Annotated in this window: 93 protein-coding genes (2 of these 93 running past the window's edge); 45 read left to right on the top strand and 48 right to left on the bottom strand. The window is 40.1% G+C overall.

Translation table 11 applies throughout. The features are described 5' to 3' along the window. Nucleotides 1-1765 carry the 5' portion of a M56 family metallopeptidase gene (locus ACWICE_RS15440; protein ID WP_454298723.1) on the bottom strand. Its footprint begins 173 nt before the window's first position, so the window shows 1765 of its 1938 coding nt (coding positions 1-1765); the start codon lies at nucleotides 1763-1765; its stop codon lies beyond the left edge, outside the window. A 4-nt stretch (nucleotides 1766-1769) separates the two neighbouring features. Then, entirely contained in the window at nucleotides 1770-2132 is a 363-nt protein-coding gene (locus ACWICE_RS15435) for a BlaI/MecI/CopY family transcriptional regulator (RefSeq protein ID WP_185213434.1), read from the bottom strand. A gap of 313 nt (nucleotides 2133-2445) precedes the next feature. Here ACWICE_RS15435 and ACWICE_RS15430 point away from each other — a divergent pair, with 313 nt between their 5' ends. After that, nucleotides 2446-3735, top strand: a complete 1290-nt coding sequence (locus ACWICE_RS15430) for a citrate synthase (RefSeq protein ID WP_093100208.1) — start codon at nucleotides 2446-2448, stop codon at nucleotides 3733-3735. Nucleotides 3736-3870: 135 nt separating this feature from the next. Here the strand turns inward: ACWICE_RS15430 and ACWICE_RS15425 are convergent, their stop codons facing one another. After that, nucleotides 3871-4317, bottom strand: a complete 447-nt coding sequence (locus ACWICE_RS15425; protein ID WP_454291509.1) for a T9SS type A sorting domain-containing protein — start codon at nucleotides 4315-4317, stop codon at nucleotides 3871-3873. A 208-nt stretch (nucleotides 4318-4525) separates the two neighbouring features. On the opposite strand from ACWICE_RS15425, the gene ACWICE_RS15420 reads away from it, so the two are divergent. Further along, complete coding sequence (locus tag ACWICE_RS15420) at nucleotides 4526-6466, top strand: KUP/HAK/KT family potassium transporter (RefSeq protein WP_185213431.1); 1941 nt, start codon at nucleotides 4526-4528, stop codon at nucleotides 6464-6466. 50 nt (nucleotides 6467-6516) lie between these two features. On the opposite strand, the gene ACWICE_RS15415 is transcribed toward ACWICE_RS15420, so the two are convergent. Further along, nucleotides 6517-8208 carry an amino acid permease gene (locus ACWICE_RS15415; RefSeq protein ID WP_185217727.1) on the bottom strand — a complete coding sequence of 564 codons (1692 nt, stop codon included), beginning with the start codon at nucleotides 8206-8208 and terminating at the stop codon, nucleotides 6517-6519. Nucleotides 8209-8249: 41 nt separating this feature from the next. Beyond that, a complete protein-coding gene (locus ACWICE_RS15410) occupies nucleotides 8250-8933 on the bottom strand; it encodes an ACP phosphodiesterase (protein WP_454291510.1) in 684 nt (227 codons plus the stop codon). Between the two features lie 84 nt (nucleotides 8934-9017). On the opposite strand from ACWICE_RS15410, the gene tyrS reads away from it, so the two are divergent. Further along, entirely contained in the window at nucleotides 9018-10298 is a 1281-nt protein-coding gene (gene tyrS, locus ACWICE_RS15405) for a tyrosine--tRNA ligase (RefSeq protein WP_454298722.1), read from the top strand. Between the two features lie 72 nt (nucleotides 10299-10370). Here the strand turns inward: tyrS and ACWICE_RS15400 are convergent, their stop codons facing one another. Then, nucleotides 10371-11069: a DUF4397 domain-containing protein gene (locus ACWICE_RS15400; protein WP_454298721.1), complete on the bottom strand. Its 699-nt coding sequence runs from the start codon at nucleotides 11067-11069 to the stop codon at nucleotides 10371-10373. 212 nt (nucleotides 11070-11281) lie between these two features. Between ACWICE_RS15400 and ACWICE_RS15395 the strand changes: the two genes are divergently transcribed. Then, entirely contained in the window at nucleotides 11282-13885 is a 2604-nt protein-coding gene (locus tag ACWICE_RS15395) for an FtsK/SpoIIIE family DNA translocase (protein WP_185217723.1), read from the top strand. Nucleotides 13886-13888: 3 nt separating this feature from the next. Then, the gene (locus tag ACWICE_RS15390) at nucleotides 13889-14533 is read left to right on the top strand and encodes a LolA family protein (protein ID WP_454298720.1); all 645 of its coding nucleotides are present in this window, start codon (nucleotides 13889-13891) and stop codon (nucleotides 14531-14533) included. Between the two features lie 150 nt (nucleotides 14534-14683). On the opposite strand, the gene ACWICE_RS15385 is transcribed toward ACWICE_RS15390, so the two are convergent. The 7 genes from ACWICE_RS15385 to ACWICE_RS15355 all read right to left on the bottom strand — a co-directional run bounded on the left by ACWICE_RS15385 (nucleotide 14684) and on the right by ACWICE_RS15355 (nucleotide 23665). Next, a complete protein-coding gene (locus ACWICE_RS15385) occupies nucleotides 14684-16039 on the bottom strand; it encodes an FGGY-family carbohydrate kinase (protein ID WP_454298719.1) in 1356 nt (451 codons plus the stop codon). Nucleotides 16040-16047: 8 nt separating this feature from the next. Continuing rightward, nucleotides 16048-17322: a sugar isomerase gene (locus ACWICE_RS15380; RefSeq protein ID WP_454298718.1), complete on the bottom strand. Its 1275-nt coding sequence runs from the start codon at nucleotides 17320-17322 to the stop codon at nucleotides 16048-16050. A 30-nt stretch (nucleotides 17323-17352) separates the two neighbouring features. Then, nucleotides 17353-19461, bottom strand: a complete 2109-nt coding sequence (locus tag ACWICE_RS15375) for a bifunctional aldolase/short-chain dehydrogenase (RefSeq protein WP_454298717.1) — start codon at nucleotides 19459-19461, stop codon at nucleotides 17353-17355. A gap of 20 nt (nucleotides 19462-19481) precedes the next feature. Next, on the bottom strand, nucleotides 19482-20555 hold the full coding sequence (rhaT, locus tag ACWICE_RS15370) for an L-rhamnose/proton symporter RhaT (protein ID WP_454298716.1): 1074 nt from the start codon (nucleotides 20553-20555) through the stop codon (nucleotides 19482-19484). Between the two features lie 583 nt (nucleotides 20556-21138). Further along, nucleotides 21139-21768, bottom strand: a complete 630-nt coding sequence (locus tag ACWICE_RS15365) for a 3-oxoacid CoA-transferase subunit B (protein WP_185213420.1) — start codon at nucleotides 21766-21768, stop codon at nucleotides 21139-21141. A gap of 3 nt (nucleotides 21769-21771) precedes the next feature. Beyond that, nucleotides 21772-22950, bottom strand: a complete 1179-nt coding sequence (locus ACWICE_RS15360) for a thiolase family protein (RefSeq protein ID WP_185213419.1) — start codon at nucleotides 22948-22950, stop codon at nucleotides 21772-21774. After that, complete coding sequence (locus tag ACWICE_RS15355; RefSeq protein WP_254529512.1) at nucleotides 22943-23665, bottom strand: CoA transferase subunit A; 723 nt, start codon at nucleotides 23663-23665, stop codon at nucleotides 22943-22945. The genes ACWICE_RS15360 and ACWICE_RS15355 overlap by 8 nt, the downstream gene beginning before the upstream one ends. A 481-nt stretch (nucleotides 23666-24146) precedes the next feature. Between ACWICE_RS15355 and ACWICE_RS15350 the strand changes: the two genes are divergently transcribed. The 3 genes from ACWICE_RS15350 (at nucleotide 24147) to ACWICE_RS15340 (ending at nucleotide 26479) form a co-directional block, all read left to right on the top strand. Further along, entirely contained in the window at nucleotides 24147-24710 is a 564-nt protein-coding gene (locus ACWICE_RS15350) for a hypothetical protein (protein WP_185213417.1), read from the top strand. A 180-nt stretch (nucleotides 24711-24890) separates the two neighbouring features. Continuing rightward, complete coding sequence (locus tag ACWICE_RS15345; RefSeq protein ID WP_454298715.1) at nucleotides 24891-25805, top strand: hypothetical protein; 915 nt, start codon at nucleotides 24891-24893, stop codon at nucleotides 25803-25805. Further along, a complete protein-coding gene (locus ACWICE_RS15340) occupies nucleotides 25802-26479 on the top strand; it encodes an ATP-binding cassette domain-containing protein (protein ID WP_454298714.1) in 678 nt (225 codons plus the stop codon). The genes ACWICE_RS15345 and ACWICE_RS15340 overlap by 4 nt, the downstream gene beginning before the upstream one ends. Before the next feature lie 821 nt (nucleotides 26480-27300). On the opposite strand, the gene ACWICE_RS15335 is transcribed toward ACWICE_RS15340, so the two are convergent. From ACWICE_RS15335 to ACWICE_RS15295, 9 genes are all read right to left on the bottom strand, one after another. Beyond that, nucleotides 27301-29082, bottom strand: a complete 1782-nt coding sequence (locus ACWICE_RS15335; RefSeq protein ID WP_185213414.1) for a M14 family metallopeptidase — start codon at nucleotides 29080-29082, stop codon at nucleotides 27301-27303. Nucleotides 29083-29095: 13 nt separating this feature from the next. Continuing rightward, nucleotides 29096-30718, bottom strand: coding sequence for a M14 family zinc carboxypeptidase (locus ACWICE_RS15330; protein ID WP_454298713.1), 1623 nt, complete (start codon nucleotides 30716-30718; stop codon nucleotides 29096-29098). A 343-nt stretch (nucleotides 30719-31061) separates the two neighbouring features. After that, nucleotides 31062-31874: a siderophore-interacting protein gene (locus ACWICE_RS15325; protein WP_254529519.1), complete on the bottom strand. Its 813-nt coding sequence runs from the start codon at nucleotides 31872-31874 to the stop codon at nucleotides 31062-31064. A gap of 6 nt (nucleotides 31875-31880) precedes the next feature. Beyond that, on the bottom strand, nucleotides 31881-32834 hold the full coding sequence (locus tag ACWICE_RS15320; protein WP_454298712.1) for a siderophore ABC transporter substrate-binding protein: 954 nt from the start codon (nucleotides 32832-32834) through the stop codon (nucleotides 31881-31883). 1 nt (nucleotide 32835) lies between these two features. Then, the gene (locus tag ACWICE_RS15315; protein WP_313261741.1) at nucleotides 32836-33618 is read right to left on the bottom strand and encodes an iron ABC transporter ATP-binding protein; all 783 of its coding nucleotides are present in this window, start codon (nucleotides 33616-33618) and stop codon (nucleotides 32836-32838) included. Next, on the bottom strand, nucleotides 33591-34415 hold the full coding sequence (locus tag ACWICE_RS15310; RefSeq protein WP_454298747.1) for an iron chelate uptake ABC transporter family permease subunit: 825 nt from the start codon (nucleotides 34413-34415) through the stop codon (nucleotides 33591-33593). Before ACWICE_RS15310 ends, ACWICE_RS15315 begins: the two co-directional genes overlap by 28 nt. Nucleotides 34416-34548: 133 nt before the next feature. Continuing rightward, entirely contained in the window at nucleotides 34549-35538 is a 990-nt protein-coding gene (locus tag ACWICE_RS15305; RefSeq protein ID WP_454298711.1) for an ABC transporter permease, read from the bottom strand. A 93-nt stretch (nucleotides 35539-35631) separates the two neighbouring features. Next, nucleotides 35632-36678, bottom strand: a complete 1047-nt coding sequence (locus tag ACWICE_RS15300; RefSeq protein WP_313261735.1) for a YncE family protein — start codon at nucleotides 36676-36678, stop codon at nucleotides 35632-35634. 2 nt (nucleotides 36679-36680) lie between these two features. Next, nucleotides 36681-37829 (bottom strand): alpha/beta hydrolase, encoded by a 1149-nt coding sequence (locus ACWICE_RS15295; RefSeq protein ID WP_454298710.1) that lies wholly within the window; start codon nucleotides 37827-37829, stop codon nucleotides 36681-36683. 133 nt (nucleotides 37830-37962) lie between these two features. Between ACWICE_RS15295 and ACWICE_RS15290 the strand changes: the two genes are divergently transcribed. From ACWICE_RS15290 to ACWICE_RS15205, 18 genes are all read left to right on the top strand, one after another. Then, nucleotides 37963-40359, top strand: coding sequence for a TonB-dependent receptor (locus tag ACWICE_RS15290; RefSeq protein ID WP_454298709.1), 2397 nt, complete (start codon nucleotides 37963-37965; stop codon nucleotides 40357-40359). A 20-nt stretch (nucleotides 40360-40379) separates the two neighbouring features. Beyond that, entirely contained in the window at nucleotides 40380-41642 is a 1263-nt protein-coding gene (locus ACWICE_RS15285) for a hypothetical protein (protein WP_454298708.1), read from the top strand. Nucleotides 41643-41837: 195 nt separating this feature from the next. After that, nucleotides 41838-43340: a F0F1 ATP synthase subunit beta gene (gene atpD, locus ACWICE_RS15280; RefSeq protein ID WP_093100256.1), complete on the top strand. Its 1503-nt coding sequence runs from the start codon at nucleotides 41838-41840 to the stop codon at nucleotides 43338-43340. A gap of 150 nt (nucleotides 43341-43490) precedes the next feature. Next, nucleotides 43491-43739 (top strand): ATP synthase F1 subunit epsilon, encoded by a 249-nt coding sequence (atpC, locus tag ACWICE_RS15275; RefSeq protein WP_099370009.1) that lies wholly within the window; start codon nucleotides 43491-43493, stop codon nucleotides 43737-43739. 369 nt (nucleotides 43740-44108) lie between these two features. Then, complete coding sequence (locus ACWICE_RS15270) at nucleotides 44109-44999, top strand: branched-chain amino acid transaminase (RefSeq protein ID WP_185213403.1); 891 nt, start codon at nucleotides 44109-44111, stop codon at nucleotides 44997-44999. After that, nucleotides 44983-46683, top strand: coding sequence for a dihydroxy-acid dehydratase (ilvD, locus tag ACWICE_RS15265; protein ID WP_185213402.1), 1701 nt, complete (start codon nucleotides 44983-44985; stop codon nucleotides 46681-46683). The genes ACWICE_RS15270 and ilvD overlap by 17 nt, the downstream gene beginning before the upstream one ends. A gap of 170 nt (nucleotides 46684-46853) precedes the next feature. Continuing rightward, a complete protein-coding gene (ilvB, locus tag ACWICE_RS15260; protein WP_185213401.1) occupies nucleotides 46854-48596 on the top strand; it encodes a biosynthetic-type acetolactate synthase large subunit in 1743 nt (580 codons plus the stop codon). Between the two features lie 2 nt (nucleotides 48597-48598). Then, the gene (gene ilvN, locus ACWICE_RS15255; RefSeq protein WP_185213400.1) at nucleotides 48599-49189 is read left to right on the top strand and encodes an acetolactate synthase small subunit; all 591 of its coding nucleotides are present in this window, start codon (nucleotides 48599-48601) and stop codon (nucleotides 49187-49189) included. Nucleotides 49190-49200: 11 nt separating this feature from the next. Continuing rightward, a complete protein-coding gene (locus ACWICE_RS15250) occupies nucleotides 49201-49572 on the top strand; it encodes a glyoxalase superfamily protein (protein ID WP_313261724.1) in 372 nt (123 codons plus the stop codon). 5 nt (nucleotides 49573-49577) lie between these two features. After that, the gene (locus tag ACWICE_RS15245; RefSeq protein ID WP_454298707.1) at nucleotides 49578-50048 is read left to right on the top strand and encodes a DinB family protein; all 471 of its coding nucleotides are present in this window, start codon (nucleotides 49578-49580) and stop codon (nucleotides 50046-50048) included. 42 nt (nucleotides 50049-50090) lie between these two features. Then, nucleotides 50091-51572 (top strand): ketol-acid reductoisomerase, encoded by a 1482-nt coding sequence (gene ilvC / locus ACWICE_RS15240; protein ID WP_185213397.1) that lies wholly within the window; start codon nucleotides 50091-50093, stop codon nucleotides 51570-51572. Between the two features lie 96 nt (nucleotides 51573-51668). Next, nucleotides 51669-53066 (top strand): 3-isopropylmalate dehydratase large subunit, encoded by a 1398-nt coding sequence (gene leuC, locus ACWICE_RS15235; RefSeq protein ID WP_185217704.1) that lies wholly within the window; start codon nucleotides 51669-51671, stop codon nucleotides 53064-53066. A gap of 12 nt (nucleotides 53067-53078) precedes the next feature. Next, entirely contained in the window at nucleotides 53079-53663 is a 585-nt protein-coding gene (gene leuD / locus ACWICE_RS15230; protein ID WP_185213395.1) for a 3-isopropylmalate dehydratase small subunit, read from the top strand. Nucleotides 53664-53719: 56 nt separating this feature from the next. Further along, nucleotides 53720-55126, top strand: coding sequence for an ATP-binding cassette domain-containing protein (locus tag ACWICE_RS15225; RefSeq protein WP_454298706.1), 1407 nt, complete (start codon nucleotides 53720-53722; stop codon nucleotides 55124-55126). Nucleotides 55127-55129: 3 nt separating this feature from the next. Further along, complete coding sequence (gene leuB, locus ACWICE_RS15220) at nucleotides 55130-56203, top strand: 3-isopropylmalate dehydrogenase (RefSeq protein ID WP_185213393.1); 1074 nt, start codon at nucleotides 55130-55132, stop codon at nucleotides 56201-56203. Nucleotides 56204-56237: 34 nt separating this feature from the next. Further along, nucleotides 56238-57398: a 2-isopropylmalate synthase gene (locus ACWICE_RS15215; RefSeq protein WP_454298705.1), complete on the top strand. Its 1161-nt coding sequence runs from the start codon at nucleotides 56238-56240 to the stop codon at nucleotides 57396-57398. Nucleotides 57399-57453: 55 nt separating this feature from the next. Continuing rightward, complete coding sequence (gene ilvA, locus ACWICE_RS15210) at nucleotides 57454-58707, top strand: threonine ammonia-lyase IlvA (protein WP_454298704.1); 1254 nt, start codon at nucleotides 57454-57456, stop codon at nucleotides 58705-58707. 464 nt (nucleotides 58708-59171) lie between these two features. Next, nucleotides 59172-59693: a DUF2911 domain-containing protein gene (locus ACWICE_RS15205; RefSeq protein ID WP_185213391.1), complete on the top strand. Its 522-nt coding sequence runs from the start codon at nucleotides 59172-59174 to the stop codon at nucleotides 59691-59693. Nucleotides 59694-59885: 192 nt separating this feature from the next. On the opposite strand, the gene ACWICE_RS15200 is transcribed toward ACWICE_RS15205, so the two are convergent. Then, nucleotides 59886-62282, bottom strand: coding sequence for a prolyl oligopeptidase family serine peptidase (locus ACWICE_RS15200; protein WP_454298703.1), 2397 nt, complete (start codon nucleotides 62280-62282; stop codon nucleotides 59886-59888). Nucleotides 62283-62752: 470 nt separating this feature from the next. Between ACWICE_RS15200 and ACWICE_RS15195 the strand changes: the two genes are divergently transcribed. The 4 genes from ACWICE_RS15195 (at nucleotide 62753) to nrdF (ending at nucleotide 66569) form a co-directional block, all read left to right on the top strand. Continuing rightward, entirely contained in the window at nucleotides 62753-62986 is a 234-nt protein-coding gene (locus ACWICE_RS15195; protein ID WP_254529540.1) for a glutaredoxin family protein, read from the top strand. Nucleotides 62987-63007: 21 nt separating this feature from the next. Beyond that, nucleotides 63008-63415, top strand: coding sequence for a class Ib ribonucleoside-diphosphate reductase assembly flavoprotein NrdI (gene nrdI, locus ACWICE_RS15190; protein ID WP_185213389.1), 408 nt, complete (start codon nucleotides 63008-63010; stop codon nucleotides 63413-63415). After that, nucleotides 63375-65480, top strand: a complete 2106-nt coding sequence (gene nrdE / locus ACWICE_RS15185) for a class 1b ribonucleoside-diphosphate reductase subunit alpha (protein WP_185213388.1) — start codon at nucleotides 63375-63377, stop codon at nucleotides 65478-65480. The genes nrdI and nrdE overlap by 41 nt, the downstream gene beginning before the upstream one ends. Before the next feature lie 102 nt (nucleotides 65481-65582). Next, nucleotides 65583-66569: a class 1b ribonucleoside-diphosphate reductase subunit beta gene (gene nrdF, locus ACWICE_RS15180; protein ID WP_185213387.1), complete on the top strand. Its 987-nt coding sequence runs from the start codon at nucleotides 65583-65585 to the stop codon at nucleotides 66567-66569. Between the two features lie 253 nt (nucleotides 66570-66822). On the opposite strand, the gene ACWICE_RS15175 is transcribed toward nrdF, so the two are convergent. The 6 genes from ACWICE_RS15175 to ACWICE_RS15150 form a co-directional block, all read right to left on the bottom strand. After that, complete coding sequence (locus ACWICE_RS15175) at nucleotides 66823-68457, bottom strand: RagB/SusD family nutrient uptake outer membrane protein (RefSeq protein ID WP_454298702.1); 1635 nt, start codon at nucleotides 68455-68457, stop codon at nucleotides 66823-66825. Nucleotides 68458-68468: 11 nt separating this feature from the next. Beyond that, entirely contained in the window at nucleotides 68469-71468 is a 3000-nt protein-coding gene (locus ACWICE_RS15170) for a SusC/RagA family TonB-linked outer membrane protein (protein WP_454298701.1), read from the bottom strand. A 286-nt stretch (nucleotides 71469-71754) separates the two neighbouring features. Next, nucleotides 71755-72933, bottom strand: a complete 1179-nt coding sequence (locus tag ACWICE_RS15165; RefSeq protein ID WP_454298700.1) for a glycoside hydrolase family 76 protein — start codon at nucleotides 72931-72933, stop codon at nucleotides 71755-71757. Nucleotides 72934-73070: 137 nt separating this feature from the next. Beyond that, complete coding sequence (locus tag ACWICE_RS15160) at nucleotides 73071-74786, bottom strand: GMC oxidoreductase (protein ID WP_454298699.1); 1716 nt, start codon at nucleotides 74784-74786, stop codon at nucleotides 73071-73073. A gap of 3 nt (nucleotides 74787-74789) precedes the next feature. Continuing rightward, a complete protein-coding gene (locus ACWICE_RS15155) occupies nucleotides 74790-75269 on the bottom strand; it encodes a gluconate 2-dehydrogenase subunit 3 family protein (protein ID WP_185213382.1) in 480 nt (159 codons plus the stop codon). A 51-nt stretch (nucleotides 75270-75320) separates the two neighbouring features. Then, a complete protein-coding gene (locus tag ACWICE_RS15150; protein WP_185213381.1) occupies nucleotides 75321-75980 on the bottom strand; it encodes an HAD family hydrolase in 660 nt (219 codons plus the stop codon). Between the two features lie 363 nt (nucleotides 75981-76343). On the opposite strand from ACWICE_RS15150, the gene ACWICE_RS15145 reads away from it, so the two are divergent. The 4 genes from ACWICE_RS15145 to ACWICE_RS15130 are packed head-to-tail and all read left to right on the top strand — an operon-like array spanning nucleotide 76344 to nucleotide 80653. Beyond that, nucleotides 76344-76955: a fumarylacetoacetate hydrolase family protein gene (locus tag ACWICE_RS15145; RefSeq protein ID WP_454298698.1), complete on the top strand. Its 612-nt coding sequence runs from the start codon at nucleotides 76344-76346 to the stop codon at nucleotides 76953-76955. Nucleotide 76956: 1 nt separating this feature from the next. After that, on the top strand, nucleotides 76957-78678 hold the full coding sequence (locus ACWICE_RS15140) for a M23 family metallopeptidase (RefSeq protein ID WP_454298697.1): 1722 nt from the start codon (nucleotides 76957-76959) through the stop codon (nucleotides 78676-78678). 11 nt (nucleotides 78679-78689) lie between these two features. Beyond that, nucleotides 78690-79154, top strand: a complete 465-nt coding sequence (gene bcp / locus ACWICE_RS15135) for a thioredoxin-dependent thiol peroxidase (protein WP_313261701.1) — start codon at nucleotides 78690-78692, stop codon at nucleotides 79152-79154. A 29-nt stretch (nucleotides 79155-79183) separates the two neighbouring features. Next, nucleotides 79184-80653, top strand: coding sequence for a glycine--tRNA ligase (locus ACWICE_RS15130; RefSeq protein ID WP_185213377.1), 1470 nt, complete (start codon nucleotides 79184-79186; stop codon nucleotides 80651-80653). 84 nt (nucleotides 80654-80737) lie between these two features. Here the strand turns inward: ACWICE_RS15130 and ACWICE_RS15125 are convergent, their stop codons facing one another. From ACWICE_RS15125 to ACWICE_RS15110, 4 genes are all read right to left on the bottom strand, one after another. Beyond that, the gene (locus tag ACWICE_RS15125; protein WP_454298696.1) at nucleotides 80738-81691 is read right to left on the bottom strand and encodes a hypothetical protein; all 954 of its coding nucleotides are present in this window, start codon (nucleotides 81689-81691) and stop codon (nucleotides 80738-80740) included. Between the two features lie 235 nt (nucleotides 81692-81926). Next, the gene (locus tag ACWICE_RS15120) at nucleotides 81927-83411 is read right to left on the bottom strand and encodes a hypothetical protein (protein WP_454298695.1); all 1485 of its coding nucleotides are present in this window, start codon (nucleotides 83409-83411) and stop codon (nucleotides 81927-81929) included. Nucleotides 83412-83575: 164 nt separating this feature from the next. Then, on the bottom strand, nucleotides 83576-85900 hold the full coding sequence (locus tag ACWICE_RS15115) for a glycoside hydrolase family 95 protein (RefSeq protein ID WP_454298694.1): 2325 nt from the start codon (nucleotides 85898-85900) through the stop codon (nucleotides 83576-83578). A gap of 3 nt (nucleotides 85901-85903) precedes the next feature. Continuing rightward, the gene (locus tag ACWICE_RS15110; RefSeq protein WP_454298693.1) at nucleotides 85904-87808 is read right to left on the bottom strand and encodes an alpha-L-fucosidase; all 1905 of its coding nucleotides are present in this window, start codon (nucleotides 87806-87808) and stop codon (nucleotides 85904-85906) included. A gap of 310 nt (nucleotides 87809-88118) precedes the next feature. Between ACWICE_RS15110 and ACWICE_RS15105 the strand changes: the two genes are divergently transcribed. After that, complete coding sequence (locus tag ACWICE_RS15105) at nucleotides 88119-89291, top strand: trans-sulfuration enzyme family protein (RefSeq protein ID WP_454298692.1); 1173 nt, start codon at nucleotides 88119-88121, stop codon at nucleotides 89289-89291. Between the two features lie 133 nt (nucleotides 89292-89424). Here the strand turns inward: ACWICE_RS15105 and tpx are convergent, their stop codons facing one another. Then, a complete protein-coding gene (gene tpx / locus ACWICE_RS15100; RefSeq protein WP_185213371.1) occupies nucleotides 89425-89922 on the bottom strand; it encodes a thiol peroxidase in 498 nt (165 codons plus the stop codon). Between the two features lie 194 nt (nucleotides 89923-90116). On the opposite strand from tpx, the gene ACWICE_RS15095 reads away from it, so the two are divergent. From ACWICE_RS15095 to ACWICE_RS15085, 3 genes are all read left to right on the top strand, one after another. After that, nucleotides 90117-91337, top strand: coding sequence for an OmpP1/FadL family transporter (locus ACWICE_RS15095; RefSeq protein ID WP_185213370.1), 1221 nt, complete (start codon nucleotides 90117-90119; stop codon nucleotides 91335-91337). Between the two features lie 19 nt (nucleotides 91338-91356). After that, nucleotides 91357-92658: an SGNH/GDSL hydrolase family protein gene (locus tag ACWICE_RS15090; protein ID WP_454298691.1), complete on the top strand. Its 1302-nt coding sequence runs from the start codon at nucleotides 91357-91359 to the stop codon at nucleotides 92656-92658. A gap of 158 nt (nucleotides 92659-92816) precedes the next feature. After that, nucleotides 92817-93233: an OsmC family protein gene (locus ACWICE_RS15085; protein WP_185213368.1), complete on the top strand. Its 417-nt coding sequence runs from the start codon at nucleotides 92817-92819 to the stop codon at nucleotides 93231-93233. A 6-nt stretch (nucleotides 93234-93239) separates the two neighbouring features. Here the strand turns inward: ACWICE_RS15085 and ACWICE_RS15080 are convergent, their stop codons facing one another. The 6 genes from ACWICE_RS15080 to ACWICE_RS15055 form a co-directional block, all read right to left on the bottom strand. Further along, nucleotides 93240-94250, bottom strand: a complete 1011-nt coding sequence (locus ACWICE_RS15080) for a LacI family DNA-binding transcriptional regulator (protein WP_185217686.1) — start codon at nucleotides 94248-94250, stop codon at nucleotides 93240-93242. A gap of 31 nt (nucleotides 94251-94281) precedes the next feature. Beyond that, nucleotides 94282-95715, bottom strand: a complete 1434-nt coding sequence (locus ACWICE_RS15075) for a S41 family peptidase (RefSeq protein ID WP_454298690.1) — start codon at nucleotides 95713-95715, stop codon at nucleotides 94282-94284. 70 nt (nucleotides 95716-95785) lie between these two features. Beyond that, entirely contained in the window at nucleotides 95786-97279 is a 1494-nt protein-coding gene (locus ACWICE_RS15070) for a S41 family peptidase (protein WP_454298689.1), read from the bottom strand. Then, on the bottom strand, nucleotides 97276-97836 hold the full coding sequence (locus tag ACWICE_RS15065; RefSeq protein WP_454298688.1) for an HAD hydrolase-like protein: 561 nt from the start codon (nucleotides 97834-97836) through the stop codon (nucleotides 97276-97278). The genes ACWICE_RS15070 and ACWICE_RS15065 overlap by 4 nt, the downstream gene beginning before the upstream one ends. Before the next feature lies 1 nt (nucleotide 97837). After that, entirely contained in the window at nucleotides 97838-98305 is a 468-nt protein-coding gene (locus ACWICE_RS15060) for an ATP-grasp domain-containing protein (protein WP_313261684.1), read from the bottom strand. Between the two features lies 1 nt (nucleotide 98306). Further along, a complete protein-coding gene (locus tag ACWICE_RS15055) occupies nucleotides 98307-98960 on the bottom strand; it encodes an ABC transporter ATP-binding protein (protein WP_185213362.1) in 654 nt (217 codons plus the stop codon). A 144-nt stretch (nucleotides 98961-99104) separates the two neighbouring features. Here ACWICE_RS15055 and sucC point away from each other — a divergent pair, with 144 nt between their 5' ends. From sucC to ACWICE_RS15040, 3 genes are all read left to right on the top strand, one after another. Beyond that, on the top strand, nucleotides 99105-100304 hold the full coding sequence (gene sucC / locus ACWICE_RS15050) for an ADP-forming succinate--CoA ligase subunit beta (RefSeq protein WP_454298687.1): 1200 nt from the start codon (nucleotides 99105-99107) through the stop codon (nucleotides 100302-100304). Between the two features lie 282 nt (nucleotides 100305-100586). Next, nucleotides 100587-101900 carry a glutamate-1-semialdehyde 2,1-aminomutase gene (hemL, locus tag ACWICE_RS15045; protein WP_454298686.1) on the top strand — a complete coding sequence of 438 codons (1314 nt, stop codon included), beginning with the start codon at nucleotides 100587-100589 and terminating at the stop codon, nucleotides 101898-101900. 69 nt (nucleotides 101901-101969) lie between these two features. Continuing rightward, the gene (locus ACWICE_RS15040) at nucleotides 101970-102782 is read left to right on the top strand and encodes a hypothetical protein (RefSeq protein WP_454298685.1); all 813 of its coding nucleotides are present in this window, start codon (nucleotides 101970-101972) and stop codon (nucleotides 102780-102782) included. 54 nt (nucleotides 102783-102836) lie between these two features. On the opposite strand, the gene ACWICE_RS15035 is transcribed toward ACWICE_RS15040, so the two are convergent. From ACWICE_RS15035 to ACWICE_RS15015, 5 genes are all read right to left on the bottom strand, one after another. Beyond that, the gene (locus ACWICE_RS15035; RefSeq protein ID WP_454298684.1) at nucleotides 102837-103418 is read right to left on the bottom strand and encodes a hypothetical protein; all 582 of its coding nucleotides are present in this window, start codon (nucleotides 103416-103418) and stop codon (nucleotides 102837-102839) included. Nucleotides 103419-103442: 24 nt separating this feature from the next. Continuing rightward, the gene (locus tag ACWICE_RS15030) at nucleotides 103443-104084 is read right to left on the bottom strand and encodes a response regulator (protein ID WP_454291628.1); all 642 of its coding nucleotides are present in this window, start codon (nucleotides 104082-104084) and stop codon (nucleotides 103443-103445) included. A gap of 4 nt (nucleotides 104085-104088) precedes the next feature. Continuing rightward, the gene (locus ACWICE_RS15025) at nucleotides 104089-106029 is read right to left on the bottom strand and encodes a tetratricopeptide repeat-containing sensor histidine kinase (protein ID WP_454298683.1); all 1941 of its coding nucleotides are present in this window, start codon (nucleotides 106027-106029) and stop codon (nucleotides 104089-104091) included. Between the two features lie 61 nt (nucleotides 106030-106090). Continuing rightward, entirely contained in the window at nucleotides 106091-107053 is a 963-nt protein-coding gene (locus ACWICE_RS15020; RefSeq protein ID WP_454298682.1) for a hypothetical protein, read from the bottom strand. Nucleotides 107054-107059: 6 nt separating this feature from the next. Beyond that, complete coding sequence (locus ACWICE_RS15015; RefSeq protein WP_454291630.1) at nucleotides 107060-108388, bottom strand: OmpA family protein; 1329 nt, start codon at nucleotides 108386-108388, stop codon at nucleotides 107060-107062. 211 nt (nucleotides 108389-108599) lie between these two features. On the opposite strand from ACWICE_RS15015, the gene ACWICE_RS15010 reads away from it, so the two are divergent. The 3 genes from ACWICE_RS15010 to ACWICE_RS15000 are packed head-to-tail and all read left to right on the top strand — an operon-like array spanning nucleotide 108600 to nucleotide 111405. After that, nucleotides 108600-109484, top strand: coding sequence for a hypothetical protein (locus tag ACWICE_RS15010; RefSeq protein ID WP_454298681.1), 885 nt, complete (start codon nucleotides 108600-108602; stop codon nucleotides 109482-109484). A 5-nt stretch (nucleotides 109485-109489) separates the two neighbouring features. Further along, nucleotides 109490-110803: a hypothetical protein gene (locus tag ACWICE_RS15005; RefSeq protein WP_454298680.1), complete on the top strand. Its 1314-nt coding sequence runs from the start codon at nucleotides 109490-109492 to the stop codon at nucleotides 110801-110803. A gap of 29 nt (nucleotides 110804-110832) precedes the next feature. Continuing rightward, the gene (locus tag ACWICE_RS15000; protein WP_454298679.1) at nucleotides 110833-111405 is read left to right on the top strand and encodes a hypothetical protein; all 573 of its coding nucleotides are present in this window, start codon (nucleotides 110833-110835) and stop codon (nucleotides 111403-111405) included. Between the two features lie 282 nt (nucleotides 111406-111687). Here the strand turns inward: ACWICE_RS15000 and argC are convergent, their stop codons facing one another. From argC to ACWICE_RS14985, 3 genes are all read right to left on the bottom strand, one after another. Continuing rightward, on the bottom strand, nucleotides 111688-112707 hold the full coding sequence (gene argC / locus ACWICE_RS14995; protein ID WP_185213359.1) for an N-acetyl-gamma-glutamyl-phosphate reductase: 1020 nt from the start codon (nucleotides 112705-112707) through the stop codon (nucleotides 111688-111690). A 97-nt stretch (nucleotides 112708-112804) separates the two neighbouring features. After that, nucleotides 112805-113992 carry an argininosuccinate synthase gene (argG, locus tag ACWICE_RS14990; RefSeq protein ID WP_185213358.1) on the bottom strand — a complete coding sequence of 396 codons (1188 nt, stop codon included), beginning with the start codon at nucleotides 113990-113992 and terminating at the stop codon, nucleotides 112805-112807. 41 nt (nucleotides 113993-114033) lie between these two features. Beyond that, nucleotides 114034-114750, bottom strand: coding sequence for a GNAT family N-acetyltransferase (locus ACWICE_RS14985; RefSeq protein ID WP_185213357.1), 717 nt, complete (start codon nucleotides 114748-114750; stop codon nucleotides 114034-114036). A gap of 504 nt (nucleotides 114751-115254) precedes the next feature. On the opposite strand from ACWICE_RS14985, the gene ACWICE_RS14980 reads away from it, so the two are divergent. Further along, nucleotides 115255-115343: the 5' portion of a hypothetical protein gene (locus ACWICE_RS14980; protein WP_185213356.1), read on the top strand. The gene runs 160 nt beyond the window's last position; 89 of the gene's 249 nt are visible here — the first part of the coding sequence; it begins with the start codon at nucleotides 115255-115257; the stop codon falls past the right edge of the window.

The raw sequence follows: 115343 nt of genomic DNA, 5'->3' as shown, positions 1-115343 counted from the left end.
GTCCATCTTTGGATAATGTTCCTCTAACCGTGGCAGCTCCAGGTTTGCTATTTTGAGTATGTCCAGGATTACTTATGATTACTTGTGTTATCTCAGAGTCTGGCTCGCCTTTTACAGTCATTCTCGCAGGTTCTGAACCTGGTTCTCCTTTTACAGTTATTCTTGCAGGTCCAGAGGCAGGTTGGCCTTTAACGGTGATCCGAGGTTCGGAAACAGGTTTCCCAGAGAAAGTTGTTGATTGGAGATTGTTTTTCCTTGCAAATTCTTTTGTTGTGAACTTGATGGTTGGTTTCCCACCATTGGAATCCTTTATAATATGAACATTCTCCAATTCATTTGGGTTCAGTTTTTTATACTCATCGTGATTGGACTCTTTTTCATCAATGATAATTTTCGTGTCCTTTGGGATTCCTTGGAGCTGGACTTTTGTAATGACCTTTACAGGCACTGAGTCTGTATCAATATTATTATTCGCCTTCATACCTATAAATTCACCACTAAGCTCTTTGGGGCCTTGAGGACCTTTCCCATCGTCTTCTTTCTTGGTTTCGATAACAATTACTCCGTTTTTGGCCTCTTCACCATAACTTTTTGCATCAGCACCTATTAGAACCTTCAAACTTTTAATGGATTTAGGATTAATCGCGTCTATATTGAAGTTTATAGGTAATTTTTCACCATCAAGTATCACTAAAGGACGCTTACTCGGAGTTATATCAACAAAACGGATAGTTCCGCCAGACCTAGGCTTACCTTGAATATAGTCTGCAAATGCCCTGGTATTTATATCTTTGATGGAATCAAGGTATGTCGTATCTTTTCTAGGATGCTGAATCATGACCTTTTTGATCTGTTGATTGAGGTCAGTTTCATTCAAAGTGACCACGACACGTTCAATTTTTGCTTCTGCTTGGTTTACCGTAAAGGTAATACCGGCAATGATCAGGACGGGCAACAGGAATACATACTTTCCAAGTTGCAGTTGGGATGATCGTTTTTTGTTCATCATCATAATGCGCTTTTTTAAGGTTTTAAAATTAAACTGATTGCTGATGCCGACCGAAGCACCCTGCTTGGTGACATTCAGCAACGAGTATTGATAGGTCTGTCGGTCCACACCCTTATCCAGAACTTGTTGATCAGTCAAGAATTCTAGATTTTGACGTACGGCTTTGCGCATGTACCATACGAAGGGATTAAACCAACAGCACAACAACACTATTTCAAACAACAGAACATCGATGCTGTGATGGCCTCTCACATGTACCTGTTCGTGCTTGAAAATATCATATAGCTCCAGATCTTGGTGCTGCTCTTTGTGCAGATAGATTTTATTGAAGAAGGAAAACGGTGTAATCGGGAAAATGACATTCCTGAAGATATAATCTCGCCATTGAGATGGTTTAGAATGCCAATGGATACGCAATAAGCTTCCGAGCTGTATCAGCAGCCTGGTCAATAGGATCAATCCTCCTATGGCTAGCAAATAAACCAAAAGGTCGCTGAGGTAAAACCCTCCTTCTTCTTTACTGTCCTCCAACAATGGAAAGTATTCCATGATAATCCCCTGTGGGATTGTAATGCTTTTGGCAAACCACGCTTTGACGTCCAAGAACGGATAAACAAAGGCATAGATGCTCCCGAAGATAAAATAAACCCTATTGAGACGGTAGAAAGTGAGGTCCTTCAAAAGTACTTGGTACCCTAAATAGATTAAGGCCAGCAGCAGGTTTACTTGGATGATATAGGTCAGTAGAGCTTCCATGCGCTTAGGATTTATTGTTCTTGATCATGTCCATGATTTCTTCCAATTCCTTTTGGCTTAGCTTCTCTTCTTTCACGAAGAAAGAAACCATTTCTTTATAGGAATTCCTGAAATAATCTCCTACAAAGGAATTCATAAATTTAGCTTTGTATTCCTCTGCATTTAATATGGGTTCATATCGCTTTGCATTGGCATATTTGACCGCCTTTACAAAGCCCTTCTTTTCTAGATTGCGGATAGTGGAAGCCAAGGTCGTGTAAGGCATCTCTTTATCTTTCAAATTATCCAAAATCTCGCGGACAAATCCTCCGTTTAATTGCCAGATTGACAACATGGCTTCTTCTTCTTGTGCGGTCAGTTTTTCCATTGCTCTACGTATTTATCACTAAATTACGAACTTTTCGTAGACTTCCAAACTATTTAACATATTTTATCTGTTTGGCTCACTGGAAATGAACGGATTAGGCTGCCTATTTAGTTAAAAAAGGAGAATTAGGGCTATGCGAACAAAGATTTGTCCTGATTGGACAAGTAATCTAATTAATACACATAAATTGTCTTAAAATGACTGTTTTGTGTCATAATTATTCATATTATACATCTAAAAATAGAAATCAATTTTATACATTTGTAAGAATACGATAAAAGTATAAAACACAAATAATACAAGAAATTTGATTATGTCTGAAACTGCATCTATTAACTTAAATGGGTCTACATATGAAATGCCTGTTATCACAGGAACAGAAAATGAGAAAGCCCTAGATATTTCAAAATTAAGAGATTCTTCTGGATACATTACATTAGATCCAGGATTCAAAAACACAGGTTCTACAAAGAGCGCCATCACTTTCTTAGATGGAGAAAAAGGTATCCTTAGATATAGAGGATACGCGATTGAAGATTTAGCAGAAAAATCAACTTTCTTGGAAGTAGCTTATCTATTGATTTATGGCGAGCTACCGACAAAAGACGTATTAGAGAAATTCCGTTCCGATATCAGGGCACAGATGATGATCCACGAGGACATGAAAAACTTCTTCGCAGGTTTCCCATCGAAGTCTCATCCAATGGGTCAATTATCTTGTTTAGTAGGTGCATTGTCATCTTTCTACCCAGAGTCCCTAAACCCTAACCAAACGGAAGAGGAAGAAAATAAAACAATCATCAACCTATTGGCTAAGATGCCTACGATCGTTTCATGGATCCAAAAGAAATCATTAGGTCATCCGGTGGTTTACCCTAAGAATAACTTCGGTTATATCGAGAACTTCCTGAACATGATCTTTGGTGAAGTAAACCAAGACAAAACATTCGATCCTTTGGTAATCGATGCGATGCATAAATTATTGATCTTACATGCTGACCACGAACAGAACTGTTCTACATCAACGGTAAGAATGGTTGGATCATCCAATGCGAACATGTACGCTTCTATCTCTGCCGGTATCAATGCCCTATGGGGTCCATTGCATGGCGGTGCTAATCAAGCAGTAATTGAAATGCTTGAGGCTATCAAAGAAGATGGCGGTGATGCCGATAAATATTTAGCAAAAGCGAAAGACAAGAACGATCCTTTCCGTTTGATGGGATTCGGTCACCGTGTGTACAAAAACTTCGACCCACGTGCGAAGATCATCAAGAAAGCTTGTGACGATGTATTGGAAAAATTAGGTGTTCAAGATCCTGTATTGGATATCGCAAAGCGTCTTGAAGAAGCTGCCCTGAATGACCAATATTTCATTGACCGTAAATTATATCCAAACGTTGACTTCTATTCTGGTATCATCTACCGTGCATTAGGATTTAACTCGGATATGTTCACTGTATTGTTCGCTTTAGGCCGTCTACCAGGATGGATCGCGCAATGGAAAGAAATGCGTGATAACAAAGAACCTATCGGACGTCCAAGACAAGTATACATTGGCGAGAACCTTCGTCCATATGTAGAGATCTCAGACAGAAAATAAGAAGAAGAAATTCATAATAAAAAGCCCAACCATCGAAAAGACGGTTGGGCTTTTATATTGAATGTCAATAAATTTCTACAGCAATTAAAAAGGCTCCAGAATTGGAGCCTTTAATATTTTATATTAATCTTTGGATTATTGTCTGATTGAAATACGCTTAACGATTGTTTCTGAGCCTCCAGACACTCTTACGAAGTAAAAACCTTCGGAAAGTTTCTGTTGGGTATCAAAACTTAAGTTCTGCATCCCTGCATCTAAACTACCATTGTGTAGACTTAAGACTTCATTTCCAAGGGCATCCATTACTTTTATCGTAATATTATTTACCTTTGCGAGCTTGAAAGTTACAGAGATTTGTTCTGAGATAGGGTTGTAGAAGACTTTAACATTATTGATAAGCTTGTCATTGTCTTCTTCTTTCGCCTTAATCATATCAAATGAAGAAGGTTCAAGTGTTGAAAAGCTGGAATAATGTGGGGTTGAAACTCCTGAATTAGAAGCCTGCGCAGTGCCTCCTAAGCCGACTAATAGGCATAGGGAACAGATAGCAAGGTGTGATATTTTTCTAAATTCTAATTTCATGTTTCAATATGGATACTCGATAAAGGTTATGGTTTAATCAAATGTAAACAATAATTCGAGAAATCCTAATACAAAAGTAATTAATTTTAGCTTTTTTTCTGGAGTTTTTTATGGCCTTTAACAATTTTTAACAAGAAAATACGTTGTCGCATTAAAAGTTGTAATTTCGCCTCTAATTTTAGACAAGATATCAAACATAATTAAATATATGTCAGGAGATCATAAACAAAACCTACAGCGCCTAAGCTGGACAGGTTTATTAATCAGTCTAGGTATCATTTTCGGTGATATCGGTACTTCTCCCCTCTACGTTTTCAAAGCAATTTTTAACAAAGGTGAAATTCAAGAAATCATGATCTATGGTGGTCTATCGTGTATTTTTTGGACACTTACCTTGCAGACCACCGTTAAATATGTCATCATTACCTTAAATGCGGACAACAAAGGTGAAGGCGGGATCCTATCCCTCTATTCCTTGGTCCGAAAGAAAGCGAAATGGTTGATCATTCCAGCCATCATTGGGGGTAGTACCCTGTTGGCCGACGGGATGATCACTCCTGCGATCACAATCTCATCAGCTGTTGAAGGATTAGCTATCAAAACCCCAGGTTTTCCGACCATACCAGTCGTTGTTCTCATCATTTCCTTGCTATTTATTATTCAACGTTTCGGAACGAATATCGTAGGTCGGGTCTTTGGACCATTAATGTTCATTTGGTTCACCACAATTGGAGTTTTAGGATTTTCATACTTAGGACATAATCCAGAAATCTGGAAAGCTATCAATCCATATTATGCCTATCAATTATTGGCCAACTATCCCAATGCTTGGTTCATCATAGGTGCAATTTTCCTATGTACCACGGGAGCTGAAGCGCTTTATTCAGATATGGGTCACTGTGGAAAATCAAATATCCGTATCAGTTGGATCTATGTGAAACTGATGTTGATATTCAACTATTTCGGTCAAGGAGCTTGGTTATTGGAGCATGTTGGAACCCAGATCGGTGAGGTCAATCCTTTCTATGCGATCATGCCAGATTGGTTCATTATATGGGGAGTAACCATTGCAACCATTGCGGCTGTAATTGCCAGTCAAGCCATGATTTCAGGATCTTTTACCTTGATTGCTGAGGCTGTACGACTAAATATTTGGCCTAAGGTTGCTATCCGATATCCAAGTGACCATAAAGGTCAGATCTATGTGCCTTCGGTAAACCTGATCCTATATCTGGGCTGTATGCTGATCATCCTGATATTCAGGGAGTCCAGCAATATGGAGGCAGCCTACGGTCTTGCCATTAACCTGACCTTCATCATGACGACCATCTTGATGACCGTATTCATGATCAGAAAACGCATCAACCCAATCCTGATTGGCTTATTCGCATCGGTTTACACCGTCATCGAACTAGCCTTTTTAGTGGGTAATATCAGTAAAATTGCACATGGTGGTTGGTTGACCCTATTGCTTGCATTAACCTTGTTCATAGTGATGTACAGCTGGTTTGGTGCAAGGAAGATCAAGAACAGATTTGTCAAATTCGTCAATATCCAAGACTACTACCCTATCCTATCTGAACTTAGTGAGGACAAAACGGTACCTCAGTTTTCATCTCACCTGGTTTATTTGACCAGTGCCAATAACTTAACGGAGGTAGAGGCTAAGATCACCTACTCAATAATCAACAAGAAGCCCAAACGTGCCGATGTGTATTGGTTGGTTCACGTTGATGTAATGGACAACCCACATACAAGGGAATATAAAGTCACCCAATTGATCCCTGGTAAGCTTATCCGGATAGACTTTCATTTAGGTTTCCGTGAGGAGCAGAAGATCAGTTTATTGTTCCGTAAGGTTGTGGAAGATATGGTAAACAAGGGTGAGATAGATATCACAAGTAATTACGAAACCTTGAAGAAACATAATATTCCTGGTGATTTCAATTTCGTAGTATTGGAAAAAGTGATTTCTAAGACCCACTTCCTGAAATGGAATGAAAAGATCATCCTTGAGATCTATAAGATCCTGAAGAAATTCAGTCTTTCCGAGGAGAAAGGATTTGGACTCGACAGTAGCTTCGTAACATTGGAGCGGGTGCCACTGACCATTCCAAACACGGGAGAAGTAAAACTTACTAGATTATAAAAAAAGGCTGCCAATGATTGGCAGCCTTTTCTAATGCTTTTTTTCTCAATCTATTTTGTGTCGATATTTCTCAACTTGGAGTTTCTATAGCCATAACCAAAATATATCGCTAAACCACCCAGTAACCACAGGATAAAGATAATCCAGTTACTCGCCCCTAATTCAGACATCAGGTAAAGGTTTACCAAGATTCCAATGACCGGCAGTAATGAAAAGTTATATTTAAAACTCAACACACTCAACACCAACCAAGCCAACCAAAATACGATCACTAAAGATTTATGCAAAAGAATCGCTGAAGACCCCATACTCATCCAATCTGAAATGGACTCTCCACTAAACTTAACAGCGAGTATCAAGCCAACAATTAATCCAATACCTACGATGTATTTCCCATTGACATATGGCACTCTAAACTTAGAACGTTTGGATAAGCCGGAATGATCCATATACAACACCCCGCAACACACTAGGATAAATGCGAAGAAAGTACCTACAGAGGTCAGATCGACAAAGAAATCCATCTTGAAGAACAATGCTGGGACAGCCACCACGATACCTGTCACGATCGTTGCAAAAGAAGGCGTTTTATATTTTGGGTGAATAGTTGCAAACTTCTTCCATAACAACCCGTCCCTACTCATGGTCATCCAGATCCTTGGTTGAGCCAATTGGAACACAAGCAAAGCACTCGTAATCGCAATTACGGAAGTAACCGAAATAATCCCTGCCATATGATCGAAGCCTACGTATTCGAACACATATGCCAATGGATCCTTCACATTCAATTCCTTATAATTCACCATTCCTGTCAATACAAGTGTGATCGCCACATAAAGCACGGCACAGATCAACAAACAATAGATCATCGCTTTTGGAAGGTCCCTTTGGGGGTTCTTACACTCCTCTGCTGTTGTTGAAATGGAGTCAAAACCGATAAAAGCAAAGAATACAGCTGCTACCCCACTCATTACACCTCCTAAACCATTCGGGGCAAATGGAGTCCAGTTCTCCGGTTTAACAAAGAAAATACCACCGATAATCACCGCGAGGATAATCCCGATCTTGATCAGCACCATGATATTACTGGCTTTCCGGGATTCTTTAATACCGATATACACCAGCCAGGTTACCAGGAAAGTGATCAATCCAGCAGGCATGTCAAAGATAATCGGGATATCCAAGATCCTTGGCGCAGTGTCATAGGCCTGCAGAGCAACCTTATCGATTTTCTCCAAATTCTCTATCCCTACTTCCAGGAACTTCTGATGCGCATCTAGGGCATAACCTGGCGCCATGGTCATCCATTTGGGGAGATGTATCCCGAAGCCTTCCAGCATAGACACAAAATACTGCGACCATGATATGGCCACTACCATATTGGATACGGCATATTCGAGCACCAGGGCCCAGCCAATTATCCAAGCAAACAATTCACCAAATGCCACATAAGCATAGGTATATGCACTACCGGAAACCGGTACGGTACTCGCAAACTGAGCATAGGAAAGAGCAGTAAACACACAGGCAAAAGCCACAAAAACGAAGAGCAGCGAAACAGCCGGACCTCCATTGTAGCTAGCCAAACCTATGGTACTGAAAATACCAGCCCCTACGATGGCTGCAATACCAAGGGAAACTAAATCTCGAACTCCTAAAATTTTTGCTAATCCAGAACCACCATGTTCAGCGTCTGAAAGAATTTGATCTACGCTTTTCTTTCGGAAAAGTCTATTAGCCATATTAAGTTAATTTATTGGACAAGTAACAAAAGTGAAAAAAATTATGACAAATACGTCAAGTTATCCTGAATATATGTGTAGATATCCTTGAAGTCCTTCATATCTTCATTGCAATAATCGACCAAGACCTCGGTCAATCCTTCATGTATTCCCTTTGGGGTCTCAAAGGTCCAGATACGTTTTGAAATATTGATCAGTGGCTTTGAAATCTGATCAAGATCTTTATAATCAAAAATATACTTCCATGCTAGGAATTTATCATAAAAGGCAACAAACCCATCAATATCTTCCACACCGATGGTTTTCAAATAACTTTTCATAATTGGTTTGTGAACATTTTCCAGGTGTTCATATAATCTCGAAACATTGACAAGCTGATGCTTGATCAACAAATGGTCGAGCATCAATTCTACTGCGATATGCGCCATGAAAGTCCCACGGATCGGCGTACCTTCCAATACAGGGTCCAGCTTACGTCTCAGGTGATGGCAATGGTTCAAAAAGAACTCACTGCTATGGAATAACTTGTCCACCTCCACATGCCGATACCAACCTTCGGATATTTCCATGGTCAGGGGATGGGCAAAAAGCTGTTCCTCGAATTTTTGGGGATGAAAGATATAGGACTTATCTACATTCTTCAACAAGTCAGGCAACAAAGAGCCAAGAACACGCTCAGGGATAGTTGCAAACCTTTCAAAATAGAAATGTGAGAGAAAATTCATCCGCTATATCAAACAATAATTATCTGAAAGATACAGTTTAATCTCGTATCTTTGCAACTTAAATAAAAATCTTAAGGGTATATTATGAACTTTGTAGAAGAACTACGCTGGAGAGGCATGCTTCAAGACATCATGCCAGGAACAGAAGAATTGTTAAACAAAGAACAAGTAGCGGGATATATCGGCTTCGACCCGACAGGCGATTCTCTACATGTTGGTCATTTAACTCAAATCATGACCCTGATCCACTTTCAACACGCAGGCCACAAACCTGTTGCCCTTGTTGGTGGTGCTACAGGTATGATCGGAGACCCTTCATTCAAATCAGCTGAACGTAATCTTCTTGATGAAGCTACGTTAGCTCACAATGTTGCATCCCTGAAACATCAATTGACCAAATTCTTAACATTTGGCGATGGTGAAACAGATGCAAAAATGGTGAACAACTTCGATTGGTTCAAGGACTTCAGTTTCTTGGATTTCATCCGTGACGTTGGTAAGCTGATTACCGTGAATTATATGATGGCCAAAGATTCTGTAAAGAAACGTTTGGAAGGCGAAAACGGCCTTTCCTTCACTGAGTTCTCCTATCAATTAATTCAAGGTTATGACTTCTATTATCTTTGGAAAAACCAGAACTGCAAAATCCAAATGGGTGGTTCTGACCAATGGGGTAACATCGTTACAGGAAGTGAAATCGTTCGCAGATTAGAACAAGGGACTGTTTTCGGATTAACTACGCAATTGATCAAAAAGTCTGACGGACAGAAGTTCGGTAAGACAGAATCAGGGGCAGTATGGTTGGACGCTAAGAAAACCTCTCCTTATAAATATTATCAATTCTGGTTGAATGCTACTGATGATGACGCTAAAAACTGGATCAAGATCTTCACCTTGAAAACCAAGGAAGAAATTGATGCCATTATCGCTGAACATGATGCAGCACCACACTTGAGAATTGTTCAAAAGGCATTAGCTAAGGACATCACAACACGTACGCACTCTGAACTAGACTACGAAACAGCGGTTAAGACTTCGGAATTCCTTTTTGGAAACGGAGACCTTTCTTTCCTAGCTAACTTAGACCATGATGCCGTACTTGAGGTATTCGATGGTGTTCCTCAATCCAACTTGGACAGGGCAAAATTAGCCGAAGGCATCAACATCTTGGATCTACTGGTTGAAACACAGGTTTTCCCTTCCAAGGGTGAAGCTAGAAAAATGTTGCAAGGTGGTGGAGTTTCCTTGAACCGCGAGAAATTAACAGACATTGAATTGCTAGTAAACACCAGCAACCTAATCAATGACAAATACTTAATTGCTCAACGTGGTAAGAAAAACTACTACTTGATCACTGTAGCATAAAGATCAAGCTATATCAAAAAGAAAGCCCGTAATCGACTTGATTACGGGCTTTCTTTTTGACCTCCAATCCGATTAGAGTTCCAATATTTTATATTTTATTTCCCTTTTCTCCGCATTTTCCTGTTGATCGGAGTACAATACGATCGAAAAAACGGCGCGATCTTTTCCATCTAAATTTATTTCAATATTATCATATTTACGGTCGGTGGAGCTGATTTCAAACTTAAAATCTTCCTTCGAGGAGTATTCATTCAATCCGAAGACTCTATCCTCCATATCATGGGTCACTTTTGAATTCAGGTATTGAAAGTCCAATTTAAGTTTAGAATCTGACACCAGGTTTACCAACCTAACTTTCATCTTACCAGTTTCAGGCTTAATCACATCATCCTCTGTTACAAGCGGTTCCCTTTTGTTAGTGCCATAAAAAAAGTATGAGTAAATTTTTGGACTCTGAAAAACTTTCTCTGTGGCATACAAAACATCTCCCTTTATTGTTTTCAGCTCCAACGATCTTTTTCCTGGAAATAAAGTACGGTGGTTAAGGTATCCTCCTGTGCTAAAATTCTCGTCGTCCTTGTTGATTAATTTCCCATCGATCAAAAGCTGTAGGTTACTTGTTCCTTCGATGGCATTGAAAGCAGCAATACCTGAAAAACTATCGCTGTCCAGATTTTCAGGTCCAACGCCATCATCCTTGGCACAACCTTGCATAAAAATCGTAAAACAAAGCGCTATTACAGGCAGCAAATATTTATTTCTTGGAAACATACTTCAAAATTCTTTATATTCAAAGATACAACGAATTTGGAGAGCTTATTGCTACAGCTCAATGAATTCAAATCAATGAACTATTTATGCATTAGCTTTATCGATTTCAATTGTTTTTAACAGGACATGATACCATGTTGTGTTATGACCTACACAATGGAATCCTAAAAGTTTTTTTTAAGTTTGTACTAACGTAAATCACGTCATAATTAATGGCTAAATTAAATACATTTAAAAACGGTAGTGGTAGCACTGGGACTAAGAAGACGAAGAACACTACTATTTCCTATCAAAAAAGAGCAAAAACCAAGTCTTTTGACCAATTCAACTTTTCGGAAGGTCAGAGAAAGGCTCTAAAAATATTAGGCTTATTTCTTCTTTTGCTCGCTGGGCTATTCACCGTTGCATTTGTTTCCTATTTGTTCACTTGGCAATCTGACCAAAGCTACATCGCCCAAAGCAATGGCGGATGGAGCACTTTGATGCAAACTACCGAAGAAATCCATGATGAAACCATTGAAACACCAATCGTTCAGAATAAACTCGGAAAGTTCGGAGCCCTATTAGCCAATCAATTTATCTATGAGTGGTTTGGCGTCGCTTCCTTTCTATTTATTTTGGTCTTATTTGTTATCGGTTACAAGTTCCTTTACAAAAGATCGATCCTTCCTGTTTGGAAAACCGTGATATATTCCCTTGTAGCTATTATCCTCTTGTCAATTACCCTTGGTTTCGCCCAAGATTTTATATCCAATACACCCCATATCCTTGAAGGTAAATTTGGTTTCTGGACCAACCAGATCCTAAAAAATCAAATCGGAACAGTAGGGACCGGCGGCTTGCTCGTATTTATTTTCTTGACAGCCTTGGTATTGCTGTACAACTACGACTTAAGATTCTCATTCCAGTCCTCCAAAAAACAATTGGAAGACGAGGATGAAGAATTTGAAGAAGATGATCAAAATTATACCACGGTCAACAATAAGATCAAGGCCAATACACAGCAAAACATCGCTACAGATACCTATGCTGTACCTGATGAGGAAGAAGAAGAAATTGGCAGTGTTGATTTCACGTCCAACAAAGAAGAGGACAATACGGTATCTCTTCCATTGAATGTGAATGCTATCAAGCCCAACACAAACTTTGTTGAGAACCAGGAAAAAGAAATCGAGCTCAGCATTGATCCCCCTCCTGCCCCAGTAAAGAAATCTGAAGAGGTTGCAGAACCTGCACTTACTGTGGAAAGAGTCATTGAAGAAAAACCGATCTCAGCCAATGACTTAGTGGAGAAATTTGGAGAATATGATCCTAAACTAGACCTTTCAGGATACCAATACCCCGGTTTAGATCTATTGAAAGATTATGGCTCCGGTAAAATCACGATCAACCAACAGGAGCTTGAAGCCAACAAAAACAGAATTGTTGAAACGCTGAGAAACTACAGCATTGAAATCGAACATATCAAAGCGACCATCGGACCAACGGTGACCTTATATGAAATCATCCCAAAACCGGGCGTTCGTATTTCTAAGATCAAGAATTTGGAGGATGATATTGCCCTTAGTTTAGCAGCCTTGGGTATCCGTATCATTGCACCAATGCCGGGTAAAGGAACGATTGGTATTGAGGTACCAAGCTCCACGCCTGAAATGGTATCGATGCGTTCTATCTTGACCACCGAGAAATTCCAAAAGTCAGATATGGACTTACCTATCGCTTTAGGAAAAACCATTTCCAATGAGGTATATATTGCCGATTTGGCAAAAATGCCGCACTTATTGGTAGCGGGTGCTACAGGACAGGGTAAATCGGTTGGTATCAATGCGATTTTAACTTCGTTGCTTTACAAGAAGCATCCAGCCGAGTTAAAGTTTGTCTTGGTCGACCCTAAGAAAGTAGAGTTATCCTTATTCAAGAAAATCGAAAGACATTTCTTGGCAAAACTGCCTAATGAGGATGAACCAATCATCACCGATACGAAAAAAGTAATCAACACCTTAAATTCCCTTTGTATTGAAATGGATCAACGTTATGACCTATTAAAAAATGCACAGGTAAGGAATTTAAAGGAATATAATGCAAAATTTATCAATCGTCGATTAAACCCTGAGGAGGGTCATCGATTCTTACCATTTATAGTTCTTATAATTGATGAGTTTGCCGATTTGATCATGACTGCCGGTAAGGAAGTAGAAACTCCTATCGCTCGTCTTGCTCAGTTAGCCCGTGCCGTGGGTATCCACTTGGTCATTGCAACACAAAGACCTTCCGTGAATATCATTACAGGTACCATCAAAGCTAACTTCCCAGCTCGACTTGCTTTCAGGGTACTTTCGAAAACCGACTCAAGGACCATCTTGGATAGTGGCGGTGCCGACCAATTAATTGGTCGTGGTGACATGTTGCTTGCAACAGGTAGTGACCTTATCCGTATCCAATGTGCCTTTGTCGATACACCTGAGGTAGATCAGATTTCTGATTTCATCGGATCGCAACGTGGTTATCCATCTGCCCACCTATTACCAGAGTACATTGATGAAAATGGTGAAGGTTCCGGCTTAGCGGATTTCGACATGTCCGATAGAGACCAGTTGTTTGAAGAAGCTGCAAGGCTGATCGTCATGCATCAACAAGGCTCAACATCATTGATTCAGCGCAAATTAAAATTAGGTTATAACCGCGCTGGTAGGATCATCGATCAATTGGAAGCTGCAGGTATTGTAGGTCCTTTTGAAGGAAGTAAAGCACGCGAGGTGCTCTATCCCGATGAATACTCATTGGAACAATATTTGGAAACATTAAGAAAAGATTAATTAATGATGATGAGATTTATCTATGTATTTGTTGCCCTATTTAGTGCAACATTAGCTTTCGGACAAAATGGTTCAACCAAGAAAATCTTGGATGAAGTGTCCCAAAAATATGATGGCTACAAAACCATCCAATCCGAATTCACTTTTAAAGCTACGCAGGCGAATGGCGAGAACTATACTGACAAAGGAAAATTGTTCCTGAACAAACCTTCCAATCAGTATAAGATTTCATTGCCTACACAGGACCTGATTTCTGATGGCAAATCCACTTGGTCCGTTCTTAAGGAAGATAAAGAAGTTCAGGTTTCTGAAGCTGACAATTCTGGACAATCCATTGGACCCAACAATATTTTCACCTTCTATAAATCAGGATATAAATATGGAAGTTCTTCCAATCAGTCAGATGCTGCTGCTGGAAAGTTGACCGCAATTGACTTTACTCCTGAGGATGCAAAGAGTAATTATTCCAAGATCCAGGTCCGCATCAACAAGAACAAGCATATCCATGATGTAACCATCTTTGACAAATCTGGCGCTAAGTATACTTATACCATTAACGGCCTGTATGTCAACAGCCCAATTGCTGGTTCGACTTTCCAATTTAACAAAGGAAATTACCCAGGATTTGAAGTCGTAGATTTACGTTAAGAAACCAAACATTTCATATAAAAAAGGCGAGTCAACCCTAGGTTGCTCGCCTTTTTGCTGTATAAGCCCCCAACCATCGCAAAAATAAAAAAGCCTCATTGCTGAGGCCTTCTTATACTTATTCTAAAAAATTATAATGAAAATTCTAAACTATGCCCGAAAGAACCGCAGCTCGATCAGGTCATTTGGTACAGGCAAGGTATTCCAATGTTCGTGAATGGCTAGGGCTGCTCCTACAGCCGTGGCCTGCGCCATAGATGCAGCATAAACTTCCACCTGCGGATACTCCTTGGCCAACAGGTTCATATAGATAGAATTCTTGCTGAATCCTCCATCTACAAATACTCTACTGATCTTTCCTTGATCCATGATCAAGTTGGTCGATCGTACCTGCGCCTTCACCAGGTGCAACATAAAGGAATGGTAGGCCTCTTTATAGTCCTTAAATTGATTTAGATCCAGTTTTGAGAAAGCATCCAATTCATCCGAAGTCTCTTTCTTTTGTAAGGCCTCTATTAAATTCCAATCAATATCCATATTCCTGAATTTTGCTGTCGTAACAGCAAAATTATCCGCAATACGTTTGGATTGCACATCATGTTCATGTCCTGCAAACAGTCGCGAAGCTTTGACAGGATCACCTGCATAAGACAGGTAAAATAAACAATCCTGCTCCAACTCTGATTTAGTCAGTGGACTATGGTTGAAGGGATTCAAAGAGATACACCAGGTTCCTGTGGAGATCAAAACGAATGGCTCATGAAAATTCAACAGGTACGGAATCAAGGCCGATGAACTATCATGAAGGCCAGAACCGATCACAAAAGTACTTCCCGGAAAATTTGCCGAGAACACTTCATCCGCTTCCACTACCGGAGCCAATTTTTCATCAATGCCATTATCCTTTACCCATTGGTGATAATCCTGCTTATGGTAATCCCAAAGAGCTGTATGGCAACCAATGCTCGTCTTATCCGAATAGAGCTTGCCAGAAAGCAAGAAACTGAGGTATTGTGGCAAATGCAGTGCACAATGGATCTCCTTGAACACCTGAGGCCTTTCTTTCTTCACCCGAAACAATTGCAGACCGGAGTTTAAACTCCCTAAATCTGGCGATGCCGTATCTAAACTGAATTTTTCCAAACCCCCGTATTGATTATGGAGTTCGTCTTTCAGTTCCTGGGGATAGGCTTTCAAATAATTGTACAGTGGAGTCAGCGGTTGTCCATCCTCTTTGATCAGAACAAAGCTTGCTCCATAGGAAGTAAAGTTGATTGCTTTAACTTCAAATTCTGTTTTACGGAAAATCTCATGTAGCGAATCAAACACGGAAAGCCTCAAGCTTTCAATATTTTCACATGGATCTCCATCCTCATCGACCGTTTCTAAAAAACGTGCTGATTTTTCAAAGACGATCTGATAATGTTCATCAAATAAGAACAATTTTTTGTTCGTTTTGCCAACATCAAAAATGGCAACAACAGGTATACGTTCTTTTTGTCCCATTTATTTTTTTATAATCCCGTAGCAACTGAATTTTCACCTCTTTCTTTCACTAATTGATCCCTAACAGCTAGTTCATCGAACATTTGTAATGGATCCAATGCAGCTCCAGACCGTAATCTTGCTTCAGCTACTATCGGTCGGACATCTGTGCGGAATGCGTCCTGCAAGATGTTCTGTGCTTTAACGATATCATTATTTTGTTGAGCCGCTTTCAATGCTTTTCGGTCTACCAAAAGCGCTTGCGCATAGGCAATCAAGATTGCTTCAACGGATTGCAATAAATCAATCAATGGATCTTTCAAGTTATGCGAAGCATCGATCATCCAACCTAAATCACTGACATGGTCCATCCCTCTGGCATCCATACCCTCCACCAACTCACTGAAGATCAAGAAGAGTTGGTAAGGCTTAATTGCCCCAGCAGTGAGGTCATCATCAGCATATTTACTATCATTGAAATGGAAACCACCTAATTTTCCTTCCATCAGCAATAAAGAAACAATCTGCTCAATATTGGCATTAGGAAGATGATGGCCCAGATCAACCAGCGTATATGCCTTAGGCCCCAACTTTGTAGCCAATAGCAAAGATTGCCCCCAATCTCCAATGGTCATCGAATAAAAGAAAGGTTCAAATGCTTTATACTCCACAAACAATTTCCAATCCGCCGGCAGATGGGCATAGATCTCTTTCAGACTTTCCAAGGTATTTTGAAAAGCTTCCCGAAAGTTCAATTGACCAGGAAAGGATGAACCATCCGCCAACCATACGGTCAGCGCCTTCGACCCTAACGCTATTCCATGGTCAATAACCTCTTTATTATGGGCAACAGCCTGTTTCCTGACCTTTGGATCCACATGATGCAAAGAGCCATGTTTATAGCTTAATGCTTGACCTTTCTGGTCCTGAAAGGTATTGGAATTTACCGTATCAAATTTTAGGTCAAAGGAAGCTGCCAGATCCCTGATCTTTTGGGAATCTTGAGGGATATCCCAAGGAATATGCAATGAAATGGCACCACTTGACCGATTTAAGGCATGTAATAAACCTACGTCCTCAATCTTTTCCTCCAATGTCCCAGGCTCACCCTTACCACTAAACCTCCCGAAACGGGTACCTCCCGTTCCCAGAGCCCAACTAGGAATGGCAACCTGAAACTTTTCAAGCTTCGATACAATAGCTTCAATCCCTTGAATATCTTCTTTCAGAAATTGGAAAGCACGCTGATGCCTACTTTCCAATTTCCTATTGTGCTCTTCAATCTGTTCTTTCGCAATTCTCATCGTATCTGCTTTATGTTATTGGAACGGCCCTTATCTCACAAAGGCCATGGCAACTCCACCATCTACATTCAATACATTCCCTGTTGATTTGTTCAACAGACCGCCAACAAAGGCAAAACATGCATTGGCAATATCTTCCGGCAAGATCACCTCATTTAATAAAGTTCGTTTCGCATAGAAAGCCGGCAACTCTTCAACAGATATACCATAGGCTTTTGCTCTTCCTTCGGCCCATCCTCCGGCCCAGATATTACTGTCCGAAATAACCGCATCTGGATTTACCACGTTGACCCTGATCTTGTCTGGACCTAACTCTGCGGCATTTAAGCGACTAAGGTGTAATTGGCTGGCCTTGGCACTGCCATATCCAGCATTGTTTGGTCCACTTACCAACGCATTCTTACTCACAATATTGAGGATATCCCCGCCTATTCCTTGAGCTTTCATGACATGTACAGCTTGTTGAGTGACATAAAACTGTCCCTTCACCAAAACATCGTATAATAGATCAAGATCCTTTGTACTATGGTCCTCAATGGTTTTTGAAATCGATAGCCCAGCATTGTTCACTACGATGTCAATACCTGCGTAATTTAAACATGCTTTTTCAAATGCGACTTTGATCTGTTCTTCATTGGTTACATCTAAAGGTACAGAGACTACATTGTCATTTCCAAAAGCAGCTTCAAATTCTTTTTTTGCACCAGCCAATCGTTCAGCATTTAAGTCATTCAGTACAATGACAGCACCTTCTTCGGCAAATTTCTTGGCGATAGCCTTGCCTATACCGCCGGCACTACCTGTCACCAAGGCAATCCTTCCTGATAAGGCTTTCGGTTTCGGCATACGCTGTAATTTAGCTTCCTCAAGCAGCCAATATTCAATATTGAAAGCTTCTTGTCTAGGCAAGGATGTATATTCACTTACCGCCTCTGAACCTTTCATCACATTGATTGCATTGGTATAGAACTCCGCTGCTACCCTTGCTGTTTGTTTGTCTTTCGCAAAGGCAAACATCCCTACACCCGGATAAATGATGATCACCGGATTTCTATCCCTGATTGCTGGGCTGTTCGGGTGTTTACAGGTTTCATAATATTCCGTATACATGGCCCTATAATCTTCGAACAGGGGAGCAAGTTTCTCCTTCAATGCTTTTACATCATTCAAGTCCTCATCTTTGTCCAGGTTCAGGATCAATGGCTGTATCTTGGTTCTCAAGAAATGATCTGGACAGCTGGTACCTAATGGTGCCAATTTCTCCAGATCATTGGAGTTGATGTATTCCAGTACACGGTGGTCATCTGTAAAATGACCAATCATGTGGCGTTCACTGGAACAGAACCCTCTTAAAATAGGCGCTATTTTAGCCGCCTGTACTTGTCTTCCTTTAGGATCCAGACTTTCTACTTTCTGACCACCAAATATTGCTCTGTTCTTACCATAGTTTTCTTCCAGGTAATTCGCACAAGCTTCAATCACATCCAGGGAATTGATATAGCAATCCTTTGCATTGTCGCCCCAGGTAAATAGACCATGGGATCCCAACATGATGCCGCGGATGCCCGGATTTTCTTCCAGACATTCACGCAATTGCAATCCAAGGTCAAAGCCTGGTTTTTGCCAATCCACCCAACCTATGGTCCCGTTAAAGAGCTCTTGGGTAATTTTCTTGCCATCCTTGGCTGCCGCGATGGCAATCGCTGCATCGGGGTGAAGATGATCAATATGTTTGAATGGTAAAAATCCATGTAATGGGGTATCGATTGAAGGTGCTTTCGACGCTAGATCAAAAATGCAGTGATTGAACAGTTCAACCATCTCATCTTCATGTTCTATCCCTCGGTACACTTTTTCAAGATCCCGTAGCCTATCTACATATAAAGCAGCTAGTCCGGACTTCTTCAATGTTCCTATATCCCCTCCTGAACCTTTGATCCACATTACCTCTACTTCCTCTCCGGTCAAGGGGTCTTTATCCATTACCTTGCAAGAGGTATTTCCTCCGCCGTAATTGGTAATCCTTAAATCCGATCCTAAAATGTTAGAACGGTATAATAACAGAGCTACCTCATCACCCGCAAGCTGTTGAGCGTACTCATCGTCCCATAAATAATTAACGTGTTTGTATGTTCTCACAGTTATATGTATTTAGTTTATTATTCTAATGTTTTCGCAAATCCCACTATACAAATCGACAGAATGATAGTGGCTATTCCAGCAATGATCGCTGTATATGTTGGTTTACTAACTCCTTTCCATTCCTTGAGGGCAATTCCCCAAGCATTGGAAATCAAAATGATAAAGGCCATGTGCAGGATCCATGAACTCGCACCATTGCCCAATCTACTTTCGCCCATCCCATAGAAAAAGAACTGCAGGTACCAAGTCGTCCCGGCTATGGCACAGAGCAAAAAGTTCTTTCCAATTGGCGTATCCCTTTTTGTATAATTTACAAACGAATGGTTCTTGATCAATAGGTACAGGCACCATAAAAAATTTGTGCTAAATCCACCCCAGAGGATTACGATATAGGTTACATTGTTTTGGTATAAAAACTCACCTTGACCTGGATGCGCAGACTTCCATAAATTATTGGCAACTTCTGCCATGGGTTTGCCGGATTCTATTCCAAAATTAAAACAGGCACTCAAAACCCCAGATACGATAGCGACAATGATCCCTAACCCAAAATTATAGTCTGCCTTCGCTTCTGATCCCAAGACTCCCAAACTTCTTTCCTTTAGCACACCTGCCTTCCCACATAAATAGATCCCAACCACACAGACCAACAGGCCAACCATTACACAGATTCCAGCGTTCTCCGTAAAGAAATAATCAATGCCATGCTTCCCATCGGTCCTGTTGAAGAAATAATATATGGCAGGCATCAGGGAACCAAAGACCATACTCAGTCCCAGAATCACACTGCTCCCTAAGGAAACCCCTAAATATCTCACCCCTAGACCATAGGTCAACCCTCCTATTCCCCATAATATACCAAACAGAAAAGTATATCCTAAAATATGGTTTTCTGTATTGCTGATGATATCCCAAAAATTGGGGATTGTCAGCCATGCTGCAATCGGAGGAACAATGATCCAAGAGAACAAACCACCTAAAATCCACATTGCCTCCCAAGACCAGCCCTTTACTTTCTTAAACGGAACGTAAAAACTACCAGACGCAAAGCCACCAATAAAATGAAATATTACTCCTGCTAATGCATTCATACGTGATCAAAAAGTGATTTAGGTTTTTAAGTTATTCCGAAGATATTTTATTTCTTTCATTCAACTGTTATGCACTGTCATGCTGTATGTAACTTAAGTCACATATCTTCACTGAAACTTTAAATAAAAGATTAAAAAGGTTAATGTTTTTTCAGATTTTGTACTGTAAAAACATTTTATACAATAATCATAATACAGCAGCCAATCTATCTAATAACAAATTAAATGATATAATCTTAACCGAAATTGGGAGGAGTGTTTCAGATACATACGTTTTGAACCAGGATGGAAATGATGAGAGGATGGACCAAGATCATGTTTTGAACCAGGATGGAAGGGATGAGAGGATGGACCAAGATCAGACCGTCTGCCGAAAGGATTGAAACTTATCGGAATATTGCATAAATATGGTTTTACTGATTTAACGGGTTGTATTGCCGTACAGTTCCTGAACCTTCGGTCCAGGATGACAAAAACTTTAAAAAAACAGACACAAGACCTAGCGCGCTGAACGGTCTATTGTCTTGTGTCTATTGTCTTATGTCTTAGAATAATGTCATAGACCTTCGTCTATGACATTATTCTAATAAAAAAGTTTACCTGCGGTACTTTGTTTTACCATATCCAAGGATACGCCATCATGGAGTTCGAGTACCTTAAATCCGCCAGTTGGCAACACTTCAAATACGCCTAATTCCGTGACGATCTTCTTAACGCATTTCACACCCGTCAAGGGCAATGTACAACTCGGCAGCAGTTTAGACTCGCCAGCTTTGTTGACATGTTGCATGGCCACAATGATATTTTCAGCACTTGCCACTAGATCCATGGCTCCACCCATTCCTTTTACCATTTTACCGGGAATCTTCCAGTTGGCGATATCACCATTCTCTGAAACCTCCATGGCACCTAGGATAGTCAGGTCGATCTTTCGGGAGCGGATCATGCCAAAGCTCATGGCCGAATCAAAGAAGGCTGAGCCCGGTAAGGTCGTGATGGTCTGTTTTCCGGCATTGATATAGTCTGCATCTTCTTCACCTTCAAATGGGAAAGGTCCCATACCCAACAAACCATTTTCACTTTGCAGAACTACATTGATATTGTCGGGGATATAATTGGCAACCAAGGTTGGGATACCAATCCCCAGGTTGACATAATAGCCGTCCTTTATCTCTTTAGCAATTCGTTTTGCTATTCCAAATTTGTCCAACATAGGTTAAATCTTTTTAAGGATCATGGCACTTGCCCCACCGCCTCCATTACAGATTGCGGCAAGTCCTAGCTGACCATTTTCCTGATGTAAAACACTGGTTAAAGTCACGATGATCCGAGCACCGGAACAACCCAATGGATGCCCCAATGAGACTGCACCACCGTAAACGTTCATCTGGTCTTCAGAAATGTCCAATAGCTTGGCATTGGCCAAGGCAACAACCGAAAAGGCCTCGTTAAATTCAAAATAATCGATATCATCCACTGTAAGCCCGACCTTTTGCAATACTTTCTGGGTAGCGGCTGTTGGTGTGGTGGTAAACCATTCCGGAGATTGTTCCGCATCTGCATACGCAATCACCTCTGCCAAGGGCTTAACGCCAAGCTCATTTACTTTTTCTTCACTCATCAAGATCACCGCAGCAGCTCCATCGCTTAAGGTCGATGCATTGGCAGCCGTGATCGTTCCATCGGTTTTAAAGGATGCCTTCAATTGACTGACCTTTTCAAAGTTGATATTCTTGAATTCCTCATCTTCATCAACCATGACCGAACCCTTTCTAGATTTTACCTCTACAGGAACCACTTCATTCTTGAATTTCCCCGTTTCCCAGGCAATTTTACTGCGAGTATAGGATTGAATGGCATATTCATCTTGATCCGCTCTACTGATCTCATATTTTTCCGCACAGAGTTCACCACAATTCCCCATGGCCTTATCCGAATAAACATCCGTTAATCCATCTTTTTGGATGCCATCTGTTAATTTCTGATCGCCATATTTAGCACCCCATCTAGCTGCTGTATCATAAAAAGGAACTTGGCTCATATTCTCCATTCCTCCAGCGATCACCACTTGGGCATCACCTAATAGAATTTGCTGCACGCCAATTGAAATCGCTTTCATACCACTTGCACAGACCTTATTGATGGTTGTGGCAGGTACGTGGTCGGGTAAACCGGCAAATTTTGAAGCTTGCCTGGCAGGTGCCTGTCCCAGATTCGCCTGGAGAACGGAACCCATATAGACTTCATCCACATGGTGCTTCTCCAATTTAATTTCGTCCATTACAGCTTTGATGACCGTAGCCCCCAACTCAGTGGAGGAAACGGTGGCCAGGGATGATCCGAAACTTCCCATTGCTGTCCTCTTGGCAGCAACGATATATACTTTTTTACGCATTATCTTCTCTATTTCTTACTGTTCTTTGTTCAATTCTTTTTTCATACTTCGCACCTTGGAATATCTTGTTTACAAATATGCCAGGGGTATGGATATGGTTAGGATCCAACTCGCCTACCTCCACTAATTCCTCCACTTCTGCGATGGTGATCTTGCCACACATGGCGACTGCATGGTTAAAATTCTGGGCCGTACCACGATAAACCAAGTTGCCCGCGGTATCCCCTTTCCATGCTTTTACCAAAGCATAGTCAGGTTCAAAAGCATATTCCATTAGATAATCTTTCTCTACTCCATGGAAGGTAAACCTTCTTACTTCCTTTCCCTCCGCTACTTCGGTCCCCACTCCCGCAGGGGTATAAATAACTGGCAGTCCATAACCCCCAGCCATTAAACGCGTGGCCAAAGTTCCCTGTGGAACTAAGTCTACCTCCAGCTCACCACTCAACATCTGTCTTTCAAATTCAGCATTCTCCCCTACATAGGATGCAATCATTTTCTTGATCTGCTTGTTCTGCAGCAACAGGCCCAAACCGAAATCATCCACCCCGGCATTGTTACTGATGCAAGTAAGGTCTTTGACCCGCTTTTCCAACAAAGCCGAAATCAGGTTCTCAGGAATCCCACACAGCCCAAAACCACCCAAGGAGATGGTCATGCCATCCTGAATCCCCTCAATAGCCTGCTGTGCATTAGATACTGTTTTATTAATCATATCTGTACATTGCGTTATTTTCCCTTTCGGGAATGAATAAATCTTTTAGAGCTTAGGACAACCAAATAATTATCTTAAAATCAATGAGTTGATAAAATATTTTTTGGTATAATATTTATTTATGTCCTGAAGTTTATAATCATGATAAATTTAACGAAATTATCTTAAACCTCTAATTATTAAGAACTTTTACCATTCTATAAACCAGAGTTGGGTATTATTCAATACTTAGCAGTAAACAAGAAGGTATTTTACAAATGATGAAACAGTTTCAGGAATTGGATTAGATATTACAAAATAACCCTCCCTATTTAATCGGAAAGACAAATAATTGTTAACCTAAGGTTAATCAAATAAATAGATTAGTGTATTATTGAATCAATTTTTAGAATTTCTTTTGTAATTCTAATTAAATTGCTAAACTTGACTCTTAAAGCAAGAAATATACCCTATAACTATGCGATTATTATCACTTTTTTTAATGTTTTGGGCATTTAGTTCACCCCTATTTGGACAAACCCTACAACAAAAACTGAAAACGGCTCCTCTAGACAGCCAATTCGTCTATTTGAATTTGCAATCTAGAAACCAGGACAAGGACTTTAAGATTATCAGAAAGACAAATCTTGATATCATCCGTCAAAACGTTAAAGACTCCTTGAGCATTTATAAAAAGCAAATTTCCGGATTGAAAGGCGATGCGTCTTCTACCGAAGGTAGCCTACAGAGCCTACAAGATTCTGTAACCAACCTATCTGCTGCTTTACAAACTGAACAACAAAAAACCGACAGCATTTCTTTCCTTGGAATCCAATTTTCCAAGAGCTCTTACCATACCATGGTTTGGGTGATCATCATTGTGCTAGCGATTGCTTTATTTGGAATTTTAGCGGCCTTCAGAAAAGCTAAAGTTGACACTGAAGAAAGCAAACATACCGTAGATGAACTTCAGGAAGAACTTCAGACCCTTAGAAAAAAATCTATGGAAAGAGAACAACTTCTTAAACGTCAACTATTGGATGAACAGTTGAAAAGAAATTCTTAATTAGACAATAGACATAAGACGATATTCTTAGTTGTTTGAGGTCTAGAAATAATAAAAAAGCAGTGTTAACCGACGTTAACACTGCTTTTTTGGTTTAAAATCTTATTTTATTCTGACTCCTGTAACATAACAGGAAAATTTCTGACTAATTACACAGGTTAAGCCTAAAGCCTAAAGCGCATGAAGACATACTTCAATTTGCAGTGGAAGATTATCTGTAGATCGATGAAAGATTTCGGTCTTCCATGGCTATTGATTTTTCCTGCAATCGCATTGGTATATATCGCCTTTTTCTATTTACTAAGACAGTACCCCTATTGGGCAGCCTATCTCATATTCCTGTTGAATTTTCAAGCTTTATTTAGCCTTGCTGAATACCAGCGAAATGACTTCCTCAAGATGACCTTCAATAACCTGGACTATTATCTCATCAGGATCCTAGAAAACCTGATCCTTAGTTTTGGAACGGTCATTCTATTAATCATATTCGGCAAACTTAATCTTGCCCTTGTACTATTGGCCATTGCTGTACTTTTCGTTTTTGTGTCCACAAACAGCCTATGGTCTGGCACCTTTCCAACTCCGTTCAGGAAATACCCTTTTGAATTTATTATCGGTTTCCGAAGGACCTGGCTTCTGCTGATTATTTTATATGTCTTGGCATATATTGGTTTAGCCTATGGTAATCAAAACCTAGCACTCTTCTGCATGTTTTGCATCTGCATCTGTGGAACCCTCTATTATCAAGTCATAGAGCCAGGGATAATTCTTTGGAACCAAAACAGAAAACCAGTGGCGTTTCTACTCCACAAATTCACGAGAGGAATAATACAGTTAAGTCTTTTGTTATTGCCTATTGCGATTCCGCTCTGTGTTATCTTCCCAGAGGACATCACGAAGGCACTTATTGTTTGGGGTTTAGGTTTGTTCCTGATTCCCTTTGCTATCTGTCTCAAATATGCGGTCTTTCCAAGAAAGGTCAGTATTTCAGAAAGTATCGTTCTAGGATTATGCCTTGCCTTTTATCCATTGGTCCTGGTCATCATCCCCTACTATTATTACAAAGCCATCCAAAACTTAAAATCTGCAGCATGATAGAAGTAATTAACCTCAGTAAATCCTATGGCTCCAAGACAGTCCTCAAGCATATCAACGTGATCTTTGAGCCTGGAAAGGTCTACGGCATTGTCGGAGAGAATGGTTCTGGAAAAACTACTTTCTTCAGGTGCATGGCTGAAATGGAGGACTATGAAGGAAAAATCAAGACGGGCTACAAGGAAATCAAGAATCACCTCGGTTTTTTAACGGCGGAACCTTATTTCTTACCCAAGATCACCGGAGAAGAACATATCTATCTGATGGCGGATGCTCGGAAAATAAAGCTGAAAAACCTTCAGGAAAAGAATATTTTTAAACTACCTTTAAAGGAATATATCAGCCAATATTCTACAGGAATGAAAAAGAAATTGGCGATTATGGCCGTTCTCTTTCAACAGAATGATTTCATTATCTTAGATGAACCTTTTAATGGTATCGATCTGGAGAGTTCTATAATCCTTGAGGAAATCATCAAGATGCTTAAGAACAAAGGAAAAATTATCCTTATATCCTCACATATTTTTTCGACACTGAAGAATAGTTGTGATGTAATTTACCAGATTGAAAATGGACAGTTCTCCAATCCCTATTCTCCATCCACTTTTGGAGACTTGGAAGATGCTATGAAGAGTAAAATCCTACAGAATCACTTCAATAATTTTTCATTATAAGATTCCTGAACCCTAACCAGCAGAAAAATTAGGGGAATAGCTTTGACCTTATTCGAGACATATTCCGAAAATTCCGAAAATGGCTAGAATATTATTAAAGGTTTTCTCGAATGTGTCTCGAATGATTCTCGAACATGGTCAGGATATCAACCTAAAAAACAGCTGACACATTCAATTTAATCAGTCCTATTTGGTATTGGCTTTAAATAATGTTTGTCATAAACTGTAATATTCCTCTGTTTTTATTATATTATATGTAATTATAGATCAATAGAATTATAGTAGGATGTCTTATTACAGAAGCCTACTCGTAAATAAGAAATTATGAGAAATTCATTTTTATATACAGCATTTATATGCTGTATATTATTAGAAGTTTTAGTAATCTATTCTTATGTAGTAAAAAACATAAACACAAAAGAGTTCCTTCTTATAGGATTGAGCAATATTGGTGTTATATATGTTTTTATTTTAAATATTAGACATAATAACAAAAAGGCTAAAACCATTCTGAATGATAAGTGAAGGGGGCATGTACGTTTCTGTCTCATGACCCTGTCATCCTCAATCTTCGATTGAGGACCTGTACGCCAATACACACTTGATATGTTTGGTTCCGAGACCCTTCGTTCCTCAGGGTGACCCTGGAAAAGGAGAGCTTTTTCCAAAAGATCTCAGAACTATCCTTTCTTTATTAACAATGGTTTTCTCATATTACGATTTCGCTATGACCTTACTTCCCCCAAAAAAAAAACAAAAGCAGCAATCCGTAGATTGCTGCTTCAAGGTATAAACCGATTTGTAAATTGTTGCTGTTTTGATTAGGACTTGTTCGCTGCGTCCTTCAGATTATATTCAAGGTATCCACCTTTAGGGCTATCCACGATCAGCTTCGCTGAACTAGGATTTCCTTTTACGATCCATCTTACCTTCACGGAGCTCATACCATCAATAGTAGGTACTTCGATCTGCTGTGGCTGATACTTTTGCTCCAGCGTTTCATTGAAGTCAGCGTTCAATACCTGCATCCCTGTTACCACCTGTGCACCTTCTAATCGGATATGGTTAGGGCGTTCTATCTTATGTCTCACATCATGGTCTGAGTGTGTAGGAACAATCCTGGTATTCCAAATGGTTGCATTCACTTCATATAGATTACCACCAAGAGGTTTAATGCTGGATTCCATTACCTCCAATTTAGGCATGTGGTAAGCATGGTAAATGGTAAATGCGGCATTTCGGTGTGCATCCTCCATCAATAAGAAACCTGGGTGGTTACGAGTATAGTTTTTCTTAGCTCCACCGATCTCGATCTTACCATATTGCGGATGATCAAACTCTTTCCATGGCACATAGGCATCTCCGAACATCAAAAGCTTATCAAACTCATAATACTCATCACTGTTCCTTAGGCCACCTTCGGACTTTTCATTGAAAAGCTTGTAGGTAGTCATCAATTCATTGGAGAAAGTAAAGATACCACGGGTCAGGGCCAAGAAATCGATCTCGCCACCAAACACGGTATACAGATCTTTATGGATCACGATATAATCATAGCCCGGCAACATCTTTTCTCCGGTCTTTCCTAGGGCATCATATACCTGAACGTCTTTTCTTGAGTAGAACCTTTCATCATCTGCGGCTCCTGGACCACGCAGGATCATACCTCCGAAGTTGTGATACGATTGCGCTCCTGCGATATTCGGATGGGCATAGATAAATTTCTTGACAGCTTGCGTTTCAGGCAAGGTTCCTGGATAGTAGAGGGCACCACCCTGTACATAGTTTGGCTGCCAGTTCCATCCCCAGTCACGGTTAGGGTCATAAGTTCCTGTGATATCCTCATTGACCAATCCATCACCATCATTGTCAATCCCCTCAAAACCCAGCATTTCATATTCGCCTACTTCACCTGGTTTCACCATCAGCATACGGTTAGGATTTTCAGGATCGGCTTTAAACCTTCCGGTCTTGGACTTGCGGCGCATCATGACAATTTCGCCATCTCCATCCAAATCATCGTATAGATCTTCTGCTACCAGTCCATCGCCATCGTTATCAAATGGTCTTCGACCAGTCCTAGAGGAGTGCATGGTGTTCGGTTGGTAAATAAAGTATTCACGAGAATCTGGATTGATCGTTGGCGCGATGTAAAACACCTTATCCTTCAATAAATCTTTGATAAACGGGACAGTATTATAGTTTTCTAAGAGATACCATGCGGTGTACATGGATATTTCAGACCCTTGCAATTCATTGGCATGGATGTTACCATCGATCCACATTGCCGGTTTTCTTTCGGGTTTACCTTCCTTGAAATCCGTTACGGTCAGGACAAAGATGTCCCTGCCTTCATAACTTTTCCCAATAGACTCATATTTAATAAGGTCAGGATAGGCTTTTTGTAGGTCCTTATAGAACTGTTCCATTTGTTTAAGGTCGTGGTAACGGCTCCAATTCATTTGAACTTTAGGATTGGAGGGCGAACCAACAGCCCGTAGACCGGCGATCTCCTTGCTGACATCGTCGTTTTTCTTTTGGGCAAAGGCTGCCGAAACACTCAGTGCTAAGGCAAGTGATAATATTTTATATGATAGTCTCATTTCTTGGCAGATTTTATAGGTTAATATCTAGGGTTTTCTCACCGGCAGTTGGGCAACCAACAGTCAACTGTACTTTACCTTTTCCTTTGACCAACCAAGAGAAGGTATTGGAAGCACCAGCTTGAAGGGTTGGATAAAGTTGAAGGCGTTTTCCGCTTAGGAAAGATTGTCCTTTTTGCAATTCCATAATGGATTTCATTTTGGAAACATGCTTAATCTTATCTGCAATTTCCGGATAGACAGGCATGGCACCCGTATTGAAGACTTTCACTTCGATACGGTAGATATCATCGCCAAGATTGGTCACTTTCGGGCTTGAGAATTCCAGGCTGGCCAGCGAACGGGTCAATTCAACCACAAAGTTGCTGTGCATTTTTGCTGAAGCATCCAATAATGCTACGGGAGGGTTGTTCACAAAACGTTCCACGACACCACCGACTTCCACATCCTGATTTGGAAAATCCGGATGGTTAACCTTGGCCCATGGAAGGATTGCTCCTTGGATCCCTTGGTTTTTAACCCAGTTCACAAAACGGTCGGAGTTGTTTGTTGCAGGCACTTTCGGTCCAGCATTCTTCGTCGTATCCGAAATGGTCGGAATCCACCATGATGGCGTAACAAAGCTGAATTTACCTGTATGGTAATAAATCGTTGGACTTAGGTTTCCTTTACCAGCAGGCATTTTTGGAGCTTCTCCCATTGGTTTTACGGCATCATTATAGATCTTGCTCACAAATGCAGAAACTTGTGCATCGTTATTGGTCCAAGACTTCGTAATTCTTTCCGAAGCTTTTCTTTGATCGAATTGTTCAGGTACAGATAGATTGTTCTGCAAGCCGAAGTGCAATACGGCCGCAATTTGAGGATTTTCGAAGATCAAATCGATGATTGCCCTGGTTTCCGGCTCCGAAGCTGCATAATCCCCGGTTTCTGGTTCGAAAAATGGATAATCATAGGTAAAGTTCTTGTCCAAGTTGACACCTGATTTACCATCTTCCGAGATTACACCATCTTGATCTGCATCACGTCCTTCGGTATAAAGTTCATATGTTCCTGATTCACCTTTATTACGTTCAGCCAAAACCAGGTAATCGGCATTATTGGCATGGGAACGGTAAGGTCCTGCAGGCGTTTTGATCCTCATCTGTGAAATCAAACCATCTTTATTTAGGTCTACTTCAGGATCTTCATCGATCCGACCATCACGATCATTGTCTATGGTTCTGGCATTTCCAGAATACCAAGCTGCAGAACTGGAATTTCTTTTATAAGCATCTACATTTAGAACAGGAATAATCCAAATGGATTTATTGGCCAATAGTTCATTCAGTTGATCGTTAGGAAGGGCTAAGATCTGTTTGGCCACATTTAATGAATTGACCACTCCAGCAGGATGTTTTCCATCTACACCGGCAACAATCAATAATGTGGGTTTTGCAGTTTTTCCATTTTGGATTTTAATTAATGGGATATCTTCAGAACCAACCGACTTTCCGATGGAAGTTCTTTCCACGAGTTTGTTTGAAGATACATCTTGAATTTGTTTTGTCAATGCATCGAAATTGGGATAATTCCACTGTGCATGTACAAAAAACGGCATGCCGCAGGAGAGCAGCAAAATGATCCAGTATTTCATATATTTAGGTATTTAGTCTGTCGCTAAACTACTGAATTAGGTTAATAATTGAAAGGCATTAAGCAGATAATCCCATTTTTAAATGATTATTTAAAAAATTTGGGAATAGAATGAATGGGAAGCCTGAAAACAGGTTATTAGGCCATCATTTTTATCACAGCCCCTTGGATAACAATATTGTTATAATTGCGATTAGGGGTGGTTTTTCTTTAAGAAATCTGCAAAAAAGTTGGAATGATTAAACAGGTTTCATCCCTATGATATTCAAATTGCATTTATTCTAATACCTAAACTTCTCGTCTTTCAAGATTTGATTGAGAAAGCTAATAACAATATGATTTTATTATTCTGACTTTTCTTCCCTTCGGTCCTGGGCGGACTTATCTTCAGCGACACCGGCTTTCCAATATGAGAATGCGTAAAAATCTTTATTGGACCAACCTAGATTATCTTTGAAATAAGTTCGAAGATCTTTTACAGAACTGTACTCACAGGCTACATAAGCAAACTTCGATTGATCACTAGGTAGTTGCACCTCTTTAGCCAAAGTAGCTAATGTACTTCCTTTTTCTGGCTCTGGATTGATTAACCATTGAAATTCAAATCCGGGATGTTTTAGTTCTGGATGAAAATCATGCTCGGTTGGGATTTCTATCAAACAATACCCCTTAGCTGATGAAGGAAGGCTTTCCAGGATACAACAGATTACTGGAATTGCTGTCGCATCACCAATCAAAAGGTACCAGTCTACTTTGGGATAATGCACAGTTTCCCTAATTTTCATGGCAACCCCCAATTGATCGCCTAGGCCGGCCTTGCGAGCCCAAGTTGAGGCAGGACCGTTATCACCATGGTTTACAAAATCAATCGTAATTTCTTGCGTTTCGGGATTGTATTTCCGATGGGTATAAGTGCGGACAATAGGTTTCACGTCTTCATCAGGCATGACCCACTCCCCTTTTTGCGCATCAAAACTGGCAAATTGAACTTCCTTCTTTCCATGCGGAGGGATGAAGATCTTATTGTTTGCACCAGGTGTGCATTTATCAAAGTCTATCTCCTCATCTGATTTCAGGACCACGCGAATATAATGTGGGGTAATAGATTGTTTATCCGTTACCTTAAAAACATGTTTTGATATGATTGGCTTTTCCATTTTTTGTTATTGAATAAGTTTTACGATATCATCGACCATCAAATCCACTGATGTTATCCCCCCTCCGGAGATAAACCATACATTGGGGTCGAGATAAAACAGGTTATTTGATTTAAAGGCTTTGGTCTGTTTGATCAGTTGATTTTCCACTTCCTCTTTACTTGATTTCTTTCCTAAGACCGCAGCATTTCGGTCGACGATAAACAGATAATCAGGGTTGGCTTCAGCAATCAATTCATTGGAGACCCGTTGACCATGAACAGATTCATCCTGCAATTCAAGGACGGGCTTGATGCCTAGAACATCATGGATAAAACCGAACCTTGAACCTTTACCAAAGGCACTGAATTTTCCATTGTTGTAGATCAAGAACAGCGCTTGATGCGGATCCTGTTGGAATTTGCTTTGGGCGGCAAGAATTTTCTTGTTCAATGATTCCAATTTTTCAGTCGCCAACTCCTCTTTCCCATATATCTTTCCGATCAGTTTGACATTGTTCTCAAAGGAGGGAAGAAAATTTTTATTGTCAGTTCCGATAAAAACCGTTGGGGCAATCTCATTGATTTCTTGGTAAAATCTTTCTAGTCGGGTTGAAATAAAAATAATTTCAGGTTTTGTTGCAGCAATGGCTTCAAAGTCGGGTTCAATCACAGAACCCACGTCTGCCACATCGGGATTGTCATGGATGGTCTTCAGGTAGGAAGGAAGGAATTTCTTGAGTACCCCGACAGGCGTAATCCCTAATTCATTCATTGTTTCTAAAGCACCAATATCCAGAACAACGCTGCGTTTGGGGTTTTTGGGAATGATCTGTTTGCCCAATTTATGTTCAATATGTAGTGTGTCACTCACGACCTTATCGTCTTGCTTCGTTGAATTAGATTGGCAGGATAGGAATACAAAAGGCAAGATTAACATTGCCATGGATTGCCTTAATATATTGATGTACATCTTATTCATTTTATAGATTGAAATAGTTACAGATTTTTTTATTGTTGATTTCGATGATATTAAATTCAAGGTCAAAAATTTCATGCAGGATTTTCGCATCGATTACTTTATTGGTTTGATCATTATAAAGGATCTCTCCATTTTTCAGCGCAATAATTTGGTCGGAATATTGGGAAGCAAAATTGATTTCATGGATGACCATGATTACCGTTTTTCCCAACTCATCCACGAGCCTCCGCAGTGTTTTCATGACATGGACAGCATGCTTCATGTCCAGATTATTGAGGGGCTCATCGAGCAGGATAAAATCAGTGTCCTGGGCAATGATCATGGAGATGAACGCCCTCTGTCGTTGTCCACCACTCAATTCATCGATAAAGGAATCTTTTAATTCCATTAGATCCGAAAACGCGATGGCATCATCCACTTTCCTCCAGTCCAATTCGCTCAGTTTACCTTGGCTATAAGGAAACCGTCCAAAGGAAACGAGGTCCCGTACGGTAAGTTTCAACTCAAGGTGATTGGACTGCTTCAGGATGGATAGTTTTTTTGCCAATTCAGCTCCTTTATAGGAGGAAAGCTCCTTCTCATAGAAAGCCACATGCCCAGCATCTTGCTTAATCAAGCGACTTATTATTGACAACAAGGTACTTTTCCCAGCACCATTAGGTCCAATCAAGGAGGTGATCTTAGCTTGTGGAAAACCACCGGTAAGATTTTTCAACACTTCCTTTTTGCCATAGCGCTTGACTATCGCGTCAAAGCTTAACTTATTTTTTTCCTCGTCAACCATAGTAAATACATAAAATAAACACCGCCGATAAAATTGATAATGATACTGACCGTTGTGGTAAATCCGATGACCTGTTCCACTAGAAACTGCCCCAATACTAAACAGAGCGCAGAAATCACGGCACAAATAGGAAGCATATACTGATGTTTTCTTGTTTTAAAAAGTTCATAGGTCAGGTTACAGACCAGAATTCCAAGGAAAGTAATGGGCCCGACCAATGCTGTGGATACTGAAACCAATAGGGTGATACAGATTAGAAATCTTTTGACCATCTTGTTGTAATCGACACCAAGGTTAATGGCATGATCTCTTCCCAGTGCAATAACATCGAGGTATCGAAGGTTAAAACTGATATAGACGATGGCTGCCAACATGGTAATCCCGGCAATGCCCAATAACTTACTGTTCATCTTGGCGAAGGAGACAAACATGAAATTTTGTACCATCGAAAATTCATTGGGATCGATAAGAACTTGCAAGAATTGGCTCATGGTCAAAAATAAGGTCCCAAATACCATCCCAGTAAGTAAGAGATAGTACATGCTTCTTTTATTCTTACCAAACATCAAAAGATAGATCAACAAAGAAAATCCTAGCATCAGGATCACGGCATATAAAAAATTCTCCTGTTGATTGATGACTTGAAAAGTGCGATCTCCATAGATAAATACGATAACTGTCTGGAACAGGATAAAGATGGCTTCGTAACCCATGATTGAGGGGGTCAGAATCCTGTTATTAGTAATCGTCTGGAATAGGATTGAAGAATAAGCGACCGAACAGCCAACTATCAACATGCTAAAGAGTCGAATCGATCTTTTACTGATTGCGTAATTATTGGAAAGGTCAATGTTAAAGAACAGGAATAAGGCAATTACTATTAGTAATAGGCCTAGCAATATAGAAAATTTGAGGATTGGCTTCATGGTCTTATTTCTTTTTAAGGATTAAGATCAAGAATACAATTCCACCTATTATGCCCACTGTCATCCCAATTGGCACTTCATAAGGAAAGACAATCAACCGACTGATCAAGTCGCATACGATGAGAAATACTGCGCCCACGTAAGCTATTATTGGGAGAATCTTTCTAAGGTTATCGCCAAAGACCATACTCACCAAGTTTGGTATGATCAGCCCCAGAAATGGAATAGCTCCAACGGTAAGCACGGAAGAACTCACCACGATAGAGACTGTAAACAAGCCTATATAGACAATAGTATTATAGGAAAGTCCCAAATTCTTGGCAAAGCTCTCGCCCATACCCGCAATGGTAAAACGTTCGGCAAACAGATAGACCAAGATAACCGCTGGAAGAATGATATAGATAGCTTCATATTGTCCTTGCATCACAGAGGAAAAATCTCCGAGCAGCCACTCTTGCGTACTTTGCACTATACCTTTTTCATAAGCGAAAAAGGTTGAAATGGCACTGAGGATACTTCCAAACATCAATCCTACAAGCGGAATAAATACAGTGCTGCGCAGCTTGATCTTGCTGATAAAATAGATGAACAGGAAAGAGGTAAAGAATGTAAAGAGCAAGGCAAAGATCATCCTAATGGTCAAGGAGGATTGCGGAAAAAGGATCAAGGCGCTCAATATCCCCATTTTTGCGGCCTCCAAAGACCCAGAAGTAGTTGGCGAAACAAACCTATTTTGCGATAATTGTTGGAGGATAAAACCAGATATACTCAATCCTGCTCCTACCAATACCAAGGCCAAAGTTCTAGGAATTCGGCTGATCAGAAAGAACAGCATCTTTTCACTATCCGAGGAAAGATCGGAATAATGGATATCCTTCACACCTGTAAACAGGGATATCCAGATTAAAACTAAAACAACCCCTATGGAAATGATCCATAGCAGGTATTTATTCTTCAATAAACTCAATTTCTCCAACTCCTTACAGCATTTCAACGGCTCTCTTTAAACCGAAAAAAATGCTATGCTAAAAAATGAAACTATGCCCTGATCCATCAGGTTCAGGACATAGCAATCATCAAGATTTTATTAATTTATTTTTGTGATGGTATCGCCATTCTTGTCGACCTCCACGGGCTGACCTTCCACTGGTCTACCACCTTTGGTTTTGTTGATGACAAAGGCCTCTCCTGATTTAGGATCGATCTTTACATGATTAGGACGAGAACCAGTAGGCAGATCCGCTACTACCTCTAATGTCTTGGCATCGATAATACTCGTGGTGCCAGTTTGGCGATTGGCAGAATAAATTCTGTTTTTCACTTTATCAAAGGCTATCCCTATGGCACCATCCCCCGTTGGGATACTCTTGATCAAATTACCATCAGGACCTAAAACCGTTACAGTGCCAGACTTTTGGTTGGTAACAAATAGGCGCTCTCCATCCGAAGTAATATTTACCGGTGCTTCACCAGCTGATGGAAACTGCTTTTCAACTTTTTTACTTTTTACATCGACAACGTAAATGGAATTATCACCAATAACGGACACATAGATCTTGTCCGTTCCTTTCAGGAAAGTCATGCCAGTGGCTGTTTTCCCAAGGTTGTCCAAAGAATGGGAATAGGTATTCGTTTTTCCATCAATGACCCAGATATTACTAGGATCACCTACATCAGATACGTAGATCAGGTTATTTTCTTCATCAACCAATACCTCACGGGTATGGGATTCTTCGGCTCCATTTTTAATGGTTGCCAATAACTTTCCAGATTTTAGGTCCACGGCACTTACCGAATTCGTTCTTGTATTTGTGGTATAGGCAATCTGGGTTTTATTATTGATTCCAATTCCGAATGGGGGGTTTTCTTTTAGACTGATGCTATCCACAATAGCCAAATCTTTGGGGTTAATTTTATAGATTGCACCGCCTGGATTAGCTCTAGAACCAGCTGAAGTCACGTAGATATGTCCATCGTTTGTATTGATTACCGCTTCATAAACGCCTGTTCCAGCATGAGAAGATTTCACTACCTGTTGGCCAAAAGCCAAAGTACCACAAAAGAATAACCCTGTACTGAGGAATAGAGCTTTTGAAATGATTGAGCACTTGTGATTGAAGTTAATTGTGTTCATAGTTACTTATTTATATATATGGAGTTAATTCTTGATTTCCAGTGCAAGTAAAATTCTTCGAAAGCTTTTTGCCAGTAATAGGCTCCATGTTTACCTTCAGGATTGATATTGAGTGTTAATTTTCCAGGAAAAATATCTTTTATCCAATTGAAATAGCGATCGAGGTCAATTTTCATATTATTATGGGAGTCCATCATCCGAAAGCGCCTTTCCCGATCACCCATATAGAAATAGATTTCTTGGTCAGATCGATCCGTGCCTTTTTTAAGCATGCTTTCAGAATAGCTGTATAGATTTGACTCGTCCATCCAGATAGATGGGGAAAAAACAGCGGTAGTACCGAACACTCCAGGATATTTCAGCCCGGCATACAGCGTTAACAGGCCTGCTATGGAACTACCGACCATGGCGGTATTCCATGGGTCGGAAAGAGTCCTATAATTGCTATCCACAAATGGTTTTAAGGTATGGACAATATCTTCGAGGTACAGCCATCCCAAAGGATTCTTAGTCCCCTGAACGGGATGCACAAGGTATTCTTGTTGTCTTAACTCATAATTCTTTGCATGATCTATGGCGACTACGATTGTAGACGGATCAATTTCATCCAGGAATTCATCCACCATCCATTCTACAGGTCCTGATCGACCAATCGATCGAGCTTCATCGAAAAGATGCTGCCCATCATGCATATAAATGGTTGGATAATGCTTGTCAGTATGGAAATAATCTTTGGGTAAGTAGATCATAACCTTTCGATATACATTCAAATCTGGAAAATAGAAATGTTCATCCAGGATATGCACCTGTTTACTCGCAGTTGATTTGGGGAAAAGGTCCCGCCAAGATTCTATCTCTAAATTGATTTCTGAGTCTCTTTGTACCTTGAATACTTGAGGCGATTTCAGTTTGCCGTTTTGTGTAGCTTCGAGTGTTTGCCAATTGCCACGAGTAATTTTCAGTTCAAGTTCTCCGCTTGGTACTTCGGGCAGCAGGTATTGGACAGACTGCCCCTTTTCAGGGATTGTTCCTACCAATAAATGATCGGTATCCCAATTATTGAAAGTTCCAGCAAGGAACAATGGATCACCAACAAATTGGTCGCAATTGTTCAGAATGTTTACTGTTATCTCAATGATTTTTTTGGGCATAGTTAAATGTTTGCATTTAGCATTTTGACTCGGAGCTAAATTAGATAGATTCTAAATAAATGACAAACTTTATTTAAACTAATTATAAATAAGCCTATATTTACCAGCAAATCAACGCTATTTAGGAGAAAGGATGAGTTTTATTAAGGATACGATTTTAGTTTTACTAACTATTTTTAGTCACAATTTAGTTTTTGCCCAACAGGGCAGTTCGATTCAAATCGATGTTGTAGATGATCAAACTAAGGAAAAAATTGATGGAGCAAGCATACATTTTGCAGAATATGCGGGGAGTACAGATAAAACTGGTTCCTATTACCTAGAGTCCATAAAATCTGGGCAATACACTATTGAGGTAAAAGCTATTGGTTATATCCCCTACCAGGGATCATTTACTAAGAACAGTTTTGAAGAGTTGCATTTAGTGCTTTCCCTACAGCAGGAGGTAGCTCAAATTGAAGGGGTGACCATCATTGGGAATTCAGAAAACAAAAAAATAAAGCAAGCGGCAATCCGCAATATATTTATCGATACACGGGCTGTATCCAGCCAAGCGTTATCATTGAGCGACCTGATGAACCGCAGTACGGGAATCAGGGTGAGACAGAATGGAGGCTTAGGAAGCCGCCCAGAGGTATCCGTAAATGGTTTTCAGGGCAAGGCAATCAAATACTTTAAAGATGGAATCCCTTTGGATTACCTAGGTGATGGCTACAACCTATCTTCTCTACCTATTGAAATGCTGGACCATGTAGAAATATATAAGGGCGTTTTACCTGTTTCATTAGGCTCAGATGCATTAGGTGGAGCTGTAAACTTGGTCACTAATAAAAATCAGGGAAAACATGCCAAAGTCTATTATGAACTGGGCTCTTTTAATACGCATAGACTTGGATTGATGGCTTCCAATCTTTCAAAGAATGAAAAATGGAGTTATGGTGGTGAGTTTTTCTATAATTATTCTGCCAATGATTACGATGCCTTGGTCGATGTCGTAAATCCAGAGACCAAAAACAAGGAACCGCAGAGACTTCCCCTATTTCATAATGCATATAGACATTATCTGGGTGAGCTGTTTGTGGGCATGCGGAACCGATCATGGGCAGATGAACTAAAGTTCAGCTTAACGGGATTCAATCTGTATAAGGAACAACAACATCCTGCCTTAATGACCGATGCTTATGGTGCTTTGCACTCTACCCAAGCAACCCTTGCCCCTTCGATACGGTATAAAGCAAACTTCCTGGATAACAAATTACGTATTGATCAATTCAATTCCTACAATATCCTGCAGACACAACGGATTGATACGTTAAGGGGTACTTATGATTGGTTCGGCAATTTTAAGCCCGGTGCCAATTTAGGGGAAAGCCGACTTCCCTCCCAGTCCAAGATTGACGAGAAGCAATGGGTCAATAGGACGAATTTGAGCTATTTAGTTAGTCCGAATAGCAAGGTTGAATTAAACTATGTATTCAGTTCGGCCAACCGATCTGGAAAGGACCCATTTGGCGTAAAACTTGAAGGTTCGGACATCGATGTCCTGAGTTTGGCATCAACTTACCAGAAACATGTTTTTGGGCTATCCTATGAGCAATCGCTACTCCAAGACCGTTTGACTAATCAGCTGATGGGAAAATACTATGTCTACAAAGCGAACGGATATCAGAACACCTGGTTTTCCGTAGATATCACGGAAAAAGACAAGAGAAACACTTCTGGAGATTATTGGGGGATCACTGAAGCTATAAAATATCAGTTTTCTGAAAACAATTTCTTGAGGGCATCCGCAGAATATACCTATAGACTGCCGGAACGGGAGGAACTCTTTGGAAACAACATCTTCATCGTCCCTAATTTTGAATTGAACCCTGAACAGAGTTTAAATTTCAACCTTGGTCTCCATACGCAGCTCTTGAAGCCTTTGACAGTTGAACTGAACAGTTTCTATAGAAATACAAAGGGATTGATTTTGTTGGTCCCTATTCAAGCACCGAATGCACAGTATCAAAACCAAGAGAATGTCCGTGGTTATGGAGTTGATCTAGACATGAAGTACCAAATCAGTGAGCAATATCAATTGTCGGGGAATGCGACATGGCAGGACTTGAGATTATTTGGTATCCAAAACGCACAGGATTCGTGGAAAAACAAGGCTCGGCTTCGTAATACGCCATATTTCTTTGCCAACCTTGCTGCGTCCGCAAAATACCATGATCTATTTCAGCGAGAGAACGAACTTCAGGTCTATTTGAACTACAATTTCATGCGTGAGTTCTATCTCGAAACCATCCCTAAAGAGGTTGAGCCTGGAGGATTCTTAGGATTATCAGGCAGTGCTGACCTAAGTTCAAATCTTATTATACCGAACCAGCACCTATTAAATGCAGGTTTTACCTTTCAATTCCAAAAAAATAAAATGGCCATCGGCGCAGAAGCCAGGAACCTGTTAAACCGGGATATATATGACTATTATCGGGTGCAGCGACCGGGCAGGAGCTTTCATTTAAAACTTAGTTATCAAATATAAAAACACAAAAATTAAAGGTTATGAAAATCAATAGATTCAAAGCATCCATTTTGTTTATGTTCAGTATAGGCGTTTTTGCCAGTTGCAGTGACGACAATGGAGGACCAACACCAGTTGAACCAGATGGAAAGGACAAGTTTGTGCTAATTACCATGAGTGAGAACAACCTTCAGAAGCCTGGCTTTGCAACCGCATTTGATGCATTACCATCGGGCAATGTGGTCAACAACGGAAGCAATAGCTTTCAAGGGATGGGTTTTGGTGGTTGGCGGCCACATGGCAATCAACTCCTGAAAATGTTCAATAGCAAGACCAATGAGCTTGGTATTGATCAGTTATTGGTTGATGGGAACGGAAAAATCAGTGCTGGCAAATTCATTGCAGCAGATAATAACAGTAATGGTTCTGGAAATTTCGTTATCCATGATGAGAATAAGGGTTACTATTGGGATGGAGCATCGCCCTTGAAAATCCAGACCTTTAATCCGACCAACATGACAAGGACTGGAGAATTGGATTTTGCATCCGTAGTCAATGAAAGAGGTCAAAACGTTCCTGAAATCTTGTTTAGATCTATTGGACAGAAGTTTTTGGCCATTAAAGCGGGCAAACTTTATGCAAACATCAGTTATGCAAAGACGAACGGTCCACAAAAAGGCTTTTTCGATGATTATTTTCCAGATGTATATATTGCGGTAATCGATATTGCGACCGGAAAGTATGAGAAAACCATAAAAATTGAGGATACGGGATCTATTGCCTACATCAATGATAATAATATGTATGACTTTGATTCCAATGGGGACCTCTATATCGTAACACAAGGGAGGAGCGCCGTTGGCGGGAAATCTAAGATTGTGCGTATCAAGGCTAATGAAACAGACATAGATAAAACCTGGAGCCTAAATATGGATGAAATCCAGCAAGGCGGAAAGTTCGTTTCCGTATTTGCGAAGGAAGGGAAGATCATTACGGTGATTCCCAATACGAAGTTGACTGGAGGACCTTCAGGCAACATCAATTTTGAAAACGTTTGGGAATTTTACCAGATTGATATTGCCAGTAAACAAAGGATGAAGATCAGTGGAATTCCAGCTGTTACAAATCCTGGAGCAGCATTCTGCGCGATTGATCTGGACGGAAAAACATTATTGAGGGTGAATACCAAAGATGGAAGTCAGAACGGATACTATGAATTGACGGGTACATCTGCGAAAGCCTTGTTCAATGTTACTGCGGGGGGTTCTGTATCTGGACTTTACAAGATCGTAGCAAGACAGTAAGGTTTTGAAAAACTGACAATAAAAGGCAGAAATAAATAACAAAAAAGGGGTATGCAGGATGATTTGAAAAAAATAAAAATTAAATATGCATATCCCTTTTGCTTTTAATAAGATAAAACTTATTTTTGCATTCCAAAATACAGGCATTCAAACAATCTGTATTTAAATTGATTAATAAATTTTAGTCCCTATAATATGCCCAATATTGGTAAAATAGCGCAGATTATCGGCCCAGTAGTTGACGTCAACTTTGCCGACAATGAAAATCTTCCTAAGATTTATGATGCATTGTACATTGAGAAAGACAATGGACAGCGCATTATATTAGAGGTTCAACAGCACTTAGGTGAGGAACGTGTTCGTACGATTGCAATGGATGCTACCGAAGGTTTAATTCGTGGCATGAAGGTCGTTGATACTGGCGCTCCTATCAAAATGCCGATTGGCGAAGAGATCAAAGGTCGTGTATTCAACGTTGTTGGAGATCCAATTGACGGTATTCAAGCATTAAACAAGGAAAACGGTCGTCCTATTCACAACGTACCTCCTAAGTTTGAAGATCTATCGACTGAAACTGAAGTATTGTTTACAGGAATTAAAGTAATCGATTTGTTAGAGCCATATGCAAAAGGTGGTAAGATCGGTTTGTTCGGTGGTGCTGGTGTTGGTAAAACAGTATTGATTCAGGAATTAATCAACAATATCGCAAAAGGACACGGTGGTCTTTCGGTATTTGCTGGTGTAGGCGAGCGTACTCGTGAAGGAAATGACTTACTTCGTGAGATGTTGGAGTCAGGCATTATCAAATACGGTGACAAATTCATGGAAGAAATGGAAAAAGGTCAATGGCCTTTGGACACTGTGGATTTGGAATTAATGAAAGAATCTAAATGTACTTTCGTATTCGGACAGATGAATGAGCCTCCAGGTGCTCGTGCTCGTGTTGCGTTATCAGGTTTGACAATTGCGGAATACTTCCGTGATGGAGATGGCGAAGGACAAGGTCGTGATATCTTATTCTTTATTGATAACATCTTCCGTTTTACCCAAGCAGGTTCTGAGGTATCGGCATTATTAGGTCGTATGCCATCAGCAGTAGGTTACCAACCTACCCTAGCAACAGAGATGGGTCTAATGCAAGAGCGTATTACATCCACTAAGAACGGATCAATCACATCAGTACAAGCGGTATACGTACCTGCGGATGACTTGACTGACCCTGCTCCAGCAACAACATTTGCCCACTTAGATGCAACTACAGTATTATCCCGTAAAATTTCTGAGTTAGGTATTTACCCAGCGGTGGATCCATTGGATTCTACTTCACGTATCCTTTCTCCAGCAGTTTTAGGTGATGAGCATTACAATACTGCACAACGCGTAAAAGAAATCCTTCAACGTTATAAAGAACTTCAGGATATCATCGCCATCTTAGGTATGGACGAATTATCTGAAGAAGATAAGTTAACGGTACACCGCGCACGTCGTGTACAACGTTTCTTGTCACAACCATTCCACGTAGCAGAGCAATTTACAGGTCTGAAAGGTTGTTTAGTAGACATCAAGGACACTATCAAAGGATTCAACATGATCATCGATGGTGAAGTAGATGAATACCCAGAAGCATCTTTCAACTTGGTAGGTTCAATCGAAGACGCTATCGAGAAAGGTAAAAAACTATTAGCAGAAGCAGTTTAAAATATTAGTATTTAGTAATTAGTAGTTAGTATTTAGACCTGACTACTAATTACAAAGTATTAGGTACATAATCCTGATTTAAGTAGTAGCAAAATAGTACTTAGAAAGTTCTAAATACTCTATACTAACTACTAAATACTTAAAAAAAGAATGAAATTAACAATCATAACTCCAGACAAATTAGCTTACGAAGGTGATGTAACAGCGGTTACAGTTCCGGGATCGGCGGGTTCTTTTCAGATTCTGAAGGATCACGCGGCTATTGTGTCTACGCTAGAAGATGGTAAAGTCATTATTAAGAATAATAATGATGAACAAGTCATTATTATTAAAGGTGGTGTAGTAGAAGTAAAGGACAACAATATCATCGTTTTAGCAGAAGGAATTGCGGAAGAATAGATAAACAAAATATTACGATAAAGTAGCCCTTAAAACTTCAAGTTCTAAGGGCTATTTTTTTGCAAGTTTTTTCGGTCCGAGGCCGGTTTTAGGAAGAATTTCGACCAGTTTCCTAAAAATTTGAAAAAATCAAAATTATACCAATTTTAATTTTAGTCTACAGACAACAAAATTTAAAACAGAAAATTAATAGGTATAACAAAATATAATTTTTATTATTAGCAAACATCGAAATAAAAAACTTTATCAAAAAAAATTTCTAGGCTATTGTAAAGAATTTTAATTCGAGCTAACTTAACAAAACAGAACGAAGGGAATCCTAAACGATATTTTTTCAAACAAGTATTACATCAAATTCGGCAGGTTATTATGCAGTATTACAATCAAGATACACTGATCTATTTAAATGGGGAGTTTGTGAAGGCGAGCAATGCTGGAGTTGATATGTTTGGACAGTCATTACATTATGGCTATGGAGCCTTCGAAGGTCTGCGTGCATACAGCACTCACAATGGAACGAGGATCTTTAAGGCAGAAGAACATTTCGACCGTTTACAACAATCATGTAAAGCCATCGGCTTACCTTATCAGTGGGACAATAGAGAGTTGATCGCAAAGTCGTATGAGCTTTTGGAAGCGAACAACCTTCGGGCAGCCTATATTCGCCCTTTGATCTATTCGGGCTCCAATATGCACCTGACAGCATCTGATACGGCAAACATCATGATCGCGGCTTGGGAATGGGGTCCTTATTTAGGACAGAACCTATTAAAGGTAAATATTTCCAGGATTGAACGACCGAACCCGAAGTCCTTCCCCATCAATGCCAAGGTTTCGGGACAATATATCAATTCGATATTAGCGACCAGTGATGCTATCCAAAAGGGTTTCGACGAGGCTTTATTGTTGGACCAAGATGGTTTTGTGGCTCAGGCATCCAGCGAAAACCTGTTCATTGAAAAAGATTTCAAGATCTATACCCCTCCTTTGGGAAACATCTTCCCAGGAATTACCAGGGATACCGTGATCGATATCTGTAAGCGTTTGAATTTTGATATCATCGAGAAGAGAATTACCATAAAAGATATTTACGAAGCTGACAGTGCCTTTTTAAGTGGTACAGCAGCGGGAATAATAGGCATAAAACAAATAGACGATGTGATCTTCCAAGAAGAATGGGAAGACAGCATCGGCGCATCTATCCAAAGAAAATATAAAAATTTAGTATTAGAGCAGAATAATTATGAAGTCATCATCTGATAACCAAAAGGGAATCAACAAGTACAGCCGCATCTTTACACAAGATGAAACTCAACCAGCTGCGAAAGCCATGTTATATGGTATCGGTCTGACCGATGCAGATATGGAGAAGGCACAGGTTGGAATCGCGAGCATGGGCTACGACGGTAACACCTGTAACATGCACCTTAATGACCTAGCTCAAGTCGTCAAAAAAGGTATTTGGAACAGCGATCTGGTCGGCTTGACGTTTGGAACGATTGGGGTCAGTGATGGGATGAGTAACGGAACGGATGGAATGCGCTACTCTTTAGTGTCTCGTGATGTCATTGCTGACAGTATAGAAACGATCTGCGGTGGTCAGTACTATGATGGCGTTGTGGCTATCCCAGGTTGTGACAAGAACATGCCTGGTGCCATCATGGCAATGGGAAGGTTGAACCGCCCTGCCATTATGGTCTACGGAGGAACAATTGCTCCTGGTCATTATAAAGGTGAAGAATTAAATATTGTTTCAGCATTTGAAGCATTAGGAAAGAAAATAGCTGGAACCATTTCGGATGAGGACTATGATGGTGTTATCCGTCATACTTGTCCAGGTGCCGGCGCATGTGGAGGTATGTATACAGCAAACACGATGGCTTCAGCGATTGAGGCTATGGGAATGAGCTTGCCATACTCCTCTTCCAACCCCGCTGTTTCTGATGAGAAGAAACAGGAATGTCTGGAAGTCGGTAAATATATGCGCATCCTATTGGAGAAGGACATCAAGCCTTCGGATATCATGACACGCAAAGCATTTGAGAATGCCATGCGTATCATCGTAATCCTAGGAGGATCTACCAATGCGGTACTTCACTTTATTGCAATGGGTAAATCAGTGGATGTAGATGTTACGCCGGATGATTTCCAACGCATGTCGGATGAAACTCCAGTATTGGCAGATTTCAAACCTTCAGGTAAGTTCTTGATGCAAGATTTACACCAATATGGTGGTATTCCAGCAGTGATGAAATACCTATTGGATGAAGGTTTATTACATGGTGACTGTTTGACGGTAACTGGTAAAACGGTAGCAGAGAACTTAGCGGATGTAAAATCGATCATTGACTATAATCAACCGATCATTCACAAATTAGATGATCCGATCAAGGCGACTGGTCACTTGCAGATCCTTTACGGAAACTTAGCTGAGGAAGGTTCAGTAGCGAAGATTTCGGGAAAAGAAGGGGAGAAATTCACGGGTCCAGCGCGTGTATTTGATGGAGAGCATGATTTGGTAAAAGGTCTTGAGACTGGAAGAATCAAAAAAGGTGATGTGGTCGTGATCAAGAACGAAGGACCTAAGGGGGCTCCAGGAATGCCTGAAATGTTGAAACCAACGTCGTTGATCATTGGTGCAGGCTTAGGAAGTTCTGTGGCCTTGATTACAGACGGACGCTTCTCAGGAGGAACCCATGGATTCGTAGTAGGTCACATTACACCGGAAGCATACGAAGGGGGATTGATCGGATTGGTGCAGGACGATGACATCATCGAAATCGACGCAGTCAACAACAGCATCAACCTTCAGGTCTCGGACGAAGAGATTGCCGCACGCAGAGCAGCTTGGCAACAGCCAGCATTGAAAGTCAGCAAAGGCGTTCTGTACAAATACGCAAAAAGCGTTGCAAATGCATCACAAGGTTGTGTGACGGATTTGTAATAGAGTAGGAAGTATTAAGTAATTAGTATTTAGACCTATTATTCTGCAAAAAATATTACGTCTTAAATAAATAAACGCTTAATACTCTCAAATAAAAAACCAGAAAAAATTAAAGAAAAGTATTAGACTATAAGTCTAACTACTAAATACTTAATACTAATTACTACAAAATGAGTACACTTGAAAAAACGGAAACAAAGGAAACCACTAGAAAGGCAGCTGGAACGCAAGTAAGCGGTTCCCAGGCTGTGATGGAAGCCTTAATCCACGAGGGGGTGGATACCGTATTCGGGTATCCAGGAGGTGCTATTATGCCGATCTATGATGCATTGTATGATTACACTGATCAATTGAAGCATATTTTGGTACGTCACGAACAGGGTGGAATTCATGCTGCACAAGGATATGCACGTACATCGGGACGTGTGGGTGTGGCTTTTGCAACAAGCGGTCCTGGAGCAACAAACCTGGTCACTGGTTTGGCAGACGCAATGATCGATAGTAACCCTATCGTCTGTATTACAGGTCAAGTCTTTGCTTCCCTTCTAGGAACAGATGCATTTCAAGAAACTGACGTCATTAACATCACCACACCTGTGACCAAATGGAACTATCAGGTGACTGATGCGAATGAGATCCCAAGTGTATTAGCTAAAGCATTCTATATTGCTAGAACAGGGAGACCTGGTCCAGTATTAATTGATATTACCAAAAATGCTCAGATCCAATTGTTTGATTACAATGGATACGAGTCCTGCAAGCATGTACGTAGTTACAGACCTGCTCCGATTGTTCGTAAGGAATATGTTGAAGAGGCTGCAAAAGCAATCAATGCGGCAAAGAAACCATTCATTTTATTTGGTCAGGGCGTGATTTTGGGTAAAGCGGAACAAGAGTTCAAGACCTTTATCGAAAAAGCGGGTATCCCTTCGGCTGCTACTGTTATGGGGCTTAGCGCTCTTGAGACAGACCATCCATTGCATGTGGGTATGTTGGGTATGCACGGAAACTATGCACCCAATGTCATGACGAATGAATGTGACGTGTTGATCGCTATCGGAATGCGTTTCGACGACCGTGTAACCGGACGTTTGGATAAATATGCAAAACAGGCAAAAGTTGTTCACTTGGACATAGACCCTGCTGAAATCGACAAGAACGTGAAAGCCCATTATCCAGTTTGGGGAGATTGTAAGGAAACCCTTCCAATGTTGACCGAATTGGTTGAAAAAGGCGATCATGCAGCTTGGTTGAGCAAATTCAGGGATTTGGAAAAAGAAGAAATCAAGGAAGTAATCCATAATGAACTGAACCCTACCTCTGACATCATGACCATGGGTGAAGTACTAAAGGTATTGAACGAGATCACTGGTGGAGATGCTGTTATTGTTACTGACGTAGGTCAGCACCAAATGGTAACCTGCCGTTATGCAAAATTCAACAGTTCGAAATCCAGCGTTACTTCTGGAGGTTTGGGAACGATGGGATTTGGTCTGCCAGCCGCAATTGGCGCTTGGTATGGTGCTCCGCATCGTGATGTGGTAGCTATTATCGGTGATGGTGGTATTCAAATGACCATCCAGGAATTAGGTACCATTATGCAATTCGGCGCCAAGGTGAAGATCTTGATCCTGAACAATGAGTTCTTGGGAATGGTTCGCCAATGGCAACAACTATTCCACGATAAGAGATATTCATTCGTTAATATCACCAGCCCAGATTTCGTAGCTGTTGCGAAAGGATATTATATCGATGGAAATAAGATCTCGGAACGTAAGGATTTAAAGGATGCCCTACAGACTATGATGGATCATGATGGCTCTTACCTATTGGAAATCATGGTAGGTAAAGAGAACAATGTATTCCCAATGGTAGCGCAAGGAACAAGTGTGTCAGAAATTAGATTGAAGTAATCATGGAAAAACAAGAATATACCATAACCATATACACAGAAAACTCTATCGGGATGATAGGCCGTATATCGGGGATATTTTCAAGACGTAAAATCAATATCGAGAGCTTAAATACTTCCCCATCGGAAGTGGATGGCATTCACCGCTTCACAATCTTGATTACAGAATCAGAAGAAGTGGTCCGCAAATTATGCCGTCAGGTTGAAAAACAGGTGGAGGTATTGAAAGCATACTTCAACACCAATGATGAATTGATTTGGCAAGAACAGGCTCTTTATAAAGTACCAGCAGACGCGATTGCAGAGAAAGTATTGGTAGAACGCTTACTTCGTCAATACGGTGCTAATGTAGTTGTGATCCGTAATGACTATATTGTATTCGAAACAGCAGGTCACCGTGAGGAGATCGACAGGCTTACAGAGGAATTGGGCAAATACAACCTGATAGAATTTGTTCGTGGTGCTCGTATCGCCATCATCAAGGACAGTGCTGGTTTCCATACCAAGCTAAAACAATTTGAAATCAATGAGCCAGCTCCTGACATCGTTGAAAACGAGTATTTGGATCAGCGCGACGATGTCTTTACCATGTAATTAATCCTTGCATGCAAGTAGAACAGGTCATACCGATATTCAGGATATTTGATTATGCCAAGGCAGTCGAGTTTTACATCGACTGGCTTGGTTTTCACATTGACTGGGAACATCGATTTGATGACAATTCTCCTATTTACATGCAGATCTCCAGAGATGGCATGGCAATGCACCTCAGCGAGCATCATGGAGATGCCACTCCGGGTTCACAGGTTTTTGTGAATTGCACTGGACTAAAGGCATATCATGAGCAATTGATACAAAAGAATTATAAGTACAATAAACCCGGCTACAAGGAAACATTCTATAACTGCCACTGTGTTCAAGTCATTGATCCATTTGGCAATAGGATATCATTCAACGAGCCGATTAAAGAAGCATAGAACAAATGGAAAAAGTATTCCAATTCATTATCGATGGCCGCAAGGCATTCATCCGATCAATCGATGAATTGTCCTTGGAGCAATTGAACGAAATTCCAACAGGATTCAACAACAATATCATCTGGAATTTTGGACATATCGTAGTGAGTACACAAACATTAAGCTATACCCGCACAGGAATCCGTGAAGGCGTGAGCTGGGTAAAGTATGTGGATGCCTATGCAAAGGGCACTAAACCTACATACTTCGTAAGTCAAGAGGAAGTAAATGATCTTAAGGAAATCGCATTGAGTTCCATCCGTGAGATCGAGGCTGATTACAATGCCGGAGTTTTCAAGACTACGACTCCTTATGAGACGGCAACCTATGGCGCTACGTTAAATAGCATTGAAGATGTCCTGATCACTTCGGTAGGTCATGACAACCTGCACTATGGCTATGCGACGGCACAAAAAAGAATAATCAACAACAAATAATAAGAAACCTTAATCGAAAAAAATATTTAATTCAGTATTACAATGGCAAATTATTTCAACACATTACCTCTTAGAGAGCAATTAGATCAATTAGGCGTTGCAGAATTCATGAATTCATCCGAATTCAACGAAGGAGTAGAAGCTTTAAAAGGTAAAAAAATCGTAATCGTAGGTTGTGGAGCTCAAGGCTTGAACCAAGGTTTAAACTTGAGAGATAGCGGATTGGACGTATCTTATGCATTGCGTAAAGAAGCTATTGAACAAAAAAGAGATTCATGGAAAAATGCAACAGATAACAATTTTAAGGTTGGAACTTACGAAGAATTGATTCCTTCTGCTGACCTAGTTATCAACTTGACTCCAGATAAACAACATACATCCGTTATCAATGCCGTAATGCCATTGATGAAAGAAGGTGCTACCCTATCCTATTCACACGGTTTCAATATCGTTGAAGAAGGTATGCAGATCCGTCCGGATATCACGGTTATCATGGTAGCTCCAAAATGTCCAGGTTCAGAGGTTCGTGCTGAATACTTGAGAGGATTTGGTGTTCCTACTTTGATCGCTGTTCACCCAGAAAATGACCCACAAGGCAAAGGTTGGGCGGAAGCAAAAGCATACTGTGCCGGTACTGGTGGTGACCGTGCTGGTGTATTGAAATCATCTTTCGTAGCAGAGGTAAAATCAGATCTAATGGGTGAGCAAACTATCCTTTGTGGTTTGTTGCAAACAGGTTCTATTCTTTCATTTGATAAAATGGTAGAAAAAGGAATCGATGCTGGCTATGCTTCAAAACTTGTTCAATACGGTGTTGAAGTTATTACTGAAGCTTTAAAACATGGTGGGGTAAGTGGTATGATGGACCGCTTGAGCAACCCTGCGAAAATCAAGGCTTTTGAATTGTCAGAAGAACTGAAAGATATTATGCGTCCATTGTTCCAGAAACACCAAGATGACATCATGTCTGGTGAATTCAGCAAGACCATGATGGAAGACTGGGCTAATGGAGATTCAAACCTATTGAAATGGAGAGCTGAAACTGGAGAAACTGCTTTTGAGAAAACACCTGCTGGCGATGTTAAGATTTCAGAACAGGAATATTTTGACAATTATCTATTGATGGTTGCTTTCGTGAGAGCTGGTGTTGAATTGGCTTTCGAAACGATGGTTGAAGCTGGAATCAAACCAGAATCGGCATATTACGAATCATTGCACGAAACTCCATTGATCGCAAATACAATTGCTCGTAAGAAATTATTCGAGATGAACCGTGTTATTTCTGACACAGCTGAATACGGATGTTATTTATTTGACCAAGCTTGTAAGCCATTATTGGCAGATTTCATGAAGAAAATCGACACAGATGTTGTTGGTAAAAACTTCAATGAAGGCAAGGATGGTTCTGTGGACAACATCAAATTAGTACAGGTTAACGAGATTTTAAGAAATCATGAAGTAGAAACCGTAGGTAGAAAATTGCGTAAAGCAATGACTGCTATGAAAGCTATTCAAACTGTTTAATTTTTCGTAAATTAGATAGCTAAAATTGGGGTAAAATTACCATATTTTAATTTTACCCCTTTTAAAATTTCAAACCAACAAGAGATAAAGAGAAAAATGGGAAAAACATTAGTAGAAAAAATTTGGGATGCACATGTCGTCAAGCGTCAAGAAGGGTTTCCTGATATCATATATATCGATACCCACCTCATCCATGAAGTGACCTCCCCACAGGCATTTGATGGTTTGCGCAAAAGAGGACTGCCTGTACTCCGTCCGGATCAAACTGTAGCAACGGCTGACCATAATGTCCCAACATTAAACCAGCACTTGCCAATCAAAGAAGAACTTTCTCGCTACCAAGTAGACATGCTGACCAAAAACTGTAAGGAGTTTGGTGTTGAACTTTATGGATTGGGCCACCCATTCCAAGGCATTGTGCATGTTATTGGGCCTGAATTAGGCATCACCCTACCTGGAAAAACCATGGTATGCGGAGATAGCCACACTTCTACGCATGGCGCTTTTGGTGCTATTGCATTTGGAATCGGGACTTCTCAAGTAGAGCAGGTATTTGCTACACAATGTTTATTGCTGCAAAAACCAAAGACCATGAAAATCGAGGTTAATGGTGAACTAGGAAAAGGTGTGGGTGCTAAAGATATCATCCTTTACATCATTTCCAAGATTTCTGCAGCTGGTGGAACAGGCTATTTTGTTGAATATGCTGGTTCTGCTATTCGCTCATTGAGTATGGAAGGTCGAATGACCATCTGTAATATGAGTATTGAAATGGGTGCTCGTGGTGGATTGATTGCACCTGACCAAACGACTTTTGATTATATAAATGGTCGTGAATTTGCTCCAAAAGGAGAAGAATGGGATAAAGCATTGGCTTATTGGAAGACGTTGTATTCCGATGATGATGCAGAGTTTGATAAGGTATTGACCTTTGATGCTGCTGATATACAGCCGATGATTACCTATGGTACCAACCCAGGTATGGGTATCGGAATCACGGAGTCCATTCCTACAACCACCTCTCAACCTGAGAATGAACGCCCTTCTTATCAAAAAGCCTTAAACTACATGGGATTCCACGATGGCGATCAGGTCATTGGAAAACCGGTGGATTATGTATTCATCGGAAGTTGTACCAACTCCCGTATTGAAGACTTACGCCAAGTAGCGGCCTTCGTTCAAGGTAAGCATAAGGCGGAGAATGTGGAAGTATGGATCGTTCCAGGATCAAAACAAGTGGAGGCTCAGGCTAAACTTGAAGGTATTGACAAGATATTTGAAGAAGCAGGTTTTATGCTTCGTGAACCTGGCTGTTCTGCATGTCTAGGGATGAATGAAGATAAGATCCCTGCTGGTAAATACTGTGTTTCTACTTCTAACAGAAATTTTGAAGGTAGACAAGGACCAAACGCACGCACCATGCTGGTAAGCCCGCTTACCGCAGCAGCTGCAGCAGTAACTGGTAAAATTGTAGACGTAAGGGAATTAGTGTAAAGAATTAGAATCATGAAAAAATTTGAAAAATTATCCTCTCGAGTAGTTCCTCTACCGATAGAAAATATAGATACAGACCAGATCATCCCTGCCCGTTTCCTTAAGGCAACGACGCGTGAAGGTTTTGGAAATAATCTATTCCGCGATTGGCGCTTTGACAGCGAGGATCAGCCTAAAGCGGACTTCGTTATGAATGACCCAACTTATAAAGGCAAGGTTTTGGTTGCCGGTAAGAACTTTGGCTGTGGCTCCTCTCGTGAGCATGCTGCCTGGGCTATTCAAGATTATGGCTTCGATGTGGTAGTTAGCTCTTTCTTTGCAGATATCTTCAAAGGAAATGCCTTGAACAACGGTGTCTTGCCTATCACGGTTCCTGAGGAATTCTTAGAAAAGATCTTTGAGAAGGTTTTTGCTAATCCAGATACGGAAGTGGTGGTTGACCTAGAAGCTCAAACTATCGGCATTGAAGGAACTGATGACAAATTTACATTTGAAATCAATCCTTATAAAAAATCATGCCTGATCAATGGCTATGATGATATCGACTATATCTTAAGCCAAAAAGCGGAAATCGAAGCTTTCGAACAAAACAGATAATGGCTGCTTTCGTCCAAATATCAAATTTGTCGGTTTCATACGGTCTAACTACTGTTTTGAACAATTTGTCTTGGACTATTGAGCCCGATGAAAACTATGTATTGGCTGGCAAGAGTGGTTCTGGGAAAACAACTTTGGCAAAAGCAATTGCAGGATTGATAACTGCAGCTGGCGAAGTGAAAGTTGAATTCGATTCCAATTACCCTCTCCTTCAAAAAGTAATCTACGTTTCTAATTGGTATCAGTTTACCAATTTAGAAGGCGACAGAAACTTCTATTATCAACAACGCTATAACCGTCATCAAGGGAATGATACCCTGACGGTCAAAGCTGAACTGCTTCATTTTGCAAAGAAGGAAAACCTTCGGATAGAAGATATCCATGATAAGATTGTTGCCATGGGTTTTGAACATACCATGGATTCTCAATTGATTGAACTTTCAAGTGGAGAGCACAAGAAATTGCAATTGGTCAAGTCACTTTGGTTGAAACCACAGCTTCTGATCATTGATGAACCTTATACAGGTTTGGATAAGCAATCTAGGTTAGAATTGAATATCTGGTTAGATGAACTTGTTGCTGAAGGTGTACAGCTTTTTATTATTTCAAATGATAGGCAGTTACCAAAATCCATCAACCGATATGCACATATTGTAGACGGTCAGATCGAATCGGTAAGATCTTTTGATGAGGTCATCCAAGATGAGGAGCGCGTAAAAAAAGAATTGCCTGCTTTTCTTCACCAGGTTCCAGAGACTAATTATAGCACGGTTGCTGATCTGAAAGATATAATTATCAGGTATGGTGAGAAGGTTGTGCTGAACAAGGTATCTTGGAAGGTAGAAGTAGGCGAGAAATGGTTGCTACAAGGTCCGAATGGTTCAGGAAAATCCACCTTATTGAGTTTGATCAATGGTGATCATCCGCAATCTTATGGATTGGACATCGAGCTGTTTGGAAACAAACGCGGATCCGGTGAGAGTATTTGGGACATCAAACAGAAGATTGGAATGATATCACCAGAAATGCACTGGTATTTCGACCAAAACGCAACGGTTTGGCATACGCTGGCTTCTGGATTTTACGACAGTATCGGATGGTTCATTGATGTCAAGTTCCAAGAAAAGAAACAGATCGAAGAGCTGATGGCTTTCTTTGATTTGACGGAGCATAAGGATCAATTACTGCATACCCTTCCATTAGGCAAACAGCGTTTGGCGATGTTAGCCAGGAGCATTATCAAAAATCCTCCATTATTGGTATTGGATGAACCCTGCCAAGGCTTGGATTCGCAGCAAGCAAAGTATTTTAATGATGTAGTCGATGAACTTTGCCAGCACGGCAAGACATTGATCTATGTCGGACATTATGAAAGTCAGCTTCCGAGCTGCATTGAAAAAAGAATTGTATTAGAAAAAGGTGAAGTCATCGCCTTGGAAAATAAAGTTGAAAACGTTTTATAACACATGAAGAAAAACATTCTTATTATTCCCGGAGATGGAATTGGACAAGAGGTTACTACCTGGGGAAAAGAAGTTCTGAATAAAATTGCCGAAAAATATAATCACGAATTTATTTTCGACGAGGCAATCATGGGCCACACTGCTATTGAAGCTACAGGAAATCCATTACCAGATGAAACACTAGAAAAAGCAAAAGCTTCTGACGCTATCCTTTTCGGTGCGATCGGTCATGCTAAATATGATAATGACCCTTCTGCCAAGGTACGTCCTGAACAGGGCTTATTAAAGATTCGTAAGGAATTAGGCTTATATGCCAACTTACGTCCTATCCTGTTGTTCGATGAACTATTGGATGCTTCAAGCCTGAAACCAGAAGTCCTTCGTGGTACTGATATCCTTTTCTTCCGTGAATTAACAGGTGATGTTTATTTCGGTGAAAAGAAACGTAATGAAGACAATAGTTTCGCTTCCGATCTGATGAACTATAACCGCTACGAAGTTGACCGTATTGCCCGTAAAGCGTTCGATGCAGCAAGAACGAGAAGTAAAAAACTTTGTTCAGTGGATAAAGCCAACGTATTGGAAACATCAAGATTGTGGAGAGAGGTTGTCCAAGAAATCGCGAAAGAATACCCAGATGTTGAGACAGAGCACATGTTCATCGATAATGCTGCCATGCAATTGGTTAAGAACCCTAAGAAATTTGATGTGGTATTGACGGCAAACCTTTTTGGTGACATCTTAACTGATGAAGCATCACAGATCGCCGGTTCAATGGGGATGTTAGCTTCGGCTTCTGTGGGTGATGGAACAGGATTCTTTGAACCTATCCATGGTTCTGCACATGACATCGCGGGACAAAATAAAGCTAATCCGCTAGCTTCTATCCTTTCAGCCGCATTGATGTTGGACATCGCCTTCGGTTTACAAGATGAGGCAAAAGAAGTGACCAATGCCGTTGCCGAAACATTGAAAGCTGGTTGGAGAACTGGTGATATCGCCAATGCAGATACCCCAGCCGAAAAGATTTTAGGCACTCAGGAAATGGGCGCTAAAGTTTTAGAGTTTTTGAAATAGAATTAATCAAGGTATAAACATAAATTGAGACAATATGTTACACGATCCTAATCACTTATACATTTTCGATACGACATTACGTGACGGTGAGCAAGTGCCGGGTTGCCAATTGACAACTCCTGAAAAAATCGAAATTGCCAAAGATTTGGAACGCTTAGGGGTAGATATTATTGAAGCAGGATTTCCTGTTTCAAGCCCTGGAGATTTCCAATCGGTTGTCGAACTATCCAAGGCTGTTAATGATGTGATCATCTGTGCACTGACCCGTGCTAACATGAACGATATCGATGTGGCTGCTGATGCATTGAAATATGCAAAAATACCCCGTATCCATACTGGAATCGGCTCTTCAGACATGCACATCAAATATAAATTCAACAGTACCCGTGAAGAAATCCTAGAACGTGCTGTAGCAGCTGTAAAGCATGCCAAATCTTATGTAGAGGATGTTGAATTCTATGCAGAGGATGCTGGCCGTGCCGATTTAGAGTTCTTGGCAAAAATGATCGAGTCAGTGATTGCCGCTGGCGCAACGGTTGTTAATATTCCAGATACCAATGGATATTGTTTACCGGATCAATATGGCTCCAAAATCAAATACCTGAAAGAAAATGTAAAGAACATCGATCAGGCCATTATTTCAGCACATTGCCATAACGACTTAGGATTAGCGACTGCCAATTCCATTGCAGCCATCCAAAATGGTGCTCGCCAGGTGGAATGTACCATCAACGGAATCGGTGAACGCGCAGGAAATACTTCTCTGGAAGAAGTTGCCATGATCCTGAAAGTACACAACCAGGCTTTTGGAGGATTATCTTCCAATATCGACAGCAGAATGTTCACTTACCTTTCCAGAAAAGTAAGTGAAATGATGAACATGCCGGTACAGCCGAACAAAGCTATTGTTGGCCGTAATGCTTTCGCACATAGCTCCGGAATCCACCAAGATGGCTTCCTAAAACACCGTGAGAATTACGAGATCATCCGTCCAGAGGATGTAGGCTTGGAAGAAGCAGACATAATCTTAACGGCTCGTTCAGGTCGTCACGCCTTGAAACACCATCTTGAAAGACTAGGTTATAACCTAGATAAAGATAAATTAGCAGATTGTTACCAACGATTCTTGATCTTAGCAGATGCCAAAAAAGAAATCTGCGATGAGGATTTGCTGATCTTGGTAAAAGAAAATTAATACAAAGGCTGGGTGACCAGCCTTTACATCCACCTAAACAAACGAACAGATTAGAATGAGTTTGGACCTATCAACACTGACCATAGACTCGATTGCTGCTAAAGAACAGATCAAGGATGTGGTTACCCGTACGCCATTGCAGTACAACCATCATCTTTCTGAAAAATACGGAGCTGAGGTCTATCTTAAAAGGGAAGATCTCCAAGTAGTGAGATCTTATAAATTACGTGGTGCTTTCAACAAAATCTGCAGTCTTTCCCAAGAAGAAAGAGAACGTGGTGTTGTCTGTGCCAGTGCTGGAAACCATGCCCAAGGCGTGGCCTTATCCTGCAAAAAATTAGATATCAAAGGCGTAATCTTTATGCCCGGACCTACCCCAAGACAAAAAATTACCCAAACTGAGATGTGGGGGAATGGCAATATCGAAATCGTTCTGATTGGCGACACTTTCGATGACTGCCAAAAAGCCGCTTTAGAATATACCAAGGAACATAACATGACCTTTATCCCTCCGTTTGATGACCTGAAAGTCATTGAAGGTCAAGGAACAGTTGCTGTTGAAATCCTTGAAGATTTACCTGATGTAGACGCGATTTTTATTCCTATTGGTGGTGGTGGCCTATCTTCAGGAGTAAGCTATCATATCCGCAAATTTGCTCCTGGAGTAAAATGTTATGGCGTAGAGCCAGAAGGGGCTCCATCCATGCAGGCGGCAATCCAGAATGGTAACCCGATTGAACTGGAGCAAATCAATAAATTCGTTGATGGTGCTGCAGTTAAGAAAGTTGGGACTCTGACCTTCGACATCAGTTCCAAACTGTTGGACGGTGTGAAATCTATTCCTGAAGGCAAGATCTGCACGACCATTCTAGAATTATATAATAAGGATGCCATTGTAGTAGAACCTGCAGGGGCACTTTCCGTTGCTGCATTGGATTTTCACAAAGATGAAATCAAAGGCAAAAAAGTAGTCTGTATCATTTCTGGAGGAAACAACGATATCGACCGAATGAGCGAGATCAAAGAGCTTTCCTTATTGTATGAAGGATTTAAACATTACTTTATCGTTCGCTTCCCGCAAAGACCTGGCGCATTGAAATTATTGGTTACCGAAGTACTTGGTCCTAAAGATGATATCACTCGTTTTGAATACATCAAAAAAACAGAACGAGAAAGAGGTCCTGCCTTAATTGGTATTGAATTAAATGATCCAAATGATTATATTACATTTATAGAACGATTAAAGTCTTATAAATTTGACTTTATCGAATTGAACAAAGACCAGACATTATTTGAGTATCTGGTATAAAAACGCAACTAACCCTCCAAAATAAAGTAGATGCAACGGCCATTATTTCTTATGGTCGTTGCTTTTTTGTTTTACAGATATTATCAATTTTTTGACTCTTTTGTTACAAAACAACTAAAAAAGTTTAAGCGTAGATAAGGACTGGAAATCCTAATTTATTGACCGTCAACAAATGCCAATCCCAAAAAGAAGAACACCTATCTGCATTAGCTTAATTTTACCCGGTTGCCAATACAAATAGATGTTCTAGAAAATTTTAATCTATCATAACTTTATCTAACTAACAAACCTAAATTCTAGGATAGATTATAAATCAATATTAGAGATATTTAATGTTAAGAAGTGTAAATAAATCCTAATGTTATCTTAAATTTTAAATAACTTATTGATTTACAACTAAATTATACAACAATTATCGCTAATTTCAGTTTATTATTTAGTCAATAACCAAAATCATACTTACGATGAAAGCATCAACAATCTTATTAATCTTGACCTTGCTGTGCGGTTTTTCCATGGCTCAAGCTCAAGAAAAAAAGCCAAAGGCTAGTCCAGCGGACAGTGCCATGGTCACTACAGATGATGGAGTAACCATCTCAATCAAGTACAGCAGCCCTTCTTTAAAAGGACGTAAGTTAGGTGTAGACCTTGCAAAAGTTGGGGAGGTTTGGAGAACAGGAGCCAATGAAGCTACTACCGTAGAATTCGACAAAAACGTATTGGTAAACGGCCAAAAACTTCCTGCTGGAAAATACAGCCTCTATTCCATTCCAGGTGAATCCCAATCAACCGTGATCTTTAATAAAACATGGAAACAATGGGGTACCGATTACAACGAAAAGGATGATGCCTTACGCGTGCAAGTCGACAATGAGGAAAACGGGGAAAACCTGGAACGCCTCAAAATCACCGCTGACAAAGATGGAACCATCAAAGTGAAATGGGGCGACTACGGCCTGCCAATTTCGGTTAAAGCGGATAAATAAAATAAAGGAGTCCTTTTACAAAAGGACTCCTTCATTTTATTTAGAGACTAGACAAAAGACATCAGAGTCTTTCAGGCGACAAATCAACGGGAACTCCCCTTTTTTTATAAACCTTTGGTCATAATAAACGCAAATAATCTGATCAGCCCTACCAAGTCTATTGTCTTATGTCTATTGTCTATAATCTACTGTCTACTGTTTATTCTTCACATACTTCTCCAGGAACTGGTCTTGTTCCCAAAGAAGATGGAAGATGTTTTCCTTCGCCGCATAGCCATGAGACTCTCTTGGCAACAAGACCATTCTTACTGGAGCACCCAAGTTTTTCAATGCTTGGAAATAACGCTCAGTCTGCAAAGTAAAAGTACCAGGATTATTATCTGCAGCACCATGAACCAACAACATCGGCGTCTTCATCTTGTCCGCGCTAAAGAAAGGCGACATGGTGATATATAGGTTTGGATCATCCCAAAGGTTCCTTTGCTCGCTCTGGAAACCAAATGGAGTCAAGGTACGGTTGTAGGCGCCGGAACGTGCAATACCTGCAGCAAACAGCTTAGAATTGCTCAACAAGTGTGCAGTCATGAAGGCACCATACGAGTGACCTCCAACAGCTACCTTATTTCTGTCCACATAGCCCAACTTGTCAACCGCATCGATGGCAGCTTCGGCATTGCCAACCAACTGCTCGATAAAATTATCATTAGGTTCTTGCGTACCTTCACCCACGATCGGGAAAGCCGCATTATCCAATACTGCATATCCTTTAGCTACCCAATAAATAAAGGATCCATAACTAGGAAAAGTGAATTCCTTAGGATTATTGGTGCTCTGGCCTGCAGTACTCTTATCCTTATATTCACGAGGGTAAGCCCAGATCAATAAAGGCAACTTCTCTTTCTTGTCATAGCCTGCTGGCAGGTACAAAGTACCTGAAAGGTCGACTCCATCCTTACGCTTGTAGTTCAACACTTCCTTGTGGACATTCGCCAAGGACTGGAATGGATTGGCTATCTCAGTTACGGCCTTTTCCTTGCCGGTCTTGATATTTTTGGAATAGTAATTAGGGAAATCAGTAGGTGATTGCAGAGAAACCAAGATATCTCCTTTGGCCATATCGATCACCGAATAGATACGCTCCTGCATCTTCGACTCCTTCGCCGTGTAGATACGTTTCTTCTTCTGCGTCTTGAAGTCATATTCATCTATAAATGGATATTCCCCTTCTTTGGTATAGCCATTACCTATCCAATAAGACTTGCCGTTTTTGATATACATGCTATAGGCACCGAAATCATTCTTATCACGATATGGTGTCCCTGGATTTGAATAGATATCCTGAACATTCAGGTCATAGATCACCTGATTTTTACCGGTACTTGGATTCAGTAAGTAGGTCTTTCCATTTCTGGTATCATACCATTGGCTATATACCAAGGCATAGTCATCGTTGCCCCATAGAGTTCCTGCATAGCGGTCTTTGATCTTGATCAGGGATTTTGGTTCAGCATTGAAAGGTGCATCCCAAACAAAGAGCTCATCTCTAAATTCTGCTGGCTTATTGGCATCTCCCCCGTCCAATGCCTGTACAAAGGCAAGTGTCGCAGGTTTATCCGTTCTCCATGACAAAGAACGTTTGCCAGGTCGTGTGGAAGAGAATCCTTTCGGCATGATTTCCATCAATGGCGTCTCGTTCACCTTCTTTACCAAGTTCCCTTTTAGGTCATACACATTCGTTTCCATTGGGAAGCTTCCATAAGAAACAACATAGGAGAAAGGCTTTTTCAGGGTAGTGACCAAAACATATTGACCATCAGGAGATACTGATGAATTCATGTGCAGGTCAGCATTTTTAAAAGGCTCTTCCTTTCCATCCAAACCTAACCAAACCAATTTGGACTTCACCAGGTTCTCGAATTGTTGCTCATCTTGCGGGTTTTTCAATAGATCCTGATAGGTACGCAATTGCGAAACCTGTCCTGTCGAACTCGATACCACCGGCCCCGTTGGCAACTCATCTGGATTCCTAACCTTATCGGTTGCGGATCCATCAATCAAACTTAACAGCAAGCGATCTGAAGTCTTGTACCACATATATGGGTCGTGCATGACAGCATTGAGGTTATACTCCGTTAGTTTTTTCAGTTCTCTCTTTTCGATGTCAAAAACAAAGAGAGCCACTCCATTTTCCTGGCTGTTGGTAAAGGCCAACTTCTTCGAATCTGGCGAAAAGCTCACGTTCGATACCTTTGCCATCTCTGGCAATTGGATTTCGATCACCTCTTTGGATCCAGCTGGACTTAGGCTAAGGGCGTCAAAATAGGTCTCGGTACTCGAGATGTGCGTCTTTGCATTGATCCGTAGACCTGCAAGCTTCGTTTCCTCCACGCCCAGTTCAGAAAGCGTTTTGTAGGTTGGGCGGTACATAGACAGTACCCAATTCTTGTCGCTGCTCATCTGGATGCTCGGCGGACGCTTGAAATCTGCTAATTGAAGGATTTCTGTGGATGGTTTTTGAAAGGTTACATTCTCTTGAGCAGACACACTCGAAAACAACAAGAGAAATGGTACTAAAAATTTACATTTCATAATTATGGTTTCATAAACATTTAATAAATTCATTAATAGTCACCCTTGGTTCGGGTCGTACTTCCTAACAATTGTTAATAAAGTAGCACATTAGATTTACACAAATCTAACAATATATTATTTTATAATTTACTTTTAAAAATATATAACGATTTTGGTTAATATTAACAAAAATTGCAAGGTAATTTGACAATAAAAAGAGGAACGATTTCCGCCCTAAAATTATCCCCCATAAGTTATCAACATAGTTATAAAGCTGTAAAACAAGCCTTTAACAATAAGTGAATGTTACCAAGCATGTTTTAACCTGATTTTGGAAATCAATGTGGAAAAGTATCGTTACCGCTCCGAGGAAAAATAAGAGATATTTGTTCTACTTAAGAAAATGACCTTCTTAAGTCACAACGTTTTTTTTATTTATCAAAGGACCAAGGCTTATTCAGCTAAAATTCTTTTAAACTTAATATATCATGGCAAGAATCATTAAATTCGAAAAAAATGACTGTGCACCATGCGCACAAGTATCGGCATACCTAGACAGTAAAGGTATTGCCTATGAAACCATTAATCCTTTCGACGAACCTGAATTAGCCGTTAAGTTTAAAGTTCGTACCGTACCGACTGTGATCGTACTGGAGAACGATGAAATCAAAAACCGAATCATTGGATTCAATCCAAATGAACTCGATCAAATCGCATTGTAATAATCATAAACCGGAGGAATTATGATTTATTTATACTATGATTCTCGAACAGGTAATGTGGAACGCTTTATCAATAAAGTGGTTCAGATTACCGGCTGGACAGCCATCCGCATCCAAGATGACTTGGAAGGTAAGGAAGCTGGACATCTGATCACTTATACCACCAACTTTGGTAAAGTGCCAGACAAAACCGATGCATTCATGAAAGAAAAAAGTCACCTCATCAGTTCCGTTACTTCAAGTGGTAACCGCAACTGGGGAAGAAACTTTGCCGTGGCTGCAGACAAAATCTCTGAAATATTCGACATCCCTACGGCGATGAAATTCGAACTTTCAGGCACAATGGAAGATATTAATCAATTTATTGACATCATAAAAAATCAGTACTATGATAGCAAACGAGGTAGCGAAAAACTGGATATTGCTTAACAACGAAATCATGATCAAACATGATGACGAGTTCAGCTTGCATAAAGACAAGGAGGCTGTGCGCGCCTATTTCCTGGAATATGTGAACAAGAACACCGTGTTCTTCTATACATTGAAGGAAAAAATCGACTATTTGGTCGAAAACGATTATTATATCGATTTCTACCAATGGTTTACGTTTGAGCAAATGGAAGAGGTATACAACTATGTATTCGCCAAAAAATTCCGTTTCCAATCCTTTATGGCTGCATTCAAGTTCTTCCAAAGTTACGCCCTGCGCGATGACTCTGGCGAGAAGTTCTTGGAACGCTATGAAGACCGCGTCGTTGCTGTAGCCCTATTCTTGGCTAGAGAAGAAGGCGTACAGAAAGCTATCGAGTATGCCGAAATCATGATCAGTCAAGAATATCAGCCCGCTACCCCGACTTTCTTGAACGCTGGTAAAAAACGCTCCGGCGAACTGGTGTCATGTTTCTTGGACGAAATCGGCGATAACCTGAATGGTATCGGCTATGCTGTTGATTCGGCAATGAAACTATCTTCTATCGGTGGTGGAGTTTCTTTCAACATCTCCAAGATCCGTGCCCGTGGCGAAGCCATCAAAGGTGTGGAAGGACGTGCTGGTGGAGTATTACCGATCATGAAAATCATGGAAGATACCTTCTCCTATGCTAACCAACTTGGTCAACGCCCAGGTGCAGGTGCTGTATACTTAAACATCTTCCACTCGGATATCGAAGAATTCTTGGATTGTAAAAAAATCAACGTAGACGAGAAAGTTCGTATCAAGTCTCTTTCCATCGGTATTATCGTTCCTGATAAATTCATGGAATTAGCAGAAAAGGATGAGCCTTGCTACCTGATCTACCCGCACACAGTAATGCAAGAGTACGGTCAGTACCTTGATGAAATTGACATGGATGCGATGTACGATGAGTTGATAACCAACCCTAACGTTAAAAAGAAAAAAATCAATGCCCGTCACCTATTGGTGAAAATCGCTCAGACACAAAAAGAGTCGGGATACCCATACATCTTCTTCAAAGAGAACACTAACCGTGCACACGCATTGAATGGAATCGGTAAAGTAAAATTCTCTAACCTGTGTACCGAGATCATGCAAGTATCAGAAGTATCTGATATCAACATTTACGGTAAAGAAGACACAATCCGTTACGGTATTTCCTGTAACCTAGGCTCCTTGAACATTGCAACGGTCATGGACAACAAACGCATCAAAGAAACTGTTAAAACCGCTATGCGTGCCTTAACCGTGGTTTCTGATGTCACCAATATCGAAATGGTTCCTTCCATCGCTAAAGCAAACCGCGAGCTTCACTCTGTTGGTTTAGGAGCAATGAACCTACATGGCTACCTAGCGAAAAGCTTTATCATGTACGAATCTACCGAAGCATTGGATTTCGCCAACATCTTCTTCATGGCCATGAACTACTATTCTATCGAGGCTTCCATGGAGATTGCAAAAGAACGCCAACAGACTTTCGTAGGATTCGAAAAATCAGCTTACGCTGATGGTACTTATTTCGATAAATACCTTTCGCATGAATACACGCCGAAAACGGAAAAAGTAAAAGAATTGTTCGAAGGCATCCACATCCCAACATTGGAAGATTGGGCGAACCTAAAAGCTCAAGTGGCTGAACATGGTGTTTACCATGCGTACCGCTTAGCGATCGCTCCTAACCAGTCTACTTCATACATCATGAATGCAACTGCTTCTGTGATGCCGATCGTGGACATCATCGAAGTAAGAGAGTACGGTGATAGTACGACTTATTACCCAATGCCTTACTTGACCAATGACAACTACTTCTATTTCAAATCAGCTTACGATATGGACCAGATGAAAGTGTTGAAGTTGATCTCGGTTATCCAACGTCATATTGATCAAGGGGTATCCACCATCCTTCACACCAATTCAAAAGACTCCACTCGTGATCTAGCGAAATACTACATTTACGCCCATAAGTTAGGACTGAAATCATTGTACTACACCCGTACGCGTAAATCTACCATCGAGGAATGTATCTCTTGTTCAGCATAAGACATTCTCGTTAGAACCCAAGACATAAATCACGGAGAAGCTGAACTGGAAATTGAAAATTATCCAGTTCAGCTTCTTCAACTAAAAGATATAAGAAAAGCAATGAGCAAACAATTTACAGCGGTAAACTGGAATACACCGGACAACGATTACGCCTTGATGTTCTGGGAACAGAATATCAGACAATTCTGGATCGATACAGAATACATCCCTTCCAAGGATATAGACAGCTGGAAAGGCCTAAGCTGGGATATGAAAGAATGTTATAAGAAAGCCCTAGGCGGTCTTACATTATTGGATACCCTACAAAGCCATACCGGTATGCCAAAGATCATTGACCACATTGACTCATTGCAGAACAAAGCTGTTCTTTCTTATATGTGTATGATGGAAGCGATCCACGCCAAATCATATTCAACCATCTTTACAACGGTTTCCACAACCAATGAAATCAATGACGTTTTCGGATGGGTTTCCCAAAACAAATTCTTACAGTACAAAGCTTCAACGATCGACAAGTACTACCGTGCCATCGATAAAGAAAATGTATCTGACGAAGAACTGTTCATGGCTCTAGGTGCTTCGGTTTTATTGGAATCTTTCCTTTTCTACTCTGGTTTCTTCTTGCCTTTATGGTTATGCGGTCAGGGACAGATGGTAGCTTCTGCTGATATCATCAAGAAGATCATCGCTGATGAATCTATCCACGGTGTATTCGTTGGCCTTATCGGTCAAGAGGTATTTGCAAGACTGCAGAACAAAGCTGAAGTTAAACAACGCTTCCTAGACCTCTTAAACGAGCTGTACGAGAACGAAATCAAATACACAGAAGAATTGTACACCGTAGTAGGATTGACTGCTGAGGTAAAGGAATACGTACGTTACAACGGAAACAAAGCACTGATGAACTTAGGTTTCGAACCTATCTTCGAGGTAAAACAAGTAAACCCAATCGTATTGAACGGTCTGAACACAGAAACCACCCAACACGATTTCTTCTCCAAAAAATCTACTAACTACGAAAAAGCAACGGAAATCGTCCACCTAAAAAATGAAGATTTCCTATTAGATGCTACAGTAGAGATTTAATATTCTTTGTTATAAAAAAACTCCCCTCAAGTAAAATTGAGGGGAGTTTTTTTTATAGACATAAGACAATAGAACTTTCTAGCTTATCTCGTGGCTTATCTTGCCTCCCATGTTTTATGTCTTGTGTCTAGAAGTTTTTTTTATAGACATAAGACAATAGACATAAAACATTAGAACTTTCTAGCTTATCTCGCGTCCCCTGTCTTGTGTCTTGTGTCTTATGTCTTATGTCTTATGTCTAAACAATGGTCTCTTAGTAACCTGGGTTTTGTTTCAGGTTAGGATTGATGGCCATATGTTGTTGTGGAATTGGGAACAATTCCTTGTTGACATCGTTGGTTGCTTTATGATCCCGCCATGCTCCGCTTGTGTATTTTCCGAAACGGATAAGGTCGGTTCTGCGTTTACCTTCGAAGATAAACTCACGGCCACGTTCAGCCAAAAGTTCGTCTAAAGTCAAGGTAGCTGTAGAATACTGATTGGCAGCCCAGTCTGCTGCTGCAAATGAGCGCTTCTTAGACTCATTGATCAAGTTTACAGCTTCTTGGTTGGCCGTTCCACCATTCTTGCGCATGATAGCTTCAGCCTTGTTAAAGTAAACCTCGCTCAGACGGTAGATCAAGTAATCATTCTCTTGGTAGTTATCATCCGATAAACGACCTGATTTATACTTGTTAAACCTTGCTCCTGAGTTTTCTTCTCCTTCCGCCATCGATCCTTGTGAAGTTTTATCTCCTTCACTCTCGCGACGAATGGAATTAACGAATACTAAAGGTTGTCCAGAATACTCTTCTGTTCCTACCACTGGAGTTTGGGTACCGTATTTATATTGAGGACCGAACAAGAACCAATCTTTCTTTCTTAAGTCTTTGGCGTTGTAAGCGTCAAACGCAGTAGGAATAACCACGAATGCATTCCATCCTCCGTAACCTACGTTCAAGGCCTCTTTCATATAATCATATCCGAAATAGAATCCGCCCCAATCAAAAGCCCATCCACCTTTACGGCTGAACTGGAATTGGAATAGCGCCTCTGGATTTGCTGAATTCGTATTGCTGAAAGCAGCATTGATGTCAGCAGAAAGCTTCGGTGTACCTCCGATTCCGCCGCCAGCACCTGAGATGACCTTATCCGATGCAGCGATCGCTTGATCCCACATGGCAGTGCCCGACCATTTCTGTGCATTCAGATATAGCTCTGAAAGCATGGCATAACCTGCTGCTCGGTTTACCTTACCCACTGATTCAGCAGTCAGATCTGGCAACTTCGGAACCTCGGCCTCCAATTCGGTCTTGATAAAATCAAAAACCTCTTTTCTGGTCTTGGTCTCCGGGTTCAATGGCTTGTCAGCTACTTCTACTGCAATCGGCACATTTCCCCACATATCCATGATGCGCATATAGTGGTAAGCTCTCAACACCTTTAGTTGTGCAACAGCGGTATTGATCTCTTCTTGGGTCATGCCAATGCTTGCAAAATCCAACTTCTCGATATCCCCAATGGCATTATTGATAAAACCTACACCGGTCCACATCAAATCCCACGCATTCTTCAGCCTATTTTCGTTCACCGTCCAGGTATGGTAGTGCATACGGAAGTGGTCTCCCCCATCATAACCATGGCGACCTTTTTGCGGCCAAGCCACTTGATCTGCTGCTAATTCCGAATGATAGTAAAATCCGGAACCTCCTGTAGGAGCCAACCAAGCCTGCATGTGCGTGAATGGTCTTAATACGGCCTGCTCTACCTCCAATTTATTCTTATAGAAACTTTCCTGTTCTAATTTGCTATATAGATTCTCATCTAAATTGGTACAAGCGGAAAGTCCAGCTGTCGCCATTACCGCAACGGCTGCAAATCGTATCGTACGTTTATTTAATAATCTCATAATTTACTTCTTTAAAAACCAATATTTAATCCCAATGACCATGATTGTGTTCTAGGGTAGAATCCTCTAGAATCGATACCTCCATCAAATCCAGTATCTTGCAATTCCGGATCTATTCCAGAATAAGAAGTAATGGTTGCAAGATTCCTTGCGGTCATATACACATATAAATTCCTCAAATAGTCATTCTTAAGGTTGAAAGTATATCCAAGGGTAATATTGTCGATCTTAACAAATGAACCGTTCTCCAAATAGTAGTCTGAGTACTGCGGGTCATCCTTCAAGGCAGCATGTTTGCCAAATGCAGACTCCAATACGTTGTTCGGTAACCATTTTTGGTTTCCAAAATACATATCTGCAGTGTTCAAGATATCATATTTGAATTTACCTCTCAAGAATACGGTCAGGTCAAATCCTTTATAACTGAATCGGTTACCTAGGGAAGCCTGGAATTTTGGAATACCATTCCCGATATAGGTCAGGTCATCGTTGTTGATTTCGCCAGCATGTGCCGTAGAACCATCAGCTTTGTAGAATAACCATTTTCCAGCATCGTCAAATCCAGCGAATCTCTTGCCGTAGAATGATCCGACCTCGCCACCTTCTTCCAGACGGATAGCATTACCCAAGTTTCCTGGCGAAGGCAAACCTCCGAACTCTAACCAGTTACTCTTGAAGATATCACTGGATAGTTTGGTCAACTTGTTCTTTTGGTAGTTACCGGCAAAATCAACTTGCCATGTAAAGTTATCATTGGCGATCGGCGTACCGGTCAATTGGATCTCGATACCTTTGTTCACCACTTCACCTACGTTGTACCAAATCGATGGCTGTACGTAAGCAGGCAACTGTGCATTGTATTCATACAATAAGTCAGTAGTCTTTCTGTGATAAACATCAATAGCACCCGTCAAACGGTTATTGAACATACCAAAGTCAACCCCGATATTGGTTTCTGCTTTTTGCTCCCATTTCAAGTCCGGATTCGGGTTTGTGGAAATACCGTAAGTTTGGTAATAGATCCCGTTCTGCGGATATACACCACCAGTACCTAAGGTAACTAACGATAGGTAGTTAGGGATACCTTGGTTACCCGTAACACCATAACCAGCACGTAGCTTCAAGTCATTAACCACTTCTTTGTTGGTAAAAAAGTCTTCGTTTGAAATGTTCCAACCTGCTGAAACTGCTGGGAAATTACCCCATTTGTTGTTGGCACCAAATCTTGAAGATCCTTCACGACGTAAGATCGCAGTAACAAAGTACTTGTCTGCATAATTATAGTTTACACGTCCAAAGAATGCGATCAGGGTGTTGTCTTCTTTAAATGAATTCAACCCTGGTCTAGGTAATTTATCATTGGTAATGGCAGTACCGGAGTTAAAGTCCCAATCTAGGAATCCGTCGGTGGTAAAACCATTATTGTTCATGTCAAACCACTCCAAAGTTGAGTATTGATAACTATACCCTAATAATCCAGTAACGGTATGTTTCTCGTTGAAGGTTTTGTTATAGTCAATGGTACTTTCAAAGGTTTTTGTCCAGTTCAGTTCATTGCGTTTATACGCATATCCCATTCCTTGGTAGTTGGAGTCTTCCCTTTGGTCCCAATCTAATTTAGAACGGAATTCCCGACCGTTCCAGTTGTCTCTTACATAAGAACCGAATGCCGAAACGCTCAATTCGTCCAAGATCTTGAACTTCAAACGGGCATCACCAGAAAATGTCTGTTGGTTACGCTCATTTAACCTATAGGCCAATCGGCTCATCGGGTTATAGTTATTGTATTCCTGGGTTTGGTAGAAAGTTCCATCGGCATTCACCAATGGCGCTGTCGGGTTACGTTGAATGGCTTGTTCAAAATCCCCTGTTTGTCCACCCAATAGATTGGCTTTATTAAAGTTGGCAGCAATATTAGCTGATAAGGTCAAACGATCCTTCAATCCTGTTTGGCTGAAGTTGATACGTCCACCAAATTGCTCTTTACCATTTTCCTTAGCCACACCTTTTGCCTGTTCATAGTTGAAAGAAGCACGGTATGTTGAGTTTTCCCCACCGCCGCTGGCAATGAAGTTATGGAAATGCGAAAAGTTATCCTTATTGATCAATTCATCATATAGATCAGTTGTAGCACCTAAATCATATTTTGGTCTATCCAATCCTACAACAACTTTATCCCTAAACTGAGCAGCATCCAACATGGTTGGTCTGCGGTTTACGATTTCAGTCTGTCCATACGTCAAGTATTCAAACTGAGGTGTTCCAGCCTTACCTTTTTTCGTTGTAACCAAAATTACACCACCGTTACCACGGGTACCATAGATTGCCGCTGCAGAACCATCCTTCAATACGTCGATGGACTCGATGTCCCCTTGTTTGATCAGGTCCAGGTTACCACCAGGGATACCATCGATAACCACCAATGGGCTATTGGATCCTTTTAGGGAAGCCATACCACGTAACTGAATATTGGTTCCTGAGTTCGGGTTACTTCCTTGCGTCCGAGTTACGTTCAGACCAGCTACTTTACCTTGGACCAATTCCATCGGGTTTCTCATTCCCCCTCTGTTAAAGTCCTTTTCCTTTACGGAAGCCACTGCGGAAGTAATCTCCTTCCGTTTCTGCGTACCGTAACCGACTACGACTACTTCATCTAGTGATTCTTCGTCTGGACTCAGGTTTACATTGGCTGTTGCAGAGGTTACTGGAAATTCTTGGGATTTAAATCCAATGTAACTTACCTGGAGAACATCTCCGTTTTCAGCTGCGATGCTAAAATTACCGGCATCATCGGTTTGGGCCGCTGCTTCTTTTCCCTTCACGCGGACGGTCACTCCTGAAAGTGCTTCCCCCGTGCTTGCATTCTTCACCGTCCCCGTCACTGTCTGTTGAAATTCAACCTTCTCCATCCTTGTCGCTTCAGAATACGGTACCGATGCAGCATAACCATAACTGCAAGCCATCAGCGCAAAGCACAAAATGCTCCCTCTGACAAAGCCTTTCCGATACATTTTTGAACTGTAAATGTTTGGCATGTTAATTAACGTTAATGAATAAATAATTTTTAAAGGTCTATAAAACTGATACTTAATCCTAAAACGATTTAGTTTGATTGGGACACAAGTTTGATTCTGAATGACCCAATAAAAGTAACGTGATAATTAGTTAAATATTATCCTCTGTTTTATTGATATTCGGGGAAATTAGAAAATTTATGTTAAAAACCTAAAATTAACAGCACTAAGTTTGGTAACACTTGTGTTATATTCTGCTAAAAAAGTGCAGGAATTTTAGTTCCTAAATGGCGGCAATTCGAGCATACATTTCTACCATGGCAAGCTGATCCAGCAACCATTTTTTGGCGCTCTTTTTTTCACCCGTCCAGTCCTTGTTGAACAAGCCGTGTTCATCCCTTAGATCCGTCCAGGCATAACGTAAATTATCCTTGAAACTGTTGATATACAGTGGATTTTTATCGGCATGGTACAACTCCACGAAACCCCTCAACATCACGGCGATAAACCAGGAATCGGAGTTCTTGAAAAGCTTGATTTTTTTGCCAGAATTCAATGCTTTATCTTGGAAGAAATATTCATGCGCAGAAGCAGCAATTTCCTGCGCTTCTTTCAGGTATTTTTGGTCCTTTGTAATTTTATAAAATAAGGCAGCCGATTGTAACATTTGTCCGGAATTATAAGGAAATTTTGTTTTGTTTACCTTACCCGTCAAGGAAATGTTGTCAAAATAGAGATGATCGGCAGGATCCTCCAAATGCTCCTTGGTCCATTGGTACAATTTCTCCGCTTTCTCTAGATATGCTCTTTTGTTGGTCGCCTCATACAGCTTTAACAGATAGACCACAGCCGGAGCATTAGAACAGGTATTCTTGGATTCTTTTTTCTGTTCGCACCAATAGATCCCTCCCCCTAGTTTATCATCCATCCCACTTTCCACAAAACGCCAGATCTCCTCCGATTTAGCTAAGAATTTCTTGTCCTTCGTATTCAGGTATAGATCGGCAAAGTCTATTCCCAACCAAACGTTATCATCATAGAACCGATCTGATAATGGGGCATTTTTCACATAAGAGGCATAGCCATATGGTTCTCTTTTATCATAATAATGTTCCAATCCCGGCAGGACCTTGGTTTTGATCTCTTTAAGGATCTTTGGGTCTTTATGAAGCTCATAACGGGCCACTTGAGCAGAAAGTGAGCCTGAAAATGGCCAAAGGTAGGAATAGGCATTTCCCTTTTTGCCTTCATCGGGTCCGGCCAGATAACTGGCTTTGTAGCTATCATCATATGGAAAATTCTCACGAAGTAAATGTTCCCCTTTAATACCATAATGCTTATAGATGGAGTCCAAGCTTATCGCTGCTTGCTCAGCAAAAGATGGTACTGCAGGGTTGGGCTGTGCAAGTACTTGCACAAGCTGCATAAAACAAATTACGGTTAGGATGAATGTCTTTTTCATGATCGCGTTCTTTTCTTCTTAAAGTTTATGTTGGGAAACCAGGTTTCCATAGGTTGATTGATGTCAGATAGCATCAGCGTGATTTACATTTCTTGGGGATCAATAGGATGGTATCCCCAAGAAATGTCGGAATTGTCTTAAATATTGCCTTTTTTCAGCTCATTGACGGCATGGTCCACTGCCCTCGCAGAGAAAGCCATATAGGTCAATGAAGGGTTTTGCGTAGAGGTGGATGTCATACTCGCCCCATCAGTAACGAAAACATTTGGACAGGCATGCACCTGATGCCAACTGTTCAAAACCGAGGTTTTGGGATCTTTACCCATGCGGGCACCTCCCATTTCATGGATATCCAAACCCGGAGCTTGTGAACTTTCATTTCTATGGATATTTTTGAAGCCAGCGGCTGTAAACATTTCTTCCATGGTATCCAGATAATCCTTCTTCATCTTCGCATCGTTATCATCATAATCCACGGATATCTTGAGCAATGGCATTCCCCATTCATCTTTCTGCTTATCATCCAGGGCTACATAATTGCTTTCCTTTGGAATGGTTTCACCCATCATATGCGAACCCACGCCCCAATTTCCATATTTTGGAGTTAAGATCGACCCTTTCAGGTCTGCCCCCAATCCCGACTCGTCCGACCAGGAAGAACGGTAAGCTCCAAATCCAGCCGCGTAGCCTCTCAAGAAATCGGTCTCCTGTTTATGTAAATTTCTGAAACGCGGAATATAACCTCCTCCAGCAGGATTTCTGCCATCGGTCTTAAATTCCAGCATCCCTTCGTATTCCGCACCAATCCGTGCACTGTAATTATGGAAAGCCACATACTTTCCTAAGGTACCCGAATCATTGCCCAGGCCATTCTGGAATCTATTGGATTTAGAGTTCAACAGGATCAAGGTAGAATTTAGCGCCGCTGCATTCACGAAGATCACCTTAGCATAGAAATCTATCTCTTCCTTTGTCTCTTTATCGATTACCTTTACCCCTACCGCTTTCCCTTTACTTTCATCGTATAAGATAGAGTGCACGACCGAGTTCGGTCTCATGGTCAGGTTTCCTGTTTTCGCTGCCCAAGGCAGAGTGGACGCATTCGAACTGAAGTATCCTCCAAAAGGACAGCCACGTTGGCATAAGGTACGGTTCTGACATTGAACCCTACCCTGATCCAAGTGGATCTGATTAGGCTTAGATAAATGGGCACATCGTGCTGAAATCACTTTTCTTCCCGGATATTTGCTCTCTACCTGTTGTTTGAAATATTTTTCAACCACATTCAAGGGGTACCCTGGCAGAAACTCACCATCCGGTAGTTCCGGCAGACCGTCCTTATCACCGGCAATCCCCGCAAAACGTTCCACGTGGTCATACCAAGGTTTAATATCTTTATAACGGATAGGCCAATCTACGGCAAAGCCATCCCTTACTGGACCTTCAAAATCAAAATCAGACCATCGCTGGGTCTGTCTGGCCCATAATAGGGATTTTCCCCCTACCTGATAGCCACGGATCCAGTCGAAAGGCTTTTCCTGAACATAAGGATGTTCCTTGTCTTTCACGAAAAAATGGGCTGCATCCTCATGGAAGGCATAACAACGATTTACAATTGGGTTTTCCTGCTGTACGGCATAAGGCATTTCCCCTCTATGCTCAAACTCCCATGGATATAGGTTGGTCGTCGGATAATCCTTCACATGCTGTACATCCCGACCACGCTCCAGGACCAAGGTCTTCAGACCTTTCTCACAAAGTTCCTTGGCAGACCAGCCACCGGAAATCCCAGAACCGATGACGATGGCATCGTAACTACGATCTTTTTCTGAATCAATATTTAAGTTTGCCATGGTCTATGCATCTATTTTTGCGGCTCCGTTATATCTACCCGGAACCAATTCGTAAACTAATTTATTTTTCATCACGTATTCCGAGTTCTTATATCCTTGGACCGTCCTTCTTTTCAAGATCTTGAAGAATACATCATCTTCAGGAAGCGCCTTGAGATAAGCCTGTTGCTCTTCCAAGGTCTTACCCTTCAGTTTTGAGGCTGCTTTCAAGCCATCGGTAAATTTATGCTGATCTTCTGGACTCGTGCAATCGTCCAGCATTTTCATCACGAAAAGATGTAGGTTTAGCTCTTTGGCACCAGGGCTATCGGTTTTGGGAATAATGGCTTCAACCAATTCAGCCAACATTTGCTCATCATCAAGATTGAGCTTCACTTTGTTTAACTGAATGGTAGGAGCTTTAGAACTAAAGTCGCAGGAAGTAGCAATCATGATACCACCTGCCACGATAAACATTTGTTTTAATGCGGTCCGTCTATCCATAAGATTCATAATCTAGAAACCTAAAATACGAATTATTGGATAGTTAGTTCTTTAATTTAGGGAAAGCAACGATTTTTTTACTTCTGCTAAATCGTTTAATAATTCGTCAGCATGTGTCAAACGAGATTTTTCAACCTCCTGTTTGGTCACAGCGATACAGTAAAGACCGGCAGTTTTAGCCGCTGTACAGCCCGTACTGGTATCTTCTACCACCACAATCTCCTCTTTTGGGATCGATAATTTATTGACTGCCAATAAATAAGGTTCAGGGTTGGGTTTTGGATTCTCCACTTGTTCCCTTGTCACAAAGAATTCAAAGTACTTCAGCAAATTATGTTCTCCAAGCACCGTGTCTACGGTCGTCTGATAACTGGAAGTCACCAATCCTATGGTCTTTCCAGCATCCTTTACAGCATCTAATAATTCCTTGGCATGCGGCATCAGACGAATATTCTTCATATTAGCCTTCGCATACCGAGAACGCGTCGCAAACCACATATCTTCTTCATCAACATGCAGCTTATATTCCTCATTCAACATCTTTACGTTATGGCTCAAGGTGTGCCCAGCAAAATTGGAAATCCATTCATCAAAATCAATCTTCAAACCATAATCATTCTCCAAAATTGGAGCCCAGTTGCTGAAATAGAAATATTCGGAATCAATCAACGTCCCATCTAAATCAAAAAGTACTGCATTTATATTATTCATGCTGCAAATTTAACCATATTAATATTAAGCCCATGTTAAATAACGAAGTCTTAACATAGGTCTTCATCTTTATTTAACAAGGTTTCATGGATAAGGTTCCATGCTTTTCTAATGATGGGAACTAAGTATTAGTTTACCCATATTCGAGACATATTGCGAATGTTCCGAATGTGTCTCGAATAAGGTCAAAAGTTCATAAGAAAACCTTGGCTTAATAGAATTTTAAATTTGCATTCATGCCATCCTTAGAACTGTAAATTCATTGTTGTTAATGAAGGCTTGATTTGCGATAGCTAGAGGCTTTTATTAAGTTTGCTTAGCCCGCTATAAAGATATGCGGAAGGTATAAAAACAAAATACTTTATGAAAATAATTGCAGTAGGCAGAAATTATATAGACCACGCCAAAGAATTAAACAATCCTGTCCCAGAAAAGCCAGTTATCTTTCTAAAACCTGATACTGCAGTTTTGAAAGACAATAAGGACTTCTACTACCCAGAATTCAGCAAGGATGTGCACTATGAAGTGGAACTGGTGCTACGGGTATGTAATGAGGGCAAGCATGTTTCCAAAAAGTTCGCCCATAAATATTATGATGCGATTGGCTTGGGCATTGATTTTACGGCAAGGGATCTTCAATCAGAACTGAAGGCTAAGGGATTACCTTGGGAGTTGGCAAAAGCTTTTGACCACTCCGCTGTAGTCGGGGAATTGATTGCAAAAGAGCAGTTCAATGACCTACAGAACCTGAATTTTTCACTTCGGAAAAACGGAGAAATGGTTCAGGAAGGCAATAGCAAGGACATGATTTTTGATTTCGACAGCTTGATCACTTTTGTTTCCCAATACATAACCTTAAGAAAAGGAGATTTGATCTACACAGGCACCCCAGCAGGGGTAGGACAGGTACAAATTGGGGATAAATTGGAAGGATTTTTGGAGGAGAAAAGCATGTTTACATGCCAAATAAAATAAGATGAAGAAAATAACGCTATCCTTATTCGTAGCACTCAGTCTGGCGGGAACTCTTTCCGCTCAAAATAAAGATATTATCAAATCACGGAATTATCCACAGGGCTATTTCCGGAATCCATTGAATATAGCGCCAGATGCTTCTGGTACTTTTGGGGAACTCCGTTCGACCCACTTCCATGCGGGTGACGATTACCGGACCCAGCAAAGAATCGGACTTCCATTACATGCCGCAGCCGAAGGTTATGTTTCCCGTGTAAGGGTACAGATCGGTGGTGGTGGAAACTCGGTTTACATAGATCATCCCAATGGTTATACCACGGTTTATTTGCACATGGACAGCTTTAATGATGTCCTGACCAAAATCATCCGTGCGGAGCAGTACAAGCAGCAACGGTTTGATGTGGATATGGAATTAAAACCCGGTCAGGTGAAGTTGAGCAAAGGGCAATTTATTGGAAATGCAGGGAATACGGGTGGTTCAGCAGGACCGCATCTCCATTTCGAAATCAGGGATACTAAGTCCCAGCATCCTTTGAACCCGCAGCTCTTTGGCCTGCATTTTACCGATAGGTTTGCCCCAACCATTAACGGCATTATGGTCTATGACTTTATGGATCCACTGTTTAACGAAAATACTGGCCGGAGGTATCAACAATTAAAGGCGCTCGGGTCGGGACGCTATGCGCTGGCTTCTGGAGCACCGATTTCAGTAAACGGTAAATTTGGCCTTGGAATAAATACGATTGACAGGCATCGCGCTGGAGGTTTCCAAAACGGTGTGTATTCCATCGAACTGTTCCTTGATGGTAAAGCGATCTCCACCGTGCTGTTCGAGGAACTCGATTTCAATACTTCCAGTGCCATCCATTCTTACATAGACTTTCCGCATTTTAAGAAAACAAAGGCTAAGGTTCAGAAGAGTTTTAAAGACCCAGGCAATCCTATACAGATCTTCAAGTTTTTAGACAAGGATGGTACGATTGAATTGAAGGATGATGCGGTCCATGATGTGAAATATGTAGTCAAGGACGTTCATGGCAATTGTAGCGAACTGGATTTTAAAGTCAAGAACAATGCAAGCTATACCGCAAAGCGAAACCCTGCAAAAGGAGAACTGTTTGCCTACAGCAAAGACAACAAGTTTGAAGCAGACCAAGTGAAATTGGACATTCCAAAAGGAGCCCTTTATACTGATTTGGATTTTGTGTATTCCACGAGTGCTCCAAGGCCCAACAGTTATTCGGCAGTACATCATGTGCAGAACAACCTAACGCCCCTATTTTCCACTTACAAGTTAAGTGTGAAACCAACCAGCCTTCCAAAACACCTGGAGAGCAAAGCCTTATTGGCATCTGTAGAAGGAGGTTCAGTAGGTGGGAAATTTGAAAATGGCTGGGTAACAGTGAACACCAAGATATTTGGTTCATTTTATGTGACGGTAGATACGATTGCTCCGACCATTGTTCCACGCAATTTCAGTAATGGCAAGAACGTCAGTGGACAATCAAAAATTGACTTCACGATTGCCGATAATTACTCAGGGATTCAATCTTTCAATGCATATATTGATGACAAATGGGTACTGATGGAGTATGATTCCAAGAACAGGCATGTTTGGCATCGATTTGACCCCGCATTGAGCAAGGGACAACATAAATTCAAATTCGTAGTGAAGGACTGGAAGGATAACGAGAAGGTCTACGAAGCTACATTTACTAGATAGAAAGGACAATTATGGCAGAGTTGAAAGTTGGAGACAAAGCTCCACAGTTTACATCAAAGAACCAGAATGGGGAGGAGATTAAGCTATCAGATTTCAAGGGAAAAAAGGTAATCTTATATTTCTATCCCAAAGATAATACACCAGGTTGTACCACGGAGGCCTGTAATTTCAGGGATAACTACCAGAGTTTATTGAAAGATGGTTTCGAGGTAATTGGCGTAAGTATCGATAGCGAGCAATCGCATCAGAAGTTCATTTCGAAATTCGAACTTCCATTTAATCTGGTCTCCGATGAGGACAAAAAGATCGTTGAAGATTATGGCGTTTGGGTAGAGAAGAACATGTATGGCAAGAAATACATGGGAACCGCCAGAACCACATTTATCATTGACGAGAAAGGTATTATTCAGCATATTATCAAAAAAGTTGACAATAAAAATGCGAGTCAACAAATAAGAGATTTATTGGCACAATAAATCAAACGAATACATTATATTTGCCCCTTATGAGCAAGCAAACAGACGATTTTTTCAAGAATATCATTTCGCATGCGAAGGAATATGGATTTGTTTTTCCTTCGAGTGAGATCTATGACGGTCTAAGTGCCGTATATGATTATGGTCAATTGGGTTCTGAACTAAAGAACAACCTAAAGACTTATTGGTGGAAATCCATGGTTCAATTGAATGAGAACATTGTGGGCATTGATGCTGCAATTTTCATGCATCCTACAACCTGGAAAGCATCCGGACACGTTGATGGGTTCAATGACCCGATGATTGACAATAAGGACTCGAAAAAGCGTTACCGTGCAGATCAATTGATCGAAGATAAGATCGACCGTTATGAAAAGGACGGCAAGAATGAAAAAGCCGCCCAACTTCAGAAAGATTTAGATGATGCGTTGAATGCGGACGACTTGGTTCGTTTGAAAACCATCATTGAAGAGCACAATATTGTTTGTCCTATCTCTGGAACAAAAAATTGGACGGATGTACGTCAGTTCAACTTAATGTTTGCCACGCAGATGGGTGCTATGGCTGATGGTGCGGAACAAGTTTATCTTCGCCCTGAAACAGCACAAGGTATTTTTGTGAACTTCCTGAATGTTCAAAAAACAGGTAGGATGAAAATCCCTTTTGGTATTGCCCAAATTGGTAAAGCATTCCGTAATGAAGTAATTGCCCGTCAATTCATCATGCGCATGCGTGAATTTGAACAGATGGAAATGCAATTCTTTGTACGCCCTGGAACAGATTCAGAATGGTATGCTAAGTGGAAAGAAAACCGTTTAAAATGGCATTTGGCATTGGGAGCTGATGAAACAAAATATCGCTACCATGACCACGTGAAATTAGCGCATTATGCTAAAGCAGCAGTAGATATTGAATACCAATTTCCTTTTGGATTTAAAGAGGTTGAAGGTATCCACTCCAGATCTGACTTCGACTTAAAACAACATCAAGAGTTTTCAGGTAAGAAGATGCAATATTTCGACCCTGAAATCAACCAAAGTTATATTCCATTCGTAATTGAGACTTCAATCGGTTTGGACCGCTTATTCCTGACAGTATTGGCCAATAGCCTGGTTCAGGAAGACCTTTCAACTGAAGACAAACAAGATTCACGTGTGGTATTGAAATTCCACCCAGCGATCGCTCCAGTTAAAGCAGCTATCCTTCCTTTGACCAAGAAAGATGGCTTGCCAGAAAAGGCGAGAGAGATTATGTCTAAGTTGAAATTGGACTATAACATCCAATACGACGAGAAAGATTCCATTGGAAAACGTTATCGCCGTCAGGATGCCATCGGTACACCTTTCTGTATTACGGTAGATCACCAGACCTTGGAAGACAATATGGTTACGATCCGTCATCGCGACAGTATGCAACAAGAGCGTGTGAACATTGATGAGCTAGAGAACATCATTGGCAATTTGGTGAGCATGAGCAACCTTTTGAAAAAATTGATCTAAGCATCAAAAGAAATAATAAAATTAAACCTGCTTCGGGAATGAAGCAGGTTTTTTTTATATAGAGAGGTGGTTAGTTCAAACCATTCAAGAGGAGGTCACCCTTGTTTGATCAATAGTATAGTTTTTTCTTTCCAGATACTTCCAAACTGAACAGCCGTTTACCCGATGGAATACCCTATGAAATTCATAATCGCTTTTAAAACCCGATTCAAACAGTAATTTATTGATCACCGCCGAATCATGATCTGCATGCCCTAATTTATCCATGAAATAGGAAATGCGTTTAGAATTGAGATAATACTCAAAATTACCCCGCAAATAAACTTTAGTGATTTCCTTTAATTCACGATCAGACAATGGCAAAAACTTAGCGATGTCGCCTAGCTTAAATTCAGGATTCTTAAAGAGCTTTTCCTGGTCCATTAATTGGTCAATGGCTGTCACATAAAAGATCAGATCTACGTCCTTCTTAAATGAGTCTTCCAACCTGGGATTTTTTTGCAATCCATAAAACCGAAACATATAGGCGAAAAATAATTGCACCGTTTTAAAATACCGGTAATAAAGGATAGAAAAGAGAACCAAAAATGTATAGAGACCATCAGGGAACTTGAGGAACAAACCGTTTTCAAAAATAATCCCATTGAAAACAATGACTGTAAGCACAAGCAGCTTTGACAGTATGAGAGAACAAGCTAATTGTCCATCAATGGAACACGAGAGCTTAGCCAAGTTTTTTCTAAAGGGCCAAAGTATATAGACATCATACACTAGCGTAACGGCGAACAAAATTGTCCTTGACCGTTGATTAAAAAAATCCAGGTAATCGTAGATCATCCCTTCTTTTATCTGATCCGAAAAGATATTGTAGAGGAAGAAGAAGACATAAAAAAGTAAAAAAGGGAAAAAGGCCAATAGCATGAGATATCCCGAGGTCCTAATTTCCAAGACGATATTACGGAGATATAACGAAGATAGGGAAACCAAACATAGGCTACTTGTTGCGGTAAATAGCAAGTCAATATGAGGATCAATCATGGATACCAAATATTTAACTAATAGAACAACAATGGAAGAAAACATTAGGATTCGGATAATCTCCCCTCTTTCATCCCTAATAGTTTTTACCTTTAGATAGAGGATTATGATTAGTACCTGAATAATAGTTAGCGCTAGCAAATAAGCCATATAACAATAATAACACACTATTATTAACAAATTAAAAAGGTCTCGTTAAGTTTAATTTTTTAATCAGTACGATGATTTCGAAATTTTACTTAAAAACAACCACTTTGTTCGCATCCCAAGTTTCATCGATTATCACCTCAAAAAAGCCTGTAGAGAAACCTGATGGGTACAAGGGCCCTTTGAAAATCAACTTCACATTGTTTTTGATATTTGATTTCAGCCTAAATTTTCGGATGACTTTACTTTTGTCCCAGACCTCAATTTCATATTGAACGGGAAGCTCCTTATCAGATAGTCCTAAAAAATGACTAAATGAAATTTCTTTATTAAGGTTAAAATCTTGCTCAAATTCCAATGGTTTTGTAGGTTCCTCTAGATTTTTGGTATCTACTTTTAGATTAAAAGGTTTCCAAAAATAAGGAGCAGTAATTGGCCTGACGGTGACTTTTTTAATTTCCTTTAGGTCTCGAATATCATTAAAGTTCAAGGTTACCAAACTGTAAAGGCGCTTAAGCTTGACCAATTTCTCTACATTTTCCTTTAAATCGAAGGAATCGATTGCGGCGAATGAACGGCCAAATTTATCTTCGAAGGTATGGCCAATAAAAATCTGGTCCTTATTTTTGATATCTGTAGGCATCAGTAATTTCTTTGGCGAATCATGGAACAAGATGAGGTTATAATAGCTTCCATAAGGAAGTTCCACTAATTGCTCCTTTTTATTCTGGGATAGGTCGAAACTTCCTTTTTTCACAAGTTCACCTGTTTTCTTTTTAAAGATAAAATAGGGCAAGTCTGACAAATTGGGTTTACTGCGTTCCTTTGCCCTACCATAAAACTTAATATTATCTATATAATGTGCATGTTTATATGGATCCTCAACATAAGGATGATTGGTTACAGGGTCTTTCATCCAGATATTAACAATGGTTTTATCATTTCCTTTTAATTCTTTTGGAATCGGAATGTTATAGGTCTGCAATTGTTTAGAGGCATTGGAATTAGGAACAATTTCAATTAGTCTATCTGAATTTCTAATAGGATAATTATTTTGATCCAAAAATTGTACGAAGAAGTATTTTTGATTTCCATCTGTGGATAACAAATCAAATTCAAGTCTATCGAGTTCATGGATTTTCGTCAGATCTATTTTGAAAGAAAACCTCGATAATCCTTTCACAGTATAGACAAAATTATCTTTATAAGCAGGCTTTGAAGGATCATTTACAAATTGACCGCTATTTTCTAGACCTGCTATAACTTCTATTTTAAATACCTGATCATAATCATAGGTAGGTTCTAAAGATTTTTTATTCATATCGAAGTAACCCAGTACTTCAAATTGATCAGGATGAAGGTTTAATGTGGCATCATTTTGAACAGATTTGGTTGAGGGAGCGGAATGGTAGGATTGGATCTCAGACTGGAAATTTGAAAAATTGAAAGAAACTTGATGTAGGCCGTTATCAGGCTGTGGGGCTTCATGATCTTTCCTTTTACAGGAGAAACAAAGCAATGTTGGGATTAGGAAGGCCAAAAGGAAACGGAGGGATCGGCATAATAAACTCATAATAATTAAAATTTAAAGTAAACTAAAATATTTTATGTTTAAATTAAATGATAGAGTTTAACAAAAAAGAAAAAAGAGATAATTAAAATATTAATTATCTCTTTAATCATCTATAAGATAGAATGATATCTAACCTTTACATCAAAAAAACTTAATTAAATGCTTTAAGAAACGGTGTAGCTTATTTTTTCTCCATTTTTGATAACAGGTACTTTTTCACCCTTTTTACCTTTAATTTGAAGATTTGTAACTTTTCCGTCTTTCCATTCAAAATCAACAGTGTAATTCCCTCTTGCTTTTAAACCAGAAAATTTACCATCTTTCCATGCGGATGGCAAAGCAGGCAATAAATGGATATAACCATCATGGCTTTGAATCAGCATTTCAGCGATACCTGCTGAGCCGCCAAAGTTTCCATCAATTTGGAAGGGAGGATGGGCACAAAAGAGATTTGGATAGGTGCCTGCTCCTGCGCCTTCATAGGTTGTTCCACTACCGTAGGCAGGCTGCAACAACTGTCTCAAGATTTCTAGTGAATGGTCACCATCATGCAATCTTGCCCAGAATAAGATCTTCCAAGCTCTGGACCAACCGGTTCCTTCATCGCCACGGACCGCCAAGGTCTTCTTGGCAGCTTCAGCCCAATCTGGGCTGCTCACAGGCGATATGAAATTTGCTGGATACAGACCATAGAGATGAGAAACATGTCGATGCTTGGGTTCAACCTCTTCATAATCTTCCAGCCATTCCATCACACGACCTGATTTGCTTACTACCACCGCCGGAGGTAACTGTTTTATGTCGGTCTGCAACTGCTTCGCGAAATCATCATTTAAGCCAAGGATCTCATTACTTTTTATGACCGATTCATATAATTCGCGGACGATCTGGTTATCGATGGTAGGTCCCATGACCACAGCAGCACGCTTACCATTGGCCAATTTGAAACCATTTTCTGGAGAAACCGAAGGAGAGGTAACTAACCAGCCAGTCTTAGGGTCTTTTACCATGGTGGCTTTATAAAAAACCGCAGCTTCTTTTAAAACTGGATATATTTCCTTTAGGTATGCTTCATCCTTTGTGAATTGGTAGTGCTCCCAAAGGTGATTACACAACCATCCTGAAGCCGTACTGGCTCCCCAAGAAGCGTGTTCACCTGGGGCAGTGTAACCCCATGGGTTCGTCATCATGTAGACAACCCATCCAGGAGCATTATAATAAGCCTTTGCAGTTTTTGTCCCTTCTTTCGCAATATTTTTGATCATCTCGATAAAAGGTTTATGGTATTCAGAAAGGTTGTTCACTTCTACTCCCCAATGGTTCATCTGAGCGTTGATGTTCAAATGGTAATCGCCGTTCCAAGGAGTCTGGATCTGATGTGCCCAAAGACCTTGAAGGTTTGGTGGCAATGCTTTTGGGGTATGGGGCGATGCGCTCGCTAAGGTTAAATACCTTCCGAACTGATAATATAAAGATGCCAGTCCATTATCTTGGCTTGGATCTTTAAAGAAAGCCTGCAAACGGTCTTTTGTCGGAACATCTGCCTTTGGGGATACATCTGCAAGCTGTAAGGACACGCGATCGAACAGAGGCTTGTATTTTGCAGCATGTGCTTTCCACAGTTTAGCATAATTGCTTTTCTCCACCTTCAATATTTCCTTAGATACATAATCCTTAGGATCATGTCCGTAATAACTGGTAGAGCCTGTAAACAACACTAGGGCCTCATCAGCACCCTTGATAATGATCTGATTGTCGTGGTTCTGAAGAGTCCCCCCCTTTGTCAGGACCTTGAACTTGGCGGCAAACTGGATTCCACGGCCTCCCTTTCCATCCGGAAGGCTGCCGGTTACCGTAATTTCATTCCCGTTTATCTTGTAATCTTCCACATTTTGGTCCCTATAGAAATGCATGGCAAATGCTATAGATTTCTTTTTATCTGCAGACAAACGGACAACGCCTACATTCTTGTCAAAAGATGTAAAGTACTCCCTTAGATAATGTGTCCCATTATTGCTGAAACTGGTAACCGCTTTTGCATCGGCGATATCCAGCCAGCGTTTGTAATCGGTAGTTTCGCCTTGATGAAAGAATAGAAAATTCATGAAACCAAGATTCTGGAATGCGCCATAAGGGGCCTCAGCTCCATTACCTTGTCCTGAACCGGCTCCTATACATACAAAATTCTTGTTGACCAATGCTTCTGCTAGGTCATTCTTTCCTTCAAACAGCAGTTTCTGGATTTCACCAACAGAATTCATTGCCTTATAGTTATTGGCATCTTGGGGAGATCCGGACCACATGGATATTTCATTCAATACAATGGATTCATCATTGATCTTGCCATCCGGCATCATTCCAATCAATCCATTTCCCAAGGGCAGGGTCTCTTCCCAGACTTTTGCGGGTTCCTTATACCATAATTTAGAATCCTGCGCACTTAGAAGTCCCGTCCAAAGGCACAAACTCATCAACACTACTCTCTTCATTTCTTATTTTAAATAGATATCAAACTCTGCTACTGAAAATTCTTTCCCCTCACTTAAGATCTCTTTGGGGATAAACCGTATATAATGAGCTTCATGGGCAGTATCAAAATTGATATTCTGTTCCGTTGCATTGGCTCGAATATTGGAAAATTCCCCTATGGCTGCCGTCTTCCACTCTTTTCCATCAATACTGGTCTGTACTTCATATTTGGAAGGAATTCCATTGATTTTGCGATCCTGTCTAGGCATATAGCTCATTCCTACGACCTGTTCTGTTTTTGGCAAACGGATTTCAACGAATTTTTGATTGCTTAAGATAGTTTCCCAAACCGTCTTGTCATTGTTGTCAGATGCCAGTTTTACATTTTTATCAGCAGAAATGATCGTGATCTGATCCTTGGCGATTTTTTTACGGTCGGCATGATCAAATTTAAAATCAGACTTCGCTTCCTTGAACAATGCAAAGTCGCTCAATGTAGGTGCAACAGGTGCATACAGTTTCAGTTTCAATTTGCTAGCGCGGATAGGTTGCTCCAATTTGATCAGTCTGGTTGACCCGATGCTGGTCGCAGAAGCCAATGGTTTCCAATTATCATCCGACCAAACTTCTACCTGAACACTATCCAAACGCTGTCCCAATTTGATATTTTCGCGCAATCTAATGAGGTCAAACTCTTGATCATGGGCCAGATTGATTTCTATGGTAGGATTCAGCACATCATCGTCCGAGGCATAATAAGTATACCTATCATTATCAAATAGATTTTTCTCGGAGAACTTTGCATGGTTTTCTCTAATATTACTCGCTTTTGCTGTAGCTCCAGCGGCTAAATTATCAGCGAAGGTTGACTTTAATTTTTCTCCAAAAGCAGCCAGTGATTTCACATCATTATCATGTAGGAGACCATTTGGCATTGGCGCCAATCCAAGATTCATATTGCCACCACGTCCCACTGATTTCAAATAAATTTCAAACAGTTGATTTGGTGTTTTCACCTTTTCGTTTTGGTCCTCATGATAGAACCATCCTGGTCTTTGGGGAACATCACATTCCGCAGGAATCCAGAATTCACCATTACGGTCACCGGATGGCAAATTGGAATCATCGACTTCACCAGGTACAGCTGGTTTACCAGGAGTTTTGCTCTTCGGAGTCAGGGTTGCCCAACTGGTTTCTGCAGCAAATCCTTTTTCATTTCCTACCCATCTCATATCTGGGCCGACATCCGAGAATATCATCGCCATGGGCTGAAGTTTTCTCACAATAGGCCAAGTCTTTTCATGCCACTCGTAATAGGTGGTACGGTCAATGGTCCGTTTTTCATTTTTTCCACCATAATAGCCATCTCCCCCGTTTGCACCATCGTGCCACGAAGTGAACAATGGGCCGTAGTTGGTCATTAATTCCGTAAGCTGCTCACGATAAGCATCTGCATAGGCTTTGGTGCCATATCGCGTATCATTTCTATCCCAAGCAGAAAGGTAAACACCGAATTCAAGGGCATTGTCATGCGAGGCTTGCATAAATTCTTTGACCATATCCCCTTTCCCATCACGCCAAGGTGAACTGGCTACACTGTATTGGGTCGTTTTAGTAGGCCATAAACAAAAACCATCATGGTGTTTTGCAACCGATATCAATCCCTTAAAGCCTCCTGCCGCTGCCGCTTTGGCAATTTGATTGGCATCGAACTTTGTCGGATTGAATATTTTTGGATCGGCATCACCGAAGCCCCATTCTTTATTCTGGAAAGTTGTCGGAGTAAAGTGAATCAGGGTGTACAATTCCATTTCATGCCATTTCAATTGTCTTTCACTAGGCAGGACACCGTAGGGTTTAGGCTCGGTCTGTCCAAAGGAAAGCAAAGGGCATAGTAACACCAAAGAAAGTAGGTTAGATCTTTTCATAAACGCGCTTAAAATAAACCCTCAAGATACAGAAAACTGCATAGAATCATGGGGAAAATTCGTTTTTTGATGTAATTTATTTAAAACAATAAGGATTTTTCATTAAACAATCGATTTCGTTGATAAACCAACAGCAGCCAATTGTAATCATAATTAATTCATCAAAATCTATTTTGAAGGTAGAAATTGAAAAACTGTGGTTTAAAAATCGGCCTGCACAAAGGTTTGCATAAAAATATTTTCAATTCAAGCTTAAAATTATCTTATTGACTTAGTGCTTTTTATTGAAAAGTGAATAAATTTGTTAATCATGAATAACGAACAATCTAAAATCATCCGCGAGCAAGCCAAACGTTCTTCATTGAGGGAGCATTCGGTACCATTATACTTAACCTCAAGTTTTATTTTTGACAGTGCTGAGCAAGGCCGTGCGGTCTTTGCTGACGAAGAGGAGGCCATGGTCTACTCTCGATATGCTAATCCTAACACTACTGAGTTCATCAACAAAGTCTGTTTAATGGAAGAGGCTGAAGCCGGATTAGCTTTTGCATCTGGAATGGGTGCAATCTTTGCCACTTTTGCAGCCTTTATCTCGCAGGGAGATCATATTGTATCTTCTAGAGCAATATTTGGTTCAACCCATCAGCTATTTACACAGCTGTTTCCACGTTGGGGAGTTACAACAACCTATGTGGATGCCATAAACCCTGAAGAATGGGAAAAAGCCATACAGCCCAATACTAAATTCATCTTCTTGGAATCTCCTTCTAACCCAGGTCTAGAACTAGTGGATCTGGAATGGCTAGGAGGTTTAAAGAAAAAATATCCAAATATCATTTTTGCAATTGACAATTGTTTTGCAACACCTTATCTACAGAAACCTCTTCCTTATGGTTTCGACCTTTCCATTCATTCGGCCACGAAATACATGGACGGACAAGGCAGAGTCTTGGGAGGTGTTGTAGTTGGTAAACAGGAATTAATGGACAAGATGATGTTCTTGATCCGTCACACTGGCCCAGCAATGTCTGCATTTAATGCATGGATTCTTTCAAAAAGTATTGAGACTTTGGGATTACGTATGGACAGGCACTGTTCAAACGCCCTTGCTCTTGCAGAAGAACTGGAGAAAAATGAGGAGGTTTTAGACGTGAAATATCCTTTCTTGCCATCGCACCCTCAATATGAACTTGCAAAAAAACAAATGAAAGCAGGTGGAGGGATTGTGACCATTGAAGTGAAAGGTGGCAAGGAGCGTGCTTTTAATTTCTTGGATGCATTAAATATGATCCTCTATACATCCAATTTAGGTGATTCTAGAAGTATAGCGACTCACCCTGCCTCTACTACCCACTCCAAGTTATCGGAAGAAGAAAGGGAAAAACTAGGTATCCGTCCCGGAACCGTCAGACTTTCCATAGGAATCGAAGATAAACAGGATATCATCGATGATATCCTTCAAGCCTTAGAAGCTTCTAAATAAACAAAAAAAACGGGAATTAAAGCCCGTTTTTTTTGTCTGGTATTGAGATTTGAGTATTGAGAGAGAACCTGTATTAAATTTGGTCATCACCAGAGATAAAATTTCTCACATCTCAAATCTCATATATAACATCTTATACTGCCGCTAATGCTGCTTCGTAATTTGGCTCTTCTGTAGTTTCTGCGACCTGTTCAGTGTATTTCACTTTTCCGTCTTCATCTACAACGACTACCGAACGGCTTAAAAGACCTTGAAGAGGTCCATCAGTAAATTTCACGTGATACGCATTGTTGAAGTTATCGTCTTTAAAATCGGATAAGGTCACCACATTTTCCAATCCTTCAGCTGCGCAGAAACGGCTCTGAGCAAAAGGAAGGTCTTTGGAAATACAAAGGACAACTGTATTATCTAAGCCAGAAGCTTTTTCGTTGAATTGACGTACTGACATGGCACAGGTCCCTGTGTCAATACTTGGGAATATATTAAGGATTACTTTCTTTCCTGCAAAGTCTTTCAATGATTTTTGTGATAAATCACCAGCTGTAAGTGTGAAGTCAGGAGCAACCTCACCTACTTTAGGTAGGTCTCCACCGGTATGCACTGCATTACCTTTAAATGATACTTGAGCCATATTTATTTTTTTTATCTGTTTATATTGAAAACCAATATACCTTAATTATGTTTTGATTAAAAACGATATGCACTCTTTTATCGAATCTTGACAATTAGTTTATAAATATTTATCAATTAATTTATAATAATTAACAGAATTTTACTATGTTAGCATATCAAATTAAATTTGAAAAACGCTAATCAATAATTACTATGAAACGATTATTACTCAGTTTGTTATTAGCTTCCCCTACGCTTTTGTTTGCACAGGGCTCCCAAGTTAATACCCAGAGCCAAAAAGCGGTGGGTATGGCTGGTGCAGGATCTGCACTTTTTATCGATGAAACTTCCATCGTATACAACCCTGGAGCATTGGTGAAAATGGAGAACAATGGGGTACAAATAGGTGGTAGCGCCATCATGTACAGGTCTGCTTTCCAGGAGGCTGGCAGCCCAGATGTACACCATACGAAATTTCAAATATCCCCACCTTTTGGTGCTTATGCCACTTTTGGTCCTAAAGGATCCTGGTGGAAAGCGGGTATCGGTGTATATACTCCCTTTGGTGGTGGAGTTGATTGGGGAACGGAATGGCCAGGTAAATTTTCATTGACGCATCTATCCATGCGTGCAATCTATATCCAACCTACAATTAGTTTTAAATTGACCGATCAGTTCTCTATCGGTGGTGGATTTGTTTACAACATCGGTTTGGTGGATTTAGGAAGAGCTCTTCCAGTTTTCTATCCGGATGGAAGAACAGGTCAGGCTACTCTGAAAGGAACAGGAACTGGTATGGGTTATAATTTAGGTGTTCACTACACGCTTGATGAAACCTTTGCTCTATCCTTAAACTACCGTTCAAAAGTTGTTACAAAACTGAAAGGTGGAGATGCCACATTTGAAGTACCAAATGCTTTGGCAGCCAACTTCCCGAATGGCAAATTCGACGCTGAATTACCTCTACCAGGTTCATTCAATGTCGGTATCACTTTCCCATTATCGGATAAAGTGGATGCAGCAATCGATGGATCCATTATCAATTATGACATCTACAAAGAATTGGTATTTGATTATGAAAACAACACCCCTGTATTGCAGGATACCCGTTCAGAGAAAAAATATCAAAATGCCTTTTCAGGAAAAGCTGGTCTGAACTATGAGGTGAATGACAAGCTTGATCTTCGCCTTGGGGCTGGATATGTCTACACACCGGTTCAAGCTAAATATGTTTATCCAGAAACGCCGGATAATAACCGTGTAATGGCGGCAGGAGGTGTAACCTATAAGTTTTCACCAAACTGGCAGATGTCAGCAGCTTATGTTTTCCAAAAGATCTTGAAGAGAACAACTACCAATGCTGAAACGCAATTGAGAGGAACGTATGAAACCAATATTCATGCTCCAGGTATTTCTGTTTCTTATTACTGGTAGTCCTTAAATTATGAAAACAATGAAAAAGAACTTTAAACTCTATATCGGACTTGCAATTTTAGGATTTGCGAGTTCATGTGCCCCGTCTTTGGATGAACTGGAAACCAGCAAAGGAACAGCTGATTTCTCAAAATTCATTGCCGTGGGTAACTCTTTGACTTCTGGATATGCAGACAACGGCCTTTATCTTGAAGGACAAAAAGTGGCATTCCCTAATTTGATGGCTGAGCAGTTTAAAACTGTTGGTGGCGGTGAATTTACTTCCCCTTTCTTCAGTCAGGAACAAGCAAATGGTTCAGGTTATATCCAATTGAAGTCTTTGGTTGATGGCAATCCAGTGATGGAGCCTGTGACAACCAATTTGGCAATCCGTGGAAAAAGCCCTAATGGTGGTCCATTATACACAAAACATACAGAGCCTATTCAAAACTTAGGAGTACCGGGTATGCGCCTGGATATGTCCATGGCTCCTGGAATTGGTACTGTTATGGGAAATCCTTATTTCGAAAGGTTATTACCTGATGGCACTCCTCAAACATTGAAGTATGTGGAATATGCGGCTTCTCATGAACATACGTTCTTCTCCTTCTGGTTAGGAAATAATGATGTTTTAGGCTATGCAACCAATGGTGCTGCTCCATCACAAGATCCAACAAAGAAATTATTGGATTTGGCAACTTTTGATTTTGCTTACAATACTTTTGTCAATGCACTGACTCAAAATGGCTCAAAAGGCGTTGTGGCGACTATTCCAGACGTTACGACTATTCCTTTCTTGAACACCGTAACTACAGCTCGCCTGAATGCCGCAGTAGAAGCTGCTTCTCGAGGTAAAGCTAAAAACGTATTCATCGCAACTAAAACAGGACCTAGAATGGCTACTGATGCCGATCTATTTGTGCTGACCTTCCCTACTACTTTATTGGGCAAGCCAAATGAGCAACAGATTCCTTACGGTATGCATCCATTGAACCCTATTGAGGATCAATACGTGTTGGATAAAGCTGAGGTAACTGAAGTTTCAGGGCGTGTAAAAGCCTTTAATGATAAGATTAAAGCGATCGCTGAATCGAAACAACTTGCTGTTGCTGATGTTCATGCTTTCTTAAACAAGGTGAAAGCAGGATACAACTACAATGGTGTTCACATTTCAGCAGCATTTATTACTGGAAACGCTTTCTCTTTGGATGGGGTTCACCTTACTCCAATGGGTAATGCTATCGTAGCAAATTTATTTATCGACGCTATCAACGCCAAGTACAAGGCAAAAGTACCTAAGGTTGATATCAGTTTATATCGAGGTGTAAAATACCCGAACTAAAAAACAAGAAACCCCCAAAAGATTTGGGGGTTTCTTGTTTTTTATCCGATCCGTAAGGGCATTCAATCCTCTTGAATGTCTATAATATGTAGTCTTTGTCTGTTCCTTTTTCGTCTTGAATGGATTTTGACTACCTTTAAAGTAATAAATCAAAAAACATGAAAGTACATATTAAAAGACAGAATCAAGCGGTACACTTCGAGGCATCCAGCGAACTTTCCCCAGTAACAGTTCATGTAGACGGCCCAGAATCAATTGGAGGCGAAGGCAAGGGCGTTAGACCGATGGAATTGGTATTGATGGCTCTAGGTTCGTGCAGTGCGTTTGATTTAACGACCATCTTGCAGAAACAACGTCAGGACATTCAAGATATACAAGTTGATGTGGAAGGTGAGCGTAGAGAAGAGATTCCTAATATCTTCACTAAGATCCATATTTCCTTCAAATTGAAAGGTGAGATCGATGAAGCTAAAGCCCAAAAGGCAGCCGAACTGGCCGTAAAGAAATACTGCTCGGTACATGACATGCTAGTGAACGGTGGTATTGAAATCACCTATAGCATCCAGATTAACTAATCCTGATTATTTAAGCACCAATTTAGAAGGGAATACCACATCTTGTGGTTTGTTGGTATATTCTTTCTTATCTATACAATCGAACAATATCTCGGCAGCTTTTTGAGCTTGTTTTTCAGGGTATTGTTCGATACTTCCCATTGGCGGATTATCCATATATTTCCATAAAGGATAATTTGCATAGCTAATGAAAAACATATCCTGATTGAGAACAATGCCTCTTTGTTTGGCATAGCGGATAAGATCCAAAGTCACGAAGTCATTAAAGGAAACAACGGCAGATGGTCGATCAGCTAAGGAGCAGATTTTATCCATTGCCTCTTCATTTCCATGTTCCGTAAGATCAGTATTGACAACAAAGCTTGAGTCTGCACCAATACCCTTCTTTTCCAGGGCATTTTGAAAGGCTTCTGCCCTTTCCTTTGATGCTAATAATGATTCAGGGCCATTGATCAGGGCAATTTTTCTATGCCCACGGTCTACGAAAGCTTCGATTGCTTCTATCATACCAGAGGCAAGATCGCTATATACCTTATGGACATGTTCTAGGTCGGGAACACAGTCAAAAAACACAATTGGGATTTCCGTTTTGGCAAGTAATTCCAAAAAGTCGGTATCACCAGTATTTTTACTCATGGAAATTAGGATTCCATCTACCCTATGCTTTTTGAAAGTCTGTATTATGTTCAGTTCCCTGTTTTCATCATCCAGGGATTGGCCAAGAAGCACGGTATATTTCTTTTCTTCGGCAACATTTTCGATCACACTGATGGCTTCAGAGAAAAAAGGTTCAGATAGTTTGGGCAGAATGACACCGATCGTAAAGGTCTTGCGTTGTTTAAAGAAAATAGCAGTTTGATTAGGCTCATAAGCCATTTCTTCAGCCATTTTCTTCACGCGCATAGTCGTGACCAACCCAATGCTTGGGTGATCATTCAATGCCCTAGACACAGTAGAAGGAGAAATCTTCAGTTTCCTTGCGATTTCTTTGATCGTGGTTGGTTTATTTCCTGCCATGCATCAAAGTTAATAATTATATAATGATAAATTAGTCCTTTATCATATTACGACGTGGTATTTTGTTCAATTCACGTGTAGTTCTGTTCACTGAACTTCGAACAGCAGCAGTTCTGCTGCTAGCCTTAGATCCAGGTCCAATCAGGATATTCAAGGCTCTGCGGGTCATATCTTCGCTTGGATCCCCAAACTCTTTGTAGAAGTTATCAAAAACATTCGGATAATCCGCAGGGATACCATCCCAGTAGTCTGTATAATTAGCTGCATTGATGATTTTGAATGAGGCTGCCCAAAGTCCAACTTTTCCAAGGATATCCTCTCTATAAAATCCGACTGGCTTACCATAGGTTGAAGCATCAGAACCAACAAGCTTAACATCCATATAAGGTTTCAAGGCAGAGATCACAATCTCACTCGCTGAAGCAGTATAATCACTCACCAAGAATACGACCTGTTGGATTTCAAGATTTCCATTATCCTTAACAAAGATTTCATCTTCAAATTCAGGATCACCCTTATCACGATCTCTTTTTAGGTTTTTGTTGAGGTCATATTTAAACATCACCTTTCCATTTCCTGATGAATTGATGATTTTATTGAGCAGATGGATTGCGGAACTCACATATCCCCCTCCATTATATCGTAAATCCACAATTAGCTTGGTCACATTTTGGCTTGCGAAAACCGCAAAAGTGGAGTCGATCCCTTTTTTCATTTTGCTGTCCGAGACACCTGACTCAAGTTCCTCAAAAGAGGATAGACCAATATATCCAGCTTTTTTTCCATTCTCTGTAAACACTTTACCTAATTGGAATGGCTGAATATCATAGGAAGTATAATTCAGATTATAGGTCTTTTGTACGTGTTGTGCATTTTCAGTCTTAATGCTCAGGGTATTTCCTTCTATATATTCATCCACCTTGGTTTTATTGGAATACACCATTTTCTTGTCACCCTGCATTTCAAGGACTTTATCGCCCCTTTTGATACCAACCGCAGCGCCAGGGGAACCACCTTCTACAAAGTAGACAAACAAGCTATCTCCACGACTTCCATCAAACGCCATATATAAGCCATATCCATCCGCTAAATCAGCCATTGCTGAGGCTTTGGAATCCGAACCGATATCTTCAATCCAAGAAAAGCGATCTAAAGGTCCATTGTAGGTGGGATGATACTTATAGTCCATCTTTTTAGGCGTGAGCCCCATTAGATAACTCAAAAGGTCATCTGCATCAGTATATTTATCTGTTAGACTGGAAATAGGATTTGCAACTGGAATGGAAGACTCCCAATAGGATGAATATTTATATTTAGAGTAAACACTATCTAACACCTCCTGATCAATGGTTCTGTCACCACCAGGTCTTGGTGGAGGGGTAATATCATTAAGATCCTTTTTACAACCGAATATGGAAACCAAGGTCAAAAGCACCAATAGTTTACTGAGAATAGCGTTTTTCATTTATAATATTAAGTAATATCGAAGCATGCAAAGATGATTCCAATAATTGACTTCCAAATTCGAAAAAAGATTAATCAACCTTTGGTATACTTCGAAGTTTCAGGTCCGGAAACTTGTACATATTATTTCGATGATCGTTCAATTCCGGAACTTTTATCTCTCTAGCTCCTTCAAGCCCAGTTTTTGTTGTCCTGCTAGATGCCCTTGCCCCCGCTCCTGTTCCGGTAATATCCGAGATGGCGGTAGCCAATAAAGCTTCTCTCTCATCCCCTAATTCTGTGAAGAAACCATCCGCAGCATTGGTGATCTTTCCTTTTAACCCATCGAAGTAATCTCCAAAACCATCTTTATTGAGCATTTGGAAAGATGTAATATAAAGATCTGCATAGCCATGTACCACTGGATACCCAAAAAAGCCGACCGGTTTGCCGTAGGTGCCTTTTCCATTGGTCGTAATGATCTGCACATCCATATAAGGTTTCAGCACGTTCATCACCAATTCACTGGCAGAAGCGGTTCCGGTAGTTCCTAAGAAGTAGACTCTTTGTAGGTTCAGGGCATTGGTCTTATTGAAGTTCACAGAGCGGAATGGAGCTTTAGGATTAGTTTCATCATCCCAACCCCATTCTTTCAGGTTCTTATTGATCTTATAATCATACATTTTACCTTTTGAACCAGCTGTAGGTACCAAAAGGTTTGACATCATTTCAGCTGTTGAAGTTGAACCTCCTCCATTATATCTTAAATCTATGATCAACTCATTCACGTTGGCCGTTTCAAATTCCTTGAATGCATTTGTCATGGCTGTATGGTAGCCATTTGGGCCAGATTCACTGAACACATTAACAAAAGAAGTATAAAAGATGTACCCAATTTTCTTACCATTGATTGTGAATATCTTTTTGACTAAGATTGGGTCGATATTATAAGCCCCACCAGAAACCGATACGGTTTTGGTTGTCGTTTCACCCGGTGCTTGAACCACCAAATTCAAGGTCTCCTTGCCTTCTACAACTTTATAGTAGTTTTCGATTGCCTTTTGTTCACTCTTGTTATAGTCCAGATTGCTATCACCATTGATGCTCACGATGCGCATTCCACGTTTTAATCCAGCCTTCTCACCTGGAGAATTCTTTTGCACATACTTGACATACATATTGGCCTCACTTGCATTCTGACTACTTATTGTAATGAAAATAGGCACAATACCAGTTTCTTTATGGACACCTTGCTGAATTTCCTCACTAACGGTGCCTTCACGGTCAACAAAACTAAAGCGATCTTCAGGAGCACTTCGTTTCAGTGCCGCCAGAACTCCTTCGGCATCCTGATAGGCATTCGTAAATGCTTTAAGGTCAGGTTGGCCTTTAGAATCGACTTTGGGCTGTGGGAGTTGATCTTCCCAGAGGGAAAGCGCTAAGGAGTAATAGTAAGTGGAGTCTCTTAAGAGAATTTCTTTGTCAGGATCTCGACCATCATCGGATGGTTGAACCGGGTCTTTTTTACAGCTAGCTCCAAAAAGCAATGAAAGCAGTAAAAAAGGAAGAACAAATCTTTTCATCATAACCTAGCTATATTGTCTTCAATGAAAATCAAATCACTCTGTGTTACATGACTTTCTGAAGCAATATAGTTAAATGGTTCAATATTTCTGAAATTTAACTCATCGATAAAATAAATTTTAACATTTCGGTCAAAACCTTGCCAATCAAGATGTTTTAGTTTATTTAACTGTAACGCTGGATTCCCTTTGGTTAATATGGCGATCTGTCCGCCATGTTCAAGAATAGAAGCAAATAACAGCTTGATTTCATTAAACAGGAAAAGTTTCAAGGGAAGATGTCCATTCACCATTAATCGTTCTAAGTTTTCCTTATAATCGTTGCTGAAATTGAATTTTTTGGCAGTTTGCTCATATAGATCATCCTCTCCATTTTCAAGATATTGATCTTTCATGAAGTTCACTAGTTCGGTGGAGATCGGTCTACCTTCAGTAAACTCAACAAACTGCGAAAAAAGATAATAGATCTGCAATAAATAGTCTTTTTTTGGAAAAAGGACATCATCTATTTCAAATAGATATAGTTTTTTATCGAGAGGAATATTTGAAAAATCGATCATGTTAAATTGTACAAAGCGCTATATCATCACCATCATCTGAAATGGTAAACAAACCAGAAACTTCCGATTCTAATTGACGGTCAGAAATCAGGCTTTTACCATCTAAAACCAATAATAATTCCACTACAGAAGGTGGATTCTCCAAAACGTACAGCTCTGTCAATGCCTCCTTAGAGGGAGAGAGCAATTGAATTCCATATTCTTCAAAAAGGATTTTGGACTCCGCCAACACATTGATCTCGTTCAGGCCTAGAGGCAGTAAATAATTCACCTCCTTATCAAGACAGAGTTTCAAAAGTTCATGGGCGTATGTTGGGTTTGCTGCCGTCGGAATTTTTTTAAAATTAGCTTCTAAAAAGCTGGGCACTTCTTCAGAAGTTGCGAAAATAACCTCAAATTGATTGTTCAGCATTTTGGAAAGTCTTTGGGCCAATGGCCGTGTTCCAAAAGTTATCAGGAGCTTTTGCATATTAATAGATTAAACCGTCTCTCATATGGATCGTACGATCCGAAATTCTCGCTAGTTCCTCATTGTGAGTGACAATGACAAAGGTCTGCTGCATTTTATCCCTTAAGTCAAAGAATAATTGATGTAGGGCAGTCGCATTTTCCGAGTCTAGGTTTCCTGAGGGCTCATCAGCAAGGATGAGGGTAGGATTATTAATGAGCGCTCGAGCTACCGACACCCTTTGTTGCTCTCCCCCAGACATGGCCGAAGGTTTATGGTGAGCTCTATGGGCAACCCCAAGAATATCCAAGAGTTCCAAAGCTCGATTCTCAACAGCTTTTTTATCCTGACCAGCGATGAAACCAGGTATGGAAACATTTTCCAGGGCAGTGAATTCAGGAAGAAGGTGATGAAATTGAAAAACAAAGCCTATGTGTTTATTTCTGAAATCACTCAGTTTTTTTTCATTCAAGGCAAAAACGTCCTCACCCTCGATCAGTACGGTCCCTTGATCGGGTTTGTCCAATGTACCGATGATATGGAGCAAGGTACTCTTACCGGCACCGGAAGCTCCCACGATGGAAACAATCTCTCCTTTACGGACAGAAATACTGACACCCTTGAGAATTTCAAGGTCGCCATAAGACTTAAAAATGTTATTTGCCTTTAAGATCATACTGCGAAAATAACAAAAAACAAAAACAACTTGCCGCCCAAGCGATATAATAAATAGTTAGGCGTAACAAAGGACAATTTAATCGTAATAATAACTTGACCCTTACGAATAAATACGCTATTTTTACAGCAAATTTTTTTATCAATGAACATTCACGAATATCAAGGAAAAGAAATACTTAAGAGTTTCGGAGTAAGAGTACAAGAAGGTATTGTTGCTGAAACCCCAGAGCAAGCTGTTGATGCTGCTAAGAGAATGAAAGAAGAATTCAACTCGGATTGGGTTGTGGTAAAAGCACAGATCCATGCGGGTGGCCGTGGTAAAGGTGGTGGTGTGAAATTAGCTAAGAACCAAGATGAAGTATTGCAACGCGCAACTGACATCATTGGAATGCAGTTAGTAACTCCACAGACTGGTCCAGAAGGTAAAAAAGTTAATAAGGTTTTGATCGCTCAGGATGTTTACTATCCTGGTGACAGCGAAACCAAAGAATTCTACATGTCTGTATTGTTAGACCGTGCTACTGGTCGCAACATCATTATGTACTCTACAGAAGGTGGTATGGACATCGAAGAGGTTGCTGAAAAAACTCCACACCTTATTTTCAAAGAAGAGATCGACCCTAAAGTAGGTCTTCAAGGTTTCCAAGCTCGTAAAATCGCTTTCAACTTAGGCCTTTCTGGTGCTGCGCACAAGGACATGGTTAAGTTTGTTGCTGCATTGTACAAAGCTTACGATTCAATTGACGCATCTATGTTCGAAATCAACCCTGTTTTGAAAACATCTGATGATAAAATCCTAGCGGTTGACGCGAAAGTGAACTTGGATGAAAACGCTTTATACCGTCATCCAGAAATCGCTGCTTTACGTGACATTACAGAAGAAGATCCTACTGAAGTGGAAGCTGGAGAATTCAACCTTAATTACGTAAAACTTGATGGAAACGTAGGATGTATGGTAAATGGTGCTGGTTTAGCGATGGCAACTATGGACATCATTAAAATTGCCGGTGGTGAGCCTGCAAACTTCCTAGATGTTGGTGGTACTGCAAACGCTGAAACTGTAAAAGCTGGTTTCAACATCATCTTAAAAGACCCTAACGTAAAAGCTATTTTGATTAACATCTTCGGTGGTATCGTTCGTTGTGACCGTGTTGCTCAAGGTGTTATCGATGCATACAACGAAATTGGAAACATTCCTGTTCCAATTATCGTACGTCTACAAGGTACAAACGCTAAAGAAGCTAAAGAATTAATCGACAATTCTGGCCTAAAAGTGTACTCTGCAATCTTATTGAAAGAAGCAGCTGAACTTGTAACTAAAGTATTAGAAGAAGGAAAGTAATACTTTCCATAAAAAAAGCGGGCTTTTCTCAAGAAAGCCCGCTTTTTTTATGGAGTATTTAGTATTAATTGTTTAGTAGTTAGACCTATTGCTTGTTTTCAGATTTGTAGCTTTGAAGTCAATATCAAAGTAAAACTACCAATAACAATACACTAAATGCTTTGACAAGATATATTATAACATTTCCGTCATAATCCCTCAATATCGAGCCCTACCCCAATCTAAATACGAAATACTAACTACTAAATACTACTTTTGTACCATACAATAAAACAAAAAACTATGACAACATCTACTTCAGATATTTCTCGCGAAAAGTCGGCGAAGTTATTTGAAAAAGCCAAGGAATTCTTTCCTGGTGGTGTAAACTCTCCTGTTCGTGCATTTAAATCAGTATATGGAACTCCATTGTTCATTGAACGTGGTGACAAGGCCCATTTATGGGATGCTGATGGCAATGAATTTATTGACTATTGTTGTTCTTGGGGTCCTTTGATCCTGGGCCACAATACGCCAGAAATCCGTGAAGCCGTGCAAGAGCAATTAGGTAAAGGTTTGAGTTTTGGAGCTCCTACAGCGCTTGAAAATGAATTGGCAGAACTTATCCTTAGCAACAACAAAAAGATTGAAAAAATCCGTTTTGTAAGCTCAGGGACAGAAGCTGTCATGTCTGCAATCCGACTTGCCCGCGGATATACAAAAAGAGACAAAATCGTAAAATTCGAAGGCTGTTACCATGGCCATTCGGATTCTTTATTGGTTAAAGCGGGATCAGGTCTTGTCACCTTCGGTGAAACCTCTTCAGCAGGGGTGCCTAAAGCTTTTGCAGATGAAACTATTGTCATCGCATTGAATGATAAAGAAGCCCTTAAAAAAGTATTTGCAGATTTTAAAGATCAAATTGCAGCGGTTATTATTGAAGGTGTTCCTGCAAATAATGGCTTGTTGATACAAGATAAAGATTACATCCATTTCTTGAGAGATATTACCAAAGAGAACGGTGCATTATTGATCATGGATGAGGTAATCACTGGATTCCGTCTGGGTTTTGAGGGTGCTTCCAAATATTATGATATCCAACCGGACATTTTGACCTATGGAAAGATTATCGGTGGTGGTATGCCGGTAGGGGCTTATGGTGCCTCTAAGGAACTGATGGGCTGTATTTCGCCAGATGGTTCGGTATACCAAGCTGGAACCCTATCAGGTAATCCGGTTGCCATGGCAGCTGGTATTGCTGCTTTGCAGATCCTTGCACAACCTGGTTTCTATGAAAAACTAGAAAAAACCACCCAAGAATTCGTTACTGAACTTCGTTCCTTCATTAAAGAGAATGGTTTTGAGGTTTCCATTACGACCATTGGTTCCATTTTCTGGTTTGCCTTTACTGACAAGAAAAAAATCCAACGTGCAGATGAAATTGATCCAGCATCCATGGAAAAATACAAAGTGATGCATAGGGAATTATTGAATAGAGGAATCTATTTCGGTCCTTCCGGCTATGAAGTTGGCTTTATCTCGGCTGCACATACAGAAGATGACCTTAAGAAAACACTTCTCGCGTTAAAAGAAGCTTTACAGATTGTATTTCAATAAAAAATAAACAATTTACCGTTATATTTGTTTAAGTAACATAACAAATTCGACTAAATTTTAAATTAAGTGATGAGAACATTCAAATCAGCATTAGCAGTATTAGCTGCAACAGCGGTACTCGCTTCATGCAATAACCCGACAAAAAATCAAGAAGGAGAAGTTAAAGATTCTACAGCATTAACTGACACAGTTGGTGCAATCGCAGTGAACCCTCTTCAACATGCGAAAGACTTCCCAGGAGCAACCTTGAAAATCGCTTCATTAACTTCTGAAAAAGTAGGAACAGACTCTGCAAAGATTACAGTTAAATATGATGTTCAGAACTTTAAATTAACTGAGCAAACTGAACATGAGCACCACATGGCGAATTCCCATGATGGTCAACATATCCACTTTATTTTGGATAATACGCCATATGTAGCTTTGTATAAACCAGAACATACATTTACAGTACCAGTTAATTCTGAGCACTATTTAATGTCTTTCTTGTCTCGTTCATTCCACGAGTCCCTAAAAACTGCTGACGCTTCCAAATTAGTGAAGTTCAAAGTAGAAGCTGACGCTAAAATCGCGGAGCTTCCTACTCCTACAGAACCTTCTTTGTTCTACAGCAGACCAAAAGGTGATTACAAAGGTGAAGAAACTAAAACTTTATTGTTAGACTTCTTCGTATCTAATGCAACATTAGGTGCAGATAGCTATAAAGTAAAAGCTAACATCAATGGTCAAGATTTCACTTTGGACCAATGGGTTCCTTACGAAATCCTGAACCTGCCTCTAGGCGAAGCAACTGTTAAATTGACTCTAGTTGATAAAGACGGTAATGCTGTAACTGGAGACAATGTTTCTGTTGAAAGAAAAATCAACTTATTAGAAAAATAGGTTTTTCTAAATAAAAAGATAAGGGACAAAACGATCATTTTGCCCCTTATCTTTTTAACCAAATATTTCAATCATAAATACAAGACTAAAGAATAACAGCAACCCAATTACCTGCCATATAACTGCTGGCTCTCTATATAAGGTTCTTTCCACAGAACTACCATGAGACCTGACCAACATCGTATACTTAAACCAATCCCATATAATTAATAAAATTGAACTCAGCATCAACATTCCCGTAATGACCCATGTTCCTTTAAAATTAAGATCCACTGTTATTATGAAGATATTTGAAATCACTACAAAAAAGATTAAATTCCCTAATGCTGCAAATTTTTGCGTAAAAAGAAGGAACGCTGCTGTCAATTGCATCATCCCAATAAACTTCCAATAATTTGAAGCTTGAAATAAGGCTTCAAAGAAATATCCGATCTTGGTCTCCACCCCCAATCGAGTAAATCGTTCACCTTCAACCTTAATAATGCCAGAAGGAATAAAAGCCATACCCATCAGAAACCTTAGACCAATTATACATAATTCAACCTCTCGATTATTCCGGATCTTTTCAAAAAACACTGCCCATTTAGATTTGTTGATTTCGCCTGAACCCAGATTTTTGAATACTCCAAGTTTCATACAATGCCATATTTAGTGTAAAGTTTAATTAATTAGCCCTCGTTTAATGGCTTGTTTGACCAGACCCGCAGAAGTCTTAACACCCAACTTTTGATTTAGATTCAAGCGATGAGTTTCAACGGTACGTAAACCAATGAAAAGCTTTTCTGCAATCTCTTGGTTGGTAAATTCTTCTGCAATCAACCTTAAGATTTCCGTCTCCCTATTTGTCAATGGGATATCGTGCATTGATCTTTTATGTCCAAAGATACTCTCTTGCAACAGGGAAGATTTCAATCTTTCATCGATATAATTCTCTCCTTCCGCAACCTGAAATATAGCCTCAATAATGGTCTGTCGATCTGCATTTTTAAGTAAATACCCCTTTGCCCCATTTCTCAAAATCTGTTTGATATAATGAGATTCATCAAAACTACTGAAGGCAATAATTCTTAGTTCTGGATAAGTTTTCAAAACACTATAGGCCAGATCTATTCCACTTATCCCTGGCATTTGAATATCCATTAGTAATATATCTGGACTACTTTCCTGTAATTTATTATTAAGTTCATCTGCAGTTTGTACTGCAAGAACCACTTGAATCCTCTGCTCCGAGGATAACATCGAGATTAAGCCATCAAGAACCACTTTATGGTCATCAATTATCGCAAGCTTTATATTTTCCATAATATTAAATATGCTGACTGTTGATATTAAATTCTAAATAAACACCTAGACCCTTTCCTGGTCGGTTTTCGTATTCCAATTTCCCATCCATTGCGGCAGCTTGTTTTTGAAATCGCTGTAAACCAACTCCCTCTTGGTCCACCGCATCAAAATTGATCCCCTTGCCATTATCCTCAACTGTCAAAAATATACTGTCATGATGCTTGTTGATCTGAACTAATACCAGAGAGGCTCCAGCGTGCTTCATCGCATTGTTCAGCAGTTCCTGGATCATGCGATATACCGCCAATTCAAATCGCTCATCATAACGGCCAATTTCTCCCCAACTATCAAATTGAACCTGTAAGCTATGGCTGTTTATTTTATTACAATATTTTCTAATAGCTTCAACCAATCCTTTCTGAAGCACAATATCGGGCATAAGGTTATGTGAGGTCTTCCTAATTTCATCGGTAGCATCTGTTAGCAATTGTAGGCCTAATTGATAATTTTCCAGATTACAGGTATATTCCTTACAGGTCTTAAAAGATTGAAACTGCATCTTAGATGCTGTCAACATGCCGGCTACTCCATCATGCAACTCTTTCGCTATTCGAATGCGTTCCTTCTCCTCGCCCTCCATGAAGGCCTGTAATTGTTGAAGTTCTTTTTCCTTCTCATTTGCAACAGTTTGTAAAGCAAATTGCTTCCTCTTGTTATAAATAAAGAAGACCGCGAAAATCAAGAGCATCAAAAAAATGATGGCTGTAGTTATTGAAATTAAAAAATACTGTCGGTTCTTTTGAATGGTAACTTCCTGTTCTACAAGATCCAATTTCTGCATGGATAGCTCTTTTTCCTTTTGGGCAGTTTCATACTTGATATGCATTTCATTGGCCTCACGTTTGGTCTTTTCATTCAATGTACTATCATTCAGCGAGGCATATTTGGTATAGTAATGTAAAGCTGATTTATAATCATTCACCTGACTATAGACCGATGAAAGGCCCTTATAGATATCATCCAATTGCAGAACGGTTCCACTTTTCAATGCGATTTTTTCAGAATTTTTATAAAAATGAATGGCATTTTCTGGATCCTTTTTTAATCTGTATCCATCTGCCACCGCAAGGTTACCAATGAGTAAATATTGGGTTTCATTAAGTTGTGAAGCATGGTAGATAATTTGCTGACCGTGATAGATTAATTCATCAGGTTTCTTCCATTCTTGATAAAGTTGTGTAAAAGCATTATGGGCAAGGGAGTACTCAAAATGGGCCCCAAATTTCTGCGCCAATGCCAAAGCTGCCTGTGCATGTTTCAACCCCTCTGGAAACTTCTTCAGAGCTGCATAACAATTTGTAAAACCAAGATTCGATGTGATTAAGTTTGATGTATCTTTCCGAATTATAGCCAAATCCCTAGCTTTTTTAAAATAAATAAGCCCTTTCTCTATCTCTTCCAAATTGTAATATAGTGCACCCATACTATTATAGGCATTCAGTATGAGGTTACTTTTATTGCTACCCTCCAACATTTTTATGATTTTTTGCTGCAATTCAATTTCTTTTTCCAACTTCCCTAATCGACCATTCAATGCAGCAATATTCACGTAACATCGAATGATATTTTCCTTTGCACCAACTTTTTCAAAATGCTTTATTGCTGTTTCAAAATTTTCAATGGAAAGACTGTCCAATGCGTCCCGAGCATTGATAAAACCAATATTGAACCATGCAATTCCACTCCAGTATTCATTCTTCAATTTCTTACTGAGGTCCATTTGTTTATAAACTAACCATTTGGATTGAACAGGGTCATTATTGATTACCTTGTTGAAATAATTATCTAATTGAACCATCTTCGTGGTATCATCCTTTAGGCCCAAAATCCTATCCAACTCCGAATTTGAGGGTGGGATATTGTCCTGAAGGATGGAAAGTATCATCCCTAGGACTAGTATCATGATTTTCATGGTATAATTGGCTGTTTCTCAGACACAAAATTAGTGAGTAGAAATTGAAATTTTATTGATTTTCAACAATTTGAAAATTATTATAGGTAGAAATATGAAAATTTAACTGCTCCTTACTCCATAGTGTGTTTTGAGCAATATTCAGTGCCAAATCCGTGTTCACTATATGTTCTTGGATATGCTCCAAGATACGCGTTGAAAGGTCGTCAAAAACAGTAAATCCATTTTGGGTTTTTCGTTGTGGGGTAAGGGCTTTGTACAACCTAATAGCCTCCTCCAATCGACCTTGTTTTGCTTTCCAATCCAAATAAACCTTCGCATAATTCTGTTTCAGCAATAAGTACCGTTTTCCGTCATATCGGATCTGCAGCTCAATGGCTTTCTTTGGGTTTTCCATTTCCATAATAATACTCGGTTCCTGCTTATGAAACACCCAAACCTTAGGAATAGCATCCAGTTCTTCCCTCAGAGTAGATTCTAATTCCATTAAATTACCGGCATAAAGTGTTGGTAAATCAGAAATATTATTTTCATTACTTTTTAGACTTCCTAACAACTGCTCTATCGCCTTGACTTGGGATATACTAATACCAGAATTTTCAAAGTCTATCCAAGAGTAGCTATTACTACTTATCGGTCCCCTTTTTTTTATGGCAATCCTAAAAGCCACAATTTGAGAAGCTTCAGCAAGCCCCAACCTATGGGTTGCCACCTGTTCCCTTAAATTCTTCTCAGCAAGAGTCATATTCCCATGCAGTTTATTGCTTTCAAAAGAGGGTATAAGGTCAGCATAAAATAGGTCCAACGTTTCGTTAATTGCCGCTAGATGTTTGTTCTTATGTTCCTCGACCAATTCATTCTTTGGATGTTGGCTTGCTGTCAAATCAATATCAGGATCTAAAACCAATAGGCTTTCCCAATGATTTATTACGGTCATAGGATCCTTTTCTTGAGCAAAGATCATTTCTGCTCCCAGCCCAAATAAGAAGTATGGCAAAAAAATAATAGTTTTCATAGATTACTAGAACTTAATAAATTCAACCCTTCTATTTTTTGCTCTTCCAGCTGAAGTAGCATTATCCTCTATCGGACTTCCTTCGCCTGCCCCACTTGTCCTTAACCTAGACCCAGCTATTTTATGCTTTTCTACTAAATAGTTTTTTACTGATTCTGCCCTTTGGTTAGATAATGTCAGATTCTTTTGTTCATCCCCTTCACTATCTGTGTGTCCTTTGATCTCTATATTCAGACTTGGATTATCAATAAATATTTTGGCAATAGCATCGATTGTCCCTACACTTTCTGGTTTAATATTCGATGAATTGGTGTCAAATAGAATTCCCTGTGTTACGATCTTGCCCTCTGTCAAAAATTTAGACCTTAGATCCGCCATTGCATCCGCAACCATAACATTACCTATGTAGTAACCAACTTGCTCATCCTGATAGGCAGATCCCTCTACATTAAAGCCCAAATGGTCAAAGACAACGCCCTGCGGAATGGCTACTGGAATATCATATATCTTTTCCTCGTTGAGCCAAACCCTAATTCTTTGCCCTTGATTCCAGATGGCAATATGAATTGGTTTGCCGTAAAATGAATCCAGCTTCCGATAGCCTTTTTCTTCATTCTGAAAAAACAAACTCCCTTCTTTATTTACCTTTAAGGAGATGTTGGAACTGCCTTCCTCTCCTGGTAGTATTTCAATGATCAACTCCCCCTTGGAATTATTGTTCACCAAATAATCTTTGACATTATTCTTTCCATTCAATGCCAACAAATTCAGCTGTAGCCCTGGGAAGCGATAACTATTGCCCCCTTTATCAAAATTTAGGATCAAATCAAATTCTATCGTATGGTTTACTGGCAGTGAACTGATCATTGGTGATACAAATTTTGAAGATTGATACATGCGAAGCCATTTATTTATACTGTTTTTTACATTTACAGCTTCTCCTCTATTATTGGTTGACCATTTCAAAGGGAATTCTCCAATAACATCTTCAGAAAAATCATCCGAAAAACGGATTTGGCTCCCTCTTTCGAAATCATACTTTGAGTAGCTTTGAAAACTTGAAAGACCCTTTCCAGCTTGTTCCGTCTCTCCGTTTCCCTTTTCCTTATTGCTGGGCTTATTCTCTGGCTTTGACCCTTTGTTCTTTACGGTTTCATTCTTGACAGCTTCAGTCCCTTTTTGCTCTGCTTTATCTATCCCTTTGTCAATACCTTCTTCAATCTTCTGCTCAACTTTGTTCTTCACCTTATCCTTAATCCGATTAAGGATAGATTGACCGTAGCTTATGGTCATTGTTGCCATTAGGCACACAAGTATTACTGATGTCTTTATCATAATATTAAATTTTAACAAAGCTAGCAGCGAATAAGCGACACTTTTTAGATACCTGCACGGATATAAAGAAATACGTAGTTCTACGGAAAAGACAGCAAGGACCGCCAATTTCAGTACATCTACGGAAATATAAATTTCAGGTCTGCTACTTAAAAAATGGGGAATGATTAGGCTCAAATTTGTTCCATAAATTTTAATGAAACCAAAAATCATGAAAAACAATAAAACAAAAATTTACCTGGCAAGCCTTCTCTTGATCCTTTCAAGTTGTAATCAGGATCAAGTTGTCGAGCCAACCCCTCCTAAAAAAGGATGTACCTTATCTGTCCTAAAACAATTCGATGGATTCGGTTTAAATACCTTCGTAGGAAACCTTTATAAGGAATCTCAACTATCTTATGAGAACAAAAACTTAAAAGAAGTAATAAACTTCACACGAGGGACAAAAGACCTCATTCGACGTGTAGCGACCATAGATGGGTTGGTCAAATCAGTGTCTTTTTATGATGCAAATGAAATCCTTAAAATCAGGTATTCTTTAAATTATGCAGCTAATAGTAAAAGGATTGAAAGTGCTGAGGTTCGATATGACAATATCTCTCCTGCAGTAACTGAATCCTATTTGTTCACTTATAACCAAGATAACAAAGTTTCAGAACTGAAATTGTACTCAAACAATCTATTAATGGAAAAGATCAAATATTTCTATTCCATTGATCTAGGCAAGCAGGTCATCAAAACCGAGACTTACGAAGTCAGTACTGCAAATCCCAACCATCATTATTTATCCTCTAAAGATGAGTATCATTATGACGACAAGCATACCGGTGAAATCCACCCTGCTTTTGCCATCAACCTATACCATCAAACAAGGTTAGATTTGCTTCTCCCTGAAAGTAAAAATAACATCATGAGTTACTACCATTATCACAATACTGCTGAAGTAAATGAAGTACCTGTGCTCAAGCTATCCCAAAGTGTCAGTTTCGACCGAACAATAACCTACAATAAAGAAGAGTACCCAATAAAAATCGTTGAAAACAGATTGAATGGCTACAAGTTAGAGTATGAATTGACTTATAGTGATTGTAAATAATTATCATGAAAAATCATCTAAAAACTGGTTTAAAAACCGTAATTATCTTTCATCTTATCCTTTTATTTTCAAGTGTTCTGGCCTGTGAACGGAACGATCTAAGGTTAGAAGAGGAAGAACCTATTAAAGATACTATCAAATATGAAATGCCTATTGGTGAGGCGATAGATGAACCTGTTTATGAATTTATCGGTCCTGAAGGAGGGTCTATACAAAGTTCAGATGGTAAGGTAAAAATATTATTCCCTGAAGGTGCCCTACTCGAGGAACAGGAAATTGGTATACAACCGCTTGAAAACAGCAGTCCTGGAGGCAGCGGCTTTTCATATCGCTTTACGCCAGAAAATATCGAATTACATAAGGAGGTAACTATTACCTTCAATTTAGAGGGACAAAGCCAACAGTCCCTTTTATCCAAAACCTTAGAAATTGCGTATCAAAATGAGGTAGGAACCTGGATATGCCCAGGAAAGAATGAAATTGATCTAAACAAAAAGGAATTACGCGTCCTGACAGACCACTTTAGTGATTGGTCAATGATCGAAACCATACAATTAACACCAAATATGGCAACCATAGGACTAAGTGAGTCCCTTGAATTGGCCGCTATTCAAAATGTCCATCCCGTAGACGGCGATCTTTTGGTACCCTTAGTGCAGCCAATAAATGCTGGAACCCCCATACCATTAAGTCAAACTTATATTAAAAATTGGAAGTTGGATGGCCCTGGAAGACTGGTCGTGAATGGAAATAAAGCAAAATATTTATCACCTTCATCCAAACCCGCTAAAAATATTGCCACGGTTTCCGTAGAATTAAGTGTTAGAGGGCATCAAGTAATTTTAATAAGTGAAATCCACATCATTGAGGATGGCATTATGATTAGTTTAGATGGGGGCGAATGGAGAACATATTTGGGTGCAGCAGGTAATGTCCCTGGAACTAGCTTCCATAGCATGAACAACATTGTAGCAAATAGCACGGATCCTCAAATTACTTTCTTATGGCCAAAATCGGCCCTGTCAAGCACAGAAAAAAGATACACTTGGTCCATGTTCAATGAAGCCGATCAGCAAGTTACCTTTGCATATTTTACCCCAGGCCTAAGCCATGTTTATTCTTCAGTATATAAGGATGACCAAGATTTCAAAGATAGTCCTGGATATTTCACCGTCAAAGAAACGGAAGAAAACGGCAAAAAATATATATCAGGAATCTTCGTCATCGAAAGCTCCGGCTATTTCAGGTCCGCAATCACAAATGAACAGGTGCGTATAGGAAGCGTTAGTGGGATCTACCGAGTACCAAGGGGTTGGTAATTATCAAATTAGAATTATATAAATGGATCATGAAAAATATGTATTATTTATTGGCAATATGTGCATCGATATTATTATCATGTAAAAAAACAAATATTGAAGAGGAAAAGCCTGTTCCTCAGGATAAGCCAGCAACAGAGACCCCTTCCGAACTAAAAAATGGTCTTTGGTTCTGGGGAGGTTTAGGGCCTATATCCTATTATGATAGAGACGGACATCAATTAGGAAGTGATTGGGAAGCCGCTCGGGAATATTATTTTACAGAACAAAATAAAAAAGGAAAATTGGAATTCTATCAATATTTAGGAACTAGAAGTGCCTCAAACTGTGTCACTGAGATTTTCACAAAAAAAACTGGAACAACGGTTTTCGAAGGAAATAAATTCACTTTTCACCCTATTTCTGGAACATTTACAACCGTAAAAAAGGGTTGTAGTACGAATGGAACTACAACTAGAAACGCAGAACCGAAAGATTTACAACCAGACACTTGGCTATGGAAAATCAAGGATTTTGAGGAAGTAAAACGCCTATATATCTATGAAATTAAAGATACCGAAATGGAAGACCCTGTTTTCGTCTATAAGTTTGTAGGACTATAAATCAGTAGCATCTCTAAAATAATTAAGGTTAAGTTGTTTTATTATATCTTTTATACAGTTAATATGTGTTGTTAGTGAATGTGGGCTTGTACAAGATCTGTGCAAGCCCTTCTGTTTATTATGTAGTTGATTTGAGTATTGAGATAGCAACCGCGCTATCACCTAAACGATCATTACTACATTTGATGAAAATGAGATAAGTATAAAAACGGTCAACCCTATTTAGGGATGGACAATGGACATATCTCAAATTTCATATCTCACATCTCAAATCCCCTAACACTAAAAGCCAACCGACTTCAGGTTCAATCCCGCTTTTTCATCCAATCCAAACATCAGGTTCATATTCTGTACCGCTTGTCCAGAAGCACCCTTCAATAGATTATCAGTAATATTCAGGATCAACAGCTTATCGCCATGTTTCTCTAGATGGATGATGCTCTTGTTGGTATTGACCACCTGTTTGATATCAATATTAGCCTTAGATACATGGGTAAAAGGATGCGAACCATAATAAGACTCGTAAAGCTCATAAGCTTCCTCTTCCGAAAGATCTGAATCGACATAGATGGCAGAAAAGATACCCCTAGGGAATGCTCCTCGTTGAGGGATAAAGTTAATTTTCTGGGCAGCTCTTTCTAGTAGAGATCCATCTCCAGCTGGAAGGAATCCTTCCTGCAATTGGTTGAGCGACTCCGATATCTCTTGCAGATGCTGGTGCTCAAATGACTTATAGGCCGAAAGGTTATTGCTTCTCCAGGAAAAATGCGACGTAGCAGAAGGTTTTTGACCAGCACCTGTTGACCCTGTTGTTGCATTCACATGGATTTGGTCGCCCAATAATCCTTTGTTCGCCAAAGGCAATAATGCCAATTGTATATTCGTGGCAAAACAGCCAGGATTAGCAATATATTGCGCCGAAACAATATCGGATTTATTCAATTCAGGTAGACCGTAGATAAAATTCTTACCTTGGTATTCCGTATTTGCCTTAAGCCTGTAATCTTGGGAAAGATCAATGATCTTTACGGAAGGATCGATAGGATGGGCATCTAAAAACTTGCGCGCATCGCCATGTCCTACACATAAAAACAGAACATCGATATCAGAATGAAAATCTGAAGAGAACGTTAAGTCTGTATCTCCAAACAAATCATTATGAACATCAGAAAGTTTATTGCCGGCATTGGAAGCACTATTGGCAAATATTATATCCACATTCGGGTGAAAGATCAATACCCGAAGCAATTCACCTCCGGTATAGCCTGCCGACCCTACAATTCCTACTTTAATTTTTTCCATTATGATAAATAATCAGTCAAAATAAAACAAAAAAACCAAGGTGCCTAGACAGCTACCTTGGTTTGCAAAAAGATTTTCAATATTTGAAGAAAGGCGATTAGCCTTTGTTATTAACTTTGTGCCAAATGATGGTTTGGTTACCGAAGATTTTCGAGAACCCTTTTACATCATCACCAGTGTAGCCTTTGTTCATCTCACCGTATGAACCAAACTTGTTGGACATTAAATCGTGTTCAGATTCAATACCTAAGATTACAAATCGGTATGGGTGAAGCTCAATAAATACGCGACCAGAAACGGTATCTTGCGAACTTTGAAGGAATGCCTCCATATCACGCATCACTGGATCATGCATCTGACCTTCGTGCATATAGTTACCATAGAATCCCGCTAATTGGTCTTTCCATGAAAGTTGCCATTTGGTCAAGGTATGTTTCTCCAAAGCATGGTGCGCTTTGATCAGAATAATTGGGCCTGCAGCCTCAAAACCGACACGTCCTTTAATCCCGATGATGGTATCACCAACATGGATATCACGACCGATTCCATAAGGTTGTGCAATCGCTTGCAACTCTTGGATAACCTTAACAGGACTCATTTTCTCACCATCTAAAGCAACTGGTTGACCGTTTTCAAAATCAACAGTAATCTTACGTGGTTCTGTAGAAGTTACAGGAGTTGGCCATGCAGATTCTGGAAGGTATTCATTCGAAGTAAGCGTCTCAGCCCCTCCTACTGAAGTTCCCCATAATCCTTTATTGATCGAGTATTTTGCTTTATCAGCAGAATATTCAACACCATGTGAATTCAAATAATCAATTTCCGCCTCACGTGATAACTGTAGATCACGGATTGGAGTAATGATCTCTACACCTGGAATCAAGGTCTGGAAGATCATATCAAAACGTACCTGATCATTACCTGCACCTGTTGAACCATGTGCAACGCATTCTGCGCCAATTTTCTTCGCATAGTTTGCTATAGCTGTAGCTTGGCAAACACGCTCGGCTGACACTGAAAGCGGATAGGTAGCATTTTTCAAGACATTCCCAAAAATCAAATACTTGATGGTATCTTGGTAATAATCTTCAGTTTCATCAATAGTAGTATGCGACTTTACACCTAGATCATAGGCCTTCTTTTCGATATTCTTTAATTCTTCCTCTGAAAAACCTCCGGTATTTACTACTACGGAGTGAACTTCTAATCCTAAGTCACGAGACAGATAGATACAACAGAATGAAGTATCCAACCCACCACTAAATGCTAAAACTACTTTTTTCATTTGATAACGATTAATATGCTGATGATAACAAAAATAACAAATTAAAAACCTTTAACAGGTCTAATCCCTACGGGAATTACCGCAGCGACCATTTTTTTAGTCGACCTCCAAAGTTTTGCTTCAATTCTCTTCAATAGAGATTGCTTTTTGGAAATTCGGTCAAGACGTTCCTTAGCTTCGGCCTTACGAAGGATCTTTTCCTTCAGTTCTTTTTCTTTTTCTACCGGGTCCCATAACATCGCAGTACACATACAGTTCTTACGATCTTTAGAGACCAAGATATCAAAGTTCACACAGGACTGGCAGCCTTTCCAGAATTCCTCATCTTGAGTCAATTCAGAATAGGTAACAGGTTCATATCCTAGGTCGGAATTGATTTTCATGACAGCCAAACCTGTAGTCAGCCCAAAAATCTTTGCATTTGGATACTTCTCCCTTGACAGATCAAACACGCGCTTCTTGATTGCTTTTGCCAAACCTACTTTACGGAAAAGTGGATTGACAATAAGACCAGAGTTCGCCACATAATCACCATGGCTCCAAGTCTCAATATAACAGAAACCGGCCCAAGTACCATCCTTATGTAAAGCAATAACAGCCTTACCTTCCTCCATCTTGCGCGCTACGTATTCTGGTTTTCTGCGTGCAATGCCCGTCCCACGAGCCTTTGCAGACTCGAACATTTCATTACAGACTTCATCGGCATACTTAACATGGTTTGCCGTCGCGGGAATAATTAAAAAATCTGAGATTGTCATTGAATAATGTCGACCTAAAAAATAAATACCAAAGTATTTGAACTAACTAATCTAATTTGAATATCAATCACCGAGCTGGGTGAATGACAATATGGGAAGTTTGCCTGCCTCGGTATCAAGCTCGAGGCAGAATAGGTCGTCGGAATCGAAGAACTGGACAATTAAATCTACGCATTGCATAATATGCCCTTATACTAAGCTTGATGCAAGCTTGAGCGAAAGAGTTCATATATAACTTGTTACAATACATACATTTTTGCCTTTGATACTTAGTGATCAGACAGCGCAAAAGTAAACAATTATTTTTTTCTTTTATGCAATCTGAAAGTAGTTTTTTTATTTATAAAATAAATACGCCCCAAATTCATTGAAAACCTTTCAATCAGACTTTCCAATTATTGAAACGTTTAAAATCTTTCATTGTTTTGTAAGATTTCAATTCAAAATGAAGCATTTGCATCGATATATAAATAAATCCTTAATTTTGCATCAAATTAAAAAATCATGGTTGGTCCAAGTATCTTTTTTTACGCCCTATTCGTTATCCCTTACATCCTTTTCATGTACTGGTTGGTTAAGCAAGACAAGAAGAA

The sequence above is a fragment of the Sphingobacterium sp. NPDC055346 genome (assembly GCF_053645235.1).
The sequence above is the reverse complement of the archived record's forward strand: the minus strand, read 5'-3'. Positions and strand labels throughout refer to the sequence as shown.

Excerpts from the sequence above, each read along its gene's own strand:
- ACWICE_RS15215 (WP_454298705.1), top strand. The coding sequence starts at position 56,238 with ATGTTACACGATCCTAATCACTTATACATTTTCGATACGACATTACGT.
- ACWICE_RS15035 (WP_454298684.1), bottom strand. The coding sequence starts at position 103,418 with ATGAAACTTGGAGTATTCAAAAATCTGGGTTCAGGCGAAATCAACAAA.
- ACWICE_RS15125 (WP_454298696.1), bottom strand. The coding sequence starts at position 81,691 with ATGATTGATCCTCATATTGACTTGCTATTTACCGCAACAAGTAGCCTA.
- ACWICE_RS15340 (WP_454298714.1), top strand. The coding sequence starts at position 25,802 with ATGATAGAAGTAATTAACCTCAGTAAATCCTATGGCTCCAAGACAGTC.
- ACWICE_RS15200 (WP_454298703.1), bottom strand. The coding sequence starts at position 62,282 with ATGAAATGTAAATTTTTAGTACCATTTCTCTTGTTGTTTTCGAGTGTG.
- ACWICE_RS15320 (WP_454298712.1), bottom strand. The coding sequence starts at position 32,834 with ATGAATAAGATGTACATCAATATATTAAGGCAATCCATGGCAATGTTA.
- ACWICE_RS15155 (WP_185213382.1), bottom strand. The coding sequence starts at position 75,269 with ATGGATAGACGGACCGCATTAAAACAAATGTTTATCGTGGCAGGTGGT.
- ACWICE_RS15290 (WP_454298709.1), top strand. The coding sequence starts at position 37,963 with ATGAGTTTTATTAAGGATACGATTTTAGTTTTACTAACTATTTTTAGT.
- ACWICE_RS15270 (WP_185213403.1), top strand. The coding sequence starts at position 44,109 with ATGCAGTATTACAATCAAGATACACTGATCTATTTAAATGGGGAGTTT.
- ACWICE_RS15085 (WP_185213368.1), top strand. The coding sequence starts at position 92,817 with ATGAAAGTACATATTAAAAGACAGAATCAAGCGGTACACTTCGAGGCA.
- ACWICE_RS15355 (WP_254529512.1), bottom strand. The coding sequence starts at position 23,665 with ATGATTAATAAAACAGTATCTAATGCACAGCAGGCTATTGAGGGGATT.
- ilvC (WP_185213397.1), top strand. The coding sequence starts at position 50,091 with ATGGCAAATTATTTCAACACATTACCTCTTAGAGAGCAATTAGATCAA.
- ilvA (WP_454298704.1), top strand. The coding sequence starts at position 57,454 with ATGAGTTTGGACCTATCAACACTGACCATAGACTCGATTGCTGCTAAA.
- atpC (WP_099370009.1), top strand. The coding sequence starts at position 43,491 with ATGAAATTAACAATCATAACTCCAGACAAATTAGCTTACGAAGGTGAT.
- ACWICE_RS15325 (WP_254529519.1), bottom strand. The coding sequence starts at position 31,874 with ATGGAAAAGCCAATCATATCAAAACATGTTTTTAAGGTAACGGATAAA.
- ACWICE_RS14985 (WP_185213357.1), bottom strand. The coding sequence starts at position 114,750 with ATGACAATCTCAGATTTTTTAATTATTCCCGCGACGGCAAACCATGTT.
- ACWICE_RS15095 (WP_185213370.1), top strand. The coding sequence starts at position 90,117 with ATGAAACGATTATTACTCAGTTTGTTATTAGCTTCCCCTACGCTTTTG.
- ilvN (WP_185213400.1), top strand. The coding sequence starts at position 48,599 with ATGGAAAAACAAGAATATACCATAACCATATACACAGAAAACTCTATC.
- ACWICE_RS15400 (WP_454298721.1), bottom strand. The coding sequence starts at position 11,069 with ATGTTTCCAAGAAATAAATATTTGCTGCCTGTAATAGCGCTTTGTTTT.
- ACWICE_RS15435 (WP_185213434.1), bottom strand. The coding sequence starts at position 2,132 with ATGGAAAAACTGACCGCACAAGAAGAAGAAGCCATGTTGTCAATCTGG.
- nrdE (WP_185213388.1), top strand. The coding sequence starts at position 63,375 with ATGATAGCAAACGAGGTAGCGAAAAACTGGATATTGCTTAACAACGAA.
- ACWICE_RS15040 (WP_454298685.1), top strand. The coding sequence starts at position 101,970 with ATGAGAACATTCAAATCAGCATTAGCAGTATTAGCTGCAACAGCGGTA.
- nrdI (WP_185213389.1), top strand. The coding sequence starts at position 63,008 with ATGATTTATTTATACTATGATTCTCGAACAGGTAATGTGGAACGCTTT.
- ACWICE_RS15145 (WP_454298698.1), top strand. The coding sequence starts at position 76,344 with ATGAAAATAATTGCAGTAGGCAGAAATTATATAGACCACGCCAAAGAA.
- ilvB (WP_185213401.1), top strand. The coding sequence starts at position 46,854 with ATGAGTACACTTGAAAAAACGGAAACAAAGGAAACCACTAGAAAGGCA.
- ACWICE_RS15160 (WP_454298699.1), bottom strand. The coding sequence starts at position 74,786 with ATGGCAAACTTAAATATTGATTCAGAAAAAGATCGTAGTTACGATGCC.
- ACWICE_RS15420 (WP_185213431.1), top strand. The coding sequence starts at position 4,526 with ATGTCAGGAGATCATAAACAAAACCTACAGCGCCTAAGCTGGACAGGT.
- ACWICE_RS15350 (WP_185213417.1), top strand. The coding sequence starts at position 24,147 with ATGTTTTGGGCATTTAGTTCACCCCTATTTGGACAAACCCTACAACAA.
- ACWICE_RS15170 (WP_454298701.1), bottom strand. The coding sequence starts at position 71,468 with ATGTATCGGAAAGGCTTTGTCAGAGGGAGCATTTTGTGCTTTGCGCTG.
- ACWICE_RS15015 (WP_454291630.1), bottom strand. The coding sequence starts at position 108,388 with ATGATAAAGACATCAGTAATACTTGTGTGCCTAATGGCAACAATGACC.
- ACWICE_RS15390 (WP_454298720.1), top strand. The coding sequence starts at position 13,889 with ATGATGATGAGATTTATCTATGTATTTGTTGCCCTATTTAGTGCAACA.
- rhaT (WP_454298716.1), bottom strand. The coding sequence starts at position 20,555 with ATGAATGCATTAGCAGGAGTAATATTTCATTTTATTGGTGGCTTTGCG.
- ACWICE_RS15360 (WP_185213419.1), bottom strand. The coding sequence starts at position 22,950 with ATGCGTAAAAAAGTATATATCGTTGCTGCCAAGAGGACAGCAATGGGA.
- ACWICE_RS15425 (WP_454291509.1), bottom strand. The coding sequence starts at position 4,317 with ATGAAATTAGAATTTAGAAAAATATCACACCTTGCTATCTGTTCCCTA.
- ACWICE_RS15295 (WP_454298710.1), bottom strand. The coding sequence starts at position 37,829 with ATGCCCAAAAAAATCATTGAGATAACAGTAAACATTCTGAACAATTGC.
- ACWICE_RS15005 (WP_454298680.1), top strand. The coding sequence starts at position 109,490 with ATGAAAAATCATCTAAAAACTGGTTTAAAAACCGTAATTATCTTTCAT.
- ACWICE_RS15330 (WP_454298713.1), bottom strand. The coding sequence starts at position 30,718 with ATGAAATACTGGATCATTTTGCTGCTCTCCTGCGGCATGCCGTTTTTT.
- ACWICE_RS15205 (WP_185213391.1), top strand. The coding sequence starts at position 59,172 with ATGAAAGCATCAACAATCTTATTAATCTTGACCTTGCTGTGCGGTTTT.
- ACWICE_RS15110 (WP_454298693.1), bottom strand. The coding sequence starts at position 87,808 with ATGAAAAGATCTAACCTACTTTCTTTGGTGTTACTATGCCCTTTGCTT.
- ACWICE_RS15410 (WP_454291510.1), bottom strand. The coding sequence starts at position 8,933 with ATGAATTTTCTCTCACATTTCTATTTTGAAAGGTTTGCAACTATCCCT.
- ACWICE_RS15120 (WP_454298695.1), bottom strand. The coding sequence starts at position 83,411 with ATGAGTTTATTATGCCGATCCCTCCGTTTCCTTTTGGCCTTCCTAATC.
- ACWICE_RS15070 (WP_454298689.1), bottom strand. The coding sequence starts at position 97,279 with ATGATGAAAAGATTTGTTCTTCCTTTTTTACTGCTTTCATTGCTTTTT.
- argG (WP_185213358.1), bottom strand. The coding sequence starts at position 113,992 with ATGAAAAAAGTAGTTTTAGCATTTAGTGGTGGGTTGGATACTTCATTC.
- ACWICE_RS15130 (WP_185213377.1), top strand. The coding sequence starts at position 79,184 with ATGAGCAAGCAAACAGACGATTTTTTCAAGAATATCATTTCGCATGCG.
- ACWICE_RS15195 (WP_254529540.1), top strand. The coding sequence starts at position 62,753 with ATGGCAAGAATCATTAAATTCGAAAAAAATGACTGTGCACCATGCGCA.
- leuB (WP_185213393.1), top strand. The coding sequence starts at position 55,130 with ATGAAGAAAAACATTCTTATTATTCCCGGAGATGGAATTGGACAAGAG.
- ACWICE_RS15090 (WP_454298691.1), top strand. The coding sequence starts at position 91,357 with ATGAAAAAGAACTTTAAACTCTATATCGGACTTGCAATTTTAGGATTT.
- ACWICE_RS15395 (WP_185217723.1), top strand. The coding sequence starts at position 11,282 with ATGGCTAAATTAAATACATTTAAAAACGGTAGTGGTAGCACTGGGACT.
- ACWICE_RS15285 (WP_454298708.1), top strand. The coding sequence starts at position 40,380 with ATGAAAATCAATAGATTCAAAGCATCCATTTTGTTTATGTTCAGTATA.
- ACWICE_RS15105 (WP_454298692.1), top strand. The coding sequence starts at position 88,119 with ATGAATAACGAACAATCTAAAATCATCCGCGAGCAAGCCAAACGTTCT.
- ACWICE_RS15345 (WP_454298715.1), top strand. The coding sequence starts at position 24,891 with ATGAAGACATACTTCAATTTGCAGTGGAAGATTATCTGTAGATCGATG.
- bcp (WP_313261701.1), top strand. The coding sequence starts at position 78,690 with ATGGCAGAGTTGAAAGTTGGAGACAAAGCTCCACAGTTTACATCAAAG.
- ACWICE_RS15115 (WP_454298694.1), bottom strand. The coding sequence starts at position 85,900 with ATGAAGAGAGTAGTGTTGATGAGTTTGTGCCTTTGGACGGGACTTCTA.
- nrdF (WP_185213387.1), top strand. The coding sequence starts at position 65,583 with ATGAGCAAACAATTTACAGCGGTAAACTGGAATACACCGGACAACGAT.
- ACWICE_RS15165 (WP_454298700.1), bottom strand. The coding sequence starts at position 72,933 with ATGAAAAAGACATTCATCCTAACCGTAATTTGTTTTATGCAGCTTGTG.
- ACWICE_RS15010 (WP_454298681.1), top strand. The coding sequence starts at position 108,600 with ATGAAAAACAATAAAACAAAAATTTACCTGGCAAGCCTTCTCTTGATC.
- ACWICE_RS15380 (WP_454298718.1), bottom strand. The coding sequence starts at position 17,322 with ATGAGAATTGCGAAAGAACAGATTGAAGAGCACAATAGGAAATTGGAA.
- ACWICE_RS15055 (WP_185213362.1), bottom strand. The coding sequence starts at position 98,960 with ATGATCTTAAAGGCAAATAACATTTTTAAGTCTTATGGCGACCTTGAA.
- ACWICE_RS15060 (WP_313261684.1), bottom strand. The coding sequence starts at position 98,305 with ATGCAAAAGCTCCTGATAACTTTTGGAACACGGCCATTGGCCCAAAGA.
- sucC (WP_454298687.1), top strand. The coding sequence starts at position 99,105 with ATGAACATTCACGAATATCAAGGAAAAGAAATACTTAAGAGTTTCGGA.
- ACWICE_RS15150 (WP_185213381.1), bottom strand. The coding sequence starts at position 75,980 with ATGAATAATATAAATGCAGTACTTTTTGATTTAGATGGGACGTTGATT.
- ACWICE_RS15030 (WP_454291628.1), bottom strand. The coding sequence starts at position 104,084 with ATGGAAAATATAAAGCTTGCGATAATTGATGACCATAAAGTGGTTCTT.
- ACWICE_RS15430 (WP_093100208.1), top strand. The coding sequence starts at position 2,446 with ATGTCTGAAACTGCATCTATTAACTTAAATGGGTCTACATATGAAATG.
- ACWICE_RS15250 (WP_313261724.1), top strand. The coding sequence starts at position 49,201 with ATGCAAGTAGAACAGGTCATACCGATATTCAGGATATTTGATTATGCC.
- atpD (WP_093100256.1), top strand. The coding sequence starts at position 41,838 with ATGCCCAATATTGGTAAAATAGCGCAGATTATCGGCCCAGTAGTTGAC.
- tpx (WP_185213371.1), bottom strand. The coding sequence starts at position 89,922 with ATGGCTCAAGTATCATTTAAAGGTAATGCAGTGCATACCGGTGGAGAC.
- hemL (WP_454298686.1), top strand. The coding sequence starts at position 100,587 with ATGACAACATCTACTTCAGATATTTCTCGCGAAAAGTCGGCGAAGTTA.
- tyrS (WP_454298722.1), top strand. The coding sequence starts at position 9,018 with ATGAACTTTGTAGAAGAACTACGCTGGAGAGGCATGCTTCAAGACATC.
- leuD (WP_185213395.1), top strand. The coding sequence starts at position 53,079 with ATGAAAAAATTTGAAAAATTATCCTCTCGAGTAGTTCCTCTACCGATA.
- ACWICE_RS15025 (WP_454298683.1), bottom strand. The coding sequence starts at position 106,029 with ATGATACTAGTCCTAGGGATGATACTTTCCATCCTTCAGGACAATATC.
- ACWICE_RS15065 (WP_454298688.1), bottom strand. The coding sequence starts at position 97,836 with ATGATCGATTTTTCAAATATTCCTCTCGATAAAAAACTATATCTATTT.
- argC (WP_185213359.1), bottom strand. The coding sequence starts at position 112,707 with ATGGAAAAAATTAAAGTAGGAATTGTAGGGTCGGCAGGCTATACCGGA.
- ACWICE_RS15310 (WP_454298747.1), bottom strand. The coding sequence starts at position 34,415 with ATGTTGATAGTTGGCTGTTCGGTCGCTTATTCTTCAATCCTATTCCAG.
- ACWICE_RS15075 (WP_454298690.1), bottom strand. The coding sequence starts at position 95,715 with ATGAAAAACGCTATTCTCAGTAAACTATTGGTGCTTTTGACCTTGGTT.
- ACWICE_RS15365 (WP_185213420.1), bottom strand. The coding sequence starts at position 21,768 with ATGTTGGACAAATTTGGAATAGCAAAACGAATTGCTAAAGAGATAAAG.
- ilvD (WP_185213402.1), top strand. The coding sequence starts at position 44,983 with ATGAAGTCATCATCTGATAACCAAAAGGGAATCAACAAGTACAGCCGC.
- ACWICE_RS15300 (WP_313261735.1), bottom strand. The coding sequence starts at position 36,678 with ATGAACACAATTAACTTCAATCACAAGTGCTCAATCATTTCAAAAGCT.
- ACWICE_RS15335 (WP_185213414.1), bottom strand. The coding sequence starts at position 29,082 with ATGAGACTATCATATAAAATATTATCACTTGCCTTAGCACTGAGTGTT.
- leuC (WP_185217704.1), top strand. The coding sequence starts at position 51,669 with ATGGGAAAAACATTAGTAGAAAAAATTTGGGATGCACATGTCGTCAAG.
- ACWICE_RS15000 (WP_454298679.1), top strand. The coding sequence starts at position 110,833 with ATGAAAAATATGTATTATTTATTGGCAATATGTGCATCGATATTATTA.
- ACWICE_RS15175 (WP_454298702.1), bottom strand. The coding sequence starts at position 68,457 with ATGAGATTATTAAATAAACGTACGATACGATTTGCAGCCGTTGCGGTA.
- ACWICE_RS15140 (WP_454298697.1), top strand. The coding sequence starts at position 76,957 with ATGAAGAAAATAACGCTATCCTTATTCGTAGCACTCAGTCTGGCGGGA.
- ACWICE_RS15385 (WP_454298719.1), bottom strand. The coding sequence starts at position 16,039 with ATGGGACAAAAAGAACGTATACCTGTTGTTGCCATTTTTGATGTTGGC.
- ACWICE_RS15315 (WP_313261741.1), bottom strand. The coding sequence starts at position 33,618 with ATGGTTGACGAGGAAAAAAATAAGTTAAGCTTTGACGCGATAGTCAAG.
- ACWICE_RS15020 (WP_454298682.1), bottom strand. The coding sequence starts at position 107,053 with ATGAAAACTATTATTTTTTTGCCATACTTCTTATTTGGGCTGGGAGCA.
- ACWICE_RS15415 (WP_185217727.1), bottom strand. The coding sequence starts at position 8,208 with ATGGCTAATAGACTTTTCCGAAAGAAAAGCGTAGATCAAATTCTTTCA.
- ACWICE_RS15080 (WP_185217686.1), bottom strand. The coding sequence starts at position 94,250 with ATGGCAGGAAATAAACCAACCACGATCAAAGAAATCGCAAGGAAACTG.
- ACWICE_RS15245 (WP_454298707.1), top strand. The coding sequence starts at position 49,578 with ATGGAAAAAGTATTCCAATTCATTATCGATGGCCGCAAGGCATTCATC.